Origin of the sequence: Celeribacter ethanolicus, assembly GCF_002407265.1 — a bacterium.
Taxonomy (GTDB): domain Bacteria; phylum Pseudomonadota; class Alphaproteobacteria; order Rhodobacterales; family Rhodobacteraceae; genus Celeribacter; species Celeribacter ethanolicus.
Window position 1 is genome coordinate 1944087 of the sequence record NZ_CP022196.1, and the last position, 112182, is coordinate 2056268.

The window sequence follows — 112182 nt, forward strand, 5'->3', positions numbered from 1 at the left end:
GATCCTGCGACTGATCGACGGCCCCATGGCGCCCCTGCCATGCCTGTCTCGCAATGCCTATCAGCGCTGCGAGGACTGCAAGGATGAGTTGACTTGCCGAGTGCGTGCGGTCTTCGGCGGCTTCTACTCCGCTTATATCCTGATGATCGAGTCACTGACACTGGCCGACCTCATGGAGGACGCTCGCCCCCTCGAACGCTTCTCGATGCCTGACGTGGTCGCGGGAGAATAATCTTCTATAATCACGACAAAATTAGCCGTGATTATTCCGTTGCAATACACGATTAACTCTGTCGTAATTTAGGTGTCAGGTGACGCCGGCGGCAGTTTGCCCGTGTTTCATCCCAACCCATGAGAAGGGTCACCGCGCCGTAACCTGACACCACAAGCTGAAGTCCATCAGCAGAGGAGGTTACGATGATCCAGACTATCCATACCGGCAACCACGCGCTCGCTCAGGGCACTTATGTCCGTGAGCTCAGCGATGGCCGAATCGAAATCGACCTGGGAGACCAGCGCATTTCCGGCGCACGGGTGCCGGGGCGCGACCGAGGGGCCCGCCCGCAATCGCCTCTGATCAAGGCACTGTCAGCGCCTCACTGGCGTAGTGGGCTGCTCGCAGTTGTCGGGACACTTGCCCTGGCCTTCGGCCCTGCGCATGGCGTGAAGGCTCAGGACTCTGTCGATCTCCTGAATGTGTCTTACGACCCGACGCGAGAGTTTTACCGGCAGTACAACGAACTCTTCAATGACTGGTGGGAAGGCGAAGGGCATGCGCCCGTGACGTTGCGCCAGTCCCATGGCGGGTCGGGCGGCCAGGCGCGCTCGGTCATAGACGGGCTCGAAGCCACGGTCGTCACCCTCGCTCTCTCGGCAGATATCTCGGCCATCGCCGAGCGCACCGGGAAGATCCCCGAGGACTGGCAGTCGCGCCTGCCGCATAACTCCTCGCCCTATACCTCGACCATCGTCTTCCTGGTGCGCGACGGTAACCCGAAAGGTATCAAGGATTGGGAGGATCTCATCCGCGACGATGTCGAGGTGATCACGCCGAACCCCAAGACCTCCGGTGGCGCGCGGTGGAATTTCATGGCCGCCTGGGCGTGGGCACTGAAGGAATTCGGCGGGGACGAAGCACAGGCGCGTGACTATCTCGCAGCACTCTACCGCAACGTGCCAGTGCTTGACACCGGGGCACGCGGTTCGACCAACACCTTCACCCAACGCGGCATCGGTGACGTGCTGCTCGCCTGGGAGAACGAGGCCTTCCTCGCCCTTGCGGAACAGGGCGAGGGTGCCTTCGACATTGTCGTGCCCTCGGTCTCGATGCTGGCCGAACCGCCGGTGACGCTGGTGGATGGAAACATCACTTCTGATGCTCAGAAAGAAGCCGCCGAGGCCTATCTCGAGCACCTCTACTCGCCCGAGGCACAGGCGTTGGCACTGAAGAACTTCTACCGCGCCTGGGACACCTCGGCGGCCTCCGAGGAGGACATTGCCCGCTTCCCCGAAGTCGAACGTCTGTCGATCGACGATTTCGGGGGCTGGGCAGAGGTGCAGCCCGCCTTCTTTGGTGATGGCGGTGTCTTCGACCAGATCTTCGAGGGGCAGTGAACCATGCGTGCGGGTCTGCTACGATCTCCCTCCCCCCTGCCCGGCTTCGGGCTCAGCTTCGGGGTGATGATGACAATGCTTTCCATCGTCGTCCTGCTCCCGATCCTTGCCTTGCTCGCCCGCGGTCTGACGATCGGCCCGGTCGAGCTCTGGGAAATGGTGAGTTCGCGGCGGATCCGCAGCGCTCTTATCCTCTCGTTCAGCGCGGCTCTGATTGCCTCGGTGTTCAACTTGGTCTTCGGTGCGGTCCTGGCCTGGGTTCTCGTAAGGTACCGGTTTTGGGGGCGGCGCGTGATCGATGCAGCCATCGACCTGCCCTTCGCACTGCCGACAGCGGTCGCCGGGATTGCACTGACGGCTCTTTATGCACCGAATGGGGCGTTCGGCTCGCTCCTTGCGCCGCTGGGGATCAAGGTTGCCTATACCCAGATCGGCATCTGGCTGGCGCTGATCTTCATAGGATTGCCTTTCGTTGTCCGTACGGTTCAGCCGGTCATGGAGGAGATCGACCGCGAGGTCGAAGAAGCCAGCGCCACGCTCGGGGCCGGGCGCGCCTATACGCTGCGTCGGGTCATCCTGCCGATGCTGACGCCCGCGCTCCTGACCGGCTTCGCCCTGGCACTCGCCCGTTCGGTCGGTGAGTACGGGTCGGTCATCTTCATTGCTGGCAACCTGCCTTTCAAGACCGAAATCGCGCCGCTGCTGATCGTGATCCGGCTCGAAGAATTCAACTACGACGCGGCTACCGCCATCGGGATCGCCATGCTGCTGATCTCCTTCGCGATGCTGCTGCTGATCAATGCCATTCAAATCTGGAGCAGACGGAGGATCGGAGATGTCTGACCACAAAGTTCTCCCGAAAGATGAATATCATGAAGTTGCCCGGCTGCAATTGCCGCACGGAGCAGGCTTCGTGCTCACCACCGTCATCGGTGCGGGGAGCATGCTTCTCGGCCTGATTGTCTGGTTGCTCGGCGCAGGCCTCGGCTGGGCCCTCTTCGCCTGGCTTCTCTTCGCCTGGCTTACCGCAAATCCATGCGCGCTTATCCTGATCTACTATGTCACCCCCCCCTCAGGAGGCACCGCCTCCGGGAGGTCCAGCTTTCGCAGCGCGAGTCGAAGGTATGGGAGAGCCCTGAATGTCTGAGATTGCCCCTGTCCTCTCTCGCCCGCCCTCGGTGACGACCGAGCCCCGTTTGACCCGGCACATTCTGATTGGAACCGTTTTCGTCCTGATCGCGATCCTGCTCTTCGCGCCGCTGATTGCGGTCTTTTCGCAAGCGCTCAGCAAGGGATGGGCTGTCGCCCTTGAGAGCCTGACCGCTCCGGATGCCCGTGCCGCCATCCGCCTGACACTGATCATCTCGGCCATCGCCGTGCCGCTGAACGCCGTCTTCGGGATTGCCGCCGCCTGGGCCATCACCAAGTTCGATTTCCGCGGCAAGGCCTTCCTGATCACGCTGATCGATCTGCCTTTCTCGGTCTCGCCGGTGGTAGCGGGCCTGGCTCTGGTGTTGCTCTTCGGCGCCAATTCGACCCTCGGAGCCTGGCTGATCGCCCATGACGTCAAGATCGTCTTCGCCGTGCCCGGCATTCTGCTGGCCACGCTCTTTGTGACCTTTCCTTTCGTCGCCCGGGAACTGATCCCCGTGATGATGGAACAGGGACGGGCCGAAGAGGAAGCCGCCCTGACGCTCGGTGCCAGCGGATGGCGCTGCTTCTTTACCGTCACCCTGCCCAATATCCGCTGGGCGCTACTCTATGGCGTGCTGCTCTGCAACGCCCGTGCCATGGGAGAGTTTGGTGCAGTGGCGGTTATTTCCGGCAAGATCCGCGGCGAGACCACGACCATGCCGATCATGATCGAGATGCTCTACAACGAGTACCTCTCCGTCGCAGCTTTCACTCTTGCCTCGGTGCTCGCGCTTCTGGCTCTGGTGACGCTCTTGCTCAAGTCTCTGCTCGAATGGCGCTACGCCGACCTTCTGGCCGCCACACGGCGCCACTGACCCTGCATGGAAAGGACCTGACATGTTCGTGGAAATCGAAGAAATCGCCAAGGAATTCGGCGCCTCTCGCGCACTGCACCCGGTCTCGCTCCCAATCCCGTCGGGGGCCCTGATCGCCCTGCTGGGGCCGTCTGGCTCGGGCAAAACCACGCTGTTGCGCATCCTCGCGGGCTTGGAGTTTCCGACCTCAGGGCGTGTGCTCTTCGACGGGCAGGATGCCACCGGCATGACCGTGCAGCAGCGCCGTGCTGGATTCGTTTTCCAGCACTACGCGCTGTTCCGGCACATGACGGTCTTCGAGAACATTGCCTATGGCCTCAAGGCGCGCAAGGGCAAGGAACGTCCCCCAGGGGCAGAGATCGGACGCCGGGTGAACCGCCTACTTGATCTGATCCAGCTTCCTGACATCGGACCGCGCTATCCGAGCCAGCTCTCAGGTGGCCAGCGCCAGCGTGTGGCGCTCGCGCGCGCTCTGGCCATCGAACCGCGCATGCTGCTGCTCGACGAACCCTTTGGAGCCCTCGACGCAAAAGTCCGCAAGGAGCTGCGCCAGGGTCTGCGCGAGATCCACGACACGACCGGGCTGACCACGGTCTTCGTGACCCACGACCAGGAAGAGGCCATGGAACTCGCCGATCTCGTGGTCATCATGTCGATGGGGCGGATCGAGCAGATCGGCAAGCCTAGCGATATCCGGGCCCGTCCCGCGAGCGACTTTGTTCGCAACTTCACGGCGGCCTGAGGACGCGGATGATGTCATGTCACGCAGACCGACATATCCCAGGACCTGGTGTCGCGCCGCGCTCTGGCTCACCACCTCGCGCCTTGCCTATGGCACGGCCCCATACGGTGGGTTTGCTTTGGCGAGGGACGCTGGCTGGACCCTCCGGACTGCTTCCCCGAGCTGGGCAGCGGTCTGGCGCAACCACCCTGAAACGCAGCACGCGCTGAAGGCAATCGTATTGCCTCGCCCCTGGCGCGGAACGTCTGACCCGATCTGGCGCAGTCTTCTGGGCCAGCGCCTCTACGAGTTCGGGATTTCCACTGACAAGCCAGATCCCTGGCTGCTGCGTCAAGCCGAGCGGGAGGTTTACGCCCGGCTTGCGCCCCCCTGGACCAAGATGATGGCAGGACCATACGAATGAGCGATCTCACTCTCGACCGCATCGACCGAAAAATCCTCGATCAGCTGATGCAGGACGCGACGCTGTCCGTATCCCAACTCGCGGACCTAGTGGGGCTGTCGCAAACACCCTGCTGGAAACGCGTGCAGAAGCTCGAAGCCGCGGGTGTTATCACGCGACGCGTCGCCCTCGTAGATCCGGAAATGATCGGCCTCGGCCTCACCGTCTTTGTCGGCGTCGAAGCAATGGATCACAGCCCGGAATGGCGTGCGCAGTTCCGCGAGGCGATCGCGAGCTTCCCGGACATCATCGAGGTCTACAGGATGGCCGGCAACGTCGATTATCTGCTGAAGGTCATCGTACGCGACACCGCCGCTTTCGACCTTTTCTACATCGAATTCACCCGCCGCCTGGCCTGCCGGAATGTCACGTCGAGCTTCGCCATGGAGACGGTGCGCCACACGACCGCCCTCCCCATCGATACCGAGTCTGTCTGAGGCTCCGCCTCTATCGTCCCAGTAGAAAGGTTGGCCATGTCTCTGGCACTTAAGAATATCGTGAAGAGTTTTGGGGCCACAGCCGTATTGAAAGGGGTGGATCTCGAAGTCGGCAAAGGCGAACTCGTCGCCCTTCTGGGTCCCTCGGGTTCGGGCAAAACGACACTGCTCAAGATCATTGCCGGTCTCGAATGGCCGGATTCCGGCATGTTGGAGGTCGACGGGGAGAACTGGTTCGACTTGCCGGCTCGACGCCGGCAGACCGGCTTCGTGTTCCAGCATTATGCCCTCTTCCCGCACATGAGTGTACGCGAAAACATCGCGTTCGGTCTCCGCGTCAGACCACGGGGGCTCCGCCCCGCCAGGGCCAAGATCCAGGCGCGCGTTGGTGAGCTCTTGAAGTTCCTGCAAATTCCTCACCTGGCTGATCGATATCCTGGCCAACTGTCCGGCGGGCAGAGACAGCGGGTGGCCCTCGGGCGCGCACTGGCGATCAACCCCAAGCTCCTGCTGCTCGACGAACCCTTCGGCGCGCTTGATGCGGCGATCCGTCGGGATCTCCGACGCTGGTTGCGCCAGGTGCATGAAGCCACCGGCTCCACCACTGTCTTCGTCACGCATGACCAGGAAGAGGCCTTCGAACTGGCGGACCGCGTCGTCGTCATGTCCGAAGGGCGTATCGAGCAGATCGGTCCTGCAGATGTCATTGCCGATCGCCCAGCGACACCCTTCGTTGCGCGTTTCATGGGGGCCACCGTTTCCTTGCGGGTTCGTCTCGCCGGCGGCCGCGCGGTCGAGGAGGATCTCGATCTTTCAGCCTTGCCTCCGAGTGACCTTCCGGACGGGCCGGCCGATCTCGTGATCCGCCCGGAAGATATTCGACTGCAACGGGCAGAACGTTCGGCGTGGAATATCCGGGCCCGAAGCAGCAACGGACCACGCGTCCATTTCGCCCTGCAACATCGTGACGGCACAGAAGCGGAAGCCGAGCTCGCACGTCGCGATGCGGACCCAACTCTCGTGGAGGGCCAAAGGGTCCGCGTCCAGATCCTGGCTGGCGCCGTCTTCGCCCAACCAGCCGCCAAAGCGAGCGCTCCCACCCACTCATCAAAACTTAAGGAGACCATTCAATGACTTTTGCCAACCTGAAGGGGGCCGCCGTTGTCCTTGTCCTCGGCACGACCCCGGCCCTCGCCCAGGACCATCTGCTCAACACGAGCTATGACGTGGCCCGTGAGCTCTTCGAAGCCCTGAACCCGCAGTTTGCGGAGAGCTGGCAGCAGACGACCGGTCATGACATCACCATCGACATGTCGCATGGCGGCTCTTCGCGTCAGGCGAGAGCGATCCTGGAAGGCCTGCCGGCGGATGTGGTAACCTTCAACCAGGAAACCGATGTCGATGTCCTGGTCGATGGCGGATTGATCGATCCGGGCTGGCGGGACGAACTGCCAAATGGTGCGTCTCCCTGGTATTCCCTGCCCGCCTTTCTCGTTCGCGACGGCAACCCCAAGGGGATCAAGGATTGGGATGACCTGATCCGGAGCGATGTCCAACCCGTTTTCCCCAATCCCAAGACCAGCGGGAACGCGCGTTACACCTATCTTGCGGCTTATGCCTACGGCCTTCGGAAATTCGATGGCGACGAGACCGCCACCCAGGACTTCCTGCGCAAGATTTTCGCCAATGTGCCCGTCTTTGACACTGGCGGACGGGGCGCCACGCAAACCTTCGCCGAGCGCGGGATCGGGGATGTCCTGGTAACCTTCGAGGCCGAGACCGGGGGCATCGCGGCAGCCTATGCGAAGAAAGGCTTCGAACGCGTGGCTCCGTCCATCAGCCTCTTCGCCGCCTTCCCGGTCGCCGTGGTCGATGACAATGCCCGGCGTAATGGGACAGAGGAGACGGCTTCGGTCTACCTTGAATGGCTGTACACCCCGAAGGCCCAACGGATTGTCGCAGATCATTTCTATCGGGTCGCCGATGAGACCATTGCCGCGGAATACGCCGAGAGCCTCCCGGCGGTGGACCTCTTCACTGTAGACGAGGTGTTCGGAGGCTGGGATGTCGTCAAGGCCAAGCATTTCTCCGAGGGCGGCATTCTTGACCAGGTCTTTGTCAACCAATGATCACGGTCGCGCCCGTTCGTCCGAAACACGTTCTGCCGGGGTTCTCATTGAGCCTCGGCACAACGCTGCTCTACGTCAGCGTCATCATCCTCATCCCGGTCATCGCCCTGGTCCTGAAGGGCGGCGAGATCGGCCCGGAACGTTTCTATGGCATCGTGACTTCCCCCAGAGCGCTGGCGGCGTTTCGAGTCACGCTGCTGGCGGCTTTGATCGCGACTGTTCTCAATGCGTTCTATGGCCTGCTCATGGCCTGGGTGCTGGTTCGCTATGACTTTCCCGGCAAACGGCTGCTCGATGCGCTGATGGACATGCCCTTCGCCCTTCCAACCGCAGTTGCCGGGATCTCGCTGACCGCGCTCTTTTCCTCCACGGGATGGTTCGGACCCATTCTGGATGCGCTCGGACTGGAGGTCGTCTACACGCTCTCAGGCATTGCCATCGCGATGACCTTTACCTCCATCCCCTTCGTTGTACGCACGGTTCAGCCCGTTCTGGAGGACCTGGACCCCACACTGGAACAGGCGGCAGAAACCTTGGGCGCGCGGCCCTGGGCCATCTTCGCACGCGTGGTCTTCCCGGCCCTGCTTCCCGCCTGGCTTGCCGGATCCACCACAGCCTTCGCCCGCTCCCTCGGGGAGTTTGGCGCGGTGGTCTTCATCGCCGGCAACCTGCCGATGAAGACTGAAATCGCTTCACTGCTCGCCTATATCCGGCTGGAAGAATATGACTACAACGGCGCTGCGGCCATTGCCCTCGCCCTGCTTGCCTTCGCCCTGCTCCTTCTACTGACCTCGAACCTGCTCCAGAGCTGGGCGGCAAGGTACCGGGAGGCCAGCGTGTGAAACCCCACATCGGACCGCTGCCCGCAATCCTCGTCGGCTTGGCCATTGCCCTGAGCCTCGTCCTGATCGTCGCCCCGCTCGCCTTCATCTTCTCCCGCGCATTGAGCGAAGGGATGGTTGTTTTCGCGGACAATATCCGCGACCCGCTGACGCTGCATGCCATCTGGCTGACCTCTCTCGTCGCACTGCTGACAGTTCCCATAAATATCGCCTTCGGGGTCGCTGCCGCTTGGCTGCTGGCCAAGCATCGCTTCCCGGGTCACCGGCTGCTGCTGACGATCATCGAGCTGCCCTTCTCGATCTCCCCGATCATCGCGGGGATCAGCTATCTGTTGCTCTACGGTCGGCAGGGATTACTCGGCCCATTCCTTCGTGAACATGACATCCAGGTCATGTTTGCCCTGCCCGGGATCGTCCTGGTGACGCTCTTCGTCACCGCTCCCTTTGTCACCCGCGAAATTCTCCCCCTGATGCAAAGTCAGGGGAGCGAACAGGAAGAGGCGGCAGTGACCCTTGGCGCCAACGGCTGGCAGGTCTTCTTCCTCGTGACGCTCCCCAATATTCGATGGGCACTGCTTTACGGTGCCACGCTCTGCACCGCCCGCGCCGTCGGGGAGTTCGGCGCCGTCGCTGTCGTGTCCGGCAACATCCGCGGTCAGACAAACACCCTGCCTCTTCAGGTCGAGCTTCTCTTCAACGACCTCAACATATCGGGTGCCTTCGCCGCGGCTTCGACACTGACTGCCATCGCGCTTGTCGCTCTGGCGCTCAAGACCGCTCTCGAGACTAGGCAACCCCGCAATTCTCCACATGCCTGAAAGGATCACCCAATGTCACTGCGCATCAACGACATCGCCCCGGATTTCGAAGCCGATACCACCGAGGGCCGTATTCGCTTCCACGAGTGGATCGGAGAGGGATACGCTGTGCTGTTCAGCCACCCTAAGGACTTCACGCCAGTCTGCACGACCGAGCTTGGTCTGATGGCCGGGCTGGCGCCTGAATTCGCAAAGCGGGATGCCAGGATCATCGGCATATCCATCGATCCGGTCGAGAGCCACTGCAGATGGAAAGCGGATATCGAGGCCGCTACCGGCCATCGCGTCCGCTATCCGATGATCGGTGATCCGGATCTGCAAATTGCCAAGCTCTACGATATGCTTCCGGCGGCGACTGAAGGTACCTCCGAAGGGCGTACAGCTGCGGCCAATGCGACGGTCCGCACAGTCTTTCTCATCGGCCCGGACAAGCGGGTCAAGCTTGCCCTGACTTATCCGATGACCACGGGACGCAACTTCGATGAAATCCTGCGAGCCGTGGATTCGGTCCAACTGACTGCCCGCCACCAGGTCGCGACCCCAGCCAACTGGAAGCAGGGCGAGGATGTCATCATCACACCTGCGGTCTCGGATGACGAGGCGAGGGTCCGGTTCGGAGGCTTCGAGCAGGTCCTGCCCTATCTGCGCCGCACGCGACAGCCTGTTTGAATGCCAGATCCGGCCAATTTCCGCGGCCCAACGTAGAAGCCAGACGCATCCGGATTGAACTTCTTACAGAAGCCCGGATCATGGCACGCCATCAAAAGGTAAAGGATGGAGGCTGAGGCACGCTCCATGGGATCTCTCATCGTCTTTTTTCAGATTGGCGGCGCGGTCGCGCTGCTTTTGTTCGGACTCGGGCTGGTCCGGGACGGTGTGACTCTGGCTTTTGGAATCCGCCTCAAAACAGCACTGGGCCTGGGAACACGCACCGGGCCACGTGCCTTCCTGGCCGGGCTGATCGCCACACTTGGCCTGCAATCCTCGACCTCCACCGCCCTGCTCACAGCCTCTTTCCTCGACCGTCGGCTCATAGAAGGCCGGATGTCACAGATCATCCTACTCGGTGCGAACGTCGGAACGGCTCTGACGGCCATCGTCATTTCTCTCGGTATGGATGCGATCGCACCGGCCCTCCTGCTGGTGGGCTTCGTGGCAAGCCGTCGAACGTCGCCCGTCGTCAGTGGGTCTGGTCGCGCCCTGATCGGGTTGGGACTGATGCTTATCTCGCTTGCTCTTCTCGAGTCCGGCACACTGCCCCTACGCAACTCGACCGAGATGGCGGCCTTCCTGCAGATGCTGGACTCCAGTTGGCCTGTAGCCCTGCTGTTCTCCGCCACCATCGCGGCAGCATGCTCCTCCTCGCTGGCTGCCGTAATGCTGGTAGCCTCGCTGAGCCTACCCGCAGGTCTCTGCGTCGTCCTTGTGCTGGGCGCCAACCTCGGAGGGGCAATTCCACCAGTGCTTATCACTGCGAAATCGGGCATCGCGGCACAGCGCCTGACGCTCGGTAATCTTTGTGTCCGCGCTACAGGCTGTCTGATTATGATGCCTGTTGCCGGCCTCTTCGCGACTGCTCTTGAGCAGCTACCATTTCCGCTTACGGACCTCGCAGTCGAGGCACATCTGAGTTTCAACCTCATCCTGGCGCTCTGCATCGCCCCTTTCACGGGCTTGATCTCGTTTGGTCTCGAGCGATTGTTGGCGGAGCCGGGACCAGAGGAGAACGGGCCACCCCAATGGCTGGATGAGACCTCGCTGGAACATCCCCTGCTGGCGCTCTCCGGCGCCAGCCGACAGGCTCTGGCCATTGGCGATGATGTGGCGCGCATGCTGGATCTCACCCGCCTGGCTTTCAGCAAGAACGACAGCAGCCCCCTGACCGAGGTCGCCGCGCTCGAAAACCGCGTCGACCTGCGTCAGCAACAGGTGAAAACCTACCTGTCCCGCCTGGGCCAAACGGCGGACGAACACGATCGCCGCCGCGCCATCGCCATTCTGGACTACGTGATCAACCTCGAACACGTTGGCGATATCGTCGAGAAGGGCTTAGCGGCCAATGTACGCAAGAAGATCGGACTGCAGCTCCGCTTCACGGAAGCTGGTTATCAAGAGCTTGACGGCATGTTCCTGATGACTGCCGAAACCCTTCGCATGGCCCAGACAATCTTCATGACCCGCGATACGGCGCTCGCACAGCAGCTCATCCTGCAGAAGGTGGAAATCCGCAACCGCGAACGGCAGTCAGCGCAGCGCCACCTTGTGCGCCTGCGCGAAGGACATCGCGACGCGCAGGAGACCTCCTCGCTGCATCTCGATCTTCTGCGCGACCTGAAACGGGTGACCGCACATCTGGTGGCCGTTGCGCACCCGATCCTCGACGAGGAAGGTTTGCTGATTGAAAGTCGGCTTCGGAGCCGCTGAAGCCAATCTCGTGGCTTCCTAGAACCAAGCAGTTTTCCACCTCAGAGAAGATCCTTCTCTTTTTGCAACTGTCTTTGGAAACAAAATACACGATTAACTTGGTAGTCTTTACGGGAAAGGAGATCCGAGATGATCAGAACACTCCTCATTCCCGGCCTCGATGGTTCCCCCGCTCCACACTGGCAGAACTGGTGGGCGGCGACGGACCCCACCGCCAAGGTCGTGGAGCAGACCTCCTGGTCCGAGCCAACACCGGAGGCCTGGCTGACCGAAATCGCCGCAGCCACCTTGACCCATCCGGGCTGTGTCCTGGTCGGGCATTCACTTGGTGCGATCGCGATCGTCCGCCTGCTCGCAACCTGGCCTCAGATCCAAATCGCAGGCGCCTTCCTCGTGGCCCCGGCCGAACCGTCGCGATGTGCGAGGATTTCCGATTTCGGCCCGATCCCAGAAAGATCACTGGCGACAACCGTCGTCGTCGCGGCCAGTCACAATGACCCCTGGATGGACCAGTCCCAGGCCCGGAGCCTTGCCAGCAGTTGGGAGGCCGATTTCATCGACATGGGCGATGCCGGACATATCAATGTCGCCTCCGGCTATGGCCCCTGGAAGGAGGGCAAGGCCCTGCGCGATATCCTCTGGCCCTTGACCGGAGCGAGTTTCACACCGCGTCCGCCCCTCGCGCGCGCCATCACTCCGAGCTGGGAAGCGCACCCATGAGTACCATTCAGAACACTCTCGCGGCGATCCGCAAGGCCCTCCCGATGACGACCTTCGCTATCTGCTATCTCAGCATCCTCGCCATCATCGTCCTGCACTGAGCCAACCGAAAGGAGCCAGATCATGTACTGTGCCTTCGACCCGGGCCTGCTCCTCTTCACCCATGGTGAAGAAGCGGTCGAGCCCTCGCCCCAGCATGATGCCCTTCAAGGCATCGTAGCCCTTGTCGCCTGCGTGATCCTGCTGGGCACTCTCCTGCTGGTGTCCTGATGGATGGCGGAGCACGGCCAGCGACACCGGCGCGATCACATATCCTGATCGTGGGCGGCGGCGCGAGCGGCGCGCTGATGGCGGCGCACCTCTTGAGCCAGTCCGACACCGGCATGGAGGTCACTATCGTCGAGCGGGGAGACCTGCTCGGCTGCGGCATTGCCTATGCCACAAACGACCCGGACCACCTGCTCAATACCCGGGTCTCCCAGATGAGCGCCTTCCCGGATGAACCGGAGCATTTCCAACACTGGTTGGAGGCCCGAGGTATCGACGCCGATAGCAACAGCTTCGTCGATCGCGGGACCTATGGGCGTTACCTGGCCAGTCTGCTGGCACCCTGGCGCGAAACCGGTGGAGACGGTCGCCTTCATCATGTCCGTGCAGAATGCCTGCGGCTGTCGGAAACCAGCGCCGGTATCGATGCCGTGCTCGACAATGGGCAAACGATCCGCGCGGACCGTGCCATCCTGGCCACCGGGCATGCGGTTCCCGTCCATCCAGCGCCTCCGCTTCGTGGCGGCTGGGATTTCCGCCCTCCAAGTGACCCGAGGGCGACAGTGGTGATCATCGGCACCGGTCTGAGCATGGTCGACCACGTCGCGACACTGCTCTCCGCCGGTCACCTGGGCCCCATCCATTGCCTGTCTCGCCGTGGCTTGCTGCCCCAGGAACACGCCGCCAGCCATCCCGTGACACTGACAAAACGCGACATCCCCAGTGGGTCCGGCGTGAGCGAGGTCATGCGCTGGCTCAGAGCCCTCGCCCGGATTGCCGAAGCCCGGGGCGGCACATGGCGCGACGCGGTAGACGGTATTCGTCCCCATGTCGCGGATATCTGGCAAGCCTGGCCCCTGGAGGAACGGGCGCGCTTCCTGCGCCATGCCGCCGCCTGGTGGGAAATCCATCGCCACCGCATGCCCCCCGTCTCTGCCGCGCGCATCTCGCTTGCATCGGCAAGGGGACAGCTTCAGATCCGGCGCGCAAGTTTCAAACATGCCGTCTCGCGCCCCGATGGGCGGATAGAATTGAGTCTCATCGACCGCCGCGGCGGAGACCCCAAGCGGCTTGTGGCGGATCACGTGATTGACTGCAGAGGTATTCGCCGCAACACGAAGGAAGATGCTTCCCCGGTTGTGCGAGACCTCATCATGCGCGGGGCCGCAAGGCTCGATTCACTTGCGCTCGGCCTGGATACGACCCCCGACTCCCGCGTGATCTCTCGGGACGGAGGCATATCGAGGAAGCTTCACGCCATTGGTCCTGCTGCACGCGGAACCATTTGGGAAATAACGGCGATTCCCGACATTCGGCAGCAGACGATGGACCTTGCCGGACGCCTTCGCGGCTCTTCCGGTATGCTGGCTCGTCAGAAAGTATGACGTTCTCCCTGCTGGCCTTGTGGCAGGGGTTTTTCTCCATTCTGCTCAGATAATTTGGAATGGAGCAAAACGGTCGAGTCACTTACCCTAAAATCACGACAGATATAATCGTGTAAGGAATGACCATGACCGAGATTATCGGCTTCGCAGGAAGTGCAAGCACCCCCTCCCGTACCCGCACCCTCGTAGACATGGCCGTCCAGATGAGTGCGGAAAAGGCGGGTTTGACGGGAACGACCTTCGATCTTTCGGACATCGGTGCCTCTCTCGGCACTGCGACACGGCTCGTCGATTTGCCGACCGGACCACGGGACATCATTGATCGCCTCGTTAGTGCAGAGGCGCTGGTGGTGGGCAGCCCGGTCTACAAGGGCAGCTATTCAGGCCTGTTCAAACATCTCTTCGATCTGATCGAACCGGATGCTCTGAAGGGAAAACCGGTACTGCTGACGGCCACGGGCGGCGGGCATCGCCACGCGCTCATCATCGAACACCAGCTGCGCCCGCTCTTCGGCTTTTTCGAGGCCGCCGTTGTCGCAACTGGCGTCTACGCCGCATCGGAAGACTTTGCCGATGGTGTGCCGACGACCCCGGCCCTCATGACACGGCTCGACGAGGCAGCGGCACAGCTGGCCTCGGCTGTCAACGCAACTGCGCCCGCCAGGGCGCATGATCTCGCACACGCCGCCGCCTAGCACCCGGCACCCTTAACAAATCTTGCCGCTGCCTGCGCCGGACCACCAATGGTCCGGCTGCGGCGGAGCCATGCCTATCGAAAGGAACAACCATGACGCAGCACGAAGCCATCATTCCCGGCACCCCGGTCCTCGAAGCCCTCCCGGTGACGCCAATCATCGGCGCGGAGATTCGGAGCATCCGCCTTTCCGGCGACCTGCCCGCCCCGATCATCGAGGAGATCAAGACGCTCATCGCCCGCCACAAGGTCGTGTTCTTCCGCGACCAGGATCATCTCGACGATGCCGGACAGGAGGCGTTCGCCGGACGCCTCGGCGATCTGGTCCCGCATCCGACCCAGCACATCCGCGAGGGGACGTCGAGCCTGCTGGAACTCGACTCGTCCCATGGCGGCCGGGCCGACCAATGGCACACCGACGTGACGTTCGTTCCTGCCTATCCGAAGTATTCGATCCTGCGCGGCGTGGTGATCCCGGAGACCGGCGGCGACACGATCTGGGCGAACACCTCGGCCGCCTATCAGGCCCTGCCTCCCGCGTTGAAGCAACTCGCCGACACGCTGCGCGCCGTTCACAGCAACGCCTATGACTACGCGGCACACCGCCCGAAGGCGACCGAGGTCGAGAAGAAGCACTACGAGGAGGTCTTCGCCTCGAAGAGCTTCCAGACCGAACATCCCCTCGTCCGCATCCATCCGGAGACGGGTGAGCGAACCCTGCTTCTCGGCAGCTTCGTGCAGCGGATTTGCGGCCTGTCTCGATCCGATACCCAGAAACTCTACGAGCTCTTCCAAGGCTACATCACGGCCCCGGAACACACGGTGCGCTGGCGCTGGCAGACGGGTGACGTAGCGATCTGGGACAACCGTGCGACCCAGCATGTCGCGATCAACGATTACGGCGACGCGCACCGTGTCGTGCGCCGTGTCACGATCGACGGCGACATCCCCGTCGGCGTCGACGGCCGCGAGAGCGCAGCCATCGCCTGACACCCGACATTCCCGACAGAACAGGATTCAGACCCATGACCAGAAATATCAAACCCAGGCAAATCAAGCTCGGAGCCTTCCTCCCCGGCGGCGGCCAGCACGTGGCGGCCTGGCGCCATCCCGACCAGCCGGTGGACGGGGCCACGAGCTTCGAGTTCCACAAGCAGCTGGCCCAGACAGCGGAACGCGGGCTCTTCGACGCCTATTTCCTCGCCGACGGGCTGGCCGTCTCCTTCGGTGGCGGGACGGAGGGCGGCAACGCGCGGGTGGCGGGGTTCGAGCCGGTGACGCTGTTCTCCGCCCTCGCCCCGCTGACGAAGAACCTGGGCTTCATCGCGACCGCCTCCACGACCTATGAGGAGCCCTACAACACCGCGCGCAAGTTCGCCTCGCTCGACCTGATCTCCGGCGGCCGTGCCGGGTGGAACGTGGTGACGACGGCCACCGAAGCGGCCGCACGGAACTTCAACCTCGACCAGCAGTTGCCCCACGCGGCGCGCTATCGCCGTGCGCAGGAGCACGTCGAGGTGGTCAAGACCCTGTGGGACAGCTTCGAGGACGACGCGTTCGTCCGCGACAAGGAGAGCGGCGTCTTCTACGACACGGCGAAGCTGCACCCCGCGAACCATGCCGGCGAACATTTCAAGGTGAAAGGACCGCTCAACGTCTCGCGCTCGCCGCAGGGGCATCCCGTCATCGTCCAGGCCGGGCAGTCCGAGGACGGGCGCACGCTCGCCGCGGCGACGGCGGAAGTCATCTTCACCGCGCATCAGCACCTGGACACGGCGCAGGAGTTCTATCGCGACATCAAGGCGCGCGCGGCCGCGGCCGGGCGGAACCCGGATCACGTGCTCGTCATGCCCGGGGTCTCTCCCTTCGTCGGAGCGACCGAAGCGGAGGCGCGCGAGAAATACGACAGGCTCACCTCCTACATCCTCGAAGAGGACGGCATCGCGCTCCTGAACGGGCTGACCGGCGGAACGCTGGATCTGAAAGGCCATGATCTCGACGACCCCCTGCCCCCTGCCCCGCCGACCGAGGGGATGAAGTCCCGCCAGGCGCTGATCCGCCAGATCGCGGACGAGAACGGCTTCAGTATCCGCCAGCTCTACCAATGGGTCGCCTCCGCCCGCGGTCACTACACGATCATCGGCACGCCGGAACGAATCGCCGATACGCTGCAGGAATGGTTCGAGAACGAGGCGGCGGACGGCTTCAATATCCTGCCGCCCTGGTTCCCGACCGCGCTAGACGATTTCGTCGATCTGGTGATCCCCGAGCTCCAGCGCCGCGGCCTGTTCCGCACCGCCTATGAGGGGGCAACGCTGCGCGAGAACCTCGGCCTGCCCTTCCCCGCCAATCGCCACGCGGCGCGTCACGTTGCGGTCCAGGCCGCGGAATGAAGGAGGCAGACCGATGACCTACGAAATCGCCGACACCGGGGGACGCGCACGCTTTGGGCGAGTCACGCGCATGATCAACGGACCGGGACTGCGACCAATCCTCGGACGGCTCGTGGCCGACTATGGTTTGCTCGCTGCCTTCTTTGCCAGCTGGCAGGTCGCCAGCAGCACGGGGTGGCTCAACCCGGCGGTCTTCCCACCACTCGATCGGGTGGCGGCGGCGCTCTGGACCGGGATCACCTCCGGCGCGCTCATCGACGATATCGCGATCTCGCTCCAGCGCGCGGGCATCGCCTTCCTGGCCGCGGTCGCCCTCGGCATCCCGCTCGGCCTCTTCATGGGGCAGATCAGGGCCGTGGAGCGTGCCCTGGACCCGATCCTGCAGCTCTTCCGGCAGACCTCGGCACTCGCGCTCTATCCGGTCTTCATCCTGCTGCTCGGGCTGGGCGAGGCCTCCAAGGTCTTCGTGATCTTCTGGGCCACGTTGTTTCCGATCCTGCTGGCCACCATCGGCGGGGTGAAGGAAGTCGACGCGAAGTTGGTGGAGATGGCCCGCAGCTTCGGCGCCTCTCGCGCGACGATCTTCCGCCGCGTGATCCTCCCGGCCTCGGTGCCGCCGATCTTCGTCGGTCTGCGTCTTTCGGCAACGACCGCGCTCCTGCTCCTGATCGCCGCCGAGATGATTGGCGCCAACAAGGGTGTCGGCTTCCAGGTGATGAACGCCCAGTACAACTTCCAGATCCCGCTCATGTTCGCCGCGATCTTCCTTCTGGCCTTCCTCGGCCTCGGCGCGAACTGGGTTCTCGTCCTGCTGCAGCGGCGGCTCTGCCGCTGGAGCCTCGCCAAGCACTGACCCCCTCACAACCAGGATAGAACCATGACCTACTCTTTCAGAACGCTACTTGCCGCGGCGGCCGCATCGGTCGCGCTGACCGGCACCGCTCAGGCCGATGACGTCACCCTGCGCTTCCTCGCCAGCCACGGAGGCATCTCGGCACATGAGCTGGCGCAGGAACTCGGATACTTCGACGGCACCGGCGTCCGCGTCGAGAACGTCGGCTACGCCGGCGGCGGCCCAGAATCTCTCTTCGCGCTCGCCGCCGGCAGCGTCGATATCGGCTCGGCGGCAACCTCGGCGGTGATCAACTCCATCGCCAGCGGCAACGATTTCGTGGCCGCCTACCCGACCAACGGTATCAACGACGACGTGCAGTCGATCTTCCACGTGCTGGAAGACAGCCCGATCCGATCGATCGAGGACATCGCGGGCAAGACCATCGCCGTAAACACGCTCGGCGCGCATCTCGACTATACGGTCCGCGAAGCGCTGCATTCCGTCGGCCTGCCGCAGAATGCCGCAAACCTCGTCGTGGTCCCCGGCCCGCAGTTGGAACAGGTGCTGCGATCGGGTCAGGTCGATATCTCGGCCTTCGGCTACTGGCAGACCACCTTCGAAGGCGCCGCACGGTCCCATGGCGGTCTGAGGACCGTGTTCGACGACACCGATGTGCTGGGCGAGATCGCCGGCGGCTTCACCGTGCTACGCCGGGACTGGGTCGACGCCCACCCCGAGGCGGCACGCGCCTTCGTCGAACAATCGGCACGCGCACTCGACTATGCGCGGGAGCATCCCGAAGAGACCCGCGAGATCTTCGCGCGCATGCTTGAAGAACGCGGCGAGAACCCGGAGGTCGCACAGTACTTCGCGGGCTACGGCGTCCGTCCGGGCGGGCTCGCGGTGGATCGGGACATCCAATTCTGGATCGATGTCTTGGTCCGCGAGGGCGCGCTCGCCGAAGGGCAACTCGCCGCGTCCGACATCCTTCTGGTCACCGGCGACCAGAACGTGACGAACTGAGGAAGAGCCGATGTCTGTGACTCAGGTTTCCGCGAAAGGAGAGGTCACGATCCGTGACCTCTCCAAATCCTTCAGCCTCGACGGTGAAACCCTGACAGTCCTGAAGAACCTTGATCTCGACATCGCCGGCGGCGAAAGCCTCGCCATCGTCGGCGCGAGCGGGTCGGGCAAGACGACCCTGCTGCGGGTCCTCGCCGGGCTGGAGGAGCCGGATTCGGGAGGCGTGCTGATCGACGGGGCACCGGTCCACGGCCTCGGCAAGGAGCGCGCCGTAATTTTCCAGGAACCACGGCTCCTTCCCTGGCTCACCGTTCTGGGCAACGTGGCCTTCGGACTCGAAGTTCAGGGGACCTCTCGAGGCGAGGCGGAGGACAGGGCACGCCACTACATCCGCCTTGTCGGTCTCAGCGACTTCGAGACCGCCTGGCCGCGTCAGCTGTCCGGCGGCATGGCGCAGCGCGTGGGCATCGCCCGAGCCCTGACCGTTCGACCCGAGATCCTGCTGCTCGACGAACCTCTGGGTGCGCTGGACGCAATGACCAAGCTGACGATGCAGGAAGAACTGACCCGCATCTGGGCCGAGGAACGGGTGACGATGGTGCTTGTGACCCACGACCTCGAGGAGGCAATCTTTCTCGCGGACCGCGTGCTCATCCTGCCAAAGGAAAAGGGCAGCCGCCCGCGCGTGATCGATATTGATCTGGAGCGTCCGCGCGACCGCAGCGAAGCGCGCTTCGTCCGGTTTCGGCAGAAGCTCATGGCAGAGTTCGGCTTGCATTGAGCCCGCCCGGCCGACCCTGCATCGGCCGGGCCCCTTTTTAGAAAGGAAAGAAGATGGGAAGGATCAGCACGGCCAGAACCGCGAAGATGACATTGAGCGGCAATCCGACTTTCAGAAAGTCGCGGAACTTGTAGCCCCCGGCACTGTAGACGAAGGTATTCGTCTGGTAGCCGATCGGCGTGGCGAAGCTGGCCGAGGCCGCAAACATCACGGCCATGATGAAGGGGCGTGGGTCGAAACCCAGCTGTTGTGCCAGGGCGATCACAATAGGACCGATCAGCACCGCCACAGCATTGTTGGAGATCATTTCGGTCAGGGTGCTTGTCAGCACATAGACCGCCGCCAGGATTGCCAATGGCCCAATGCCACCGACCGCGCCCACGACAGCCTCGACGATGACCCTCGCGGTACCGGTCTGTTCCATTCCCATACTGAGCCCCAGCATGCCGAAGATAAGGAAGAGAATGCGCCAGTCGATCGCTTCAAAAGCCTCTTCCGGATCGACGCAGCGCGTCAACATCACGACCACGGCTCCAATCACAGATAGGCCTGCAGTAGGGAGAACGTTGAAGGCCGCCAGCCCCATCACCGCAAAGATCGTGGCGATGGCAATCGGTGCCTTCGAGCGACGCATCGCCCGTTCGGAGGGTGCGGAGAGATTGATGATGCCCCCATCTTCCATGAGCCGTTGGATCCCCTCCGCAGGACCTTCCAGCAGAAGTGTGTCGGCAAACTGCAACCTGAGATCATCGATGCGATCGGAGATGTTTCGGTCAGCTCGGTGAACTGCCATGACGTAGAGCCCGTATTTGCGCCGCAGCCGCAGATCACCAAGCGCACGCCCCCGGAGGTGGGAATTCGGCCCAACGCTGGCCTCCATCAGAACCGTCTGTTCCGCCGTGACCGGCTCGTAGCCCCGATCTGCGATATCCCGGAACTCGATCTGGCCGTCTTCCTTGAGACCAAGGATCTCACCAGTGCCAGTCTTGATGACCACACGGTCCCCGGCCTGCAGCACGAGGCTGTCCAACTCCCTGCGCAGGGAATGCTCTCCCCGGATCACATCGAGCACTCTGCTCTGTGCCGTGTTGAAAGGCAACTCAGCCAGCGTCTTGCCCACATAGCGCGAGCCCAGAGGAATAAGCAGCCGCGCCTTGAACCGGCGCTTTCCCTCTTGCCCAAGGAGACTCGAGAGCGAGGCGCGGTCGGGCAACAGGTAGCGCCCGGCAAAGACCATGTAGAGCATACCCACAGCAGCGAAGATCAGCCCTGGCAGTGTCATTTCGAACATCGAGATCGGCGGCTGCCCCGTGTCCCGCGCAAGGGCGACCGCTCAGCCTGTTCGTCACCGCTGGACAGGTCGGCAATGCACGAAGTCATAGCTCCAAACGTGATTGCGATGTTCAGGTCGCAAGCGGACGCACGACCCATCGTTCAGCCAGAGCCGCCCTTTCTTTGTTTGTTTTGGCGGCACCTTCAGCCCCTCCCGTCGCCACAGCCGCTCGACACGACCATCACTGACAGACCATCCAGCCTCTCGGAGAAGCACGGCACCCCTGCGGTAGCCGTAGCGTCCGTATTGACGGGCCAGCTCAATCATGTCGGCGACAAGTCTGTCTTCATCGGCGCGTCCCTGAGGAACACGCCTCTGACGACGGACAGCCGCTCACCGCCGAGATCCCACCGGCGACGAAGGGCGTGACGCTCCCTTGGGTCACATAGTCGAAGAGAGCCGATCCTGCGATGCCCAGAACACGCAGCTTCTTGACCCGACCGAGAAGGGACGCAGCGCGCTTGAGCGCCTTTTCTCCCAGACTGTCCTTCTTAGCCAATGCCTGATCGACCACGGCAGCGGTAATGGTCTCCATCAACGCGGCGCGGGCATCGTCGTAGTTCTGATAGAGCCACGCATTGAACTCGACGAAACGGATATTCACATCGTCGCGCTCCTCCAGGGAGGTGCGCAATAGTTTCATCATTGAAGACTTACCGACGCCCCAATCGCCCGAAATGCCGAGCGACAAGGGTTCGCCTTTTGCCCCAATGATCCGTTCCGCGGCGATCTCCGCAACATGCGAAAAATTGACGAGGTCACGAAGTGTTTCGTTATCAGACCACATGCACTTACCCCCCTATTAAACAATCTCTTTAACCTGGCTCAAATGAGGTCAAGCAAATATTGCTCGGGCCTTTCGAATGAACGGGGATGCTGTGTCTTAACCAAGCTTTACAGGCCTCACCTGCATGAATTGCGCTCCCTCCCTGAAAACTGGACCGCTTGAATTGAGTTGCGGGTATCCGGATCGCCGAGTGCCCCCCATCAGTGCGGTTGACAGATCGCCAGGTCCGACCAGCAGCGATCAGCTTCAACGTCCCTTCTCCCACATCAGGCCAATTGGACCCCAGTTATCCACATAATTCGGACATCGCGCCCCGGCGGGCATCTACGTGTTTTCAGAGGGGTGCTTTATAATTCGGGTGAACCAGAAACACTAAGGTCCACTCATGCACATCAAGAATTCCCTGAACACCTACTTCGCCAGCGCCGCCTGCATCTTCCTTTTCAGCACCCAAAACGCTCCAGCCCAAGAAGCCGCCCTGCTGGGTGCGATGGTCGCGCCGGGCAGTTCCGTCACTCTCGACAAGCACGGCACCTGCCGGATCGTCACGAACCGGGGCGACGCCCCTATCATGGTGCCCGCCAACACGCCAGAAGAATGGAGTGTGGGGCAGACCGCTTTCCTGAACAACCTCGCGGGCATGAATGGCGTGAGCGTCGCAGCCTGTGGTGTCACGTGCATGATGCCTGAATATCGGGAGCCGGCGTGGGGCGATTACAATGAGCGAAAGTATAGCGACTACAGGAAAAACAGGACCTACGGCGTCTGGGAATACTGGAGTGACCCTTATGAATATTATTGGAATTCAAAAAAACTTGCTGAAAACATTATCGGCAAAAGTGTCGTTGTCGATGGCTATCATTACGATGGAACCTATTGGAGTTGGGAGGACTATTCTGACGAAGCATTCAACTACGGCATTCACCGGGTTCCGGTTGAACAGCTTTGCTCCGCCGCAGAGCAATACATCAACAGGTTGAAACCAAACCTTTCCGCTTCTTCAGCATGTGAAGGCGGGAATTGTCCCTCTGATATCCCCTCGGGGAGTCTCTATCGTGATTCTGAAGTTACACATTGGAACAGGGGGCAGACGCCAGAACTGCCGCCCTGTCTGGACGCCGCAGGCAAAGCAGCGCGGGTCACTGTGCAGCTTACTGGCCGTTTGGAGACTCCCACCACCGGTCAATATGCTTACTTCGACAGCCTTGAAGACTTCAGAAACAACTGGCGCGATGTCTTTGATATGAGCTCATACTTCAAACCCAAAGACGTTTCTCAATGCGCCATGGCCGTATCTGGCGACAATTTCCTCATGGATTTCATTTACTGAAATCCAGGCGTTTCCCAAGAGGCCGGATGCGGTTTCTCGGGAAACGCCGTGCAATTATTGCGTCCGCTGCGACCCGTCTCGAACATTAATTCCGCCGCGACCAAAGCCTTTCGGACCATAAGAACACCCATGTTCAGCATGGTCTGTACCTCCAAGCTCCTTTGCTCAATCCAAAAGCCTCCGGTCTTCCCCCGCATCGACCACTCAATGCGACAGCGGGCTGCTTGCCATGGCCTCCGCCCTCGCCAGCATCCGGGACACGTGGCGCAGATTGAGTTCATGTGTGTCGGAAACCTGGTCGATCACCTCGCAGATCGCGCCCAGGGCCGCATCACATAGCCCCCGTCGTGCGCCCTCGCGCTCCACGAAGGAGATGAGATCACCCTTGCCGGGTCCGGCAAGGCGCAGGATCTCCAGACGGCTCAGAAACGGGGCCGGAAGCGTCCTAAGGCTGTTCGAGGTCAGGACCCAGCTGATCCAAGACATATCGAACCCGACCTGGTAGTAGGGGCACTTCCAGGCCACAGCAGACGAGCGTTCCAGCAGCGGCAGCAGCCCCTCGGTCAAGCCGTAGGCCTGCCCTTTGGTCGAGGTCGGTGTTCCGGCCTTCTCGATCTCGTCGATCACCACGATGGGGTTCGCGCAGAGGCTCTGCACGATGGTTTGCAGGGGCCGCCCCGGGAAGGCCGTGCCCCAGCCGCGTTGCGAGCCGTTAACGACAAAGGAGGCCTGCTCGGCAGTTCCCTCGATGCCACAGCGCGGCACCCCGAGATGGCGCCCGAGCTCGCGTGACCACACACTCTTGCCGATCCCCGGCGGGCCGTCTAGCAGCACGGGCGGCAGCCGGAACCCGGGCTCCCCCGCCCGCACCGAGCGACGCATCGCTTTCCACAGGAAGTCAGTGGCCGCCGCCATCCACGGCATCTCGGCATGGATGGCGGCAGCAATCTCATCGGCGTGGTGTTCGCTGGCGATGCCGACCAGATCTGCCCCGCCACGGAATGCCTCCAGCGCGCGCCGGTCATCCGAGCTGAGATGGCTGAGCCCGGAAGCCTTGGCGCGCGAGCCCATGACCCGGCGCGCACGGCGCAGCACCTTGTTACGGTCCTTTTCCGAGAGATGCACCGCAATAAGGTCATCGTTCCAGCGCAACTCATCTTCAAAGTCTCCCGGCACCTTCGGGGAGACCCCGTCCTGAAAGGCACGGAGTTTGCGCAGATGCCACTCGAAGCGGCGCTTGAGGGCGAACTCGTTCTCGTCGGGATCGGCGAAGCGGGCATCGATGAACTTGATCTTCGTCATGGGGGCCTTTCTGGCGCATCGCGCCATACCCTCCGGCAGAGGCTCTGCTGGAGGGGGATGTTGGAAAGAACCCGGCCGGATTTGCCCTGAGGGATGCCGAAAGCGCCGCCGGTCGTCAACAGCGCCTGTCAGGATGGAACATAGCGGAGGCGGATCAAATCGCCGAAACCCATCCAATGGGTAAACCATTGATACAAAAGAAAACCACCGACTGCATCGCTGCCGATGGTCATTAATCCTGTGCCGGAATGGTCAAATTACCCCCGAAATGGACATTTTATGGTGGGTCCTACACGTCCATACAGGTTTTTGCGATTATCACCCGCATTTCGAATGGCCGCAGGAGGCGCAGGTCATGCAGCCTTCGACCATGCGCATGTCATAGGAGCCGCAGGACGGGCAGGCCTTGCCGCGTGGTTTCTCGCCGATTGCGACCACTTCCGCCTGCGGATCGGTCTTGAGCCCCATGCCCTCGCCTTCGATAAAGCCGATGGTCACCAAATGCGTCTCGATCACCCCGCCGATGGCCGCCAGAATGGAGGGAATATATTTCCCTTTCATCCAAGCCCCGCCACGCGGATCGAACACCGCTTTCAGCTCTTCGACCACAAAGGACACATCGCCCCCGCGCCGGAACACCGCCGAGATCATCCGGGTGAGCGCCACGGTCCAGGCGAAATGCTCCATATTCTTCGAGTTGATGAAAATCTCGAACGGGCGACGATGACCGCCATGCACGATGTCGTTGATCGTGACATAGATCGCGTGCTCGCTGTCCGGCCATTTCAGCTTGTAGGTGTTGCCTTCAAGCTGTTGCGGGCGGTCGAGCGGCTCAGAAAGATAAACGACCTCCGCGCCTTCGTCCTGCTCCGGGGCTTTCTCGGAACTCTCGGAGACGGAGAGAACAGAGCCGGTCACATCGTTCGGACGATAGGTGGTACAGCCCTTACAGCCGGTCTCATAGGCCTCCATATAGACTTCCTTGAAGTCCTCGAAAGCGATGTCTTCCGGGCAGTTGATCGTCTTGGAGATCGAGCTGTCGACCCATTTCTGCGCTGCCGCCTGCATCCGCACGTGATCCAGCGGTGCGAGCGTTTGCGCGTTGACGAAATACTCAGGCAACTCGACATCTGCGCCGAACTTGTCGCGGTAGAGTTTGACGGCGTAATCGACAACCTCTTCTTCCGTGCGCGAGCCGTCTTTTTGCAGCACCTTGCGGGTGTAGGCATAGGCGAACACCGGCTCGATCCCGGAGGAGACGTTGCCCGCATAGAGCGAAATCGTCCCGGTCGGTGCGATGGAGGTCAAAAGCGCATTGCGGATGCCGTCTTTGGCAATCGCATCTTTGACGTCCTGATCCATGATCTTGAGCGAGCCGGACGCCAGATATTTGTCCTTGTCAAAGAGCGGGAAGGCCCCCTTCTCTTTCGCCAACCCGGCGGAAGCCAGATAGGAGGCACGCGCGATCATCTTGAGCCATGTCTCACAGGTCGCGGCGGCCTCTTCCGAGCCATAACGCTGGCCGATCATCAAAAGCGCATCGGCAAGCCCCGTGACGCCAAGCCCGATGCGGCGTTTCGCCTGTGCTTCCTGCGCCTGTTGCTCCAGCGGGAAACGGGACGCGTCCACGACGTTGTCCATCATCCGCACGGCAGTGGCGACAAGATCGGACAAAGCCTCTTCGTCCATCTCCGCGCCCTCGCCGAACGGGTCTTTCACCAGACGGGCCAGGTTGATCGAGCCGAGCAGACAGGCGCCATAGGGCGGCAGCGGTTGCTCCCCGCACGGGTTGGTCGCGGCAATCGTCTCTACATAGGAGAGGTTGTTCATCTTGTTGATGCGGTCGATGAAGATCACGCCCGGCTCGGCATAATCATAGGTCGCGCGCATGATCTTGTTCCAAAGATCGCGGGCCTCGACCGTGTGATAAACCTTGCCGCCGAAGGTCAGCTCCCACGGACCGTCGGCCTTCACCGCTTCCATGAAATCGTCGGTCACAAGCACCGAGAGGTTGAACATGCGCAGACGCGCCGAATCCTGTTTCGCCTCAATGAACTGATGAATATCCGGGTGATCGCAGCGCATCGTCGCCATCATCGCGCCCCGACGCGAGCCCGCCGACATGATCGTGCGGCACATCGCATCCCAGACATCCATGAACGACAACGGGCCCGAGGCATCCGCCGCCACACCTTTGACATCCGCGCCCTTGGGCCGGATGGTGGAGAAATCATAGCCGATGCCTCCGCCCTGCTGCATGGTGAGCGCGGCCTCTTTCAGCATGTCGAAAATTCCCGCCATGCTGTCCGGGATCGTCCCCATGACAAAACAGTTAAAGAGCGTCACCGCGCGCCCCGTGCCTGCGCCCGCAAGAATGCGTCCCGCCGGCAGGAATTTGAAATCTTCGAGTGCGTGGTAGAATTTCTCTTCCCACGCCGCCTGATCCTTTTCGACCGACGCCAAAGAGCGCGCCACCCGCCGCCAACTGTCCTCGACCGATTGATCCACCGCAGCCCCGTCGGCTTCTTTCAGGCGGTATTTCATGTCCCAGATCTGTTCGGCGATGGGGGCGGCAAAGCGAGTCATGGCGGTCGGTTCCGTTCTTGAGTGGCAGCAGTCAGGGCGGTCGTGTAACGCGGTCGGATCGGAAGGGCAACTTGAAGAATCGCACATGCAAACTATGATTGCACACCACAGTTAGGGCGATCCGATGGCCGATTACATAAACCTAGTAAAATTATGCGTGGGCGTCGACTCTTTTGAAGAGCTCAACGCCTATGTCGAATCTGCCCCCAAGGGCCTGCGCGGACACACGACCCGCATGTGGCCCAAGCAGGAGGACAAGCTCCTGAATGGCGGTTCGCTCTATTGGGTGATCAAGGGGGCCATTCAAGCCCGGCAGAAAATCCAAGGCCTCGAAGAGGTTATCGGCGAGGACGGCGTGCGCCGCTGCCGTATCCAGCTCGCCGCACCTTTGATCCGCACCCAAAACGCGCTGCGCCGTCCGTTTCAGGGCTGGCGCTATCTCAAGCCCGAGGACGCCCCCGCCGACCTTCCGCAGGGCCGCGAGAACGAACCCGACCTGCCGCCGGAACTGGCTCAGGCACTGGCCGAAATCGGCGTGATTTGAGTATTTAGGGCAACAAAGGAGACAGGGGACGCGCCCCCGTCTCCGATTTAGTCTCCGAGGCCCATCTTCTCGGTCAGCTCGGTGAGCGTCGCGCGGGTCTCGTCGGTCCAATGCGCCATGCGCGATTTGAACAGCGTCGCCTGAGACCGGTGGATCGGCTCGCAGCTCAGCACCTTGAGGTGGTTCGCCCGCAGCGTATCCCCCGTCGAAGTGATGTCGGCGATGGCCTCGGCGGTGAGGTTCTTCACCGTGCCTTCGGTCGCGCCTTGACTGTCGACGAGTTGGTAATCCGCGACGCCGTTGATCTTCAGAAATTCCCGCACGAGATGGTGGTATTTCGTGGCGATGCGAAGCCGGAACCCATGCCGCGCGCGAAAGGCCGAGGCTGCGGCGTCGAGATCGTCCAGCGTGTCGACGTCTGTCCAGCATTTCGGCACGGCAATGATCAGATCGGCATGGCCGAACCCCATGACCGCCAGTTCCGCGACCTTGCTGTCCCATGCGGCCAGTTTGTCGCGCACCAGATCGGAGCCGGTGACGCCCAGATGGATGCGCCCGGCGGCGAGTTCGCGCGGGATCTCAGAGGCGGAGAGCAGCACAAGCTCGACACCCTCGATGCCCTCGACCGCACCGGAATATTCGCGCTCGGCCCCGGCCCGCGACAGCATCACGCCGCGTTCGGAAAACCATTCGAAGGTCTTTTCCATCAACCGGCCCTTGGAGGGCACGCCAAGTTTGACGACCATCACGCGCCTCCTTTCAGGCTCAGAAGCACATTAGGGCGGATCACCCCCCCGACAGCCGGAATGGAACGGCCCTGACCGAGCACGGCGGTCAGGGCATCATAGCGCCCGCCGGTGGCCACGGGCGGCAGGTCCGGGCGACCCTCGGCGTAAAAGCCGAAAACGAACCCGTCGTAATATTCCATCGAGGTACGCCCGTAGGAGGCCTCGAAATCCAGATGCTCGACATCGACGCCACGCGCGGCCAGCGCGTCGCTGCGACGGCTCAGAAGGCTCACCGCCCCCGAGATCGCCGGCAGGTCCACCGCGATGTCCCGCAATTGCGAGATGACATGCGGCAGGGTCTCCTTGAGCGACAGGATGTCGTCCAGAAGTTCGATCTCGGAGCCGGAGATCGGCGGTTCGCTCGCGTCTTCTTCGAGCGCCCTGATCCGGCTGTCGATCTCCGTCTGGGTGCGCAGACCGATAAACGGGGCTTCGGCATCCTTGAGATTGGCGCGCACGCGGTCGAGGTTCTGCTGGCGCAGCGCCGTGCCCGCCTCGGAAAACCGCGTCATCAGCGCCCGGAACCGGCGCGGACGCCAGATGTGGCGCAACAAAGCTGCTCGGCGGCGTTCGGTGGTTTTCAAGCCCGCCACGGCGGCCTTGAGAATCCCGATGTCTCCGGTGGCTGCATGCAGGCCGGAGCCCGCCAGCACTTCGGCAAAACGCGCAAACACGTCCGCATCGGCGGCTGCCGGATCGGAGCCGTCGAACACCTCGTAGCCGACCTGAAAATATTCATTGGCGCGGCTCGGCATGTCTTCCTGTTTGCGAAACACCTCGCCCGCATAGGTATAGCGCGCGGGCTCCGCGCCGTTGGTCATGTGTTCCTGCACCACAGGCACGGTGAAATCCGGGCGCAGCATCATCTCGCCGCGCTCCGGGTCATGGGTCACATAGGCGCGGGCGCGGATGTCCTCGCCGTAGAGGTCCAGAAGCACCTCGGCGGGCAGGAGAATATCCATCTCCACCGGCTGCGCACCGCTCTCTTCGAAGAAGGCTTTGAGACGTGCGGCCTCGGCCTTGATCGCCGCTTTCGAAATCTCGGGACGGGGCATCAGCTATAGCTTTCGATGATCTCGCGCACTTTCGCGACCATCTGGTCACGAGGCACTTCATATTGGTTCGGGCGGTCTTTCCACTCTTCGAGCGAGGCGTTTTCAGCGATCTTCGCCCCAAGGATCAGGTCCTTGATCTGCACCACACCACGCTCCGCCTCGTCGCCGCCCTGAATGATCGCCACCGGGCTTTCGCGTTTGTCCGCATATTTGAGCTGGTTGCCGAAGTTCTTCGGATTGCCAAGGTACACTTCGGCGCGAATGCCCGCCTGACGCAACTCCGTCACCATCTCCATATAGGCGCTCATCCGGTCGCGATCCATCACGGTCACCACCACCGGGCCCTGGGCCTTGGACCCGATCCGACCCGTCGCGCGCAGCGCAGCGAGAAGACGGTCGACGCCGATAGACATGCCGGTCGCAGGCACGGCCTGCCCGGTGAAGCGTTTCACCAGATCGTCATAGCGCCCGCCGCCTGCGACCGAGCCGAACTCGCGCACACGGCCTTTTTCGTCGGTGACCTCAAAGGTCAGCTCGGCCTCATAGACCGGCCCGGTGTAATAGCCGAGGCCCCGCACCACGGCGGGGTCGATGACGATGCGGTCGGGACCGTAGCCTTGGCCTTCGAGCAGCTCGGCGATCTCGCGCAGTTCCGCGACGCCCTCCTGCCCGGTCACAGCCGCGCCGACCAGTTCGCCCAGACGATCCAGCGTCGTGGCATTGCTGTCCTGACGCCCGTTGACGAAACCGAGGATCAGATCGACCTGCGCCGTGGCAAGCCCCGCGCCCTTGGTGAAATCACCGCTCTCGTCTTTGCGCCCTTCGGTCAGCAAAGCCATGACGCCCTCGTCGCCGAACTTGTCATGCTTGTCGATGGTGCGCAGAACGATGCCGCGCACATGCGCGCACTCTTCGGTGTCCGGCAGGCCAGCGGCCTCCAGCACCCCGTCCAGAACTTTGCGGTTGTTCACCCGGATGATGTAATCGCCACGCGGAATGCCGACCGCCTCAAGCGTGTCCGACAACATCGCGCAAATTTCCGCATCGGCGGCCACAGACGGCGCGCCCACGGTGTCGGCGTCGCATTGGTAGAACTGGCGGAAACGCCCCGGCCCCGGTTTCTCATTGCGCCACACCGGCCCCATCGCAAAGCGGCGGTAGGGCGAGGGCAGGTCATTGCGATACTGCGCCGCGACGCGCGCCAAAGGTGCCGTCATGTCATAACGCAGCGCGACCCAATCCGAGTCGTCCTCCTGCCAGGCAAAAACCCCCTCGTTCGGACGGTCTACGTCGGGCAGGAATTTCCCCAGCGCCTCAACGGTCTCGACCGCAGAGGTTTCCAGCGCCTCGAACCCGTAAAGATGATACACTTCGGCGATCTGATCGAGCATATGCTTGCGCTCGCTCACTTCGGTGCCGAAGTAATCACGAAAGCCCTTCGGCGTGACGGCCTTGGGGCGCGGGGTTTTCTTGGGCTTGGCCATGGCTGGTCCTTTTGCACGACTGTCGCGGGCGGCATAGCGGAAGCCCGCCCGCTGAGCAAGGCGGCAGCACTGGCAAAACCCGCGAAATCCCATGAAAAGCTGATGACAAGCCCCGTATTCAGGGGCATAAACCCGCTCATAAAAGGAGACCGGCATGTCAGACGAAAATCGCATCATCGCGCTTGAGGAACAGGTCGCCTACCTCACCAAAACTGTCGAGGAGCTCTCCGACGTCGTCGCGCAACAGGAGCGCGTGCTCGAACTCGCCGAGCGGCGGCTCGGCATGCTGATGGAGGCGGAGGCGCTTCGCCAATCCGAAACCGATGGCTCCGTCCCCTTGGCCGATCAACGCCCACCGCATTGGTAAGGCATCATTCTCGCAGGAAAATGTGACAGCAAAGCGGGGTTAAGGCAGCGCCTGCGAAACGGGCGCCTTCAAACCTGCCGCCCGCCATATCTCACCGCATTTCCTCGCTCACCAGCGCCCCGTTGTGCAGCAAAAGCTCCAGCCAGTCCTCTTCCGCTCCATACTGCGGATAGACCGACACAAAGGCCACCTGCCGCTCCAGCGCGCCCAGTTTGTCCTCCGGACAGCGCTCCCCGCGCCCAACGCCGCAGGTCTGGCGTTTGATTTTCTCGTATGTCTTGTCGGCGCGGGTCCAGTCGCGATCCGTATCGCCCGAATAGCGCAGCACCTCGTGCAGGGCCGCCTCGCCGAACATGACCAAAGCCGCCGTCACCTGACGCGGGCAGCCGTCGGAGAAGCCGGTGATATACTGGCTGCGCGGCGCGGCACTTTCCGGATCGCTGTCATAGAGCTGCCAGACCGCCCGGCCCTCACGCGGGAACTGATCGACCTTCCGTCCCATGATGCCCGGTCTGAGATCACACGCGACCCCGACCACCCCAAAGGGCAGCACCTCTCCGGGCTGCACGGTCGAACCGCCGCCTTGGGAATCCTGGTGCTCTTGCGGCCTGAGAAATCCGAACAGCGGTTTCTGAGGAGCGACAGGCGCAGGCTCCGGGGCAATCTCGCTCTCGACCCCGTGGGTTTCCGGCCGGAATTCTCCCCCGTCTTGCGGCAAGACGACTTGCGGCAAGGCGGCGGATTGCGCCCCCGCCTGGTGTTTCGGTTTCAGAAACCCGAACATCCCGCCCAGCCCGGCGGTTTTCACCTCTGAGGTCGCCACCAAAACCTCGGGATTTGAAGCCGTTTCCGGGACGTCCTCCTGCGCCCGCAACGCCGCGGCACTCGCATCGTCAGAGGTCCCGACCACCTCAATGTCGCTGTCGGCCAAGGGCGAAGGCGGCGTCTCGGGTTTCAGAAAGGCGAACAGCCCCTTGGGCGCGGGGGCTTCCCCACCCGCGGAGGCCGCCGCGAAGGCCTCTGCCAACTGCGCGGCTGGCGCCCCGGCCCCGGCGTTCAACGCCTCTTCGGGCGCCCCCGGCACACTCATCTGACAGCCCGACACACTGACCGCAACCAGGGCCAAGACACCCACAAGACGCATCACATGTCCTCGACCATCACCACCCCGTCAAAGGACTTGATCGCCCCCTTGACCTCCGGCGTGATCACGAAGGGCTGCGGCACGTCGATCTCGACCTCGTTCTGACTGTCCGGCGGCATGAGACAGAAACTGATCGCCCCCTTGGCGGGCTGTTTCGCCTCCTGCGTCACCCGGTTCAGAAGCTCGCCCACCATGACGATCGCACGGGTGTCCTCGCAATAAATCTTCAGACCCGCGCCGCCCGCATCCGCCACCACGGTTTCCATCGGCGCAACCGAGCGGATCATCGGGTCGAACTGACCATCGTTGAAGCGGCCTTCGAGCGACATCACCAGCTTGTCGTGTTTCTCGAAAATCTCGTAGGAGGGTTCGTATTCGCCCTTTTTCGGGAACATGGCGATGCCCGCGAGCTGACCGGTCGGGTCGGAAATATTCATCCGGAAATAGCGCGTGCCCTTGCCCGATTTCATCGGGCGGAAGCCGGAGACCAGCACGCCGACCTTCATGATCACGCCGCCCTCGGCCTCGGCGCGGGCCTGCACCTCGGCGAGCGTGCCGATTTTCTTGCGCTTGAGCGCGGCCGCGTAATCGTCAAGCGGGTGGCCGGAGAGGTAAAATCCGATGGCCTTCTGTTCCTCCATCAACCGCTCGGATGCGACCCAATCGCCCACCGGCGACAGGCGCGGCTCCGGCAGGTCCTCGCCCGCATCGCCGAAAAGCGACACCTGGTTCGAGGCCTTCTGTTCATGGATCGCGGCGGAATATTGCACCAGCGCATCGAGGCTGTCGAAGACCCGGCGGCGGTTGCTGTCGAGCAAATCAAACGCCCCTGCCCGCGCCAGCATCTCCAGAGGCCGTTTTCCGACCTTCTTGAGATCCACCCGCCGGGCAAAATCAAACAATGTCACGAAAGGCTTGCCGGTTTCTTCGCGGGCTTTGACGATGAGTTGCATCGCCTCGACCCCGACGTTCTTGAGCGCGCCCAGCGCATAGACGAGCTTTTGATCCACAACATCGAAGGTGGCGAGCGAGCGGTTCACACAGGGCGGAATGATCTCAATATCAAGCCCCCGCCGCACCTCTTCGCAGAAGATCGACAGCTTGTCGGTCAAGTGAATATCGCAGTTCATGACGCCCGCCATGAACTCCACCGGATGGTTCGCCTTGAGCCAGCCGGTTTGATAGGACACCACGCCGTAAGCCGCCGCGTGGGATTTGTTGAACCCGTAGTTGGCGAATTTCTCCAGAAGGTCGAACACCTCGGAGGCCTTCTTCTTATCGACGCCGTTCTTGGCCGCCCCCGCCTCGAATTTCGGGCGTTCGGCGTCCATCGCCTCCTTGATCTTTTTCCCCATGGCGCGCCGCAGCAAGTCCGCGCCGCCCAGCGAATAGCCCGCCATGACCTGCGCGATCTGCATCACCTGTTCCTGATAGACGATGATGCCCTGCGTCTCGGCCAAAATATGGTCGATGGTCGGATGCACCGACTGCAATTCCTTGCGCCCGTGTTTCACGTCGCAATAGGTCGGGATGTTTTCCATCGGCCCCGGACGATAAAGCGCCACAAGTGCGACGATGTCCTCGATACAGGTCGGCTTCATCTGCCGAAGCGCCTGCATCATGCCCGAGCTTTCCACCTGAAACACCGCAACCGTCTTGGCGTCCGAGTAGAGTTTGTAGGTCTTCTCGTCATCCAGAGGAATGAGGTTGATCTCGTTCACGCCCCCCTCGGGCGGCTCGTACAGTTGCGTCCCATCGGCGGCGACGTGCAAGGGCCGACCGGATTTGAAAATCAGATCCATCGCCGACTGGATCACCGTCAGCGTCTTGAGGCCGAGAAAGTCGAACTTCACCAACCCGGCCTGTTCCACCCATTTCATGTTGAACTGGGTCGCCGGCATATCGGAGCGCGGGTCCTGATAGAGCGGCACAAGATTGTCCAGCGGACGATCCCCGATCACAACCCCCGCCGCGTGGGTCGAGGCATTGCGCAAAAGCCCCTCGACCTGTTGGCCATAGGTCAACAGCCGGTCGACGACCTCTTCGTTGCGGGCCTCTTCGCGGAGTTTCGGCTCGTCTTCCAGCGCCTGTTTGATCGACACAGGCTTGACGCCCTCGACCGGGATCAGTTTCGACAGACGATCCACCTGCCCGTAAGGCATCTGCAACACCCGCCCGATGTCCCGTACCGCAGCCTTGGACAGAAGCGCACCGAAGGTGATGATCTGCCCCACCTTGTCGCGTCCGTATTTCTCCTGCACGTAGCGGATCGTTTCCTCCCGCCGGTCCATGCAGAAGTCGATGTCGAAGTCCGGCATCGACACACGTTCCGGGTTCAAAAACCGTTCGAACAGAAGCGAATAACGCAGCGGGTCCAAATCCGTGATCGTCAGCACATAAGCGACAAGCGAGCCAGCCCCAGACCCTCGCCCCGGACCGACCGGAATGCCATTGTCCTTCGACCATTTGATGAAGTCGGCCACGATCAGGAAGTAGCCGGGGAACCCCATCTGTTCGATGATCCCCAGCTCGAACTTGAGCCGTTCCTCGTAGTCCTCCCGCGTTCCTGCGGGCTTGATCACGGCCAGACGCTTGTCCAGACCTTCCCAGGCCTGTTTGCGCAGTTCCTCGACCTCGTCATCAGCGAATTTCGGCAGGATCGGCGCGCGTTTATAGGCCTTGAAGGCACAGCGTTTCGCGATCTCCACCGTGTTCTCGATCGCCTCCGGCAGATCGGCGAACAGCGCCGCCATCTCGGCAGGCGTCTTGAAATAATGCTGCGGCGTCAAACGTCTGCGCGGCTCGACCTGATCCACATAGGCCCCTTCGGCGATACAGATCAGCGCGTCATGCGCCTCGTACATCTCTTCCTTCGGGAAATACACGTCGTTGGTCGCCACCAAAGGCAGCCCCAGATCGTAGGCCCATTCCACGAAAGGCCGCTCGGTCAGCCGTTCGGCCTCCGTATGACTGCCCTCCTCGCCCGGATGGCGCTGCAATTCGACGTAGAGCCGGTTCGGATAGATCGCCTTGAACCGCTCCAGAAGCGCGCGCGCCTGCGGTTCGTGGTTGTCGCGGATCATCCGCCCCACCGGCCCGTCCGAGCCCCCCGTGAGACAGATCAGCCCCGCCGAATACTGCTCCAGCTCCGCCATCGTCACCTGCGGAATGCCGTCGTGTTTGTCGACATAGAGGCAGGAATTGAGCTTCATCAGGTGCTCGTAACCCGTCTCGTTCTGGGCCAGCAGAACCACCGGCGCGGGCGCTTTCTGCCGCTCGCCGGGTTCGGGTTCGTGATAGCCGACGCTGACCTGACAGCCGAGGATCGGCTGCACGCCCGCGCCCTTGGCGTATTCGGAAAACTCAAGCGCACAGAACAGGTTATTGGTGTCCGTCACCGCCACGGCGGGCATGCCCATCTCCGTCACCATGCCGCTCAGTTTCTTGAGCCGCATCGCGCCCTCAAGAAGCGAATATTCGGTGTGAACCCGGAGATGGATGAAGGATGCTGTGCTCATGTGAGGGGCAAGCTACCGCAAGCCCGCCGCGCTTTCCAAGGGCAAAACGCCGCTTTTCCACAGCTTCGTGGCTCCGCCCGTTTTTTGATCAAAAGTACAAAGCCTAAGCAGATTCCGCGCGGAATCCCTTGCAAAAGCCGCTCCACCCCGGTTTTCTTACAGAAATCGCACGCGCTTTCCGCCGCATCGGGCGCGTGTCTTGAACAAGAAAGCGGCTGGTCCGACAAATGGAGATCACTTTTCGGTTGAATGGCGACCTCGTGACGGTGCGAGACACGCCCACCCGTACCCTGCTCGATTACCTGCGCGAAAATCGCGGCCTCACCGGAACCAAGGAGGGCTGCAACGAAGGCGATTGTGGCGCCTGCACCGTGATGGTGGAGGACGAAAGCGGCAAGAAGCCTCTGAACGCCTGCATCCTGTTTCTGCCGCAGCTACACGGCAAATCGGTGACCACGGTCGAGGGTCTGTCGAAAGGCGACACACTGCATCCGGTACAGAGCGCGATGATCGAAGAACATGGCAGCCAATGCGGCTTTTGCACGCCGGGCATCGTCATGTCGCTGGCCACCGCACATGCGCGCGGCGAGACCGATCACGAGGATATTCTGGCTGGCAATCTTTGCCGCTGCACCGGCTACGCCCCCATTCTGCGCGCCGCGAAAAAGGCGGAAGCCGCCCCCATTCCGGAAGAACTGGAGCACATCCCCTTCCCCGCCCCGGCGATTGTCGAACGGCCCGAAAGCTCCGACGAGCTCGCCGGTCTCTATGCGCTCCGTCCCGACGCCACCTTGATCGCGGGCGCGACCGATGTCGGGCTTTGGGTGACCAAACAGATGCGCGATCTGGATGAGGTGATTTTCCTGAACGGGGTCGAGGACCTCAAAGGCATCACCGAGACCGAGGAGGCGTTTGAGATCGGTGCGATGACCCCGATTGCCGATCTCATCGCGCTCTTCAAACCGCATTGCGCCTCGCTCTCCGAGATGTACCGCCGCTTCGCCTCCACCCAGGTGCGCGCCGCCGCGACGCTTGGCGGCAATATCGCCAACGGCTCCCCGATTGGCGACAGCCCGCCACCTCTGATCGCGGCCGGCGCGTCCCTGACGCTGCGCAAAGGCGAGGACCACCGCACCATCGCACTCGAAGACTTCTTCATCGCTTATGGCAAGCAGGACCGAGGCACGTCCGAGTTTGTTGAGCGCATCACCGTGCCGAAATCAGGCCTCAAGGACCTCAAGGTTTACAAGCTGTCGAAACGTTTCGATCAGGACATTTCCGCCGTTTGTGGCGCCTTCAACATCACGGTCACGGACGGCAAAATCGCCGCCGCCCGCATCGCTTTTGGCGGCATGGCCGGGACGCCCGCGCGCGCGAAAGAGGTGGAGGCCGCTCTGATCGGCCAGCCGTGGACCATGGACACGATCGAGGCCGCCCTGCCCGCCTTTGCCACGGCTTACACGCCGATGAGCGACATGCGCGCCTCCGCCGCCTATCGCCTCACGAGCGCGCAAAACATGCTCAAACGCTATTTCGCGGAAAGTCAGGGCCTAACCACCTCGGTTCTCTCGGTCACAGAGACAGCGAAGGAGGGCGCATAATGTCTGTTGGCTCTCCTCTTCCCCATGACGCGGCCAAACTCCATGTGACGGGTCAGGCGCGGTATATCGACGACATCCCCCTGCCCGCCGGAGCACTGCATCTGGCCTTTGGCCTCTCGACCGTGGCGCATGGTGAGATCACCGCGATGGATCTCTCCGCCGTGCGCGCCGCCCCCGGCGTGGTGCGTGTCTACACCGCCGAGGATTTCCACGGCCATGTGCCGGACTGTTCCCCCTCCCTCGGCGATGAGCCCCTGCTCACCTCCGGCGAGGTCCAGTTCATCGGCCAGCCGATCTTCCTCGTTGTCGCCACCTCGCATCTCGCGGCACGCAAAGCCGCCAAGCTTGGCAAGATCACCTACAAGGAACTCCCCGCGCTCCTCGATTATGACGCCGCCATGGAGGCCAACAGCCGGTTCGAAGACGGTCCGCGCATCTATGGCTGCGGCGACGCTGCCCGCGCCATCGCCGAGGCGCCACGTAAGATCGAAGGCACCATCGAGATCGGTGGGCAGGAACATTTCTACCTCGAAGGTCAGGCCGCCGCCGCCGTGCCGCAGGAAGGCGGCGACATGTTGGTCCATTCCTCGACCCAGCACCCGTCGGAGATTCAACACAAGGTTGCCCACGCGCTCCATATCCCGATGCATGCCGTCCGCGTCGAAACCCGCCGCATGGGTGGTGGCTTTGGCGGCAAGGAGTCCCAAGGCAACTGGCTCGCCATCGCCTGTGCCATCGCGGCGCGCGACACCGGCAAGCCCTGCAAAATGCGTTACGACCGCGACGACGATATGGTGATCACTGGCAAGCGCCACGATTTCCGCATTTCCTACACCTGCGGGTTCGACGACGAGGGCCGCATTCTCGGCATCGACTTCCTGCAACTCACCCGTGGCGGCTGGTCGATGGATCTGACGTTGCCGGTGGCCGACCGTGCGATGCTTCATGCCGACAATGCTTATTTCCTGCCGAACGCGCGGATCGAAAGCCACCGGCTCAAGATGAACACCCAATCCAACACTGCCTATCGCGGCTTTGGCGGGCCGCAGGGCGTTTTGGGCATCGAACGCGTGGTCGATCACATCGCGCACACGCTGGGCAAAGACCCCGTAGAGATCCGCCAGCTCAACTATTACGACGAGATGGTCACACCCACGGCGGGCGATGGCGTGCCAGAAGATCATGTGCTGTCGCTTGAGGGCGAACCGACCTCAGAGGGCAGCGTCGAACATGTGGACGCGCATCCGCAACACGCTGGCGGGCAACTCACGCCGCGCGGCAAGTTGACGCCCTATGGGCAAGAGGTCGAGGACTTTATCCTGCACGGCATGACCGAGGAACTTTTGAAGACCTCCGACTATGCCGCACGCAAAAAGAACATCGAAAAATGGAACTCTGAGAACCCGATCATCAAAAAAGGACTGGGGGTCTCTCCGGTCAAATTCGGCATCTCCTTCACGCTTACCCACCTCAATCAGGCAGGCGCGCTCGTTCATATCTACAACGACGGCTCGATCCATCTGAACCACGGCGGCACGGAAATGGGACAGGGCCTGTTCCAGAAGGTCGCCCAAGTCGCGGCGCAGGAGTTCGGCGTCTCGATGGATAAGGTGAAGATCACCGCAACAGACACCGCCAAAGTGCCCAATACCTCCGCCACTGCCGCCTCCTCGGGGTCCGATCTGAATGGCATGGCAGTGAAAAACGCCTGCGACCGCATTCGCACCCGTCTCGAAGTGTTCATCCTCGAACGGTTCGGGGAAAGCGATGTGACCTGGGCCAAGGGTAAAGTGCATTTCGGCGTCCACGAAATGGCCTTCGAAGACCTGATCAGCCTTGCCTATATGAACCGCGTCTCGCTCTCCGCGACCGGGTTCTACAAGACGCCGAAGATCGAATGGGATCGCATCAAGGGCAAAGGACGCCCGTTCTTCTACTTCGCCCACGGCATCGCCATCACCGAAGTGGCGCTTGATACATTGACCGGCGAAAACCGCATTCTGCGCGCCGACATCCTGCATGACGCAGGCGCCTCGCTGAACCCGGCGCTCGACAAGGGCCAGATTGAAGGCGGCTATGTGCAAGGTGCGGGCTGGCTCACCACCGAAGAACTGGTTTGGGACGCCAAGGGCATGCTCAAGACCCACGCCCCCTCGACCTATAAAATCCCCGCCTGTTCCGACGCGCCCGACGTGTTCAACGTCAATCTCTGGGACGGTCGCAACCGCGAAGAGACGATCTATCGCTCCAAAGCCGTGGGCGAGCCTCCGTTTATGCTGGGGATTTCCGCCTTCCTCGCGCTGTCGGACGCCTGTGCCGCTTGCGGTCCGAATTACCCGGCCCTCAACGCCCCCGCCACGCCGGAGGAATGCCTCGCCGCCATCGGAAGGGCAAAAGCGTGAGTTTCGACAAAGACGCCTTGAGCGCAGCCATTACGAAACATGGTCGTGTTGCCCGCGTGGTGGTGGCCGAGGTGCAGGGTTCGACCCCGCGCGAAGTTGGTGCCGCCATGCTCGTCTGGCAAACGCCGGCGGGGTTCGATCAGTCCGGCACCATTGGCGGTGGCACCTTGGAATTTGAGGCGGCGAAACACGCGTTTTCCGCGCCGCGCCTGCAACGCCTGCCCCTTGGCCCCGCGATGGGGCAATGCTGCGGCGGGGCGGTGACGCTTTTGACCGAAGTCTTTGAGAGCGCATCGGACATCCCCGAAGACATCTTTGCCCGTGGTCCCGGCGACATGCCTTTTGCGGTCAAGAAAGCCCTCGCCGAGGCCCGCGCTCAAGGCCTGCTCAAACCGAAACTCCATGGCGACTGGATGGTCGAACCGATCACCCGCGCCACGCGCCCCTTGTGGGTCTGGGGCGCGGGCCATGTCGGGCGCGCCATCGTCGCCACGCTCGCCCCGCTGCCCGATCTCGCGATCACATGGGTCGACACGGCGGCCAATCGTTTCCCCGACACGCTTCCCGGGGGCGTCACGCAACTGATCGCCGAACACCCCGAGGCCCTCATGGCCTATGCGCCCCCCGAGGCCGAGCACCTGATCCTGACCTATTCCCACGCGCTCGATCTGGAGTTATGCCACCGCGCGCTTGACCACGGCTTTGCCTTCGCCGGGCTGATCGGATCGCGCACGAAATGGGCTCGCTTCCGCAGCCGCCTGCGCGATCTCGGCCATACGGATGCCCAAATCGACCGCATTTGCTGTCCGATTGGGCAACCTGACCTCGGGAAACATCCGCAAGCCATTGCGGTCGGGGTTGCAGCCCAAGTAATCTCCGGGCGAAAGATCACGGAATCTTATGGGGAACGGACAGGGTGACGGAGCTTTTGAAAGTCGTGGGGCTGACCCGCGAATATCCCGGCGTGCGCGCCAATGACGATGTCAGTTTTTCCATTGGCACCGGCGAGGTGCATGCGCTTCTGGGTGAAAACGGCGCCGGGAAATCGACCCTCGTCAAGATGATCTACGGGCTGGAAAAACCCGATGCGGGCTTCATGAAGCTGCGCGGTGGCTCCTATGCTCCGCCCAATCCGCAGGCCGCCCGCGCCGCCGGCGTCGCCATGGTGTTTCAGCATTTCTCCTTGTTCGAGGCGCTGAACGTCGCCGAAAACGTCGCGCTCGGCATGGAAAACCCGCCGAAGATGAGCGATCTGGCCGCCTCCATCCGCGAGGTCTCGGAAAACTACGGCCTGCCTCTGGACCCCGACCGCATCGTCGGCGATCTCTCGGCGGGCGAACGTCAGCGCGTCGAGATCATCCGCTGTCTGTTGCAGGACCCGAAGCTCCTGATCATGGACGAGCCGACTTCGGTTCTCACCCCGCAGGAGGTCGAGATCCTTTTCAAGACCCTGCGCAAGCTGCAATCCGAAGGCACCTCGATCCTCTACATCTCGCACAAGCTCGAAGAGATCCGCGCGCTCTGCGACGGGGCGACGATCCTGCGGCTCGGCAAGGTCGTCGGCATTTGCGATCCGAAAGCCACCACCGCCCGCGAGATGGCGGAGATGATGGTCGGTCAGACGCTGCATGTGCCAACGCGCGAAGGCGGAGAGGCGGGCGAGGTTCTGCTCGATGTGCAGGGGCTGAATTTCGTGCCCTCGAACCCGTTCGGCACACGGCTCAAGGACGTGTCCCTTAGGCTCCGCGCGGGCGAGGTTCTCGGCATCGGCGGGGTTGCGGGCAACGGGCAGGACGAATTGCTCTCCGTCCTGTCGGGCGAGGCGAAAACCGGCAAAGGCTCCGTGATTTTCGACAAACAGGACGTCAGCCATATGGGGCCGAACGCCCGGCGCAGGATCGGTCTTCTGGCCGCCCCGGAGGAACGTCTCGGCCATGCTGCCGCCCCTAACATGAGCCTGACGGAGAACACCGCGCTCACCGCGACGATCCGCAAAAAGCTCACGAAAAGCAATTTCCTGAACTGGAAAAAGACCGAAGAATTCGCGCGCGAGATCATCGAGAAATTCGACGTCCGCACCCCCGGCCCCGGCTCTGCGGCGCGTTCGCTTTCGGGCGGCAATCTCCAGAAATTCGTCATCGGGCGTGAGGTGCTTCAGGCCCCGAAAGTCCTCGTGGTGAACCAGCCGACATGGGGCGTCGATGCCGCCGCCGCCGCCGCGATCCGGCAGGCTTTGCTCGATCTCGCGGCCCAAGGCGCGGGGCTGATCGTGATTTCGCAGGACCTCGACGAGCTGATGGAAATTTCCGACCATTTCGCCGCCCTCAACGAGGGCACGCTGACCGCGCCGCGTCCAGCCAAGGGTCTCTCCGTCGAGGAAATCGGCCTGATGATGGGCGGCGCGCACGATATGGAGATGGCCGGATGATCGCGATTGTCAAACGCCCCGAACCTTCGAAATTCTGGACCATCGCAACCCCCGTTTTCGCGGTCCTCCTGACCATGATCCTCGGGGGGCTTCTCTTCGCCGCCATGGGCAAGGACCCGGTCGCCGCGATCCGCACGATCTTCTGGGACCCGCTGTTCAACGACCAATTCGCCGCCTATTCCCGGCCCCAGCTTCTGGTCAAGGCCGGTCCGCTGATCCTGATCGCCATCGGCCTCTCATTGGGGTTCAAGGCGGGCATCTGGAACATCGGCGCCGAGGGCCAGTATATCATGGGCGCCATCGCGGGCGCCTCCGTCGGCCTCGCGCTGTACCCGCTCGACGCCTGGTGGATTTTCCCACTCATGGTGATCGCAGGCGCCATCGGCGGTTTCCTCTGGGCGATGATCCCGGCGCTGCTCAAGACCCGCTTCAACACCAACGAAATTCTCGTCTCGCTTATGCTGGTCTATGTCGCCGAACAAATCCTCGCCTCCGCCGCGCTCGGCTTCCTGCGCAATCCCGAAGGCAACGGCTTCCCCGGATCGCGCAACATGAGCCAGATCCCATGGCTGTCGAACCCGGAACTGATCCCCGGCACAGGCGCGCATTGGGGCGTAGTCGCCGCCCTAGGCGCGGTGGTCGCGGCCTATGTTCTGCTGAACAAACACATGCTCGGTTTCCAGATCCGTCTCACCGGCGAAAGCCCCCGCGCCGCGCGTTTTGCCGGCGTCAAGGACCGGCTTCTCGTCGTCTTCTGCCTCGGCACGGCGGGCGCGCTCGCCGGTCTCGCGGGCCTTTTCGAGGTCACCGGCCCCGCCGGTCAGATCTCCATCGACTTCGGCGCGGGCTATGGCTTCACCGCCATCATCGTCGCCTTCCTCGGACGCCTCAATCCGATCGGCATCCTGCTCGCAGGCCTCCTCCTGGCGCTGACCTTCATCGGCGGCGAGTTGGCGCAATTCATGCTGGGCCTGCCCTCGGCGGCGATCCAGGTGTTCCAAGGCATGTTGTTGATGATCCTTCTGGCCATGGACATCCTCGTGAACTACCGCGTGATGATCGTGAAAAAGGAGGTCTCCTGATGCCCTCCTCTCGTGTTTGGTTTGCTCTGGCCGTGTTCGGCACCGTCATCCCATGGGCGTTTTTCGGCGGCTGGTTCGCGCAAAACGGCCTTTCGCCCCTGGCTTTCGTGACCGATCTCTTCGCGAATGGAGCCGCTGGAGGCTTTTCCGCCGATGTGATGATCTCCATCGCGGCGTTCTGGCTCTGGTCCTTTTTCGACGCGCGTCGCGAAGGGGTGGCCCGGTGGTGGTTGGTCCTGCCTGCGGGCTTCAGCGTTGGCCTATCCCTTGCCCTTCCGCTTTATCTCGGCTTGCGTGAAAAGGAGAGCGCGTAATGGACTTTGGTGGCATCAACCCCGTCATCCTTCTGGCCTCTCTCATGGTCGCCTCGACCCCGATCCTCCTCGCCGCTCTAGGCGAAATGGTCACCGAGAAATCTGGCGTCCTGAACCTCGGTGTCGAGGGCATGATGATCTTCGGTGCTGTCTGCGGCTTCATCGCCGCCATCGAAACGCAATCCCCCACCATGGGTTTCATCGCCGCCGCCGTGGGCGGTGCCGCGCTCTCCATGCTCTTCGGTTTCCTGACCCAGATCTTCCTCACGACACAGGTGCCCGCCGGTCTCGCCCTCACGCTTTTGGGCACCGGGCTGGCCTCACTTCTGGGCCAGAACTACCAAGGCATGTCGCCGCCGCGCATGCCCGATCTGCACATCCCGGTACTGGAAAGCATTCCGGTGATTGGCCCCGTGATCTTCCAACATGACGCCATCGTCTATCTGTCTCTGATCATGGTCGTGGTGATCTGGGCCTTCCTGAAATTCACCCGCGCCGGTCTCATCCTGCGCGCCGTCGGTGAAAACCACGCCGCCGCCCATGCGCTTGGCTACAAGGTCAAAGCCGTGCGCTTTGCCGCCATCGGCTTTGGCGGCGCCATGGCGGGCTTGGGCGGTGCCTACATCAGCCTCGTGCGCGTGCCGCAATGGACCGACGGCATCACCGCAGGGATCGGCTGGATCGCGCTGGCCATCGTCGTCTTTGCGAGCTGGCGGGCGGGCCGTGTGCTGATCGGCGCTTACCTTTTCGGCGGCATCACCGTGCTACAACTCAACCTTCAGGCGGCGGGTGCGAAAGTTCCGGTGGAGCTTTTGTCCATGTCGCCGTTCCTTGCGACCATTCTGGTCCTTGTCGTCATTTCCGCACGGCGTCATGGTGCCACCAGTGCACCCGCGATGCTGGGTCGGATTTTCCACACCTCGTGAGCCTCACGGGGACATATTCCAACAGGGGAGAATATTCCATGAAACGTAGAACTCTGCTGACCGCAGCCGCGGCTTCCGCTCTGGCACTTGGCGCGGCCTTCCCGTCCTTCGCCGCCGATGCGGTGAAAGTCGGCTTCATCTATGTCGGTCCGAAAAACGACGGCGGCTGGTCGCAGCACCACCATGAGGCCGCGATGGTGATGGCCGAGCATTTCGGCGATGCGGTCGAGATCGTCGAACAGGAAAGCGTGCCCGAAGGCCCCGACGCCGAACGTGTGATGACCCAGATGGCCCTTTCCGGTGCCGACATCATCTTCACCACCTCCTTCGGTTACATGGATGCGACCATCAACGTCGCGGGCAAATTCCCGGACGTGAAATTCGAACACGCCACCGGCTATAAAACCGCGCCGAACGTCGGCGTCTACTCCGCCCGCTTCTACGAAGGCCGTGCGGTCGAGGGCTATCTCGCCGGTCACATGACCAAGTCGAACAAGATCGGCTACATCGGTTCCTTCCCGATCCCGGAAGTGATCCGCGGCATCAACTCCTCCTTCCTGCACGCCAAGAAAGAGAACCCGGACGTTGAAATGTCCGTCGTCTGGCTGAACACCTGGTTTGACCCGGCGAAAGAGGCCGACGCCGCACAAGCGATGATCGACCAAGGCATCGACGTCGTGCTTCAGCACACCGACTCGACCGCGCCGCAGATCACCGCGCAGAAGGCGGGCAACGTCTACACCTTCGGTCAGGCCGCCGACATGGCCGAGTTCGGCCCGATGCCGCGCATCTCGTCCATCATCGACGAATGGGCGCCCTATTACATCGAGCGCGTTCAGGCCGTGATCGACGGCACCTGGGAATCGGACAACACCTGGGCCGGCATCGGTGACGGCATGGTCGGCATTGGCGAGATTTCCTCCGCTGTGCCGGAAGACGTGAAAGCGGGCGCCGAAGCGCTGCGCGATTCCATCTCCTCGGGCGAATACCACCCGTTCACCGGCCCGATCAACAAGCAGGACGGTTCTGCCTGGCTGGCCGAAGGCGAAGTGGCCGACGACGGCACGCTTGCGGGTATGAACTTCTACATCGAAGGTCTGACCGGCGAGATCCCGCAATAAGCGCTCCCGCTCTTCGGCGCGCTGCGGATCAGGGGCCGACAAAAGTCCGACAGGTATCCGACGCAAATCCGACAGTGAAAAAAGAGGCCCGTGCATCCCGCGCGGGCCTTTTGTCATATTCGCGCAACGTCATGCCGGGTTCATCGGAATTCATATCAGAATATGTTTGACCGGGATCAAAGTCGCGCCATGCTGCATGTGCGAAAGACCGCCATCGAAGAAACGCGAACAAGGAGACCCTCATGTCCTGGGTTGAAAAGAACGAAAGCATGCGCACTGCGCTGCGGGCCCTGAACAAGGCCAATGCGAACATCCCGGCAGGCTTCGGCGCCCTGTCGAAAGCCGCGCTCGAAGGCGATGCGCTGGATCACAAGACCAAGGAATTGCTGGCCACAGCCATCGCGGTGGCCGTGCGCTGCGAACCCTGTGTCGGGTTTCACGTCGAAGCGCTGATGAAATACGGCGGCACCCGAGAAGAACTCACCGAAATGCTCGCCATGAACGTCCAGATGGGCGGCGGCCCGGTCCTGATGTATGCGGCCAAGGCCTTGGAATGCTGGGACGAATTGGCCGAGACAGGACTTCCGAAAAGCTGATCCCTTTAGGGGCAACCACATATGAAACAGGCGCGTGAGGGGGGCCCTCCGCGCCTGTTTTTCATGCCGATGTCTGTGTCTTAGCCGTTCGACACCGAACAGATCTTGCCCCCGCTGCGGGTCTTACACCCCACCTCGACCGACGGTTCGCGTTCGCCGAACAGCCAGGCGCTGAGGCGTTCGAAATAATACATTCCAAGCTCCCCGATGCTTGCATCTTCCGGCGGCCCGGCCACTTCTGCGACCTCTGCGGGCAGCTCAAGCGCCGCGCTCTCCCCCTGCGCAACCCGGTCCAGTTCGGCAAGGCTTTGCGGCGACGGGACACGCACGGTCGACGCGACCTCAGCCACATCCACCTTCTGCCCACCGCCCAGAACGCTTTGGGTCGTTGCAATGCTTTCAGCCACTGTTTGCATCGCATCGGGCGTTCCCTGCGTGAAGTGCAAAAAGGCCAGAAGAGCCACAACGATTCCGACGGAAAAGCTCATAAGCCTCAGTGTTTTCAGAAGAATTCTCACGATTACAATCCCGGCCGATAACGTATGATCGTTGCGAAAATGGCTGCGAAACCTGTCAGAAATGCGGAAAGCCTGCGGATATTCGAAGGAAAAATGGCCAAAACCGCACAAGACGGATGCGCTGGACGCCGCTCCGCGCAATTTGTAGTCTCCGCCCGAACAGAGGCTTCGGGAGGGCTGACATTGAAAATCTGCCGGACAAAACAGGACATCCGCGACACGGTCCAACGCTTTCAGGCGGCGGGCGAGTCGGTCGCTCTGGTGCCGACCATGGGCTATCTGCACGAGGGTCACATGACGCTGGTGCGCAGCGCCAAGGCCAATGCCGTGCGTGTCATTGTGTCGATCTTCGTCAACCCGACGCAATTCGGCGAGGCCGCCGATCTCGCCGCCTACCCGCGCGATGAAGCGCGTGATTTCAAGATGTTGGAGACCGAGGGCGTCGATGCCGTATTCTGCCCCGCCGTCGAAGAGATGTATCATCCCCTGAAACAAACCACCGTGCTGACGGAAGACCTGGACAAGGTCCTGATGGGCGCGCTGCGTCCCGGCCATTTCAAGGGCGTCTGCACCGTGGTGACCAAGCTGTTCAACATCACCGGCGCCGACAAGGCGTTTTTCGGTGAAAAAGATTACCAGCAACTTCAGGTCATCAAGACGATGGTCCGCGATCTCGACATGCCGATCGAAATCATCGGCGTGCCGACCGTGCGCGATGTCGACGGGCTTGCCATGTCCTCGCGCAATGTGCGCCTGACACCGGAGGACCGGCAAGCGGCATTGATCCTGAACAAGGCGCTGGCCTTCGCCGATTACGAGGTCTCCGATGGCCGTACCGGGCCGGATCTCGAACAGGAAATCCGCGATTTCATCGCCCGCGAACCGCGCGCCAAACTGGAAAGCGTCGATGTGCGCGATGCCGAAACGCTGGCCGAGGTGCCGAGCACCATCACCCGCCCCGTGGTGATCCTTCTGGCCGCGCGTTTCGGCGATGTGCTATTGATCGACCAAAGGGTCGCGAACCCTGCGTGAGGAGGAAACGCCATGTCATCACAAACCGAAACCATCCGCCGGGTCACCGTACCGCAAATCCGGGCGCGCAAAGGGGGCGATCCCATCGTGTCGCTGACGGCCTATCATGCGCACACCGCCGCAATCGCTGAAAAATACTGCGATTTCCTGCTGGTGGGCGACAGCCTCGGCATGGTGATGCACGGCATGGAGAGCACCGTCGGCGTGTCTCTAGAGTTGATGATCATGCACGGCAAAGCAGTGGTGCGCGGCACCAAACGCGCGCTCGTGGTCGTGGATATGCCCTTTGGCTCCTATGAGGAAAGCCCGTCGCAAGCCTTCCGCAACGCCGCGAAGATCATGAAGGAAACTCAGTGTCAGGCCGTCAAACTCGAAGGCGGCGCGCGCATGGCGGAAACGATCAAATTCCTCTCCGAGCGCGGCATTCCGGTGATGGCCCATATCGGCCTGACGCCGCAATCGACCAACATCATGGGCGGGTTCAAGACCCAGGGCCGCGATGAGGACGACTGGCAATTCCACATCGACGACGCAATTGCCGTTTCTGAAGCCGGTGCCTTTGCCATCGTGGTCGAAGGCGTTGTCGAGCCTCTGGCCGATAAGATCACCAAAGCCGTCACCGTGCCGACCATTGGCATTGGAGCGTCGAAAACCTGCGATGGACAGATCTTGGTGATGGAAGATATGCTGGGCCTGAACGATTGGGTGCCGAAATTCGTCAAGAAATTCGGTGCAGTCGGCGCGGCCATCGAAGACGCCATCGCGTCTTATGCCGAAGACGTCAAATCGCGTGCTTTCCCGACGCAGGACAATGTCTACGGTTCTAAGAAATAAGAGTGAGCGCCCTTCGGGGCGCTTTTTGAGTATTTGGACTGCAATGAAAACCCGTTAGCCGCGCGTTAAGGTTAATGCGTCACAACATGTTTACGGTACAGGTTGGAGAGCCGATGACCGTCTGCGATGAAGACGCCCCGGCCCGTGGGCCGAAACCCTTCCGGTGACGCCACCGCGCTATGAACCGGCGGTCGGGGCGCACCTCTTCATTGCAGGTAAAATACTCATCCAACGCCTCTCTGCGCGCCACCGCACAAAAACCGTTCGCGCAAAGCCGTTTACGCACATACAGAAATGACCACATGATGAGGCAACAGCAGATACAGGAGTCTCACCATGACATTCCGTCCCGTCAAAGCGACCTCTGAAGGTCAGTTCACAATCGAAGGTGCAGGCGTCAATCTCTACCGCGCCTTCGGGTTTCATAAACCACGCGAATTCGATCCGTTCCTCTTGTTCGACGATTTTCGCAACGACGATCCCAAGAAATTCGAAAAAGGCTTCCCTTGGCACCCGCATCGCGGCATCGAGACGATCACCTATGTCTTGGATGGCGAGGTGGAGCATGGCGACAGCCTTGGCAACAAGGGGGTACTGGGCAAAGGCTCCGTGCAATGGATGACGGCGGGCTCCGGCATCATGCATCAGGAAATGCCACGCGGGAATGCCGCAGGCCAGATGCACGGATTTCAGCTTTGGGCCAACCTGCCCTCCTCGCTCAAGATGACCGCGCCGCGCTATCAGGACATCCAGGGCAGCGACATCCCCGAGATCATCGACGACGACGGCACCAAGGTGAAGATCGTCACGGGATCGTTCTGGGGCAAGCGCGGGCCGGTCGATGGCATCGCCGCCGATCCGCTTTACCTCGATGTGTCTGTGCCGCCGAACACGCGAAAAGTGCTGCCTGTCGACACCTATGCCAACACTTTCGCCTATATCTTTGCGGGCAGTGCGTCCTTCCGCGATGCCTCAACGCCCTACGGCGTGCGGGTCGAGAAAGAAGTGAATGGCGAAGAGGTCAACATCCGCGATATGTCGGGCAACCGGACGCTGGTGAATTTCGACACCGGCAATGAGATCGTGGTGAACAGCGGCCCGGACGGCGTGCGGTTCCTGTTGATTTCCGGCCAGCCGATCAAGGAGCCGGTGGCCTGGCACGGTCCGATCGTGATGAACACGCGTGAGGAGTTGATGCAGGCGTTCAATGAGTTGAACAACGGCACGTTCATCAAGGATCAGCGCGATCATTGACAGCAAAACGCGCCCGGGACCCCGGGCGCGTTTCATATAATCTGATCACGAAATCAGAGCTTGTCGATAAAATCGTTCACTGCCTTACGGGCTTCTTCCTTTGTCTTGCCGTAGCGTTGCTGAATCTTGCCTTCGAGTTGCTCGCGGTTGCCCTCGGCCTCCGCCAGATCGTCGTCGGTCAATTCGCCCCATTCCTCACGAACGCGGCCTTTCATCTCTTTCCATTTGCCTTGAACCTGATCCCAATTCATAGGGAGCCTCCTTTCTGTGGCATTTCGTATCTGGAAACAAAACGCCCGCCCCCCATATCTGGTTCCAGAAAGATCAGGCCACCGCCACCCGTTCCTTCCAGCTCGACACATCGAAACGCACCTCATCCGGTGTCTTGCCGTAAGTAGCCGCAATCTCGCGTTCGAGGCGATCCCGATCCCCCGCGATCTCGTCGAGTTGTGCGTCGCTGAGCGCCCCCCATTCCTGTTTGGCCTTGGATTTGAAACGGAACCATTTGTCTTCGATGCTGGACCAGCGCATGATCTGTCCTTCCCGGTTTCACTGCATTTGTCTTCAGACCGTCAACGCAGCTTGGCCCGAAATGGTTGCGAGCCGGTGAAACCCGGGCGCTTTACAACATCTCAGGCACGACCATGTCGGGCGGGCGCACGCCATTGCGGAAATTGCAGATGTTGAGCATCACGCGCTCGCCCATCTCGATCCTCCCTTCTACGGTCGCGGACCCCATATGCGGCAAAAGCACCACGTTCGGCAGCGCCCGAAGGCGTGGGTTGATCTGATGTCCGTGCTCGAACACATCGAGCCCCGCGCCCCCGATCTCGCCCGCTCTGAGCCCCCTCGTCAGGGCGTTTTCGTCGATCACCTCGCCGCGCGAGGTGTTGACGATCACCGCCGTAGGTTTCATCAGTTTGAGCCGCCGGGCATTGATCAGATGATAGGTCGCGGGCGTGTGCGGGCTGTTGATCGAGAGAATGTCGATGCGCGACAGCATCTGATCCAAACTGTCCCACCAGGTCGCCTCAAGCGCCGCTTCGGTCTCCGGGCGCAGACGATGACGGTTGTGGTAATGCACCGACAGCCCAAAGGCCTTGGCGCGGCGCGCCACCGCCTGACCGACCCGCCCCATGCCGAGAATGCCGAGGCGCTTACCGCCAAGACGCTGGCCGAGAAAGGCCGTCGGTGCCCAGCCCTGCCAATCGCCGGATTGCATCACTGCGAGGCCTTCGGGGATGCGCCGGGTGACCGAGAGGATCAGCGCCATCACCATATCCGCCGTATCCTCCGTCACCACATCGGGGGTGTTCGACACCATGATGCCGCGCGCCTGGGCTGCTGCCACGTCGATATGGTCGAGCCCCGCACCGTAATTGGCGATGAGCCTCAACCCCGGCCCGGCCTGCGCCAGCATCCCGGCGTCGATCCGGTCGGTGACACAGGGCACCAGCACATCCGCACGTCCCATGGCCGCGACCAGCGCATCGCGGTCGAGCTTGCGGTCCTCGTGGTTCAGTTCCACATCGAACAGCTCCGTCATCCGGGTTTCGACCGCCTCCGGCAAAGCCCGCGTGACGGCGACCCTGAGACGCTTTTGGGTCGAACCGTTCCCGTTCGTGACATTCCCCATATCGGTCCCCATGACTGCGGCCTCCCTTTCTTTTTCCACCCCATAGTGGCAAACTCGATTGCATCCCGGCAAGGCGTAAAGGATAAGATCGGGCAAGACAGGCTTACCGCGCACGTCTCATGCGGAGCCGTCGGATAACAGGCAAATCGGGTAGGCGGCAGATCGGGTTGGCAATGGTGAACAGTGGTCGATTTCATGCGGGACGCGCCCTGATCCGGGTGGCGCTGCTCTGTCTTCTGGTGCTGAGCCCGTTTGCGGGACAGGCGGACAGTCCAACCCGCGGCCCCGTGACCAACCTGCCACTGCCGCGTTTCGTCTCGCTCAAAAGCGACAAGGCCAATGCCCGGCGCGGACCGTCGCTGTCGCACCGGATCGACTGGGTCTTTGTCCACCGCGGCTATCCGCTTGAGGTCATTGCCGAATACGGTCACTGGCGGCGGGTGCGGGACATCGAGGGCGCGACAGGATGGCTGCATTATTCCCTGATTTCCGGGGTACGCACGGCGCTTGTGACGGAGGACAGCATCGACCTGTTTTCCCGCCCCGATCCAACCTCCCGCTTGGCGGCGCAGGCGGAGAAAAACGTCATCCTGCGCCTTCTCGAATGTGATGTCTCATGGTGCAAGGTCTCTGCCGACGGGCAGAAAGGCTGGGCGTTGAAATCCGGACTCTGGGGGGTACGTCCGGATGAAATTCTGGAGTAACTCCGATGGAGCCGATCAAGTCCCCTCTCGCCGCCCGCAACATTCCCGCCGGGCTCAAATCCTGTGTCATCCACGGCTATGGCAGTTGGCATGAGGCCATCGCGCAGGGGCGGCACGATTTTTTCACGCGCCTGACCCCGATGCTCAAGGGCAAGGGGCTCACGACCTATCTCGTCGAGGGCAACACACGAACCTCGCGCGCACTCCTCGAAACCGATCATTTCCACATCATCGTCGGCGGGCCTGCGATGTACGGGCCGACGATCCTGCACGCCTACCCCTCCTATCTCTGGGGCTTCTGGTATTTCGACGAGCTGGGCCATGGCAAGGACAGTTCGCTGCGGTTCGCGCATTATTGCCCCGATCCGGAGCGGCGCGAGGCGGCGGAATATTTCTTCAACGGTGTCACCGGCTACATGCTCCGCGAGAATGTCTCCAAGCTGCGCCAGGAGCCGCGGATGGATGCGCCGCTGCGCCCGGCCACCGCAACGATCCTGTGCCAGCCGCGCGAAACGCAGGTGCCCGGCTCGGCCTATCTGACCACCGAACAGATGATCGCCACGGCGGCGACATTCGACCGGGACGCGTTGGTTTACGTCAAACTCCACCCGCATCAGAGCAAGCAGGGCCGGCGGCAGATCCTCGAGTTTTGCGAAAACCATCCGAATGTGAAACTCTCCGACGCCTCGCTGCACGATCTGATCGAAGCCGCGCGCGTCGTGATCACCCAGAACTCATCGGCGGGGTTCGAAGCGCTGATGCAGAAGAAGCCGGTGATCACCTGTGGCAAAAGCGATTACTGGCACGCGACGCTCACGCCGCGAAACGTCGCAGATCTCAAGGCGGCGATCGAGTTCGGTCCCGAGACCATGGGGGATTTCGACTATGAGGGCTACTTCCACTGGTTCCTCGAACGCCACTGCCTGGAACCCGTCAAGGACAATTTTGCGACCCGGGCCTGGGCGCGGATTCGTGACAAGCTCATGCTGGACTAAGCCCGCAATCCGGGGCATGACGGACCCATGCAGGACAAACATCTGAATCTCTCGGCAGGGATCGCCTCTGTCAGTGTCGCGACCGTTCTGGTAATCGCGAAAATCTGGGCGCTGAGCGCGACCGGTTCCATGTCGATCGCCGCCTCGCTGGCGGACAGTGCGATGGACCTTCTGGTGGCCTCGGGCGGGTTGCTGGCGATCTGGTACGCCTCACGGCCGCCCGACGAGGACCATACCTTCGGGCATACCTCTGCCGAGGATCTCGCGGCATTGGGCCAGTCGATCTTCATCTTTGTCTCCGGCGCGGTGATCGCCGTCACCTCGGTGCGCCGGATGCTCTCGCCCACGCCCCCCGAAATGACCTCCGAAGCGATCGGCGTTGGCGTGATGATCCTCTCGATTGTCCTCACCATTGCTCTGGTGCTCTGGCAGAAACACGTGGCACGCCGGACCCAATCGAAAGTGGTGTCCGCCGACAGCCTGCACTATCTGGGCGATCTCGTGCCCAATATCGGCGCGATTGCCGCGCTGCTGGCCTCCTCCGCCTTTGGCTTCGACCGGCTCGACAGCGTGGTCGCGCTCGGGGCGGCGGCAATTTTGCTGGTCGGCGCGCTCAACATCGGCAAAAGCGCCTGGGACGCTCTGATGGACCGGGCCGCGCCGCAAGACATGGTCGACGAGATCGGCGACATGGCAAAGCACTTCCCCGGCATCTATGCCTATCACGACCTGAAAACCCGCATGGCCGGGTCGAAACCTTTCGTCAACATCCATATCGAGGTCAATGGCGACCAGACCCTGCGCGAGGCGCATGCAATCTCGGCCGGGCTGAAACGCGCGATCCTCGAGGCCTATCCCAATGCCGAAGTGATCATTCACAAGGACGTCGCGGGCGAGGCGGATTGACCGCCTCGCTTTTGAGTATTTAGGCCATCAGAAAAGCCTTATTCGGCGACCAGAAGTCCCCGCCCCTTGAGCAGCGCCTCAACGCCCGGCATCCGGCCCCGGAAGGCTTTGTAAAGCGCTTCGGCATCTTGGGAGCCGCCTTTGGACAAGATGTTCTCTTCAAGGCTTTTCGCCATGGCGGGATCGAAGGGCGAGGTTTCCTCGAAAGCCTCGAACGCATCCGCGTCCATCACTTCCGACCACATGTAGCTGTAATAGCCCGAACTGTAACCGTCGCCGGAAAAGACATGGGCGAAATGCGGCGTGGCGTGGCGCATCGTGATGGCGTGCGGCAGTCCGATGCGCTTGAGCGTCTCCGCCTGCGCTGCCATCGGGTCTTTCGGTGCGGGGCCGTCATGGAAATCCAGATCGACCAGCGCCGAGGCCACATATTCCACGGTCGCGAACCCCTGATCGTAGGTCTGCGCGGCCAAAAGACGCTCCAACATATCGCGTGGCATCGGTTCGCCAGTCTTCGCATGGGTTGCGAATTCTTCGAGCACCTCAGGCACTTCGAGCCAATGTTCGTATAGCTGCGACGGCAACTCGACGAAATCGCGCGCCACCGAGGTGCCGGAAATCGACTCGTAGGTCACGTCAGACAACATCTGATGCAGCGCATGGCCGAACTCATGGAACAGGGTGCGTGCATCGTCATAGGACAACAGAGCCGGCTCGCCTTTTGGCGGTTTGGCAAAATTGCACACATTGAGGACGATGGGTCGAATGTCGCCCATGAGTTTCTGCTGGCTGCGCATCGCGGTACACCACGCGCCTGACCGCTTCGAGCCGCGCGCAAAATAATCGCCGATGAACACGGCGATATGTTTGCCGTTCCGCGTCACGTTCCAGGCCCGCGCATCCGGGTGATATGTCGTCACATCGAGCGGTTCGAATTCCAGCCCGAACAGACGATTGGCGCAGGTGAAGGCCGCCTCGATCATGCGTTCGAGTTGCAGATAGGGCTTGAGCTCCGCCTCATCGAGATCGTGCTCCGCCTTGCGCCGGATCGCGGAATAATAGCGCCAGTCCCAAGGTTCCAGATCGCCGTTGATGCCATCCTCGGCCATCATCCCCGACAGGATCGCAGCGTCCCGTTCGGCAGCCTCTTTCGCCGGCGCCCAGACCCGCATCAGCAGATCGCGCACATGCTCGGGCGTTTTGGCCATTTCGGTTTCGAGCTTGTAGGCTGCAAAGCTCTCATAGCCGAGCAATTTGGCGCGCTCTTCACGCAGCTCCAAAATCTCTTTCGCGATTTCGCGGTTGTCATTGGCATTGCCATTTTCGCCCCGCGCGGCCCAGGCCCGGAAAGCCTTTTCGCGCAGATCGCGACGCGGCGAGAATTGCAGGAAAGGCGTGATCAATGACCGGGACAGCGTTACCACCGGCCCTTTCGCCCCCTTCTCCTCCCCCGCCGAATGCGCCGCATCGACAACGAACTGCGGCAGACCTTCGAGATCGGCCTCCTCCAGCTCCATGAACCATTCCCGCTCATCGGCCAGAAGGTTTTGCGTAAACTGCGTCCCGAGGCTGGCCAGACGCGATTTGATCGCCGCCATCCGGTCTTTTTCTGCGCCTTCGAGTTTCGCGCCGGAGCGCACGAATGAGCGGCGGGTCAGCATCAGCACGCGCTGTTGTTCGTCCGTCAGATCAAGGGATTCGCGGTCCTGCCACAGCGTCTCGATCCGGTTGAACAGCGCCGCGTTGGCGGTGATCTCGGAACTGTAGGCGGACAAAAGCGGCGACAGGTCGCGCATCAACCCATCGCGCACATCGTTGGTGTCCGCGCCCGCCATGCCGTAAAACGCCCCCAGAACTTTCGACAGGGTCGCATCGGCTTTTTCAAGCGCCTCGATCGTATTGGCGAAGGTCGGAGCCTCGGGGTTTTCCGCAATCGCCTTGACCGCCGAAAACCCCTCGGCAAGCGCGGCATCGACGGCGGGTTTGACATCCGCATCGGTCAGATCGGCGAAGGGCGGCAGATTGAAGGGCGTGTTCCACTCGGACAGGTAAGCGTTGGTCATGCGTGTCTCCTTTGGCGACAAAGCTATGCCTCGCGCGCGGTAAGGAAAAGGCCTAGCCCCCGCAAATCGGGCAGTCGGCACGCTTTTTCACGGTGATGCTCCGCGTCTCCGCATAGAGCGCGTCATGGATCACGAGCCGCCCCATCAGCCCCTGCCCGGCACCAGTGAGTTCTTTCACCGCCTCCATCGCCATCATCGTCCCCAAAATCCCCGGTAACGGGGCCGCAACACCCGCCTCCGCACAGCTCGGCACCATCCCCGGCGCGGGGCACTCAGGAAACACGCATTGATAACATGGGCCATTTTCATGGGATTTATAGGTGCTGATTTGACCTTCCCATTGCGTGATCGCCGCGGCGATCAAGGGCTTTCGATGGATCACACAGGCCCGGTTCACCAGATAGCGCGTGTCGAAATTATCCGTCCCGTCCAGCACCAGATCGTACTCGGCCACCAGATCCATCGCGTTCTCATCGAACGCCCGATGATAGGGGCGGACCTCGATGAACGGGTTCTGCGCGGTCATTGCTTCGGCTGCGGAAAACACCTTGGGCTGGCCCAACCTCGCATCCGTATGGATCACCTGCCGTTGCAGGTTCGAGGCCTCGACCACATCCGGGTCGATCACCCCGATGACGCCCACGCCAGAGGCCGCCAGATATTGCAGCACCGGAGCCCCGAGCCCGCCCGCTCCGATCACCAAGACCTTGGCGTCTTTCAACTTGCGCTGCCCCGGTCCGCCGATCTCGCGCAACAGGATGTGCCGCATGTAGCGTTCAAGTTCCGCGGGGCGGAAACTGTCGCTCTTCTCTTCCGGCTCCCGCGCCTCCGCCCGCCGCCGCAGCGCCACAAGCCCGGCACGATAGGCCATGACGATCACCGCCGCAGCTCCGACCAAAAGCCATTCCCCCAGTGACTCACCAAGGCTCACGCGCAGCGCATGCCCCTCTGGCAACACGGCAATCGCCAAGATCACAGCGAGATAAAGCACCCCGATCATCGCCCAACGCGCCCGCTTTGGGGCTCCGGTCAGCCAACCGATACCCCAAAGCACCGCAGCGATGATCAGGAAATAACTCATTTGCGCCCGGTCGAGCCGAACCCACCCGCACCGCGCACGGTATCGGTCAGACTCTCGACCACGGTGTAATCGCCTTGCACCACAGGCGCGACGATCATCTGGCCGATGCGTTCGCCATGGGTGACATGGAAAGACGCCTGACCGTGATTGATCAGAAGAATGCCCACCGGCCCGCGGTAATCCGCGTCGATCGTACCCGGCGTGTTGACCATGGAAATCCCGTGTTTGAGCGCCAACCCGGAACGGGGCCGCACCTGTACCTCATAGCCCGGCGGGATTTCCATCGCGAAACCGGTCGGGATCAGCGCCCGTGCCCCCGGCTCCAACACCACCCCCTGGTCGCGCATCTCCGGCGGAAAATTCGCGCGCACATCGCCGCCCGCCGCATGTTCGGTTTCATAGGACGGCAGCTTGATCTCGGGATCGGCCCCCTCGAGCCACTGGATCTTGATTGCGACGCTCATGTTTTCCCACACTGTTTTCTGATGGTTGAATTACTCAATTCTGCACAAGATGATCGGCGATCCGATAGGCTAGCTGGCGCGCCACCTCGTCCTTGCCCATGCGCGGCCATTCATCGGCCCCGCGCTCGGAAATCAGGGTGACGGCGTTTTCCGTCCCGCCCATGATGCCCGTCGCGGGGGAGACGTCATTGGCGACGATCCAGTCGCAGCCCTTGCGTTTGCGTTTCTCCGTCGCATGCGCGATCACGTCATCTGTCTCGGCGGCAAAGCCAACCACGAGACGAGGCCGCCCTTCCGCCATCTGGCTCACCCCCGCCAGAATGTCCGGGTTTTCGGAAAACTCCAGAATGGGCAGCTTACCCTGTGTTTTCTTGATTTTCGACCCACTCTCGGAGGCCACCCGCCAATCCGCGACGGCAGCGGCAAACACCGCCGCCTCGGCCGGCAGAGCCGCCTCCACTGCCGCTTTCATTTCGCGCGCGGTTTCCACCGGGATCACCCGCAGCCCGAGCGGCGGCGGCACATCGGCGGGTCCCGTGACAAAACTCACATCGGCGCCCAGATCACGAAGAGCTATGGCAATCGCCGTGCCCTGCGCTCCCGAGGACCGGTTGGCGATATAACGCACCGGGTCGATGGGCTCATGCGTCGGACCGGAGGTGACAAGGATGTGCTTGCCCTTCAGCGGCCCATCGGTCAGCGCAGCCCGTATGGCGGCGACGATGTCGGGCGTCTCCGACAGGCGCCCGGGGCCGAACTCCCCACAGGCCATGCTGCCCTCTTCGGGCCCGACGAACAGCACACCGTCTCCCATAAGCGTCGCTACGTTGCGCTGACACGCGGGATGTTCCCACATCCGTACATTCATCGCGGGGGCAACGAGCACGGGTTTGTCGGTCGCCATCAACAGGGTCGAGGCCAGATCGTTGGCCAGCCCCCCGGCCATCTTGCCCAGAAGATCGGCGGTGGCGGGCGATACGACCACAAGATCCGCGGCGCGAGACAGTTCGATATGCCCCATTTCCGCCTCGTCGGTGAGATCGAAGAGATCGCGATAGACCTTCTCGGCGGCCAGCGCGGAGACCGATAGCGGTGTGACGAACTCTTCGGCGGCTTTCGTCAGGACCGGCACAACCCGGACGCCTTCTTCGCGCAGGCGGCGGATCAGGTCCAGCGATTTGAACGCGGCAATGCCACCGCCGATGATCAGCAGAATGCTCTTTCCGTTCAGCATGACAGCTCTCCCTCAGGCCCGGACATGACGGTTTCGAGGATCGGTTCTAAGCTAAGCCCCGGCTTGAGACAATGCTCAGCCCGCGCCTCCGGTCTCGTCTTCGGATTGGCTCACGAACCCCGCACAGGGGTCGTCCCGCTCCACCGGGTCGGTGACAAGCCAGAGATCGTAGGGCGGCACGTCTTCCGGCATATGTTCCAATTGTCCGATGGACAGCACTTGCAACTCCGGCGCAGCCTGCGCCAGGACCGCAGGCATTCCCCAATCGACACGCGCATGGCCATTGCCGGTGATCACAGCGACCGGCCCGCCGGTCGCCTCGAACGCCTCGATCACGGTGCGGGAAAAGGCGGCATCGCGCAGCCGCTGCGCCTCAACCATACCCGCCATCATCGCCATCGGCATCGCCCCGCAATGGGACTCGAACTGCATCTCTTGCCGGGCCTTTTGCATGTCATCCGGCAATGGACGATCAAGGCCGTAACGTGCAGCCTCCGCGCCAAACACCTCTGCCGCCCCGTCTGAGACAGCCGCGCGCACGGTGTCACGCGGCAGAGCCGCCCCGTAGACCGGTGCATCGCTCGCCGTGAAAATCGGGGAATACATGGAGAAATCGGGCCAACCGGAATTCTCCCACTCAAGCGCCTGCGACAGCCCTGCCGCATCCTGACGCAGCTCCGGCGTCACCCGCGCGGCCTGATCCGGTGTCAGCATCTCAAACACCACCGCCTTTGGGGCAAGCGCCGCGACCGCCCGCGCCTGATGCGTATGGTGCAATGGGTTGTCGTGGATTTCCCCGAGGATCACGACATCCGCCGGTGGCAACGCATTGAGCGCATCCGGCGATATCTGCTCCGAAAATGCAGGACTCGCAGCCAGAACGGTCACGAGGGCAATCGTCTCTTTCATGAGAGGAAGTTGTGGACCTCGTGCCGGTTGGTTTCAAGCACACTCCGCATTTTCTGCAGGGCCCCCGCCTCCAACTGCCGCACGCGTTCCTTCGACAGGGACAGTTCCTCGCCCAGGCTTTCCAGCGTACGCGGCTCATCCGCCAGCTTGCGTTCCCGCAGAATGAAGCGTTCGCGTTCGCTCAGCGTGTCCATCGCCTCGCCGAGCCACATCTTGAGCTGCGCCAGATCATGCGCCTCGCCGACCATTTCGGCGGTGGTTTCACCCTCGTCGGCAAGGGTCTCGATCCATTCGCGACCTTCCTCGTCGCCGGACTGTTGGGCGTTCAGAGAGAAATCCGAACCCGACAAACGCCCGTCCATCATCTCGACATCTCTGAGCGGCACGCCGAGATCCATGGCGATCATCTGCAAGAGCTGATCGCGGTCGAGCGCCGCGCCCTGCGCCATGGCTTCGCGTTCAAGGCGGGCCTGCACCCGGCGCATGTTGAAGAACAGCGACTTCTGCGCCGAGGTGGAGCCGGTCCGCACCAGCGACCAGTTGCGCATGACGTAATCCTGCACCGAGGCCTTGATCCACCATACGGCATAGGTCGAAAACCGCACGCCGCGATCCGGGTCGAATTTCTCCGCGGCCTTCATCAGGCCAAGCCCGGCCTCCTGAATGAGGTCGTTCATCGGCGCGCCGTAACGCTTGAATTTCGCCGCGGTCGAGATCGCCAGCCGCATGTAAGCGGTGATCAGACGGTGCAGTGCCGCTTCGTCACGATGGTCTCGCCAGGCGCGCGCAAGCTGCGTCTCCGTCTCGGCGTCCAACATTTCCGCTTTCATCGCCCGCCGTGGCAGGGCGTTGTCCGATGCAGTCAAATCGAGTGCCATTGTCCCCTCCTGAAGGTCTCTTGTGCGCTCTGGCTTCGGCTCAAAGGCAGGTCCGATGACGGCCATTTGCGAGCGGTGGCTACTCCTGATACGCAGAGCCTAACAAAATGGTTCCGAAATGGTTCTCACGATCATGTGCACAAATATGACAGTCGTCCTAGGCGGCGCCTCTTCCGGGAAGTCCGATTTTTCGGAAAAAATATGCGCTCACAGTGGGTTGGTCAGGATCTACCTGGCCAGTGCACAGATCTTCGATGAAGAAATGCGCACAAAGGCTGAGCGACACCGCACAAATCGGGGCACCGATTGGTGCACAATCGAGGAGCCTTACGCTGCCGATCGGGTGATTTCCGAAGCCCGTGAGGGTCAGATTCTGTTGTTCGACTGCGCCACGCTCTGGCTGACGAACCATCTTCTGGCCGAACACGACCTCGACCGGGAAACCGACAAGCTGCTCGCCGCGATCCGCCAGAGCCCGGCGCAGATCGTTGTCGTCTCCAATGAGGTCGGGCTTGGCATCGTGCCGGAAAACGCCCTCGCCCGCCGGTTTCGCATCGCCCAAGGCGCGCTAAACCGGCGGCTCGCCGGGGAAGCGACCACCGTCGTGGGCGTCATGGCCGGACTGCCTTTCGTGCTCAAGGGCAGCCTGCCGGAGGGGCTGCTGTGAGCCGTCTCTGGCTGATCCGGCATGGCCCGACGCACGCCAAAAGCTTTGTCGGCTGGAGCGATCTGCCCGCCGATCTGTCCGATCATGCCGCCATCGGTCGGTTGGAACAGGCTCTGCCGCAGGTGCCGGTGATCTCCTCCGATTTGAGTCGTGCCGTCGATACGGCAAGCGCCATTCAAGGCCCCCGCCCCCGGCTCTCGCACGATCCGCGCCTGCGAGAGACCCATTTCGGCGACTGGGAATTGCTGCGCTGGCCGGAAATCGAAGCCCGCGACGGCGATCTGGCGCGTCAGGTCTTCGAGACCCCCGGAGATGTGGCGCCGCCCGGCGGAGAAAGCTGGAACACGTTTTCCGCGCGGGTGCATGCCGGGGTCCACGACCTTGCCGGAGAAACCATCGTCGTCGCCCATATGGGGGTGATCCTTGCGCTGTTGCAGAAGGCGCTGGAGTGTTCCGCCCATGAGGTCCTCGCACATCGCATCGACCCTCTGTCGGCCACCGTGATCGACTGTCCGCAAGGCCTGTCGGGTCCCTGGTCTTGCGCTCAGATAAATCACAAATATTGATTTATCATGCTACAAATATGAATTTTCGTGATGAATTAAGCCCCTCTATGCTAATCACAACATCAGGAGGTTCCCATGTCATACGATCTTTTCATTGGCGATAAAAGCTTTTCGAGCTGGTCCCTGCGCGGCTGGCTCCTGTTCGAGAAATTCGGCATCCCCTACCGCGAAATCATGACCGGTCTCTACACCGGCACGATGCAACAAGATCTCGCGCCGCTCTCTCCCGCCCGTTTCGTCCCCACGGCCCGCACGCCCGAAGGCTGGGTGATCGGTGAAAGCATCGCTCTGGCTGAAACCCTGGCCGAACGTCACCCGGAGGCCGGTCACTGGCCCGCCGATCCGCAGGCCCGTGTTTATGCCCGTTGGCTGGTCGCAGAGATGCACGCAGGCTTCACCGAACTCCGCTCCGCCTGCGCCATGCAGCTTTTGCATCGCTACGAGGGGTTTGCGATCAGCGATGCGGTTCAGGCCGACCTCGACCGCCTTGAGCTTGTCCTCGGCCATGCCTTCGAGCACTTCTCGGGCGATGGGCCTTGGCTCTTTGGCGCCTATTCCGCCGCCGATGCGTTTTATGCCCCGGTTGCGGCGCGGATCGCGGGGTATGGCCTGCCGGTGTCCGAACGTCTTGCGGCCTATGTGAACGCCCATATCGCCGATCCGGCATTTCAGACATGGCGCGCCGACGGGCTGAAAATCAGCTACGATCCGGAACCTTATGCGCTGGATCTGCCGAAGGTGGACTGGCCTCAGTCGATATAAATTCGCCGCGCCCAATCTCCCGTTAACCATTTGCTAACCACGTTCGCGGTAGCACGGATTAACATGTGTTAACGGGAGTGACAGGCCATGGTTGCACGGACCTTTTCCGTTGCCTTCGAAGGGGTCGAAGCGCGACGCATCGAAGTGCAATGCGCCATCGCGCCGGGCCTGCCGAGCTTCACCATCGTCGGCCTGCCGGACAAGGCGGTGTCGGAGGCCCGGGAACGCGTCCGGGCCGCACTGGCTTCGATGCAGATCGCCCTGCCCTCGAAGAAACTGGTCATCAACCTATCCCCCGCCGACCTTCCAAAAATCGGCTCGCATTTCGACCTGCCCATTGCGCTGGCCATTCTTGCCGCCACCGGGCTGATCCCGGAGGAAAAGGCCGCCGAGACCCTGTCTCTCGGAGAACTGGCGCTCGACGGATCGCTGGTTGCGGTCAACGGCGCGCTGCCTGCCGCTCTGACGGCTGCGGAAACGGACTGTGTTCTGGCCTGCCCGGAGGCTTGCGGTGCAGAGGCCGCCTGGGTCGGAGCGACGCCGGTTTACGGCGCGAAAACGCTGGCGCATCTGCTGCGGCATTTCACCGGCGACCGACCGCTTCACGAGGCCCATCCCGGCGAGATCACCCTGCCCAGCCACGCCCGCGACCTGCGCGATGTGAAAGGGCAGGAAAAGGCCAAACGCGCGTTGGAAATCGCCGCCGCCGGGGGGCATCATATGTTCATGGTCGGCACGCCCGGCTCCGGAAAATCCATGTTGGCGGCGCGCCTGCCCACGATCTTGCCACCGCTTTCGGCGCAGGAGGCTTTGGAAACCTCGATCATCCATTCGCTCGCGGGGCTTCTCGACGAGGGCGGAATTTCCCGCGCGCGGCCCTTTCGCGAGCCGCATCACACCGCCTCCATGGCCGCCATTGTCGGTGGCGGACGCGCTGCGCAGCCCGGTGAGATTTCTCTGGCGCATAATGGCGTTCTCTTCCTCGATGAGCTACCCGAATTCCCCCGCCCCGTGCTCGAAACCCTGCGCCAGCCGATCGAGAGCGGCGAGGTCATGGTGGCGCGCGCCAATGCGCATATGCGCTACCCGGCGCGGTTTATGTTGGTGGCGGCGGCGAACCCCTGCAAATGCGGCTACCTGCCCGATCCGGAACGCGCCTGCGCCAAGGTGCCGCTCTGTGGCGAGGACTATCTCGGGCGCATCTCCGGCCCGCTGATGGACCGATTCGACCTGCGCCTCGACATGCCGCCGGTGCAGTTTCAGGACCTCGACCTGCCCCCCTCGGGCGACAGCTCCGCCGTGGTCGCCGCCCGCGTGGCCGAGGCCCGCGCGCTGCAATTGGAGCGCTATGAGAGCAGCGGATTTCGCACCAATGCCCAGATCGAGGGGCGTTTGCTCGAAGAGGTTGCCACGCCGGACGCCGAGGGGCGGGAGATTTTGCAGAAAGCCGCCGAGCGGCTCGGGCTTTCGGCGCGGGGCTATCACAGGGTGCTGCGGGTGGCGCGCACCATTGCCGATCTGGCCGGGGAATTCGACATCCGCCGTCCGCATCTGGCCGAAGCGCTGAGTTACCGGGTGGTGTCCGGCCTGCCCAACTGAGCCGCAACGAAATCGGCCACCCGGCCCAGCGCCGCATCGGCCTCCGGCAACATGCCGTGAAACAACTGCCAGACATGCACCATGCCCGGCCAGCCCTGCAACGCGACCTCCGCGCCCTGTTCGGTCAGGCGCATAGCCATGCGCCGGGCATCGTCGGCGAGAATCTCGCTTTCGGAATACTGGATCAGAACCGGCGGACAATTCGGGAAGTCGGCATAGAGCGGCGAGGCTTTCGGATCGTCCTTGGCCGCACCGCCGAGATACCAGTCGCGCACCTCACCGATGCGGGAGGCGGGCAACATTGCCTCGGTTTCGGCATTCGCGGTCAGGCTCTCCCCGGCCAAATCCAGATCGGTCCAGGGCGACAGTGCCACGGCGGCGTGGGGCGGTTTGTCCGCAAGGCACAACGCGGAGAGCAGCGACAGGCAGAGCCCGCCCCCTGCGCTATCCCCCATCAGGAGCAGAGGCAGATCATTGGGCAGGGCCTCCGCCACCGCCAAAACATCCTCAAAGGCGGCGGGGAAAGGATGCTCCGGCGCCAGACGGTAGTCCGGCAGAACCACCTCGACCTGCAATTGCGCCGAAAGATACCGTGCCAAAGCACGATGGGTGCGGATCGAGCCCATGATATAGGCCCCGCCGTGGATATAGAGCAGGCGGGCCCGGGCGGGTGTCTGCGGCAGGATGCGCAGACAGGCGATCCCGCCGATTTCCTCGGGCCGATCCACCGGTCCTTTTGTGGGCCGAAACAGCCGCGACTGAAACTCGAACCTCCGCCGCTGGTGCGGCACCGATTGGATGCGCGCCAGCTTCGGCTTCTCGAACAGCCGCAGGATCGTCGCGAGGGCTGTGGCCCGACGGCTCATGCCCTCAGCTCCGCTTCGTTTCAATCGCCTGCCAGATGATCTCCGCCGTGTTCGTGCCGTCGAAGCGTTCGAGCTCCTGAATGCCCGTCGGCGAGGTCACGTTGATCTCTGTCAGGTAATCGCCGATCACGTCGATGCCGACGAAAATCTGGCCTTTCTCTTTCAAAAGCGGTCCGATCCTGGTGCAAATCTCCAGATCGCGCTCCGTCAGGCCGATTTTCTCCGGACGCCCGCCGACATGCATGTTCGACCGCGTCTCACCCGCCTGCGGCACGCGGTTGATCGCGCCCACCGGTTCGCCATCGACCAGGATCACGCGCTTGTCGCCATTCGACACATCGGGCAGGAATTTCTGCACGATCAACGGCTCACGCGACATGCCGGTAAACAGCTCATGCAGCGAAGACAGGTTGCGGTCGTTCGGATCGAGCCGGAACACGCCCGCACCGCCATTGCCGTAAAGCGGCTTGAGGATGATGTCGCCATGTTTCGCTTTGAACGCACGGATGGTCTCAAGATCGCGGGCAATCGCGGTCGGCGGCGTCAGATCGGGAAACCGCAGGACTAGCAGCTTTTCGGGATAGTTGCGCACCCAGAACGGATCGTTCACCACCAGAGTTCCGGGGGTGATCATCTCCAGCAAATGCGTGGTGGTGATATAGCCCATATCGAAGGGCGGGTCCTGGCGCAGCCAGACCACATCGTAATCGGACAGATCGACCTCGGTCATCTCACCAAGGCTGTAGTGATCGCCCTCGACACGACGCACCTCGACCGGCCAGCCGCGCGCGGTGACGCGGCCCTCCTGAAACGCCAGATGATCCGGCGTGTAATAGAAAAGCTCATGGCCGCGCTTTTGCGCCTCTTCCATGATACGGAAGGTGCTGTCGGCATTGATGTTGATCGGACCGATCGGGTCCATCTGGATCGCCACTTTCAGGGGCGCAGGGGTCTTGGACAAGGGCGTATCTCCTCTGGTTGCCTCTTAGATGGACCAGCCCGGTCTCGCATTCAATGAGAATGTCCTGTGCGCCCCTGTGCGCAAGGTCACATGCACCCTTTGCTACCTCACATCAGCGCATTCTCGAGAATGTCGACCTCGCCCACACCGTTCACAAGGGCGACATCAATCCGCATCGGTGTCAAAAGCCCTGTCGGCAGACGCCCGATGTAATCCTCGGCACTGGCGCAAAGCCGGGCCTGTTGCCGCGCACCGAGTGCCGCACTCGCGGCCTCATGGGTTTTCGAGGCTTTCACCTCGACAAAGACGATCTCTTCGCCGTTCCGAAAGATCAGGTCGATCTCCCCGCCTGCGCCCCGCCAGCGCCGCTCCAAAACCTGATAGCCGCGTTCGGCATAATGGCGCGCGACGATCTCCTCCGCCGAGAGGCCGAAATGATAGGCCTTCTCGCCTCGCGCACGTTTTGGATTTTCGGCTTCCTCTCCCGACATCCGGCCTCACTTCCCGCTCATCCCGAGCGCCATCTGATACACGTCGCGCTTTTTCAGCCCGTGTTTGGCCGCCACCTCATGCGCTGCATCCTTGACCGACAGGCGGCCCAACGCCTCGGCCAGATCGGCTTCCAGATCGGCCTCCGACACCTCTTCGGCCTCCGCCCGCCCAACCAGCAAAACGATCTCGCCCTTCACCGGCGCATCGCGCAGGCTTTCTTCCAGCTCGCGAAGCGTGCCCTTGCGCACCTCTTCGAATTTCTTGGTCAGCTCCCGACACATCGCCGCCGGACGGTTTTCCCCGAGCGTCTCGCAAAGCTCGCCCAGCGTGCGATGAATGCGTTTGGGGCTTTCGTAAAACCCGAGCGTGGCGGGCACGGCGGCAAAGGAAGCAAAGAATTTCAGCCGCGCACCTTGCGACGAGGGCGGAAACCCCGCGAAGAGAAACCGATCCGAGGGCAGGCCCGAGATGGTCAGCGCCGCGATCATCGCCGAAGGGCCCGGCGCGGAGGTGACGGGAATGCCGCGCGCCAGCGCCTCGCGACAGAGTGCAAATCCCGGATCGGCCACGAGGGGCGTGCCCGCCTCCGAGGCATAGGCCACGGATTTCCCCTGTTCCATCAACGCGATAATTCCCGGACGCGCCTGCGCCCCATTGTGATCGTGATAGGCGATGACATGACGCCCATTCAAAGGCACACCGTGAATTTCCATCAATTTGCGCAGGCTGCGCGTGTCCTCGGCGGCCAGAACATCGGCGGAAGCCAGAAGATCGAGCGCCCTCAGCGTGATGTCGCGCGCATTGCCGATCGGGGTGGCAAGGAAATAAAGGCCGGCGGGAAGCTGCTTGGCGTGATAAATCAATGGTCTCTCGGGTCTTTTGCGGCGTTTACTCTTGGGAACGTGTCGCATAGTCTGGCCACTAAATCGCGTGGCCCTCGGTGTCGCGTTCTTGTTTGCCGTCAGGAGTGAGGTTTCCCCCATGTTCGCCGTTCTGCGCGCCGCCCGCAAGTCGCTCGCCAAATTCGCGCTCGGTCTGTCCCTTCTGGGCCTAGCCGCCTGTGATCCGGGGGCTTTCCCGGTCGGGGGCGGTCCGACGATCAACACGACGAAACCGGTGCCTGTCGCCCTTCTCGTGCCCTACGAATCATCGAGCGCCGGGGATATCGCGCTGGCCACCTCGCTTGAAAACGCCGCGCGCCTCGCCATGGCCGATCTCGACGGTGTAACCATCGACCTGCGGGTCTACCCCACGGGCGGCCAGGCCGAACGTGCCGCCGCCGCCACCTCCCAGGCGGTCGCCGATGGTGCGAAGATCATCCTCGGCCCGGTCTATGGCGGCTCCGCCAAACTCGCGGGCCTCACCGCCGCCAATGCCGGGATCAACGTCCTGTCCTTCTCGAACAACCCCGAAATCGCGGGCGGCAACGTCTTCATCCTCGGCCCGACCTTCGAGAACACCGCCAACCGTCTGGTGTCCTATGCCCGCACCAATGGCAAAAGCCGCATCATGGTTGTGAATGGCAACAGCGCCGCGGAAAACGCCGGCGCGAGCGCGATCAAATCCGCGATCTCGCGCCGGGGAGCGACCCTCGCCGCAGAGCAAAGCTTCGAGATGAGCCAGCAGGGCGTCGTACAGGCGATCCAGCCGATCGCCTCCAAGGCCCGCAGCTCGGGGGCCGATGCCATCTTCTTCACCTCCGGCAATGACGGCGCCATGCCGCTTCTGGCGCAGATGCTGCCGGAAAACGGCATCAAATCGCCCAACCCGCAATATATCGGCCTGCAACGCTGGAACGTGCCTGCCTCGGCGCTGAGTCTGCCGGGACTGCAAGACAGCTGGTTCGCCATTCCCGACCAGCAACTCACCGCGAATTTCTCCGGCCATTACAGCGCCACCTACGGTCAGGCGCCGCATGCGTTAGCTGGCCTCGCCTATGACGGCATCGCCGCCATCGGCGCGCTGGTAAAATCCGGCGACCAGAACGCGCTCACCGTGCAGGGGCTGACCCGCAACTCCGGCTTCGTCGGCGTGAACGGCATCTTCCGCCTGCGCACCAACGGCACCAACGAACGCGGTCTCTCCATCGCGACCATCCAAAACAATCAGGTAATCGAGATTGACCCTGCACCAAGAGCCTTCGGTGGCGCCGGGTTCTGAGACCCCGGCACTCGCCAGTTTCCTTCCGACCCCACCGGGCACACTGATCTGTGCCGAAGAGGCGATTTTCAACGTGGCCGAGGTCGCCGCAGCGCTTGAAGCATGCTGGCAGGAGGCCTCCGACGCCGCCGCCCTGCGCAAGGCCACTGTCAAGGTTCTCGATGCAGCACAGGCGCGCGGTCGCACCGCCATCGCCAGCGCCATGACCGAGGCCCCGCGCAACGCCCGCCCCGCGCTGCGCGCCTATGCCTGGCTCACCGACTGCCTCGTGACCTCGGTGCTGTTCACCGCGATGACCCGGCTGCACCCGAACCCGAACCCGTCGGAGGGCGAACGCATCGCGGTTCTTGCCGTAGGCGGTTACGGGCGCGGAGAGATGTCACCCTATTCCGACGTCGACCTTCTGTTCCTCGCGCCGCACAAGATCACTGGCTGGATCGAAAGCGTGGTGGAGAGCATGCTCTACATGTTCTGGGACCTGCATCTCAAGGTCGGCCATTCCACCCGCACGATCCGCGACTGTATCCGGCTCGGGCGCGAAGATTTCACCATCCGCACCGCCATGCTGGAACTGCGCTTCCTGGCGGGCAACCGCAAGCTCGCGACCCAGTTGCATCAGCAATTGCGCGACGAGCTGTTCCGCAATACCGCCCGTGAGTTTATCGAAGCCAAGCTTGAGGAACGCGCCTCGCGGCACCGCAAACAGGGCGGTCAGCGCTATGTGGTGGAGCCAAACATCAAGGAAGGCAAGGGCGGGCTTCGGGACCTGCACACGCTGTTCTGGATCGCGAAATACGTCCATGGTGTGCGCAATGCCGCCGATCTGGTGAAGGCCGGCGTCTTCACCCCGGAGGAATATCGCCAGTTCGAGGAGGCGGAGACCTTCCTGCACGCGGCGCGCAATGCGCTTCATCTGATCGCCGGACGTCCGATGGATCAGCTCACCTTCGACATGCAGGTCGAGGTCGCCGACCGGCTGGGCTATATCGACCATTCGGGTCGCCCCGCCGTCGAACATTTCATGCAGGATTACTTCCGCCACGCCACCCGTGTGGGCGAATTGACCCGGATTTTCCTGACCTCGCTTGAGGCGCAGCACGTCAAACAGGAACCGGCGCTGCAACGTCTGTTCAAACGCCGCCGCAAGATCGGCGATCAATACGAGCTGGTGCACAACCGGCTCAATGTCCCCAACCGTCAGGCATTTCTGTCAGACAAGCTCAACCTTCTGCGGATCTTCGAGGAGGCCCTGCGCACCGGCTACCTTTTGCACCCGGACGTGATGCGGCTGATCTCGGCCAATCTCGGCATGATCGACAACGACATGCGCACCGATCCCGAGGCGCAGCGGATTTTCATCGACCTCTTGCTGAAACACGGCAACCCGGAGCGCTCGCTGCGCCGGATGAACGAGCTGGGCGTCCTCGGGGCCTTCGTCCCGGAGTTCCAGCACATCGTCGCGATGATGCAGTTCAACATGTACCACAGCTACACGGTAGACGAGCACACCATTCAGGTCATCTCCAACCTCGCGGAGATCGAACGCGGCGAGCTGGAAGACGCCCTGCCGGTTTCCACTCGCATTCTGAAATCCGGGATCAACCGCCGGGTACTTTACATCGCCATGCTGCTGCATGACATCGGCAAAGGCCGCAACGAGGATCATTCCGTGATCGGCGCCCAGATCGCGCGCAAGGTCGCGCCGCGTCTGGGATTGAAGCCCGCCGAATGCGAAACCGTCGAATGGCTGGTCCGCTATCACCTTCTGATGTCCGACATCGCCCAGAAACGCGACATCGCCGATCCCCGGACCGTGCGCGATTTCGCCAAGGCGGTGAAAACGCGCGAACGGCTCGACCTTTTGACCGTGCTGACCGTCTGCGACATTCGCGGCGTTGGCCCCGGCGTCTGGAACAACTGGAAAGCCACGCTGATCCGCAACCTGCACACGCAGACCGCCTATGCGCTCGAACACGGGCTCGAGGAGATCAACCGCGACGCCCGCGAAGGCGAGGCCAAGAAAGAGTTGCGCGCACGGCTAACCGACTGGAGTGCCACCGACAAACGCACCGAGTTGCAGCGCCATTACAGCACCTATTGGCAGGGCCTGCCCTTTGCTGCGCACGAGATTTTCGCCCGGCTTCTGCGCGACATTCAGCCCGACGAGATTCGCATCGACCTGCATCAGGACGAAGATCGCGACGCCACCCGCGCCTGTTTCGCACTGGCCGATCACCACGGGATTTTCTCGCGTCTCGCGGGCGCTCTTGCCCTTGTCGGTGCCAATGTGGTTGATGCCCGCACCTATACCTCGAAGGACGGCTACGCCACGGCCGTGTTCTGGATCCAGGACAAGGACGGCAACCCGTTCGAGACCACCCGGCTGCCACGCTTGCGTCAGATGATCGACAAGACGCTGCGCGGCGAGGTTCTGGCCAAGGATGCGCTCAAATCCCGCGACAAGATCAAGAAACGCGAGAGCAAATTCGACGTGCCGACCTCGATTTCCTTCGACAACGAAGGATCGGAGATCTTCACCATCATCGAGGTGGACACGCGCGACCGGCCCGGGCTTTTGTACGATCTGACTCGGGTTCTGGCCGAAAACAACATTTCCATCGTCACCGCCCAGATCGCCACCTACGGCGCGCAGGTGGTCGATGTGTTCTATGTGAAGGATATGTTCGGGATGAAACTCCATGCCGAATCCAAACGCAAATCGCTTGAGAAGAAACTACGCGAGGCCATCGTGACCGGCGCGAAACGGGCCCATTCCGAATGAAACCGATCCGCCTCGTCCGGGGCTTTGTCACCGTTGGCGGCTGGACCCTGCTCAGCCGCGTCCTGGGTTTCGTGCGCGACGCCCTGATCGCCGCCTATCTCGGCGCGGGCCCCGCTGCGGAGGCTTTTGTCGTGGCCTTCTCGCTCCCGAATATGTTCCGCCGCTTCTTCGCCGAAGGCACGCTGAACGTCGCCTTCGTGCCGCTCTTTGCCAAGAAGGTTGAGGCCGAAGAGGATGCCAAAGCCTTTGCCGAGAACACACTTTCGGTCCTGACCACGGCGTTGATCGTGCTCACGCTCCTGGCGACGCTGTTCATGCCCGCTCTGGTGACGGCCATGGCCGCCGGGTTCATCGGCGACGGGCGGTTCGACATGGCGGTCGATTTCGGTCGCATCGCCTTCCCCTATGTGCTGTTCATCTCCATGGGCGCGCTGTTTTCCGGCATGCTGAACGCCACCGGGCGCTTCGCCGCCGCCGCAGCAGCCCCGGTATTGCTCAATGTCGTGCTCTCGGTCGCCATGGTCGGTGCCGCAAAATTCGGCCTGCCGGTGGATCGCGCGCTGATCTGGGCCGTACCGGTCGCGGGGGCCGCTCAGCTTGCCGTGGTCTGGTCTGCGGCTGCCAAGATCGGCTTCAATCTGCGCCCGCGCCTGCCGCGCATGACGCCGGAGCTGAAACGGCTTCTGATCCTCGCGGGCCCCGCAGCACTTGCGGGCGGCGTCGTTCAGATCAACCTCCTGATCGGGCGTCAGGTCGCGTCCTTCTCGCAGGACGGTGCGCTTCAGTATCTCAACCTCGCCGACCGGCTCTATCAATTGCCTCTCGGCGTCGTGGCCATCGCCATCGGCATCGTGCTCCTGCCCGATCTCTCCCGCCGCCTTCAGGCCGGGGATCACGCGGGCGCGCGCCATGCCTATAACCGGGCTTTCGAATTTGCGCTCCTGCTCACGGTGCCCGCCGCCATCGCGCTGATCGTCATCCCGGAACCGCTGATTTCTTTCCTGTTCCAGCGCGGCGCCTTCACCCCAGAGGATGCCCATAAGACCGCGCTCGCGGTGATGATCTACGGCCTCGGTCTCCCGGCCTTCGTCATGCAAAAGGTGCTGCAACCGTTGTATTTCGCCCGCGAGGACACGAAGACGCCGTTCCGTTTCGCGCTTTACGCCATGGTGATCAACGCGGTGGTGGCCATCGGCCTGTCCTTCGTCATCGGCTACCTCGCCGCCGCCGTTGCCACGACGCTGGCCGCCTGGGGCATGGTCGCGCTCTTGTGGTTCGGCAAGAAGAGTATGGGCGATGAAGTCCATGCCGACGCCCGGCTGATCCGCCGCGCGCCGCGTATCCTGATCGCATCCCTGCTGATGGGGGCCCTGCTTTGGGGCAGTGAGATCGGGCTTTCACCCGTGTTCGAGCTGTCGCGCGGCTTAGGCACGCTTTTGCTCGTCGCGATCGGGATCGTCGGCTATTTCGGCATTGCTCATGTCATTGGCGCGACGCGGTTTGCCGAGTTGAAAGGCTCCGTCAAACGCGGCGGCTGACGTTCAGCGCTGGCGCAGCCGCGTCATGATCCGCCCAAACGCCCCCGGCACCATCAGCGCCGCCGTTACGAACCCCATGACAAACCCGGCGAGACGGGCCACCCAATCGCCGGAGCCCCAGCCCAGCAGCCCATAGACCAGTTGCAGCGCCATCAGCAAACCGATCAGCGTGAAGGCCCGCATCTGGTTCTGCTGCATTCGGCCCAGCCCCAGCCACAGGATGAAAGTATAGGCACCGATAAAGCCGTAAGCCGCCGGATAGGCGCCCACGAGTTGCACATTCGTGGTGAGGACCAGCCCATAGGCCAACGATCCCGCAAGCGTCGACACCACGAAGATCAGGAGCACGGCAAAATTGCCAAAGGTCTCGCCGACCATCTTGCCCAGCGCCAGAATGAACACGATGACCATCAGCGCATGCAGCATGGAATAATGCACGAAGGCATAGGTGAAAAACCGCATGACATGCTCGAACGGCCATGTGCCCTGCGCCCGCATCGCCTCGAAGATCGCATCGAAGAAACCGTAATCCTCGATGGCGGCAATCCGCCAGCCGATCGCATCTGGCCCACCGATCAGCCCGAACGCCCCGGCCTGAAACGCCAGCTCGATCCCGCCCAGCACCAGCGCAATTGCGATCACCATCGGCGGCAGCGCGTTAAACGGCACTTCCGGGCGGGAATACTCGGGATCATCGGACATTGAACGGGCCTTTCCTTGACGCTCTCGTCCCGCATAGGTAAGCCACGATCACCTATTAATCCAGTGACGGAGTTCCAGATGGACAAGCCTGCCTTCACCCCCCGCGTCTTCTCGGGGATCAAGCCTTCGGGCGGGCTCACCCTCGGCAACTATCTCGGCGCGATCAAACGCTTCGTGGATATGCAGGGCGGTGAGTTCGAAACCATCTATTGCGTGATGGATATGCACGCGATCACCGTCTGGCAAGACCCCGAGGATCTGCGTCACGCCACCCGCGAAGTCGCCGCCGGGTACCTTGCTGCGGGCATTGATCCCGACAGCTCGATCCTGACCAACCAGTGCCGCGTCCCGGCCCATGCCGAACTCGCGTGGCTGTTCAACTGTGTCGCCCGCGTCGGCTGGATGAACCGCATGACGCAGTTCAAGGACAAGGCGGGCAAGAATGCCGAAAACGTCTCCCTGGGTCTCTACGCCTACCCGTCCCTGATGGCTGCCGACATTCTGGTTTACCACGCCACCCACGTGCCTGTGGGCGAGGATCAGAAGCAGCACGTCGAACTGACCCGTGACATCGCCAACAAGTTCAACCACGATTACAAGGTCGATTTCTTCCCGGAATGCAAACCGGTGATCGAAGGCCCGGCGATGCGGGTGATGAACCTGCGCGACGGCACCAAGAAAATGTCCAAATCCGGCGAAAGCGACATGGAACGCGTCAACATGACCGATGACGCGGACACCATCGCCAAGAAGTTCAAAAAGGCCAAAACCGATCCCGAGCCACTGCCCGAGGAGATGGAAGGTCTGGCGGACCGCCCCGAGGCGCGCAATCTCGTCAACATCTACGCGGGTCTCGCCAATATGACCGGCGAAGAGGTTCTCGCGGTCTATGGCGGTCAGGGCTGGGGCGCGTTCAAACCGGCACTCGCCGAACTGGCCGTCGAGAAACTCGCGCCGATCTCGACCGAGATGGCCCGCCTGATGAACGACCCCGCCGAGATCGACCGCATCCTCGCCAAGGGCGCGGAAAAGGCGAAAGAGATCGCCGATCCGATCCTCGACAAGACCTTCGAGATCATGGGCTTCGTGCGCTGACGCTTACGAGATACCCGTCGCCCCTTTGGGGCGACATGGGGTCCGTGTGCTATAAAGCGGCCCTTCCCAAAAACAAAGGGCGCCCGATTGCGGCGCCCTTTCCGTTTCCTTTGTGCGGAAAATACTCAGACCAGCTTGACCTGCGTCCCCACGGCCACCCGGTCGTAGAGATCGACGATCTGCTCATTGTAAAGCCCGATGCACCCGTCCGACGACCGCCGCCCGATCTTTCGCGTGTCATGGGTGCCGTGAATGCGGTAATACTGCCAGGACAGGTAGAGCGCCCGTACCCCAAGCGGGTTCGCAGGCCCGGCAGGCACCGTCACAGGCAGGCTCGGGTCGCGTTCGCGCATCGAGGGGGTCGGCGTCCAGGTCGGGTTCTTCACCTTCTTGATCACCGAGGTATAGCCGCGCCGGGTCAGTTCGTCCGAAATCGGAACGGAGGTCGGGTAAAGCTTGTAACCCCCTTCCGCATCCCAAAAATGCAGCGCGCGACTCACCGTGTCGGCAACGATCGCCCCCTGCCCGAGGGTCTCGAAATGGTCGCGCCAGTCGATGGTGCGAAAGCTCGAAATATTGTTCCGGGCGTTTTGCGGGGTCTTCATCTCCTCCGGCAGGGTCAGGCCGATCTCCTCGGCAAAGCCTGCACGGGCGAGAAAGGGCGCGGTCAGCGCGGCGGCAAGAAAACTGCGACGTTTCATCACGGTCATGGCATCATCCTCTGTCCGGTATCGTTTGTTGTCGAATTGCCCTGTATGAACCCTATCGCACCGGCTCACCACAAATCACGAAGCAGTTAGTCCAGCTTCGACACCGAAATCGCGGCGACAATGTCACATTAGGGATTCAATCCCCCCGTAAGGTTCGTAAGTGCAGCATCGGAAACAGGCCCGTCCCCGCCCAAAGCGCTCGCCCTTACGCGCCCGGTGTTTGCGAGCTGATCGTTTTCCCCGACGGATCAGAGCCCATATGACCCCCGGCCCAGTGCCGGGGGTTTGCTTTGCCGCCCCCGTTCCCGTGCTTGCGTCCGGCGTCCCGCTCGGTCATCATCGCCGCAAACCGCCCCGCATGTGTCGGGACAGAAGAACTCAGGACCGAGGCCAGAATGCGCAAATTTCTCGTCATCCTCGATGACAGCCGTGAATGTCTCAACGCCATGCGCTTTGCCGCCATGCGCGCCGCGAAGACCGGCGCCGGCGTCACCATCCTGTCGATCATCCCGCCCGAAGAGTTCAACCACTGGATCGGGGTTGCCGATCTGATGCGCGAGGAGACCCGCGAGCGCATCGTCGCCCATTACGAGGTCTTCGCCAAATGGATGCGCGACCGTCAGGGCATCGACCCCGAACTGGTGATCCGTGAAGGCGAGGCGGTGCACGAAATTCTGGCCCAGATCAAGGAAGACCCTTCCATCGGGGTGCTGGTTCTCGGCGCGGGCACGGAAAAATCCGGCCCCGGCCCGCTGGTCAGCGCCATGTCGAAACAGGCGGGCTTCCTGCCGATCCCGATGACGCTTGTGCCCGGCGAAATGTCGAAGGAACGGCTGGAGGCCGTCACCTGATGCCCATGCCTTGGACCTATCGCCATTCGGAAAAGGAGTTCAAATCCTTCCTGAAAGACGCCAAGGACCGCATGGGTCATGTCATGGAGAGCGACAACATGACCTACACCGCCGTCGATGGCGTGTTGCAATGTTTTCGCCGCCGCCTGACCCCGCCCCAGGTGATCGCCTTTGGCGATGTCATCCCCTCGACGCTGCGTGCCATGCTGGTTTACAACTGGCGGGTCGATGCCGTCCCCCTGCCCTTCGGCAGCCGGGCGGAGATGATCCGCGAGGTGCAATCGGTGCGCAAGGAGCATAATATCACGCCCCTGAACGTCATCGAGGCTACGGCCTATGCGCTCTGGCGCCATTGCAACCATCGCGATCTCGAACGCGTGCTGGCGCAAATCGGGCCCGAGGCGGTCACGTTCTGGCATGTCGCCGGGGTCAGCCCCCGCGATCTCGAACAGCGGATCATTTGACATCCGGTTTAGAACCGTTCTAAATATTGACTTTCGGCGCTGAAAAGCGCATATCCGACCTGATCACTAAGGAATACGCGCCATGTTCATCCAGACCGAATCCACGCCGAACCCCGCCACGCTGAAATTCCTGCCCGGCCAGACCGTTCTGGAAACCGGCACGGCGGATTTCACCACGCCCGAGGCCGCAACCGCCTCGTCCTTGGCCACGCGCATCTTCAAGGTCGGCAATGTCACCGGCGTGTTCTTCGGCTCCGATTTCGTCACCGTCACGAAAGACGAAGCCACCGACTGGGACCATGTGAAACCGGCGATCCTCGGCGCGATCATGGAGCATTTCCAATCCGGAGACCCGGTGATGGAGGGCGAGAGCACCGCCCCTGCCGGTCATGCCGATCACGACGGCCCGGACAGCGAGATCGTCCAGCAGATCAAGGAACTTCTGGACACCCGCGTGCGTCCGGCTGTGGCGCAGGACGGCGGCGACATCACCTTCCACGGTTTCGATCGCGGCATCGTCTACCTGCATATGCAGGGCGCCTGCGCGGGCTGCCCCTCCTCGACGCTCACGCTGAAAATGGGCATCGAAAACCTGCTGCGCCATTACATCCCCGAAGTGCTCGAAGTGCGCCCGGTCGCGGCCTGAGATCGACCGCGTGGCCACTCGCGTGTCCGATCTGACGCCGGAGGATCTGGCCGCGCTGCATGCGGCCTGTTTCACCACACCACGCCCTTGGTCCGCGAAGGAATTCGCGGACCTTCTTACGTCTCCCACCGTGTTTCTGGTGACCGGCGAGGGCCCCTCCTTCGCCCTCGGGCGCGCCGTGGCGGGAGAGGCCGAGCTTCTCACCCTCGCCGTCGCCCCCGAGGCCCGAGGTCGCAGCCTCGGACGGCTTGCCTTGCAGGACTACGAGGCCGAAGCCCGCGCGCGCGGCGCAGAGGATGCCTTTCTCGAGGTCGCCACCGACAACACCGTCGCGATTTCGCTCTATCTCTCGGAAGGTTATTGCGAATCCGGGCGGCGCAAGGGCTATTACGCCCCCCCCGAAGGGCCGAAAATCGACGCTCTGGTGTTCACAAAGCGCATAAAACAGACGTAACCCTACGTCACACTGTGCGCAGACCCGCAATCCCCGGAGGAACTGCGACCGATTGGTCAAATATGGTAAAATGTGTATTGACCCCCGGACAGGGACACGCCCTAATCCGGGTCAAGGTGCGCGTGTTGCGCGCTTACACGGGTCATGACGTGACCGCTGCGGGAAAGGTCCCGGAGGCGGCATGGGATGCCCCCAATACAAGTACCTGAACGGGAGATTACCATGACCCTGATGAAAAGCTTTCTCGGCGCAGCCGCCGCTCTGGCGCTGACCTCCGGCACCGCTCTGGCCGACCCGGCGATCATCTTCGACCTCGGTGGCAAGTTCGACAAATCCTTCAATGAAAGCTCCTACAACGGGGCCGAGCGCTGGAAAGCCGAAACCGGCGGTTCCTATCGTGACGTCGAACTGCAATCCGACGCCCAGCGCGAACAGGCGCTGCGTCGCTTCGCCGAAAACGGTTTCAACCCGATCGTGATGGCCGGTTTCTCCTTCTCCACCGCGCTCGAAACCGTGGCTCCCGACTTCCCGGACACGAAATTCGTCATCATCGACGGCGTGGCCGACGCACCGAACGTGCGCTCCATCGTGTTCAAGGAAGAGGAAGGTTCCTATATCGTCGGCATCGCCGCCGCCTATGCCGCGAAAGGCGACACCGTCTCCTTCGTCGGCGGCATGGACATCCCGCTGATCTCCAAATTCGCCTGCGGCTATGCTCAGGGCTTCAAATCCGTGAAACCCGACGGCAAGGTCATCGTCAACATGACTGGCACCAAGCCCGAAGCCTGGAACGACCCGGTGAAGGGCGGCGAGCTGACCCGCGCGCAAAAAGCGGCTGGCTCCGAAGTGGTCTTCGCGGCGGCGGGCGGCACCGGTCTCGGCGTGCTGCAAACCGCAGCGGACGAGGGCATGCTCGCCATCGGCGTCGACAGCAACCAGAACTTCCTGCAGCCGGGTCACGTCCTGACCTCGATGGTCAAGCGCGTCGACAACGCCGTCTATGACGCCTTCATGCAGGGCGAAGACCTGGAAACCGGTCTCTTCGTTATGGGGCTCGCGAATGACGGCGTCGGTGCCGCCATCGACGAATACAACGAAGCCCTGATCACCCCGGAAATGAAAGCCGCGATGGACGACGCCACCGCGAAGATCATCTCCGGCGAGGTCGTGGTGCATGACTACATGTCCGACGAAACCTGCCCGGCCTTCGACAAACCGGGTGAGTAAGTCTCACATGAGCGCTCAGAACGAGGCGGGGCGGCAGGAGACTGTCGCCCCCACCGCATCCGCCACCGCCCCCTCTGTCCCTGCGATCGAGCTGCGCGGCATTTCCAAAGCGTTCGGCCCGGTACAGGCCAACAAGGACATCGCAATCTCGGTGGCCAAGGGCTCGATCCATGGCATCATCGGCGAGAACGGCGCGGGCAAATCCACGCTGATGTCGATCCTCTACGGGTTCTACAAGGCCGACAGCGGCCAGATCCTGATCAACGGCAAAGAGGTCCAGATCGCCGACAGCCAGGCCGCCATCGCCGCCGGCATCGGCATGGTGTTCCAGCATTTCAAACTGGTGGAAAACTTCACCGTTCTGGAAAACGTCATTCTCGGTGCCGAAGACGGCGGGCTGTTGAAGCCCTCTCTGGCAAAAGCCCGCAAGCTTTTGAAGCAACTCTCTGACGAATATGAATTGTCCGTCGATCCGGACGCCCTGATCGAAGAACTCTCCGTGGGCCACCAGCAGCGGGTCGAGATTCTCAAGGCGCTCTATCGACAGGCGGACATCCTGATCCTCGACGAGCCGACCGGCGTTCTGACGCCTGCCGAGGCCGATCACCTCTTCCGCATTCTCGAAGGGCTGAAGGAACAGGGCAAGACGATCATTATGATCACCCACAAGCTGCGCGAGATCATGGAGATCACCGACACGGTCTCCGTGATGCGCCGCGGCGAGATGACCGCCACCGTGAAGACCTCCGAGACCTCGCCCGAGGAACTGGCCGAGCTGATGGTCGGTCGCAAGGTCTTGCTGCATGTCGACAAGAAACCGGCCACCCCCGGTGCGCCGGTGGTTCAGATCGAGAACCTGCGCGTCATCGACGAGCAGAAGGTCGAGCGCCTCAAGGGCGTGTCCTTCGAGGTGCGCGCAGGCGAGATCGTCGGCATCGCGGGCGTCGCGGGCAACGGCCAGACCGAACTTCTGGAGGTGCTGGGCGGCTATCAGAACGGCACCGGCAAGGTCGTGATGAACGGCCAGGAGATCGACCTCTCCGGCAAGCACTCGAACGGCCAGACCCGCCGCGCACGCGGCATCGCCCATGTGCCGGAGGACCGCCATGACGAGGGTCTGATCCTCGAATTCCAGGCTTGGGAAAACATGGTGTTCGGCTATCACCACGCGCCGGAATACCAAAAGAACGCGCTTTTGATGGACAATGCGGGCATCAAGGCGATGACCCAGAGCAGCATGGACAAATTCGACGTCCGTCCGCCCAACCCGAAGCTCGAGGCGAAATCCTTCTCCGGCGGCAACCAGCAGAAAATCGTGCTGGCCCGCGAGATCGAGCGCAACCCGGACCTGTTGCTGGTCGGTCAGCCGACCCGCGGCGTCGACATCGGCGCCATCGAATTCATCCACCAACAGATCGTGGCGCTGCGCGATCAGGGCAAGGCGATCCTTCTGGTCTCCGTGGAACTCGATGAAATCCTGTCGCTCTCTGACCGGATCATCGTCATGTTCGACGGCCAGATCATGGGCGAACGCATCCCCGCCGAGACCAACGAGGGTGAGCTTGGCCTGATGATGGCCGGGATTACCGACACGAAACATGAGACGGCGGGGGCAGACCAATGAGCAAAATGCCGAAATGGGCGGATGCCATCCTCATTCCGCTGATCTCCATCCTGATCGCCTTCTTCTTTTCCGGCGTGGTGATCTGGGCCATCGGCAAAGATCCGATCATGGCGATCAAAACCATGGTGCAGGGCGCGTTCGGCTCGACCCAAGGGGTCGGCTACACGCTCTACTACGCCACGAACTTCATCTTCACCGGTCTCTCCGTGGCGGTCGCCTATCACGCCCGGCTGTTCAACATCGGCGGCGAGGGGCAGGCGACCTTGGGCGGGCTTGGCGTCACGCTGGTCTGCCTTTCGGTGCCGTGGCCGCACTGGGCGCTCGCGCTTCCGGCGGCGATGATCGGCGGGGCGCTGTTTGGCGCGGCCTGGGCCTTTATCCCGGCCTGGCTTCAGGCCAAGCGCGGCAGCCATATCGTCATCACCACGATCATGTTCAACTACATCGGCGCCGCTCTGGTGGGCTATGTCATCCTGAACATCCTCAAAGTGCCGGGCTCCATGCTCACGGAGAGCGCGCGTTTCCCGGCAGGGGCACACCTGCCGACCTTCCATGAAATGCTGGCCCCCTTCGGCATAAGTTTCAACAAGAACGCGCCGGCGAACATGTCCTTCCTCGTGGCCATTCTGGCCTCCGTCGCCTTCTATGTGCTGATCTGGCGCACCCGTCTCGGCTATGAAATCCGCGCCTATGGCCAGTCGGAATCGGCGGCGAAATATGCGGGGATCAATCCAGCGCGGATCGTGATCATCGCCATGCTGATCTCCGGCGCGCTCGCCGGTCTCATGGCGATCAACAACGTGATGGGCGAGGCCGAGCGCCTGATCGACAACGCGGTCGAGGGCGCGGGCTTCATCGGCATCGCGGTGGCGCTCATGGGACGCAACCATCCGATCGGCATTTTCCTCGCTTCGATCCTGTTCGGCTTCCTCTATCAGGGCGGTGCGGAACTGGCATTCTGGGAATCGATCCCGCGCGAGCTGGTCGTGGTGATCCAGGCGCTGGTGATCATGTTCACCGGCGCGCTCGACAACATGGTGCGGGTGCCGCTTGAAAAGCTGTTCCTCGCGTTCAGCAAAAAGAAGGAGGCGTAAGATGGACTATCTCACGATCATCCAGATCCTCGACAGCTCCGTGCGTCTCGCGACGCCCCTGCTTCTGACCTGCCTCGCCGGTCTGTTTTCCGAACGCGCGGGCGTGGTGGACATCGGGCTTGAGGGCAAGCTGCTCATCGCCGCCTTCCTCTCCGGCGCAGCCGCCGCCGTGACCGGCTCGATCTGGATCGGGCTTCTGGCAGGGGTTGCGGGCTCTCTCGCCTTCTCGATGATCCACGGGCTGGCCTCGATCACCTTCAAGGGCGATCAACTGATTTCCGGCGTGGCGCTCAACTTTCTCGCCGCCGGTCTCACCGTCGTCGTCGGCCAAAGCTGGTTCCAACTCGGCGGGCGCACCCCGTCCCTGAGCGGTGACGGACGTTTTGCCCCGTGGAACCTGCCCTTCTCCGACGCCATGGCGAAAATCCCGGTGATCGGTCCGGCCTATGACGAGCTGATCTCCGGCCACACCGCGCTCACCTATCTGGCGCTTCTGGCGGTGCCGCTGTCCTGGTGGGTGCTGTATCGCTCCCGTTTCGGTCTGCGCCTGCGCGCCGTGGGCGAAAACCCCAGCGCCGTGGACACCGCCGGGATCTCCGTCGTGCGCCTGCGCTACGCGGCTCTGGTGATCGCCGGTGTGCTCTGCGGTCTGGCAGGCACCTATCTCGCCTCTCTGGCGGCAGGTTTCGTCAAGGATATGTCGGCGGGGCGTGGTTATATCGCACTCGCGGCCCTGATCTTTGCGAAATGGCGTCCGTGGTATGCGCTCTGGGCGACGCTGCTGTTCGGCCTTCTGGAGGCCATCGGCAACCGCTATCAATCCATCGCCTTGGGCGACATCGTCATCCCGGTGCAGTTCATGCAGGCCCTGCCCTACATCCTGACCGTGATCATCCTCGCCGGTTTCGTCGGCAAGGCGATCCCGCCGCGCGCCAGCGGTCAATCCTATGTGAAGGAACGCTGAAACCCCGTTTCAGCCCTTCTGAAAACGGGCCTTCGGGCCCGTTTTTTACATCGCCGCCCCGGCTCTTGATTTGACGCGCCCGGCAAATCATTGCATTGCTGAAAGAAAGCCGACGCGAAAGACCCGCACATGCAGATTTTCCTCCCCATCGCAGAAGTCTCGGTCAACGCCTTCACCCTTCTCGGGCTGGGCGGTATCGTCGGCGTTCTCTCCGGCATGTTCGGCGTCGGTGGCGGCTTTCTCATCACGCCCTTGTTGTTCTTCGTCGGTATTCCGCCCGCCGTGGCTGTCGCCACCTCCGCCAACCAGATCGTCGCCTCCTCCGTCTCCGGCGTGCTCGCGCATTTCAAGCGCAAGACCGTCGACATCAAGATGGGCGTGGTTCTGCTGATCGGCGGTCTTGTCGGCTCCGCCATCGGCATCCAGATTTTCAACATGCTGAAAGCGCTTGGGCAGGTCGATCTGCTGGTGACGCTCTGTTACGTCGTCTTTCTCGGCATCATCGGCTTTCTCATGCTGATCGAGTCGATCCGGGCGATCAGACGCGCCAGAGGCCGCCCCGGCGGACGTCCCGCGCGCAAAAAACACCTCTGGGTCCACACCCTGCCCTTCAAGATGAAGTTTCGCGCCTCCGGGCTCTATATCTCCGCCATTCCGCCCATCGCCGTCGGCGTCATGGTCGGCATGCTCGGCGCGGTGATGGGCGTGGGCGGCGGCTTCATCATGGTGCCTGCGATGATCTACATCCTCGGCATGCCCACCAAGGTGGTGATCGGCACCTCGCTGTTTCAGATCATCTTCACCGCCGGGTTCACCACGCTGCTGCACGCCTACACCAACCATACGGTCGATGTGCTTCTGGCCTTCCTCCTGCTGGTCGGCGGTGTCATCGGGGCGCAGATCGGCACCCAGATCGGGCTGAAACTCAAAGCCGAACAGCTCCGCATCGCGCTTGCCCTTCTGGTGCTCGCCGTTTGCCTCAAGCTCGGGATCGACCTGTTGATCCCGCCCAAAGATCTCTATTCGCTGGGGTCGTGATGTCTCGGATTTTCGCCCTTCTCCTCCTTTGCCTCCTGCCCTTTGGCGCGCAGGCCGAACAGGTGGTCGCCGCCCTGTCGCAGACCCGCGTCTCTGTAAACGCCAATTTCGACGGCTCCGAAATTCTCGTGTTCGGCGCGGTGAAGCGTGACAAGCCCGTCCCGACGGACAGTCCGCTCGACGTGATCATCACCGTCGCCGGACCGGAACAGGTGGAAACCATCCGCCGCAAGGATCGCCGGTTCGGCATCTGGATCAATGTCGAGGCCCAGGTCATCGGCCATACGCCGACCTTCTACACCGTCGCCTCGACCCGTCCGATTGCCGACATCCTGCCGCCCCTGACCGACAGCCTTTGGAAGATCACCGCCGACAAACGCATCCTGCCCGCCATGCGTGGCAACCCGGCGCGCGAAGCCTTGATCGAACTGCGGCAAAAAGACGATCTCTACCGCACCCGCGAGGGCGAGGTCGTATTGAGCGCCGACACGCTGTTCGACACTTCCATCGCGCTGCCCGCCAACATCGTCGAAGGCGCCTATGCCACGCGGATTTTCCTTGTCCGCGACGGTGAAGTGATCGACAGCTACGGCACCTCGATCAATGTCCAGAAGGTCGGGATCGAGCGCTGGCTCTACAACCTCGCCTATTCTCAGGCGCTGATCTACGGCCTCATGGCGCTGGCGATCGCCGCGCTCTCCGGCTGGGCCGCTTCCGAGGTGTTCCGCCTGATCCGGCGTTGAAGCAAAGCGGTCGGCCTTTCTCCGGGATGTCTCAGGTGAAAAGCCCGGCGCTTCAAACGTCCTTGTCGAATCCCATGTCCGTCTGCGGCTCAAGCTTCAGAGGCGCGGCCGTTTTCGCGGTCAGATCGGCGATGGACAGCGGCCCCGAGGGCTTTGCCAGCATCGACCGCGTCACCCAGAAAAGCCGCGTTTCCGCCCGGGTGATCGCCACATAGGCCAGACGTTTCCACAAGGGAATCCCCGCCTCCGTCCGTCCGGCCCGCGCAGCAGCGTAAAGATCGGGGGCGAAGACCTGGACATTCTCCCACTGGCTGCCCTGCGCCTTGTGGATCGTCACCGCCGCCCCATGCAAAAACGCCGCCCCCATACGAGCCGCGTAGGGGATGAACGGCTCTTCCTCGTCCGGGAATTCGATTTTCACGATGGAGGCCGCCGAGATGTTCGGGTCCTCCGCCCCCATCACATGCAGCCGCGAGAACCCCGGCTTGCGCCCCGGCCCGAGATAGACCACCTGCGCGCCTTTGATCAGCCCCCGCGCCTCAAGATCGAGGCGTTTCTTGCGATGCTTCATCGGCAATTCGATCCCGTCGCAGATCAGCGGCTCGCCGGGCAAAAGCGCATCTTCTGGCGCGTCAAACACTTTGCGAAACGCCTGGATCAACCGAATGCGCGTCGCATTGCGCCAGACCAGAACCGGCGAGCGCGCCATCAGATCGCTTTCGACCCTTTGCGCATAGACCACCCGGTCGTCGCGCCGCGCGGCGTCTTCGATCATACGTTCGAATTGCTCGAAACTCAGTTGCGGGTCTGCCAGCGCATGCGCCAGATCGAGGATCGGACTGTCCGCTTCCTGCCGGTGAATGCGGTGCAGGATATGTTGTTTTTCCTCGGGCAGGCTCTCGAACACCATCTCGCCCGACTGGTTCACCGGCGCGAGCTGCGCCGGGTCGCCGAACAGCACCAGCGTTGGAAAAATTTCCTGCAAATCCTCGAACTGGCGTTTGTCCAGCATCGAGCTCTCGTCGATGAAACCGATGTCGAGCGGATCTTCGCGACGTTTCCAACCGGTGATGAAATCCGACCCCCGAAGCCCCGCCGCCGCCAGCGCGCCGGGGATGGATTTGTTGTTCTGATAAAACGCATAGGCCCGGTCGAGCGCCGCGTCGGTCAACCCCTCGATGTTGAGCCCCTCGAGATCGGGTCGGTTGCCATTGCCCGCCAGCCATTCCGCGATGGCCTCATATTCCGGGTCATAGACCGGAGTGTAGAGAATGCGGTGGATCGTCGTCGCGGGCACGCCGCGCGAGCGCAGCACGGAGGCTGCCTTGTTGGTCGGCGCGAGGATGGCCAGCGTGCGCCGTTCCTTGCGCTTTTTGCCTTCCCAATCGCCAGAGACGATCTCCACGCCTGCCGCGTCCAGTGCCTTGTAAAGCTCTGAAAGCAAAAGCGTCTTGCCCGACCCGGCCTTGCCGATCACGGCACAGAGCTGGTTCGTCACCGCGGCTTGCGGCGTGATGATCCCATCTTCAAGGTCGATCCCCACACGTGCGAGCATCGAGGTGATGGCATCAAAGGCTTCGGCCTGATCGGTGGAGAAGGTCAGCGTCATGCGGGGAACCATAAAGGTCCCCCGCAGGGTCCGCCAGAGGGATCAGGCGATCGCGCGCCGATCCTCGACAAAGGGATGATCGAAGGCGTCATGAAACCAGCGTTTCGAGGTCTCACGGTCGATCCCGGCCTTTTCCAACGTCGGGACAAACACATCCTCGTGCATCTCCCAAAGCCCGACACCGACCGCCTCGCGGCCCTCGCCCGAGCGGCCGAGCACATCGGGTTTGAGCCCCATCAGGGAATAGATGCGCTCCATGCGCGGGTCGAACACGCCGACGAAATGCTTGAGATGGAATTCCTCCATGATCTCCCCCGCGCCGAGCGTCAGCGCGGCGGTCACCTGGCGATCCGCACCGGGAGCGAGGCAGAATCGCGTGCATTCCCAGATGAACGGGCTTTCGATCCGAACCCCGTCGGTCAGGAACAGGAAGTGATCGTTCACCATCGTGTCCCCCGTCGTCGGCAGAAAGCGCATCGAGCCACCATGGGTGCCGTCGGCTTTCTGCCAGATCACATAGAGCGGGTTGATTTCGTCGTATTCGTCACGTTCCTCGCCCGCCGCATTGACATGCACGTCCCATCCGAGACGGCGTTTGAACTGGTCGGCGCGGTCCCGGAACATGGTGTCGCGCAGCAGCGGGAAATGGCAAAGGTCTTGTCCGTAAATATAGCGCAGCATTGGGATATCTCTCCTGTCTCCGTCAACTTGACTGGACGCTAGCGTCCAAGAGTTAACCATATCCTAGCCACAGCGTGCGCAGCCCCTTTGCAGCGCCGCAGGAGCGCTTTCGGAGCATTTTTTGGCAGAAAATCCGCACAACCCTACGTCAATCGGCACTCAGACGATGATCAACCCCAAGGAGAGCGCCCGCGCCACCGCATGGGTCGTGTTCATCGCCCCCAGCTTGTGCCGGGCCGATTCGATATAGACCCTGAGCGTGTGCTCGGAAATACCCATCTCCGCCGCCGCCTGCCCCCGGCTGAGCCCCCTGGCGATCAGCGTGATGGCCGCGGTTTCCCTGGGCGACAGGGCCGGGCCGCTCTGCACCTCTCCCGGAGCATCGAAGGACAGCGCCTTCTTGTTGAACTCATGTGCCACGATCATCAGGTCACGCTCATAGCGCGAGATGAACCGTTCCCATTGGTCGTCAGTGGCATTGTGATTGAGGTTCAACAGGGCGAACTGACCGTTCGGCCCCCGCAACGGGATGGTGTAGCCCTGATTTCCGACCCCGTGATCCAACGCGTCGCGAAAAAACGCCTTGGCCGCCTTCGAGGACCAGTCCAGTTGTTTCCAGTTCACGGGGGTGAAACGCTGGAAACAGCCGAACAGCACCGGGTCCATCCGCAGGTAGTCTTTTTCGAGATAACGATCGACCCAGTCCGAGGAATAGGTGCCGGCGCCGAACCGTTCGCCCACGCTGTTTACCCAATGGTAAACAACATGGGTGATGTTCAGGAGATCACGCAGCCCGACGGTTGCCTCCTGAAACCCTTCAAACGTGTCAACTTGCTGAATAACCTCCAGAAAGTCTTGCAACTCCGTCGCCATGCACCCCCGCCTGTTCTGACAACGCGGCCTGATCCTTGTTCGACAGTTCCGCGGCCACGACAAGACAGGTATCCGCAATCTGTTCGGCGCTCGATTTCAGCCCGTTCTGCTCCGCGAATGTCCGCAGATCTGTGAGTACATCAAGAATCCAATCGTTGCGCATGTAAACCCTCTTTCGGCGTTCGCGTGGATGCATTTTCAACTTTAGGCATCGAATTTGCATTTTGGTATTCGCGGTTTCACCCTCCCCATAAATGGCGAGGCAGAATCAGATAACTGAATGAATTCAAATATTCCGTTAATTCTCACGGGCTTGAGAAGGGAGATGCCGACAATTTCAAGAATCGCAATGCCCGATTCCCGGTCAAGGCCGAGATCAACCCATAGTTGCGCAAATCCAACAGTCAAAAAAATCCCGCCCTCTTGACGAAAGGGCGGGACATTTCATGACGTCAGATGCTGACGGGATGGCCTTATTTGCCGGCGTCAAGCACATCCTGCAGCGTGTGCAACCCGGTTTTCGGCGCCTGCACCAACACCGCCATATTGCCCGGCTTGTGCTGGTTCTTCAGCATCTTCATATGTGCCGCAGGGATCTCGTCATAGGTGAAGACCTCCGACATGCAAGGGTCGATCCTGCCGTCGATCACCAAACGGTTGGCCGCAGCCGCCTGTTTCAGGTGGGCGAAGTGCGAGCCCTGCAAACGCTTCTGGTGCATCCAGATGTAGCGCACGTCGAAAGTACAGTTGAACCCGGAGGTCCCCGCACAGATCACCACCATGCCGCCCTTCTTGCAAACGAAGGAGGACACCGGGAAGGTCGCTTCACCGGGGTGTTCGAACACCATGTCGACATTGTTGCCTTTGCCGGTGATGTCCCAGATCGCCTTGCCGAACTTGCGCGCTTCCTTGAACCACGCGGCATATTCCGGCGTGTTCACGGTCGGCAGTTGCCCCCAGCAATCGAACTCCTTGCGGTTGATGACGCCCTTGGCGCCCAGCCCCATGACGAAATCGCGCTTGTCCTCGCCGGAGATCACCCCGATCGCATGCGCGCCTGCCGCCTTGGCAAGCTGGATCGCAAACGACCCAAGCCCGCCCGAAGCGCCCCAGACCAGAACCGTCTGACCGGGTTTCAGATCGTGCGGCGCGTGGCCGAACAGCATCCGGTAGGCGGTCGCGAGCGTCAGTGTGTAGCACGCGCTCTCTTCCCAGCTCAGATGCTTCGGACGCGGCAGAAGTTGCTGCGCCTGCACCCGGGTGAACTGCGCGAAAGAGCCGTCCGGCGTCTCGTACCCCCAGATACGCTGGGACGGGGAGTACATCGGATCGCCGCCGTTGCATTCTTCATCGTCGCCATCGTCTTGGTTGCAATGGATCACGACCTCGTCGCCCACTTTCCAGTTTTTGACGCGATCCCCAACGGCCCAGACGATGCCCGAGGCATCGGACCCCGCGATATGATACTCCGCCCCGTGACCGTCGAAAGGGGAAATCGGCACACCGAGACCGGCCCAGATGCCATTGTAGTTCACGCCCGCCGCCATCACGAGGACAAGTACCTCGTGGCTGTCGAGTTTCGGCGTGTCCACCACCTCGTTCTTGAAGGAGGTTTCCGGCTCGCCGTGACGTTCGCGCCGGATCGCCCAAGCGTACATCTTCGGCGGCACATAGCCCATCGGCGGGATTTCCCCGATCTCGTAGAGCTCTTTCTCTTCGGCCTCATAGGCCGGCTGGTTGGTGTCGAGCGCCATGTCGTGTCCTCCAAATTTCTTCTCAAGCCTGGCTCTGGGTCGCGTTCCTGACCCCGGTTGAGCTTGCCTTGAAACACCCTCCTGTGCCGCGATGCAGAATCGCAGCGTCTGACATGGTGATACGCTCATGAAAGCAATTATGCAATGCTGTAGCTATCATTTTTGAAATTATATAACCGAGCAAACGCAGAAAAACATGATAAATTCAAATAAATCAAAGCTCTCATCTGAAAATTCAGAAAGAAATATCCTTACGTCACATGGAGAACCATGAAATTTTCCTGCTCCGCCGCGTTGCGGCGAATTGACATTGGCACATTATTCCACGCATAAGACATTCTGAGAAATATTGTTGCACGCAACAGATCTGACACGCGAAGGGGAGGCTTGCGATGACCGAGACGGCACATGAGGTGAAAAAGGAGCGTCCAGCCAAAGATCGTCCTTGGCTCTTCCGCACCTATGCGGGGCACTCGACCGCCAAAGCCTCCAACGCGCTCTATCGCACCAACCTGTCCAAGGGGCAGACCGGCCTGTCGGTCGCCTTCGACCTGCCGACCCAGACCGGCTATGACAGCGATCACGAGCTGGCCAAGGGCGAAGTGGGCAAGGTCGGTGTGCCGGTCGCGCATCTGGGCGACATGCGGATGCTGTTCAATGAGATTCCGCTCGAACAGATGAACACCTCGATGACGATCAACGCCACGGCGCCTTGGTTGCTCGCGCTCTATATCGCGGTCGCAGAGGAACAAGGCGCGGATATTTCCAAGCTTCAGGGCACGGTGCAGAACGACATCATCAAAGAGTATCTGTCGCGCGGCACCTATGTCTGTCCGCCGCGCCCGTCTTTGCGGATGATCACGGATGTGGCCGCCTATACGCGCGAGCATCTGCCGAAATGGAACCCGATGAACGTCTGTTCCTACCACCTGCAAGAGGCGGGCGCGACGCCGGAGCAGGAACTGGCCTTCGCTCTCGCCACAGCCATCGCCGTTCTGGACGACCTGAAGGAGAAAGTGCCTGCCGAGGCCTTCCCCAATATGGTTGGACGCATCTCCTTCTTTGTGAACGCAGGCATCCGGTTCGTCACCGAGATGTGCAAAATGCGCGCCTTTGTCGAGTTGTGGGATGAGATCACCCGCGAACGCTACGGCGTCGAGGACCCGAAATTCCGTCGTTTCCGCTATGGCGTTCAAGTCAACTCGCTGGGCCTCACCGAGCAGCAACCGGAAAACAACGTCTATCGCATCCTGATCGAAATGCTCGCCGTGACCCTGTCGAAAAACGCCCGCGCCCGCGCGGTGCAGTTGCCTGCCTGGAACGAGGCGCTTGGCCTGCCGCGTCCCTTCGATCAGCAATGGTCGCTCAGGATGCAACAGATTTTCGCCTATGAAACGGACCTCTTGGAATATGAAGACCTGTTCGACAACAACCCCGCCGTGGAGCGCAAGGTGGCCGAGCTGAAAGACGGTGCGCGTGCCGAGTTGGAAACGCTCGACGGTATGGGCGGCGCGATTGAGGCGATCGAATATATGAAATCTCGCCTTGTGGAGGCCAATGCCGAACGCATCGCGCGGATCGAGGCGGGCGAGACCGTCGTCGTCGGCGTCAACAAATGGACCACCGGCGAACCCTCGCCGCTCACCGCAGGCGACGGGGGCATCATGAAGGCCGATCCGAAGGCGGAAGCCGACCAGATCGCCCGCCTCACCGCTTGGCGCGAAACCCGCGACGAAGCGGCGGTGCAAACCGCTCTCAAGGAGCTGCGGGAGGCGGCCGCCAACGGCGTCAACGTCATGCCAGCCTCGATCAAAGCCGCGAAAGCGGGGGCCACGACCGGCGAATGGGGCGACGTGGTCCGCGCGGCCTTTGGCCAGTATCGCGGCCCGACCGGCGTCTCCGCCAACCCGTCGAACCGCACCGAGGGCTTGGACGAGATCCGCGAAGAGGTCGCCCGCGTATCGGCCTCTCTGGGCCGCAAGCTCAAGTTCCTCGTCGGCAAGCCCGGTCTCGACGGCCACTCCAACGGCGCCGAACAGATCGCCGCGCGAGCCCGCGATTGCGGTATGGACATCGCCTATGAGGGCATCCGCCTGACCCCCGCCGAGATTGTCGCCGCCGCCAAGGCCGACGATGCCCATGTGGTGGGGCTGTCGATCCTGTCGGGCTCGCATATCCCGCTTCTCGAGGAGCTGATGCGGCAGATGAAGGAGGCGGGGTTGGCTCACATCCCCGTGGTCGCGGGCGGCATCATCCCCGAAGAGGACGCCGAGCACCTGCGCGCCATCGGCATCGCCCGTGTCTATACGCCCAAGGATTTCGAGTTGAACCGCATCATGTTCGACATTGTCGCCCTGGTCGATCCGGCTGCACAGGCCGCCGAGTAAACGCGCCAGACCTCCCCATGTCACACGGCCCGGTCACGTCTTGCGGCGTGGCCGGGCTTCGTTCTTCTGCATGAGAGGAAACCAGCCCACCACCGGATTGTCTCCTTTACCCCGGTCGTCTCCACCGTTAGAGGCCTCTCCACCCAGAAGTTGAAGAGAGAGCCGGGATGGGACATCTGCAAAAATCGCTCCGCCGGATCGAGACCCATTATCGCAACAGGAAAATCACCAGGGCAATCGACGCAACCGGCTTCTGGTTCATCGACATTCCCCGCACCTCCTCGACCTCGATCCGGGCCGAGCTTGGCAAGCGATTTGGCCCCATTCACGGCAAGCGCAACGTGATCGAGGCGGAACATGCGACAGAGCAGGTCCTGCCCGAACATCTGAGCGCCCGTGAAATGCAGGAAATCACCGGCCCCAAGGTCTGGGCCAGCCTCTACAGCTTCAGCATCGTACGCAATCCGTTCGAGCGGCTCCTGTCCTTTTACAATTACATGCAGAAATGCGGCGATCTTCCGACCAGTTGGAGTTATGCCGAATTCGTCGCCCGCCATGTCGAGGCCTCGCCCGCGACCCCCTATCTGGGCTATTTCGGTCTGCGCCGCACCGCCTGCGATTTCGTGCTCGATGCCGAGGGCACCCCACTGGTCACCGAGATTTTCCGCTTCGAGAACCGCACCGAGGCGATCACCCGCATCGGTCAGAAGATCGGTTTTCCGGAGCTTGGCACGCTCCATGTGCAAAAGGCCTCGCCCATGGGACAGGATTATCGCCTCGCCCATGACGACAAGACCCGCGCCCTGCTCGAAGACTTCTATGCCCGGGACCTGGCATATTTCGGCTATAGCTTCTGAACCAGAACGGAACAAAAACCGCGGTTGCAATCTATACAATCCTCGCCGGGGCTGGCTTTATGGCCTCAAAGAGATTTATCGCGAGGACAGCATGCCGACCCCCCATATTTCCGCAGCCATTGGCGACATCGCCGAAACCGTCCTGATGCCGGGCGATCCCTACCGCGCCAAATGGGCCGCCGAGACCTATCTCGACGACATCAAACTGGTGAACGAGGTGCGTGGTATGCTGGGCTTCACCGGCACCTACAAGGGCAACCCGGTGACCATTCACGGCTCCGGCATGGGCATGCCGTCGATCTCGATCTACGCCAATGAGCTGATCACCGAATATGGTGCCAAGACGCTCATTCGCATCGGGTCCTGTGGCGCGATGCAGCACCATATCAAGGTGCGCGACGTGGTGATCGCCATGACCGCCACCACCATGGGCACCACGCCGTCGGCCGGGTTCTTCAAGGAAATCAACTACGCGCCCTGTGCCAATTACGGCCTTCTGGAGGCCGCTGTTGCCGCCGCGCGTCAGAAGGACACCGGCGTCCATGTCGGCAATATCTATTCCTCGGACATTTTCTATGCCGAACGTCCCGATCTCGACGAGGTGATGATCCGCCACGGCATTCTGGGCGTCGAAATGGAAGCCGCCGAGCTCTATACCGTTGCCGCCCGTCATGGCGTGCGCGCGTTGGGCGTCATGACCGTTTCCGATCACCTGCTGACCCATGAGGCCCTGCCGTCGGACCAGCGCGAAAAGAGCTTCGGCGATATGGTCGAGATCGCGCTTGAGGCAGCCTTCGCGGCTTGATTGCACTGCCGCTCCGGGGCACTCTTGGAAAAACGGATTTCCAAAAGAGTGCCCCGGTCGTCCCCATGTCCTTTCTTGCCAAAGCTTTCGCCCTCACCCTCGCCACCCTGCCGCTTTCGCTTCAGGCTCAGGACTGGCCCAATCTCGATGCCGTTCTGTTTCAGACGCTCGCAAATAAACCCGCGCACGTGGAAGGTTCGTATTTTTTCCCGAACCATCCCGATCCGGCACAGGCCACCGAAGCTCTTGGCTTTATCTATGAATGGATCGAGGGATCGGCGGGCAGCGTCAGCATTGCCGTGGGGCGCTATGCGCTGAACCAACCCGGACCGCAGTTCACCTATCTTGGCCCGATTTCACAAATCTGGGGCCATGGTCCCCGAGACGCCGCCTTTTATCCCGACCGGATCGAGGTGACCCTCACCACGTTGAAAGACGGCGAGCCGCGCTGTTGCCCCACCGGAGAAACGCGCTACACCATTGATCGGACGACAGGATCGGCCTCCACGCTCTGGACCCGCTAAGTCTTTTAAAAACGAAAAGGAAAATGGCATGAGCATGCCCAAACGCCAACTTGGCGCACATGGCCCTATGGTAAGCGCAATCGGTTTCGGCTGCATGAGCTTCGCCGGGTTCTTCGGGGAGGCCGATGACGAGACCTCGCTCGAAACGCTGGCGGCGGTGGAAGCCGCCGGGATCGACTTCTGGGACACCGCGAATCTCTATGGCATGGGCCGCTCCGAACGCATCGTCGGCCAATACCTCAAGGAGAGCGGTGCGGAGGTGACGCTGGCCACGAAAGTCGGCATCATCCCCGGGCCGCCGCGCGCCTTCGACAACGAAGAAGATTACATTCGCTCGGAGCTCGAAAGCTCACTCAAGAAACTGAACCGCGACAAGGTCGAGCTTTACTATATCCACCGTCGGCAACAGGAGCTGCCGGTGGAAACGGTCGCCGAGACCATGGGCAAGCTGATCGAAGAGGGCCTGATCGACGCCTGGGGTCTCTCCGAAGTCGCCCCTTCCACCATCCGTCGTGCGCATAGTGTCGTGCCGGTGACGGCGGTGCAGAACGAATATTCGCTCTGGACCCGTCAGCCGGAACTCGGCGTGATCCAGACCTGCGAAGAGCTGGACATCGCCTTCATCCCCTTCTCCCCGGTCGCGCGCGGGGCGCTGGGTGTGGCCGATCTCGACCCGAGCACCTTTGACGATAGCGATTTCCGCAAGGTGAACCCGCGCTTCATGGGCCAGAACTGGCTTGAAAACATGGACTATATCCGTGCCTTCCGCGCCTACGCCGAGACGAAAGGCGTCTCCACGCCCGCGCTGGCGCTCGCATGGGTTTTGCATCAGGGCGATCATCTGATCCCGATCCCCGGAACGCGGACCAAAGAGCACCTTGCCGATTGGGCCCATGCGGGCGAGATCGGTCTGTCCGAGGACGATCTCTGGGAGATCGAGCAAATCCTGCCCGCAGGCTGGGCAGCAGGCGACCGTTATTCCGATCAGCAAATGGTCGGCGTCGAACGCTACTGCTGAAACACAAAAGCCCCGCTCAGGCGGGGCTTTTCATTTTGCGAGGGGCGCGTGGCTCACTCGTAATAGGCGTACATCTGGTCGAGCACGTCCAGCTTGCGCGGGGCGATCTGCTCGCCGGTATTCACGGCCGGGGTGGTCGGCGCATAGTATTCCAGCCATTCGGAGACTTTCATCGTGGTCTCTTTCGCGGCGGCGTCTTTCAGTTTCGCGTCGTGCAGGGTCATGTGTCAGTCTCCGTTAAGGGTCCGTTGGGCCCTCCCTTGTGTCCCTAGGTATGCTGCAACGCCGGGCATGACAGCCCCCTTATGACGCATAGTCGTCATGCGCATGCTGCAACGCAGCACCGGAGATATGCCTTGCGGGACTAGCGTGGCCCTTGCCCGCCGCAGAACTTCGGCTCCCCGGCAACGGTCTCGGCCTCTGCACCACAGACCGGACAACGCCAGCGCACGCCCGCCTCGTCCTTGCCGACCTGTCGCCACCGGCAGGCCCCGGTCTTGTTCGACCGCATGAGATACATGCCGACATAAAGCGCGATGACGATGAGGGGGACGAGGAAGAGCATGCCCCCTCATACCCCCCGAACCGTCCAATGAAAACGCACACTTGCGTGACGGCTGCCCCGGCTACGACTTCGGCGGAACCTCCGGCTGCACCTTGCGTTTCCGCCCCAGAAACCCGGTGCCCTCCGGCCCGTACCAATCCTCGTTGCGGGTGAAATACATGGTCGCTGCCAGCGCCACAAAGGCCAGAGACGCCCCTGCCAGCAGTGCATAATCCGCCGAGCGCAGGATCAGATAGAGCACACCGTAGAGCACTAGCAACATCACGCCCAGAACCGCCGTGCGCCGCCCGAGTTTCAGGCCCACCGCCCCGAAGAAGGTCAAAAGCACCACCGTCGCCCCGGCAGAGAGCGCATAGGCCGGACCAAAGCCGATCTGTTCGGAATAGGCCACCATCAGCAGCACGAAAATCGACTGCGCCAGACCGATCAGGATATATTGCACCGGATGCGCCGGGCGTTCCGTGCCTTTTTCCACCAACAATACGGTGAGAAAGGTCAGCGCGATGAACAGGATGGAGTAATTTGCCGCCCGATAGGATTTTTGATAGAAATCGTTCGGCTCGATGAAATCGACCCCGAAGGCCATGCCATAGCGCAGCGCGCGGGTGTAATCCTCCCGCGTCATCTGCGGCAGGGTGCGCGCGAGATGCGGGATGGTCCAGGTTGCCGAGAAGCCCGCTTCGGAAATTTCCGAGCCGTCCGGCAGGAATGCACCCCGGAAACTCGGATGCGGCCAGTCCGACGCAATGGTCACGGAGGTCTGCCGCCCGACCGGCGCGATCTGCAATGACTGTGCGCCATTGGCACCAAGCACCAACGTGTAATCGGTCTTGCCGCGCGGATCGCCCAAAGCCGCCATGATGCCAGCAGCCTCATCGGCGGAGGCGATAGGTTCGAGCGCCACCTCCTCCCCGTCGACCGTCAGCACCGCTTGCCCGCGCAGCGCGGCATTCGATGACAGCGACAGGATCAACTCCGCCCGGTCCCAGAGGATCACCTCTTCATTGACCGCCTGCGTGGCGATCTGGTCCCAGGGGAAATCGAACCCCATCTCGATCCCCGCCTGATAGACCGGCACGGAGAAAATCCCGCGATGCCGGATCTGTGTCTGTGTGTCGATGGCGACATCGAAGCGCCCCGGATAGACATAGATCGGATCGCGCGTCACCGTCACCTTGCGCGTCACCTGCCGCTGGCGCGGACTGCCATCGGCATCGAGCACGATCTCGCCGCTCTCCGGATCGACCACCGCTTCGCGCTCCGTGCGCTCGACGGTTTCCTCGACCGGAATCATCAGCATCGGCCCGGCGATCACCTGCTCCCCGCCCCATTCGCGCCCGACCTCATTCAGGGTGTATTGCGAATAATTCTTCCGGCTCTGCACGATGTCGGAGACGAAGAACAGTGGGATGAACATCAGAAGCGTCAGAAGGCCGACGATCAGAAAGCGGGCACCGATGGATTTGCGCATGTGGATCTCCTTAAGACGTCCGGGAGCGGTCCGGCAAACGATGGCGGATCACCCGATGTGCGACAAGGGGGAGAAGCGCAAAGAAAAACCCCGCCAAAGCGGGGCTTTCCTGGCTTGTCCGACGGACGCGCTCAATGCGCGCGCCCATCTTTCGTTCTGACGAACGCGCTCAGTGAGCGCGTTCGAGCATCATTTTCTTGATATGCGCGATGGCAGCCGCCGGGTTCAGCCCCTTCGGGCAGGTTTTCGCACAGTTCATGATGGTGTGGCAGCGGTAGAGTTTGAACGGGTCTTCCAGCATGTCGAGACGCTCGCCGGTGGCCTCATCGCGCGAGTCGATGATCCAGCGGTAGGCGTGCAGCAATGCGGCCGGTCCAAGATATTTGTCGCCATTCCACCAGTAGCTCGGGCAGGAGGTCGAGCAGCTGGCGCACATCACGCATTCATAAAGACCGTCGAGCTTCTTCCGGTCCTCGATGGACTGACGCCATTCCTTTTCCGGGCGGTTGGTCTTGGTCTCAAGCCACGGCATGATCGAGGCGTGCTGCGCATAGAAATGCGTCAGGTCCGGGATCAGGTCTTTCACCACCGGCATGTGCGGCAGCGGGAAGATGCGCACGTCGCCCTTGATCTCGTCGAGACCGTAGATGCACGCGAGCGTGTTGATCCCGTCGATGTTCATCGCACAGGACCCGCAAATGCCTTCGCGGCAGGAGCGGCGGAAGGTCAGCGTCGGGTCGATCTCGTTCTTGATCTTGATCAGCGCGTCTAGAACCATCGGGCCGCAGCGATCCATGTCGAGGAAATAGGTGTCCACCGACGGGTTCTTCTCGTCATCCGGGTTCCAGCGATAGATCTGGAACTTGCGGACATTGGTCGCACCCTCCGGCTTCGGCCAGGTTTTCCCCGTCACGATCTTGGAGTTCTTGGGCAGATTGAATTGAACCATGGGGTAATCTCCTTAGAACGTCCGCGCTTTCGGCGCGATCTTGGCGAGGCTGATGCCACCTTCTTCCTCGGTGGTCAGCGGGGCCTCGATGATCGGACGATAGCTCAGTTCGACATTGGTGCCTTCGACGCGCGAAATGGTGTGTTTGCGCCAGTTCACGTCGTCACGGGTCGGGTAATCCTCATGGGCATGCGCGCCACGGGATTCTTTCCGGGCTTCGGCCCCATGAATGGTCGCCAGAGCGTTCGGCATCAGGTTGGTCAGTTCGAGCGTTTCCATCAGGTCCGAGTTCCAGATCAGCGACCGGTCGGTCACGCCCAGATCGCCCATCTTGCCCGCGACAACCGTCATCTTCTCGACACCCTCTTTGAGAGACTTATCGGTTCGGAACACGGCGGCATCGGCCTGCATCGTGCGCTGCATCTCAAGCCGCAGCTCTGCGGTCGGGATCGCGCCTTTCGCGTAGCGCAGGCTGTCGAAGCGATCAAAGGCTTTCTCCACGGAAGCCATGTTCATCTCCGGGTTCGGCGCACGCGGGTCAACAACCTCACCGGCGCGGATCGCGGCGGCGCGGCCAAAGACCACGAGGTCGATGAGCGAGTTGGAGCCGAGACGGTTCGCACCGTGCACGGAGGCACAGCCCGCTTCACCCACAGCCATCAGGCCCGGCACCACGGCGGTCGGGTTGTCCGCCGTCGGATTGAGAACCTCACCGTGATAGTTGGTCGGGATACCGCCCATGTTGTAGTGCACGGTCGGCAGAACCGGGATCGGCTCTTTCGTGACGTCCACACCCGCGAAGATTTTCGCCGACTCGGAGATGCCCGGAAGACGTTCCGCCAGAGCCTCGGCCGGAAGGTGGCTGAGGTTCAGGAAGATATGGTCCTTGTGCTCGCCAACACCACGGCCTTCGCGGATTTCCATCGTCATAGACCGGGACACGTAGTCACGCGGTGCGAGGTCCTTGTAGGTCGGGGCATAGCGTTCCATGAAACGCTCGCCTTCGGAGTTGGTCAGGTATCCGCCTTCGCCGCGCGCGCCCTCGGTGATCAGACAGCCGGAGCCGTAGATGCCTGTCGGGTGGAACTGAACGAATTCCATATCCTGAAGCGCCAGACCCGCACGGGCCACCATGCCGCCACCGTCGCCGGTGCAGGTGTGCGCGGAGGTCGCGGAGAAGAAGGCCCGGCCATAACCGCCGGTCGCCAGAACGACCATCTTGGCGGAGAACAGGTGGAAGGTGCCGTCATCGAGTTTCCAACACAGAACGCCCTGGCACACACCGTCATCCGACATGATCAGGTCGATGGCGAAATATTCGATGTAGAATTCGGCGTTGTTCTTCACGGATTGGCCGTAAAGCGTGTGCAGGATCGCGTGACCGGTGCGGTCTGCGGCGGCACAGGTGCGCTGCACGGGCGGGCCTTCACCGAATTCGGTGGTGTGGCCGCCGAACGGGCGCTGGTAGATCTTGCCTTCTTCGGTCCGCGAGAAGGGCACACCGTAGTGCTCAAGCTCGTACACCGCTTTCGGCGCGTTGCGGGCGAGGTATTCCATCGCGTCGGTGTCGCCGAGCCAGTCGGAGCCCTTCACGGTGTCATACATGTGCCACTGCCAGTTGTCCGGCCCCATGTTGGAAAGCGAAGCGGCGATCCCGCCCTGCGCGGCCACGGTGTGGGAGCGCGTCGGGAAAACCTTGGTTACACAGGCCGTGCGCAGGCCCTGTTCGGCCATGCCCAGCGTTGCCCGAAGCCCGGAACCGCCCGCACCAACAACAACCACGTCATATTCGTGGGTTTCATATTCATATGCTGCTGTCATTGTCTTTATTCCTTAACCTGTACGGTTCAGAGGGCGAGTTTCACGAGGGCGAAAAGACCGGTCGCGATCAGGGCGTAGCAGAAGAAATTCATGCCGATCACGAGGAACTTGCGGGTAAAGCCCGCCGTGTAGTCTTCGACCATCATTTGCCAGCCGCGCATCATGTGCATCATGGAGACGACGAGGGTCAGCCCCGCGACGATCGCCGGGAAGGGACGGCTGTAATAGGCGATCACCTCTTCGTAAGTGCCGCCCAGCGCACACCCGAAGGTGAAGATGAAAAGCGGCATCAGGATCATCAGGCCGATCGAGGAGACGATCATGAACCAGTGATGCTCTGCACCGTGGTGGGCGGAGCCGAGATTGGCGGCGCGTTTGCGGTCAGTCAGAAATGCCATTGTCTTGTCTCCTCAGACCACGAGCGCGGTGATGATGGTCATGATCGTGGCACCGATCAGCATCGCCCAGCCAAGTTTCTCGGACGTCGCCACATCGAGGCAACGGCCCGCGTCCCACACCAGGTGACGCAAGCCGCCGCCGAAGTGGTACCAGAGCGCCCAGACGGACAGGAACATCACGATGTCGCCGATCCATGAGGTGATGAGCCAGTTGACGAAGTCGAAATATTCGGGGCCGGTCGCAGCGGCCAGAAGCCACCAGACCGAGAGGAAGGCCGCCGCAATCAGGGCGTTGCCGGTGATCCGCACGAGAATCGACGAGATCGAAGTCATCTGCGGGCGATAGTATTTTCCGAGCATGAAGGGAGAAAGCGGCCGGTTGCCGCGGTTCACATCAGCCATGGTGACGTCCTTTCACGAGTGATGCTGTAAGCTGGGTCCGTAATAACCTTTTCTCCCCCCGAGTCACCACCCACTCGGCAATTGGTAGCGCTAACAAAACCTCTTTTCGAGGATTAATGTCACTCAAAACACGCATTGTGATCACAAGATTGTAGGTGTGATCACAAATGTAGCGCTATCGGCTTTTCTGAGGGTTTTCATAAGTCTTATAACATAAAACATCCTGGAAAACCGACGAAAAAGGGCCGCGCCTCTGCGGCGCGACCCAAATTTGCGATCACAAATTCAAAGGCCCGAATGGATCAAACCGGCGCCAGCGCCCAGTAATCCAGATCGAGCAGGACATCGGGGTGATATTTCCCCTCTTCCGTCTTGTAGGCGAACTCCGGCGCCCCGTGTTTATAGGCCACAAGCCGAAGCCGCAGCGCGCCCACACCGGGCGCATCGGTCTCCGCCTTGTCGAGCACTTCGGTGTAGGCCCGCACCGTATCGCCCGTGAAACAGGGATTGGCATGCGCCCCGCCATTGAGCCCCACGATCATCTGCGCATTGGCGAGCCCGTTGAACGACAGCGCCCGCGCCATGGAGATCACATGCCCGCCATAGATCAGCCGCTTGCCATCCTCGCGATTGGTCGCATCGAAATGCACTTTCGCCGTGTTCTGCCACAGCCGGGTCGCCATCATGTGTTCGGCTTCCTCGATGGTCACCCCGTCCACATGGTCGATCTTTTCGCCAATCTCATAGTCGCCAAAGCGATGCGGCTCCCCCGCCAGCGTGAAGTTGTATTTCAGGAAATCCAGCCCCTCCGGGATCACCAGTTTCTCCGGCGCCACCACCTTGGTCAGTTCCGGGATCACTGTCTCGGGAGCGGGCGCATCGAGATCGCGTTTGCGCACCATCACCCAGCGGACATATTCCAAAACAGGCTCGTCCCACTGATTCAGCCCCCGGGTCCGCACATAAACCACGCCGGATTTGCCGTTGGAGTTCTGTTTCAGCCCGATTACCTCAGAGACCGAGCGCAGCGTATCTCCCGGATAGACCGGTTTCAGCCAGCGCCCCTCGGCATAGCCAAGGTTCGCCACCGCATTGAGCGAAATATCCGGGACGGTTTTGCCAAAGACCACATGAAAGGCGATCAGATCGTCCATGGGGCTTTTCTCAAGCCCGCAGTTCTCGGCAAACTCGTCAGAGGAATAAAGCGCATGCCGCGCCGGATAGAGCGCATGATACAGCGCCCGTTCGCCGCCCGACACGGTGCGCGGCACGGCATGCTCGATCACCTGCCCGATTGCATAATCCTCGAAAAAACGTCCCGGATTGGTTTTCACCTCGATGGTCCTCCCACTATAGCTGTCCCAGCTTCACGTCCGGGGAATACTCCCCTTCCGTCTCCTTTGTGACCGCCTGCGCGCAACGCATCTTTCCAGACGCGGCGTCAAAGGCGTAGCTGGGATCGCCGTACAGCGCCCAGCCCTTGTTCAGAGCCTCCGTCACCTTGTGACAAAAGGCCGATGTGTCTTCTTCGGTCAGCAACCTGTAGGCTTTCATCTCTCTGCTCCTCGTGATGCGCTCACCCCGGAAACGGGTTATACCCCAACCAGATATGTACCCCGGCAATCGCGCCGAAAACCACGAGAGAAATCACCACCAGACGCATATCCCCCGCCAGGCTGCCACCTTGATACCGCTCAGGCGCAGGCTCCGCGCGGTTGATCAGCGCCATCTCGGCAAGTGCCCAAAGCGTCATGCCGCCAAAAAGCACCAAAGAGGCCGCATCCGAATTCACCAAAAGATGCGCCACGCCCCAGACCACGACACTGGTCAGCATCGGATGCCGCATCTTGGCCCGCAGGCGGCTTTTGGAATGCCCGAGCGCAAAGAGACCCACCGCAATCACCATCAGCGTGTTGTTCACATGGCGCAGATAAGGCGGCAGGGCGTAGAGATCATGCGTCCCGCTCATCCGGTAGCCAAGGATCATCAGAATCAGCCCCGCCATAATGCCCAGCGCCGCAAGCCCCTTCCCCTTCTCCCCCATCGCCCCGCGCAGCTCAGGCGCCAGTCGTTTGAACAGATGCGCCACCACCCAAAGCAGCAGTCCGAGAATGAGAAGGGTCATGCGTGTACTCCGTATATCGTTTATGTCAGGGCCTTGATCGCCTCCGCTTTCGCAAGCATCGCCCGTGCCGTCACGATATGCAGATTCTCCACGATTTTCCCATCGACAACCGCCACGCCCTCGCCTTTTGCCTCGGCCTCCTCAAAGGCCGCGATCTGACGTTCAGCCAGATCAATCTCCGCCTCGCTTGGTGCAAAGGCCGCATTCGCAATCTCAAGCTGTGCCGGGTGGATCAGCGTTTTGCCGTCGAACCCCATGTCGCGCCCCTGTTCGCATTCGAACTTGAGGCCCTCTTCATCTTTGAAAGCGTTATAAACGCCATCAAGGCAAATCACCCCATAGGCCCGCGCCGCGATCAGGCACATGTGCAAGCCCCCCATCATCGGCAGACGGTCGGCGCGGAACCGCGTGTTCAGCTCTTTCGCCAGATCGTTCGTCCCCATGACAAAGCCCGCCATGCGCGGATGGGCGGCAATCTCCGCAGCGTTCAGCATCCCCAGCGGCGTTTCCATCATCGCCCAGAGCGGCACATCGGGGATGGCCTGTGCCAGTTCCTCGACCATAGCCGCACTTTCCACTTTCGGCAGGAGAATCCCGTCAATATCGGCACCGACAAAAGCCGCCACATCGTCGCGACCCCATTGGGTATCAAAGCCGTTGACCCGCACGATCTTGGCGCGATTGCCGTAACCACCTTGCGCCAGCGTCTCTTTCAGAAGCGCCCGCGCGTTCACCTTCTCGTCAGGCGCCACCGCGTCTTCAAGGTCGAACAGGATCGCGTCACAGGCCAGCCCCTTGGCCTTTTCCAGCGCGCGTTCTTTCGAGCCGGGAATGTAGAGAGCCGAGCGATAGGGACGATTGGCGACTTGGGTCATTTGATTCTTTTCCTCCGCAACATTATTGCGCAAGAGGCCACAGAAGCGCACCAATCCGCAAGGGTAAAATTTCCGCAGCGCAGAAATCAGGCGTTGCGCCCCGCGCACTCCGCTCCTTGCACGGAAGGTTAACCGGTTTTTTAACGCTTTTCCGGCAAGCTGATCCATGAGCCGACGGGAGCCCTGACACAACGCAAGATCACAGAGAATTGGAGAAGACGATGCATACCGCACTTCTGGCCAGTCTGACGAGCACCGCCCTGCTCTGTACCGCCCCGGCCCTTGCCCAAGATAATTGCGCCGCCCGCGATCAGGTGCTCGACCGCCTCGCACAGACATACGGCGAGACCCGGCAATCCATCGGCCTGGCCCCCAACAACGGCGTGGTGGAGGTCTTCGCCTCCGAGGCCACCGGCACCTGGACCATCCTCTTCACCCGCCCCGACGGCCTGAGTTGCCTGATCGCCTCCGGTCAGGCCTATGAAACCCTTGCCACCGCCCCGGTCGCGAAAGGCGATGACGTCTAGGTCGCCAGCGCCTCCCAAATCAGCTTGCTGCCGGTGATCACCAGAAACACATAGGCCAGCCCGAAGAACAGCTTTTCGGGCACCTTGTGATGCATCCACACCCCCGCCAGAACCCCGATCACCGCCACCGGTATCAGCGTCAGATCCGCCACAAGCGACTCGCGGGTGAAAATCCCCACGAAAGCATAGGGGATCACCTTCATCAGGTTCACCGCCCAGAACGTCAGCACGGAGGTCGCCTGATAGGTCGTCTTGTCCATACGTTTCGACAGCATGTAGACGGCGGCGGGGGGACCGCCCGCATGGCTGATGAAACTCGTCAGCCCCGTCACCGCGCCCCAGAACAGCCCCGCCCCCTCGCCCAGTTCACGTTTCGGCGGACGGATCAGCCGGGCGGTTTTCGCCAGTTGCCAGCCGACAAAGCCCAGGGCGACCACTCCTATCAGAAATTTGAACACGCGCGGATCGGCCGCGCCATAGACCAGTGCGCCGATCAGAATTCCGGGCACGGCGCCGAGGATCAACACCCCCGCCACCCGCAGATCCCATTTGCGCCAGAACATCTTTACTGCGGTCACATCCATCACCATCAGAAGCGGCAACATCAGCCCGACCGCCTGCCCCGGACTGAGAATCAGTGCCAGAAACGGCGTCGCCGCAAAGGCCGCCGCCGAGCCGAAGCCGCCCTTCGACATCCCGGCGAAAAGCACCGCGGGAATCGCGAAGAGATAGAAATGCAGATCGAGCGCCATGTGCCCCGCCTTTCAGAACTGTTCCGGTTTGCCGTGAAATCACACGGAGGTTAGCGATAACGCCCACAAAACCACGACACCATGCCGCAGCGCAGACTTGCACGAGCCGCGCCAAAGGGCTACCCATGCCGCAATCTCACAACCAATTGGAGACAGATCAATGGCCCGACCCAAGATTGCCCTCATCGGCGCAGGTCAAATCGGTGGCACGCTCGCACACCTCGCAGCCCTCAAGGAACTCGGTGACGTCGTCCTCTTCGACATCGCGGACGGCACCCCGCAGGGCAAGGCCCTCGACATCGCCGAATCCGGCCCGTCCGAAGGTTTCGACGCGACGCTGAAAGGCACCACCGATTACGCCGACATCGCGGGCGCAGACGTCTGCATCGTCACCGCCGGTGTGCCGCGCAAACCGGGCATGTCCCGTGACGATCTCCTGGGCATCAACCTCAAGGTCATGAAATCCGTCGGCGAAGGCATCAAGGAAAACGCTCCTGATGCCTTTGTTATTTGTATCACCAACCCGCTTGATGCGATGGTCTGGGCGCTGCAACAGTACTCCGGTCTGCCCGCCGAGAAAGTCGTCGGCATGGCTGGCGTGCTCGACTCCGCGCGTTTCCGCCACTTCCTGTCGGTCGAATTCGGCGTGTCCATGAAAGACGTCACCGCCTTCGTGCTCGGCGGCCACGGCGACACCATGGTGCCCTCCGCCCGCTACTCCACCGTTGGCGGCATCCCGCTGCCGGATCTGGTGGAAATGGGCTGGACCACGCAGGAGAAACTCGATGCGATCATCCAGCGCACCCGTGACGGCGGCGCCGAAATCGTCGGCCTGCTGAAAACCGGCTCCGCGTTCTACGCACCGGCGACCTCCGCCATCGAGATGGCCGAAGCCTACCTGAAAGACCAGAAACGCGTCCTGCCCTGCGCCGCTTATTGCAACGGCGAAATCGGCGTGGACGGCATGTACGTCGGCGTCCCGACCGTGATCGGCGCCGGCGGCATCGAGAAAGTCATCGACATCAAGCTCAACAAAGAAGAGCAAGTGATGTTCGACAAATCCGTGGATGCCGTGAAAGGCCTCGTCGAAGCCTGTAAAGCCATCGACAGCAACCTTGCCTGATCCGGCCCACAGCCTGAAATCCGGAAAACCCGCGCTTAACCGCGCGGGTTTTTCTATGCCTGGACGCAGGGCAAACAAAAAACCGGGCCGAAGCCCGGTTTTCATGTCTCTGCGATCCGCAAGGATCAGAACTTATACGTCACACCGAAGTTCAGCGCATTGGTGATGATGTCGCTTTCAAGGTTGCCGCCGCCATCGAGATCGACGTCGAGCTGGCTGTAGGTACCCTTGTATTCGGTGAACAGATCCCAGCGGTCGTTCAGCTCATAGCTGGCGCCCAGAACCAGCGCGATGGTCGGTCCGGCGATCTGATATTCCAGCGTATCGGTATTCGCGGTGGCCACTTCGACATGCGGGATGATGATCCCGGCGGAGATGCTCGCATAGGGGGTGAAGTTGTTCCACAGCCCGGGCCAGCGCCAGATCGGCCCCACCGTCAGGTTGTTCAGCCCGTCGGTGAATTCCAGTGTCGAGAACCCGTTGTCCACCATGTCGTCTTCGTCGGCGTAGACCTTGGTATGGTTGAAATCGGCGATCCAGCCGAAATTATCCCGCACCCACCAGGTGCCGCGAACGCCGTAATACGGCGGCATCGCAAAGCTCTTGCCATCCCAACCGGTGGTGAAATCGAAATCGTCCACACCATCGTTGCCCTTCACACCGCTGTGCGGCGCGGTCTGATAGCCGCCATAGAAAGACAGGCTGAAATCACCGGCGGTAGCCAGAGCGGTCGACGCCATCAGCACGACACCCGCGAGCGTCACCTTTGCAAGAGCTTGCATGGGAAGGGTCCTCTTTATCGAATCTGTTGACTTCGTTCTATACCCCGAGACCGCCGGGTGGCGAGATCACATTCAAGAAACTGACAATCCGTCACAGTCAGGACACATAATATCCCGTCCCGTTCCCTTGTCGCGGCCCACACCGCGTCGCATCCCATGCTGCCCCGCAGCACGGATGTGCCCTGAGAACAGGGGTCTGACGCCTTCTCCGGATTCGGCCAAAGCGATTCTCCAAATTTGTGATCACACAAAACTTTGCTGTGATCACAAAAAACGAAAACACGCGCGTTTTACCGCCGAGGGGGCAAAAAACCATTTCTTATGCCCGGTTTCCGATGGCATACACGGGACCAATCGAACCAGGGAGAGGATATCTCTAATGAACATCCACGAGTATCAGGCGAAAGCCCTTCTCAAGGAATATGGCGCGCCGGTTTCCGGCGGTCGCGCCATCACCCGCGCCGAGGACGCCAAGTCCGCCGCCGGTGAGCTTGACGGTCCGCTGTGGGTCGTCAAAGCCCAGATCCACGCAGGTGGTCGCGGCAAAGGCAAATTCAAGGAAGCCGAAGCCGGTGAAAAAGGCGGCGTGCGTCTCGCGAAATCCGTCGAGGAGGCGGCAGAAGAAGCCAAGAAGATGCTGGGCAAGACCCTTGTGACCCACCAGACCGGCCCGGCTGGCAAACAGGTCAACCGCATCTATTTCGAAGACGGTTCCGACATTTCCCGCGAACTGTACCTCGCTCTGCTCGTCGATCGTCAGACCTCCCGCGTGTCCTTCGTCTCCTCCACCGAGGGCGGCATGGACATCGAGGAAGTGGCGGCCAACACCCCCGAGAAAATCCTCTCCTTCTCCGTCGATCCGGCCACCGGCTACCAGCCGTACCACGGCCGTCGCATCGCCTTCTCCCTCGGCCTCGAAGGCGCACAGGTGAAGCAATGCGTCAAACTGATGGGCGATCTCTACCGTGCTTTCATCGAGAAAGACATGGAGATGCTGGAAATCAACCCGCTGATCGTGATGACCGACGGCAACCTCAAAGTGCTCGACGCGAAACTCGGCTTTGACGGCAACGCGCTCTACCGTCACCCGGACATCGTGGAACTCCGCGACGAGACCGAAGAAGACAGCAAAGAGCTCGAAGCCTCCAAGTTCGACCTGAACTACATCGCGCTCGACGGTGAGATCGGCTGCATGGTGAACGGCGCGGGCCTCGCGATGGCCACCATGGACATCATCAAACTCTACGGCGCAGAACCGGCCAACTTCCTCGACGTGGGCGGCGGTGCGACCAAAGAGAAAGTGACCGAAGCGTTCAAAATCATCACCTCGGATCCGAACGTCAAAGGCATCCTCGTGAACATCTTCGGCGGCATCATGCGTTGCGACATCATCGCCGAAGGCGTGATCGCGGCCGTGAAAGAAGTGGGCCTTCAGGTTCCGCTCGTGGTCCGTCTCGAAGGCACCAACGTGGAGCTTGGCAAAGAGATCATTCAGAACTCCGGTCTGAACGTGATCGCCGCCGACGACCTGAAAGATGGCGCCCAGAAAATCGTGAAAGCGGTCAAAGGCTAAGATGATGTGGGACTGGCCGACATGGACAGAAGCTATTGCTATCGTGCTTCTCAGCGCTTTTGCCTTGCTTCCGGTCTTTCTGCTGACAGCTAAAAAGGGCGCAGCATACGGGCTAGGTTTGGGATTTGCGATCTTCGCAATCATAACGCTTTTCGTATGGAGCGCGCTCGATAGCTCTCCTCTGATCGGTCCAGACGGAATGCCAGTCCTTACATCTCCCAGCCAATACTTTGAAATCCGCGTTGCTACAATTTGGACGCCCCTTTTTCTGGCAGCCATGTTCTTTGGAACATTTGCCATCTCTGGGTTGGTCCGAAAGAGAACCAAGGAGGCTTAAATGGCCATTCTCGTAGACGAAAACACCAAGGTCATCTGCCAGGGCTTCACCGGCTCGCAGGGCACCTTCCACTCGGAACAAGCCATCGCTTACGGCACCAAGATGGTCGGCGGCGTGACGCCCGGCAAAGGCGGCTCGACCCACCTGAACCTGCCGGTCTTCAACTCCGTGCACGAAGCCAAGCACGTCACCGAAGCCAACGCTTCCGTGATCTACGTGCCGCCGCCGTTCGCAGCGGACTCGATCCTCGAAGCGATCGACGCCGAGATGGAGCTGATCATCTGCATCACCGAGGGCATTCCGGTGCTCGACATGATGAAGGTGAAGCGCGCGCTGATGGACTCCAAGTCCCGCCTGATCGGCCCGAACTGCCCGGGTGTCATCACCCCGGACGCCTGCAAAATCGGCATCATGCCGGGTCACATCCACCGCCGCGGCTCCGTCGGCGTGGTGTCCCGTTCCGGTACGCTGACCTATGAGGCCGTGAAACAGACCTCCGATCTGGGCCTCGGCCAGTCCACCGCCGTGGGCATCGGCGGCGACCCGATCAAAGGCACCGAGCACATCGACGTGCTCGACATGTTCCTCGACGATCCGGAAACCACCTCGATCATCATGATCGGTGAAATCGGCGGTTCCGCCGAAGAAGAAGCCGCCGAGTTCCTCGCCGAGCAAAAGAAAAAAGGCCGCTGGAAGCCGGTCGCCGGGTTCATCGCCGGGCGCACCGCGCCTCCGGGCCGCCGCATGGGCCACGCAGGCGCGATCGTCGCCGGTGGTAAAGGCGATGCGGAATCGAAAATCGAAGCGATGAAATCCGCTGGCATCATCGTTGCCGACAGCCCCGCCACCCTCGGCGAAGCTGTGCAGGAAGCGATTGCCAAGGGCTGACCGCTGCCGCGCACCTCACGGTGACGCGATTTGACAACAGCGCCTGCGCCCTTTGAGAGAGGGGCGCAGGCACACATACACTTACAAGTGACACATCCAATGCCTTCCTACATACGGCATATCCTGAAACACCCAAGAATTTTCCATCAAGGTTTGATGGAGACAAAATTGGGTTTTGCCTATGCGATAGGTCTTTCGGCTGTGCTTGCGTCTTCTGGTGTTCTATTGGTCTATCTGGCCAATTCAGGCATTTTCCCTCTGATCGGCTTTGCGTTTTTGCTTTGGAGTCTCAAAGAAAGACTGTCGATCATTGGTAAATCCCCATGGTTGATCCTTGTCCCCATCGTTGTGACTTTAGCAGCGGCTCTACTGTATCTAATCTATCTATGGATCTACCTCGATCATACGGGCATTCCCTGTTCGGGATGCAAGTGGCAAGACGAACCCACAATCCTTCGTCTTGGTGCAAATTTTGGGCTTTCCATACTGGCAATTGCCTCATGGATCGCCTTGATCGCAATTTGCATGTTTTCCACATCGATCAATCAAACACGCAATAACGGTGGTACGAAATGAACGACCAATCCCCGAACGACATTTTTCACGCCTCTTCCTTCATGCAGGGGCATAACGCGGAATACCTCGAACAGGTTTACGCGAATTACGTGCAGGACCCCGCGTCTGTCGACGCCTCCTGGGCGGAATTCTTCCAATCTCTGGGCGATGCCGCGAACGATGTCACAGCAGAAGCTGCCGGTCCCTCCTGGGCCCGCATGGATTGGCCGCCGGTTCCGAATGACGACCTGACCCACGCGCTCGACGGCCAATGGGCCGAACCCGTTGCCGCCGAGAAGAAGATCAAGGAAAAGGCCGCCGAAAAAGGCGTTGCCGTTTCCGAAGACGCCGTGAAACGCGCCGTGCTCGACTCGGTCCGTGCGATCATGATCATCCGCGCCTATCGTATTCGCGGTCACCTCATCGCCGATCTCGACCCGCTGAAAATGCGCGACGAGGCCCCGCACCCGGAACTCGATCCGCGCTCCTATGGCTTTACCGAAGCCGATATGGATCGCCCGATCTTCATCGACAACGTGCTGGGCCTCACCCACGCCTCCATGCGTCAGATCCTCGACGTGCTCAAACGCACCTATTGCGGCACCTTCGCCCTGCAATACATGCATATCTCCAACCCGGAAGAAGCGGGCTGGCTGAAAGAGCGCATCGAAGGCTTCGGCAAGGAAATCCAGTTCACCAAGAACGGCCGTCGCGCCATTCTGAACAAACTGGTCGAGGCCGAGGGCTTTGAGAAATTCCTCCATGTCAAATACATGGGCACCAAGCGCTTCGGTCTCGATGGTGGCGAAGCTCTGATCCCCGCCATGGAACAGATCATCAAACGCGGCGGCAACCTCGGCGCGAAAGAGATCGTCATCGGCATGCCGCACCGCGGGCGTCTGTCCGTGCTCGCCAACGTGCTCTCCAAACCCTACCGCGCGATCTTCAACGAATTCCAGGGCGGGTCCTTCAAACCCGAGGATGTGGACGGCTCCGGCGACGTGAAATATCACCTCGGCGCCTCCTCCGACCGTGAATTCGACGGCAACAAAGTGCACCTGTCGCTGACCGCCAACCCCTCGCACCTTGAGGCGGTGAACCCGGTGGTGCTCGGCAAGGCCCGCGCCAAGACTGACCAGAACAACGACCCGACCCGCAGCACCGTCATCCCCGTGCTGCTGCACGGTGACGCGGCCTTCGCCGGTCAGGGTGTCGTGGCCGAGTGTTTCGGTCTCTCCGGTCTGCGCGGTCACCGCACCGGCGGCACGATCCATATCGTGGTGAACAACCAGATCGGCTTCACCACCGCGCCGCACTTCTCGCGGTCCTCGCCCTATCCGACGGACATCGCCCTGATGGTCGAAGCCCCGATCTTCCACGTCAATGGCGACGACCCGGAAGCCGTGGTGCACGCCGCGAAAGTGGCGACCGAGTTCCGTCAGAAATTCCACAAAGACGTCGTGATCGACATCTTCTGCTACCGCCGCTTCGGTCACAACGAAGGCGACGAGCCGATGTTCACCAACCCGCAGATGTACACCAACATCAAGCGGCACAAGACCACGCTTCAGCTCTACACCGAACGCCTCGTGGCCGACGGTCTCATCCCCGAGGGCGAGATCGAGGACATGAAAGCCGCCTTCCAGGCGCTGCTGAACGAAGAATTCGAAGCCGGTAAAACCTTCAAACCGAACAAGGCCGACTGGCTCGACGGTCGCTGGTCGCATCTCGACAAAGAGGGCGAAGAGTATCAAC

At 61.7% G+C, this 112182-nt stretch carries 112 protein-coding genes and 2 pseudogenes (2 of these 114 running past the window's edge); 70 read left to right on the forward strand and 44 right to left on the reverse strand.

Translation table 11 applies throughout. The annotated features are described in order from the left end of the window. From CEW89_RS09590 to CEW89_RS09695, 23 genes are all read left to right on the forward strand, one after another. A protein-coding gene (locus CEW89_RS09590; protein WP_096805748.1) for an RrF2 family transcriptional regulator crosses the window boundary here: on the forward strand, positions 1-232 show its 3' end. The gene continues 236 nt to the left of window position 1, outside the view; only the last 232 of its 468 coding nucleotides appear in the window; the start codon falls outside the window, past its left edge; the stop codon is at positions 230-232. Positions 233-417: 185 nt separating this feature from the next. Then, complete coding sequence (locus tag CEW89_RS09595; RefSeq protein ID WP_096805749.1) at positions 418-1614, forward strand: sulfate ABC transporter substrate-binding protein; 1197 nt, start codon at positions 418-420, stop codon at positions 1612-1614. 3 nt (positions 1615-1617) lie between these two features. Further along, positions 1618-2457: a sulfate ABC transporter permease subunit CysT gene (gene cysT, locus CEW89_RS09600; protein WP_096805750.1), complete on the forward strand. Its 840-nt coding sequence runs from the start codon at positions 1618-1620 to the stop codon at positions 2455-2457. Continuing rightward, positions 2450-2761, forward strand: coding sequence for a hypothetical protein (locus CEW89_RS09605; protein ID WP_096805751.1), 312 nt, complete (start codon positions 2450-2452; stop codon positions 2759-2761). Before cysT (CEW89_RS09600) ends, CEW89_RS09605 begins: the two co-directional genes overlap by 8 nt. Next, positions 2754-3623 carry a sulfate ABC transporter permease subunit CysW gene (cysW, locus tag CEW89_RS09610; RefSeq protein ID WP_096805752.1) on the forward strand — a complete coding sequence of 290 codons (870 nt, stop codon included), beginning with the start codon at positions 2754-2756 and terminating at the stop codon, positions 3621-3623. The genes CEW89_RS09605 and cysW (CEW89_RS09610) overlap by 8 nt, the downstream gene beginning before the upstream one ends. Positions 3624-3645: 22 nt before the next feature. Further along, complete coding sequence (locus CEW89_RS09615) at positions 3646-4365, forward strand: sulfate/molybdate ABC transporter ATP-binding protein (protein WP_096805753.1); 720 nt, start codon at positions 3646-3648, stop codon at positions 4363-4365. Between the two features lie 16 nt (positions 4366-4381). Continuing rightward, a complete protein-coding gene (locus CEW89_RS09620) occupies positions 4382-4768 on the forward strand; it encodes a hypothetical protein (protein WP_096805754.1) in 387 nt (128 codons plus the stop codon). Next, positions 4765-5244 carry an Lrp/AsnC family transcriptional regulator gene (locus tag CEW89_RS09625; protein WP_096805755.1) on the forward strand — a complete coding sequence of 160 codons (480 nt, stop codon included), beginning with the start codon at positions 4765-4767 and terminating at the stop codon, positions 5242-5244. The genes CEW89_RS09620 and CEW89_RS09625 overlap by 4 nt, the downstream gene beginning before the upstream one ends. Before the next feature lie 36 nt (positions 5245-5280). Then, positions 5281-6378: a sulfate/molybdate ABC transporter ATP-binding protein gene (locus CEW89_RS09630; RefSeq protein WP_096805756.1), complete on the forward strand. Its 1098-nt coding sequence runs from the start codon at positions 5281-5283 to the stop codon at positions 6376-6378. Then, positions 6375-7373, forward strand: coding sequence for a thiosulfate ABC transporter substrate-binding protein CysP (gene cysP, locus CEW89_RS09635; protein WP_096805757.1), 999 nt, complete (start codon positions 6375-6377; stop codon positions 7371-7373). Before CEW89_RS09630 ends, cysP begins: the two co-directional genes overlap by 4 nt. Then, positions 7370-8215, forward strand: a complete 846-nt coding sequence (gene cysT / locus CEW89_RS09640; protein WP_096805758.1) for a sulfate ABC transporter permease subunit CysT — start codon at positions 7370-7372, stop codon at positions 8213-8215. Before cysP ends, cysT (CEW89_RS09640) begins: the two co-directional genes overlap by 4 nt. After that, the gene (gene cysW / locus CEW89_RS09645) at positions 8212-9033 is read left to right on the forward strand and encodes a sulfate ABC transporter permease subunit CysW (protein ID WP_244906188.1); all 822 of its coding nucleotides are present in this window, start codon (positions 8212-8214) and stop codon (positions 9031-9033) included. Before cysT (CEW89_RS09640) ends, cysW (CEW89_RS09645) begins: the two co-directional genes overlap by 4 nt. Before the next feature lie 12 nt (positions 9034-9045). Further along, positions 9046-9702, forward strand: a complete 657-nt coding sequence (locus CEW89_RS09650; RefSeq protein WP_096805759.1) for a peroxiredoxin — start codon at positions 9046-9048, stop codon at positions 9700-9702. A gap of 126 nt (positions 9703-9828) precedes the next feature. Further along, positions 9829-11457: a Na/Pi cotransporter family protein gene (locus CEW89_RS09655; protein WP_096805760.1), complete on the forward strand. Its 1629-nt coding sequence runs from the start codon at positions 9829-9831 to the stop codon at positions 11455-11457. A 129-nt stretch (positions 11458-11586) separates the two neighbouring features. Further along, on the forward strand, positions 11587-12177 hold the full coding sequence (locus tag CEW89_RS09660) for an RBBP9/YdeN family alpha/beta hydrolase (RefSeq protein ID WP_096805761.1): 591 nt from the start codon (positions 11587-11589) through the stop codon (positions 12175-12177). 123 nt (positions 12178-12300) lie between these two features. Continuing rightward, on the forward strand, positions 12301-12447 hold the full coding sequence (locus CEW89_RS20795) for a hypothetical protein (protein WP_157779820.1): 147 nt from the start codon (positions 12301-12303) through the stop codon (positions 12445-12447). After that, the gene (locus CEW89_RS09665) at positions 12447-13829 is read left to right on the forward strand and encodes an FAD/NAD(P)-binding protein (RefSeq protein WP_096805762.1); all 1383 of its coding nucleotides are present in this window, start codon (positions 12447-12449) and stop codon (positions 13827-13829) included. Before CEW89_RS20795 ends, CEW89_RS09665 begins: the two co-directional genes overlap by 1 nt. Positions 13830-13954: 125 nt before the next feature. Next, positions 13955-14524 (forward strand): NAD(P)H-dependent oxidoreductase, encoded by a 570-nt coding sequence (locus CEW89_RS09670; protein WP_244906189.1) that lies wholly within the window; start codon positions 13955-13957, stop codon positions 14522-14524. A 92-nt stretch (positions 14525-14616) separates the two neighbouring features. Then, positions 14617-15513, forward strand: coding sequence for a TauD/TfdA dioxygenase family protein (locus CEW89_RS09675; protein ID WP_096805764.1), 897 nt, complete (start codon positions 14617-14619; stop codon positions 15511-15513). Positions 15514-15548: 35 nt separating this feature from the next. Beyond that, a complete protein-coding gene (locus CEW89_RS09680; RefSeq protein WP_096805765.1) occupies positions 15549-16916 on the forward strand; it encodes an LLM class flavin-dependent oxidoreductase in 1368 nt (455 codons plus the stop codon). A gap of 13 nt (positions 16917-16929) precedes the next feature. Further along, positions 16930-17769 (forward strand): ABC transporter permease, encoded by an 840-nt coding sequence (locus CEW89_RS09685; RefSeq protein WP_096805766.1) that lies wholly within the window; start codon positions 16930-16932, stop codon positions 17767-17769. A gap of 24 nt (positions 17770-17793) precedes the next feature. Continuing rightward, positions 17794-18774, forward strand: coding sequence for an ABC transporter substrate-binding protein (locus tag CEW89_RS09690; RefSeq protein ID WP_096805767.1), 981 nt, complete (start codon positions 17794-17796; stop codon positions 18772-18774). Between the two features lie 10 nt (positions 18775-18784). Further along, positions 18785-19555 (forward strand): ABC transporter ATP-binding protein, encoded by a 771-nt coding sequence (locus CEW89_RS09695; RefSeq protein WP_096805768.1) that lies wholly within the window; start codon positions 18785-18787, stop codon positions 19553-19555. Positions 19556-19592: 37 nt separating this feature from the next. On the opposite strand, the pseudogene CEW89_RS09700 reads toward CEW89_RS09695, so the two are convergent. From CEW89_RS09700 to CEW89_RS09710, 3 genes and pseudogenes are all read right to left on the reverse strand, one after another. Further along, positions 19593-20861, reverse strand: a pseudogene (locus CEW89_RS09700) (SLC13 family permease); the annotation flags it as partial. A gap of 54 nt (positions 20862-20915) precedes the next feature. Next, a pseudogene (locus CEW89_RS09705) lies at positions 20916-21206 on the reverse strand (IS3 family transposase); the annotation flags it as partial. Beyond that, positions 21175-21675: a KAP family P-loop NTPase fold protein gene (locus CEW89_RS09710; protein ID WP_096805769.1), complete on the reverse strand. Its 501-nt coding sequence runs from the start codon at positions 21673-21675 to the stop codon at positions 21175-21177. The gene CEW89_RS09710 and the pseudogene CEW89_RS09705, both read right to left, overlap by 32 nt. A 385-nt stretch (positions 21676-22060) precedes the next feature. Between CEW89_RS09710 and CEW89_RS09715 the strand changes: the two genes are divergently transcribed. Continuing rightward, positions 22061-23005, forward strand: a complete 945-nt coding sequence (locus CEW89_RS09715) for a hypothetical protein (protein ID WP_096805770.1) — start codon at positions 22061-22063, stop codon at positions 23003-23005. 204 nt (positions 23006-23209) lie between these two features. On the opposite strand, the gene CEW89_RS09725 is transcribed toward CEW89_RS09715, so the two are convergent. Then, on the reverse strand, positions 23210-24307 hold the full coding sequence (locus CEW89_RS09725; protein ID WP_096805772.1) for an AAA family ATPase: 1098 nt from the start codon (positions 24305-24307) through the stop codon (positions 23210-23212). 318 nt (positions 24308-24625) lie between these two features. Further along, positions 24626-26893, reverse strand: coding sequence for an adenosylcobalamin-dependent ribonucleoside-diphosphate reductase (locus CEW89_RS09730; protein WP_096805773.1), 2268 nt, complete (start codon positions 26891-26893; stop codon positions 24626-24628). Positions 26894-27017: 124 nt separating this feature from the next. On the opposite strand from CEW89_RS09730, the gene CEW89_RS09735 reads away from it, so the two are divergent. Next, on the forward strand, positions 27018-27437 hold the full coding sequence (locus CEW89_RS09735; protein WP_096805774.1) for a DUF1489 family protein: 420 nt from the start codon (positions 27018-27020) through the stop codon (positions 27435-27437). A gap of 47 nt (positions 27438-27484) precedes the next feature. Here CEW89_RS09735 and hisG read toward each other — a convergent pair whose 3' ends face one another. Genes hisG through hisS form a run of 3 tightly spaced genes read right to left on the reverse strand, consistent with a single transcriptional unit; the run spans position 27485 to position 30764 of the window. Then, entirely contained in the window at positions 27485-28183 is a 699-nt protein-coding gene (hisG, locus tag CEW89_RS09740; protein ID WP_066711062.1) for an ATP phosphoribosyltransferase, read from the reverse strand. Then, positions 28183-29280: an ATP phosphoribosyltransferase regulatory subunit gene (locus CEW89_RS09745; RefSeq protein ID WP_096805775.1), complete on the reverse strand. Its 1098-nt coding sequence runs from the start codon at positions 29278-29280 to the stop codon at positions 28183-28185. Before CEW89_RS09745 ends, hisG begins: the two co-directional genes overlap by 1 nt. Next, the gene (gene hisS, locus CEW89_RS09750) at positions 29280-30764 is read right to left on the reverse strand and encodes a histidine--tRNA ligase (protein WP_096805776.1); all 1485 of its coding nucleotides are present in this window, start codon (positions 30762-30764) and stop codon (positions 29280-29282) included. Before hisS ends, CEW89_RS09745 begins: the two co-directional genes overlap by 1 nt. Positions 30765-30918: 154 nt before the next feature. Here hisS and CEW89_RS09755 point away from each other — a divergent pair, with 154 nt between their 5' ends. Then, on the forward strand, positions 30919-31131 hold the full coding sequence (locus CEW89_RS09755; protein ID WP_066711056.1) for a SlyX family protein: 213 nt from the start codon (positions 30919-30921) through the stop codon (positions 31129-31131). 91 nt (positions 31132-31222) lie between these two features. On the opposite strand, the gene CEW89_RS09760 is transcribed toward CEW89_RS09755, so the two are convergent. Together CEW89_RS09760 and dnaE are read right to left on the reverse strand one after the other, a co-directional pair. After that, positions 31223-32275, reverse strand: coding sequence for a hypothetical protein (locus tag CEW89_RS09760; protein ID WP_096805777.1), 1053 nt, complete (start codon positions 32273-32275; stop codon positions 31223-31225). Next, positions 32275-35793, reverse strand: coding sequence for a DNA polymerase III subunit alpha (gene dnaE / locus CEW89_RS09765; RefSeq protein WP_096805778.1), 3519 nt, complete (start codon positions 35791-35793; stop codon positions 32275-32277). The genes CEW89_RS09760 and dnaE overlap by 1 nt, the downstream gene beginning before the upstream one ends. Positions 35794-36020: 227 nt before the next feature. On the opposite strand from dnaE, the gene xdhA reads away from it, so the two are divergent. The 9 genes from xdhA (at position 36021) to CEW89_RS09810 (ending at position 46263) form a co-directional block, all read left to right on the forward strand. Then, positions 36021-37394, forward strand: coding sequence for a xanthine dehydrogenase small subunit (xdhA, locus tag CEW89_RS09770; protein ID WP_096805779.1), 1374 nt, complete (start codon positions 36021-36023; stop codon positions 37392-37394). Further along, positions 37394-39796 carry a xanthine dehydrogenase molybdopterin binding subunit gene (gene xdhB / locus CEW89_RS09775; RefSeq protein WP_096805780.1) on the forward strand — a complete coding sequence of 801 codons (2403 nt, stop codon included), beginning with the start codon at positions 37394-37396 and terminating at the stop codon, positions 39794-39796. Before xdhA ends, xdhB begins: the two co-directional genes overlap by 1 nt. Next, the gene (xdhC, locus tag CEW89_RS09780) at positions 39793-40716 is read left to right on the forward strand and encodes a xanthine dehydrogenase accessory protein XdhC (RefSeq protein ID WP_096807191.1); all 924 of its coding nucleotides are present in this window, start codon (positions 39793-39795) and stop codon (positions 40714-40716) included. The genes xdhB and xdhC overlap by 4 nt, the downstream gene beginning before the upstream one ends. Beyond that, positions 40713-42224: an ABC transporter ATP-binding protein gene (locus CEW89_RS09785; protein ID WP_096805781.1), complete on the forward strand. Its 1512-nt coding sequence runs from the start codon at positions 40713-40715 to the stop codon at positions 42222-42224. Before xdhC ends, CEW89_RS09785 begins: the two co-directional genes overlap by 4 nt. After that, positions 42221-43306 (forward strand): ABC transporter permease, encoded by a 1086-nt coding sequence (locus CEW89_RS09790; protein WP_096805782.1) that lies wholly within the window; start codon positions 42221-42223, stop codon positions 43304-43306. The genes CEW89_RS09785 and CEW89_RS09790 overlap by 4 nt, the downstream gene beginning before the upstream one ends. Then, positions 43306-43620, forward strand: coding sequence for a DUF2834 domain-containing protein (locus CEW89_RS09795; RefSeq protein WP_096805783.1), 315 nt, complete (start codon positions 43306-43308; stop codon positions 43618-43620). The genes CEW89_RS09790 and CEW89_RS09795 overlap by 1 nt, the downstream gene beginning before the upstream one ends. Continuing rightward, positions 43620-44546, forward strand: coding sequence for an ABC transporter permease (locus CEW89_RS09800; RefSeq protein WP_096805784.1), 927 nt, complete (start codon positions 43620-43622; stop codon positions 44544-44546). The genes CEW89_RS09795 and CEW89_RS09800 overlap by 1 nt, the downstream gene beginning before the upstream one ends. 38 nt (positions 44547-44584) lie before the next feature. Further along, a complete protein-coding gene (locus CEW89_RS09805) occupies positions 44585-45667 on the forward strand; it encodes a BMP family ABC transporter substrate-binding protein (protein WP_096805785.1) in 1083 nt (360 codons plus the stop codon). A 242-nt stretch (positions 45668-45909) separates the two neighbouring features. After that, positions 45910-46263, forward strand: coding sequence for a carboxymuconolactone decarboxylase family protein (locus tag CEW89_RS09810; RefSeq protein ID WP_096805786.1), 354 nt, complete (start codon positions 45910-45912; stop codon positions 46261-46263). 80 nt (positions 46264-46343) lie between these two features. Here CEW89_RS09810 and CEW89_RS09815 read toward each other — a convergent pair whose 3' ends face one another. Further along, positions 46344-46751 (reverse strand): hypothetical protein, encoded by a 408-nt coding sequence (locus CEW89_RS09815; RefSeq protein ID WP_096805787.1) that lies wholly within the window; start codon positions 46749-46751, stop codon positions 46344-46346. Positions 46752-46964: 213 nt separating this feature from the next. On the opposite strand from CEW89_RS09815, the gene panC reads away from it, so the two are divergent. The 3 genes from panC to CEW89_RS09830 all read left to right on the forward strand — a co-directional run bounded on the left by panC (position 46965) and on the right by CEW89_RS09830 (position 49901). After that, complete coding sequence (panC, locus tag CEW89_RS09820; protein WP_096807192.1) at positions 46965-47813, forward strand: pantoate--beta-alanine ligase; 849 nt, start codon at positions 46965-46967, stop codon at positions 47811-47813. Between the two features lie 12 nt (positions 47814-47825). Further along, positions 47826-48647, forward strand: a complete 822-nt coding sequence (gene panB / locus CEW89_RS09825; protein ID WP_066711037.1) for a 3-methyl-2-oxobutanoate hydroxymethyltransferase — start codon at positions 47826-47828, stop codon at positions 48645-48647. A gap of 336 nt (positions 48648-48983) precedes the next feature. Further along, complete coding sequence (locus CEW89_RS09830) at positions 48984-49901, forward strand: pirin family protein (protein WP_096805788.1); 918 nt, start codon at positions 48984-48986, stop codon at positions 49899-49901. A gap of 53 nt (positions 49902-49954) precedes the next feature. Here the strand turns inward: CEW89_RS09830 and CEW89_RS09835 are convergent, their stop codons facing one another. From CEW89_RS09835 to CEW89_RS09845, 3 genes are all read right to left on the reverse strand, one after another. After that, complete coding sequence (locus CEW89_RS09835) at positions 49955-50152, reverse strand: CsbD family protein (RefSeq protein ID WP_096805789.1); 198 nt, start codon at positions 50150-50152, stop codon at positions 49955-49957. Positions 50153-50225: 73 nt separating this feature from the next. After that, entirely contained in the window at positions 50226-50432 is a 207-nt protein-coding gene (locus tag CEW89_RS09840; RefSeq protein ID WP_096805790.1) for a CsbD family protein, read from the reverse strand. Positions 50433-50523: 91 nt separating this feature from the next. Beyond that, a complete protein-coding gene (locus CEW89_RS09845) occupies positions 50524-51549 on the reverse strand; it encodes a 2-hydroxyacid dehydrogenase (RefSeq protein WP_280522635.1) in 1026 nt (341 codons plus the stop codon). A gap of 161 nt (positions 51550-51710) precedes the next feature. Between CEW89_RS09845 and CEW89_RS09850 the strand changes: the two genes are divergently transcribed. The 3 genes from CEW89_RS09850 to CEW89_RS09860 are packed head-to-tail and all read left to right on the forward strand — an operon-like array spanning position 51711 to position 54142. Then, on the forward strand, positions 51711-52241 hold the full coding sequence (locus CEW89_RS09850) for an SH3 domain-containing protein (protein ID WP_096805791.1): 531 nt from the start codon (positions 51711-51713) through the stop codon (positions 52239-52241). Between the two features lie 5 nt (positions 52242-52246). Beyond that, on the forward strand, positions 52247-53236 hold the full coding sequence (locus CEW89_RS09855; RefSeq protein ID WP_096805792.1) for a capsular polysaccharide export protein, LipB/KpsS family: 990 nt from the start codon (positions 52247-52249) through the stop codon (positions 53234-53236). A 27-nt stretch (positions 53237-53263) separates the two neighbouring features. Further along, positions 53264-54142, forward strand: coding sequence for a cation diffusion facilitator family transporter (locus tag CEW89_RS09860; RefSeq protein WP_066711025.1), 879 nt, complete (start codon positions 53264-53266; stop codon positions 54140-54142). 38 nt (positions 54143-54180) lie between these two features. On the opposite strand, the gene CEW89_RS09865 is transcribed toward CEW89_RS09860, so the two are convergent. The 6 genes from CEW89_RS09865 to CEW89_RS09890 all read right to left on the reverse strand — a co-directional run bounded on the left by CEW89_RS09865 (position 54181) and on the right by CEW89_RS09890 (position 60771). Next, positions 54181-56205, reverse strand: a complete 2025-nt coding sequence (locus CEW89_RS09865; RefSeq protein ID WP_096805793.1) for a M3 family metallopeptidase — start codon at positions 56203-56205, stop codon at positions 54181-54183. Positions 56206-56257: 52 nt separating this feature from the next. After that, positions 56258-57286 (reverse strand): HesA/MoeB/ThiF family protein, encoded by a 1029-nt coding sequence (locus CEW89_RS09870; RefSeq protein ID WP_096805794.1) that lies wholly within the window; start codon positions 57284-57286, stop codon positions 56258-56260. Continuing rightward, positions 57283-57750 carry a dUTP diphosphatase gene (gene dut / locus CEW89_RS09875; protein ID WP_096805795.1) on the reverse strand — a complete coding sequence of 156 codons (468 nt, stop codon included), beginning with the start codon at positions 57748-57750 and terminating at the stop codon, positions 57283-57285. Before dut ends, CEW89_RS09870 begins: the two co-directional genes overlap by 4 nt. 34 nt (positions 57751-57784) lie before the next feature. After that, positions 57785-58984, reverse strand: a complete 1200-nt coding sequence (gene coaBC / locus CEW89_RS09880) for a bifunctional phosphopantothenoylcysteine decarboxylase/phosphopantothenate--cysteine ligase CoaBC (protein WP_096805796.1) — start codon at positions 58982-58984, stop codon at positions 57785-57787. A gap of 75 nt (positions 58985-59059) precedes the next feature. Next, positions 59060-59893, reverse strand: a complete 834-nt coding sequence (locus CEW89_RS09885) for a ChaN family lipoprotein (protein ID WP_096805797.1) — start codon at positions 59891-59893, stop codon at positions 59060-59062. After that, positions 59890-60771: an RNA polymerase factor sigma-32 gene (locus CEW89_RS09890; RefSeq protein WP_096805798.1), complete on the reverse strand. Its 882-nt coding sequence runs from the start codon at positions 60769-60771 to the stop codon at positions 59890-59892. The genes CEW89_RS09885 and CEW89_RS09890 overlap by 4 nt, the downstream gene beginning before the upstream one ends. A 145-nt stretch (positions 60772-60916) precedes the next feature. Between CEW89_RS09890 and cobU the strand changes: the two genes are divergently transcribed. The 4 genes from cobU to CEW89_RS09910 all read left to right on the forward strand — a co-directional run bounded on the left by cobU (position 60917) and on the right by CEW89_RS09910 (position 64365). Then, the gene (gene cobU / locus CEW89_RS09895; RefSeq protein WP_342352341.1) at positions 60917-61438 is read left to right on the forward strand and encodes a bifunctional adenosylcobinamide kinase/adenosylcobinamide-phosphate guanylyltransferase; all 522 of its coding nucleotides are present in this window, start codon (positions 60917-60919) and stop codon (positions 61436-61438) included. Further along, a complete protein-coding gene (locus tag CEW89_RS09900; protein WP_096805799.1) occupies positions 61435-62004 on the forward strand; it encodes a histidine phosphatase family protein in 570 nt (189 codons plus the stop codon). Before cobU ends, CEW89_RS09900 begins: the two co-directional genes overlap by 4 nt. A 75-nt stretch (positions 62005-62079) precedes the next feature. Beyond that, positions 62080-62766 carry a glutathione S-transferase gene (locus CEW89_RS09905; protein WP_096805800.1) on the forward strand — a complete coding sequence of 229 codons (687 nt, stop codon included), beginning with the start codon at positions 62080-62082 and terminating at the stop codon, positions 62764-62766. Between the two features lie 87 nt (positions 62767-62853). After that, a complete protein-coding gene (locus tag CEW89_RS09910; protein WP_096805801.1) occupies positions 62854-64365 on the forward strand; it encodes a YifB family Mg chelatase-like AAA ATPase in 1512 nt (503 codons plus the stop codon). On the opposite strand, the gene CEW89_RS09915 is transcribed toward CEW89_RS09910, so the two are convergent. From CEW89_RS09915 to rsmI, 4 genes are all read right to left on the reverse strand, one after another. Continuing rightward, a complete protein-coding gene (locus tag CEW89_RS09915) occupies positions 64335-65231 on the reverse strand; it encodes an alpha/beta hydrolase (protein WP_096805802.1) in 897 nt (298 codons plus the stop codon). The genes CEW89_RS09910 and CEW89_RS09915 overlap by 31 nt on opposite strands. 4 nt (positions 65232-65235) lie before the next feature. Next, positions 65236-66171, reverse strand: coding sequence for a glutathione synthase (gshB, locus tag CEW89_RS09920; protein ID WP_096807195.1), 936 nt, complete (start codon positions 66169-66171; stop codon positions 65236-65238). Between the two features lie 128 nt (positions 66172-66299). Continuing rightward, complete coding sequence (locus CEW89_RS09925) at positions 66300-66683, reverse strand: YraN family protein (protein ID WP_096805803.1); 384 nt, start codon at positions 66681-66683, stop codon at positions 66300-66302. 6 nt (positions 66684-66689) lie between these two features. Further along, positions 66690-67547 carry a 16S rRNA (cytidine(1402)-2'-O)-methyltransferase gene (rsmI, locus tag CEW89_RS09930; protein WP_244906045.1) on the reverse strand — a complete coding sequence of 286 codons (858 nt, stop codon included), beginning with the start codon at positions 67545-67547 and terminating at the stop codon, positions 66690-66692. 118 nt (positions 67548-67665) lie between these two features. On the opposite strand from rsmI, the gene CEW89_RS09935 reads away from it, so the two are divergent. Genes CEW89_RS09935 through murJ form a run of 3 tightly spaced genes read left to right on the forward strand, consistent with a single transcriptional unit; the run spans position 67666 to position 73164 of the window. Beyond that, positions 67666-68844, forward strand: a complete 1179-nt coding sequence (locus CEW89_RS09935; RefSeq protein WP_066710982.1) for a penicillin-binding protein activator — start codon at positions 67666-67668, stop codon at positions 68842-68844. After that, positions 68804-71626, forward strand: coding sequence for a [protein-PII] uridylyltransferase (locus CEW89_RS09940; protein WP_096805805.1), 2823 nt, complete (start codon positions 68804-68806; stop codon positions 71624-71626). Before CEW89_RS09935 ends, CEW89_RS09940 begins: the two co-directional genes overlap by 41 nt. Further along, a complete protein-coding gene (gene murJ / locus CEW89_RS09945) occupies positions 71623-73164 on the forward strand; it encodes a murein biosynthesis integral membrane protein MurJ (protein ID WP_096805806.1) in 1542 nt (513 codons plus the stop codon). Before CEW89_RS09940 ends, murJ begins: the two co-directional genes overlap by 4 nt. A 3-nt stretch (positions 73165-73167) precedes the next feature. Here the strand turns inward: murJ and CEW89_RS09950 are convergent, their stop codons facing one another. After that, the gene (locus tag CEW89_RS09950; RefSeq protein ID WP_066710976.1) at positions 73168-73866 is read right to left on the reverse strand and encodes a rhomboid family intramembrane serine protease; all 699 of its coding nucleotides are present in this window, start codon (positions 73864-73866) and stop codon (positions 73168-73170) included. 78 nt (positions 73867-73944) lie between these two features. On the opposite strand from CEW89_RS09950, the gene trpS reads away from it, so the two are divergent. Further along, a complete protein-coding gene (trpS, locus tag CEW89_RS09955; RefSeq protein ID WP_066710974.1) occupies positions 73945-74961 on the forward strand; it encodes a tryptophan--tRNA ligase in 1017 nt (338 codons plus the stop codon). Positions 74962-75086: 125 nt separating this feature from the next. On the opposite strand, the gene CEW89_RS09960 is transcribed toward trpS, so the two are convergent. Continuing rightward, the gene (locus tag CEW89_RS09960) at positions 75087-75671 is read right to left on the reverse strand and encodes a L,D-transpeptidase (RefSeq protein WP_066710971.1); all 585 of its coding nucleotides are present in this window, start codon (positions 75669-75671) and stop codon (positions 75087-75089) included. Positions 75672-76066: 395 nt separating this feature from the next. On the opposite strand from CEW89_RS09960, the gene CEW89_RS09965 reads away from it, so the two are divergent. The 10 genes from CEW89_RS09965 (at position 76067) to CEW89_RS10010 (ending at position 84776) form a co-directional block, all read left to right on the forward strand. Then, positions 76067-76522, forward strand: a complete 456-nt coding sequence (locus CEW89_RS09965) for a universal stress protein (RefSeq protein ID WP_066710968.1) — start codon at positions 76067-76069, stop codon at positions 76520-76522. Then, the gene (locus CEW89_RS09970) at positions 76522-76986 is read left to right on the forward strand and encodes a DUF2267 domain-containing protein (RefSeq protein WP_096805807.1); all 465 of its coding nucleotides are present in this window, start codon (positions 76522-76524) and stop codon (positions 76984-76986) included. The genes CEW89_RS09965 and CEW89_RS09970 overlap by 1 nt, the downstream gene beginning before the upstream one ends. A gap of 82 nt (positions 76987-77068) precedes the next feature. Then, positions 77069-77632, forward strand: a complete 564-nt coding sequence (locus CEW89_RS09975) for a NifU family protein (RefSeq protein ID WP_096805808.1) — start codon at positions 77069-77071, stop codon at positions 77630-77632. A gap of 10 nt (positions 77633-77642) precedes the next feature. Further along, a complete protein-coding gene (locus tag CEW89_RS09980) occupies positions 77643-78086 on the forward strand; it encodes a GNAT family N-acetyltransferase (protein ID WP_238379811.1) in 444 nt (147 codons plus the stop codon). A 222-nt stretch (positions 78087-78308) separates the two neighbouring features. Further along, positions 78309-79313: a BMP family lipoprotein gene (locus tag CEW89_RS09985; protein WP_066710961.1), complete on the forward strand. Its 1005-nt coding sequence runs from the start codon at positions 78309-78311 to the stop codon at positions 79311-79313. A gap of 7 nt (positions 79314-79320) precedes the next feature. Beyond that, positions 79321-80937 (forward strand): ABC transporter ATP-binding protein, encoded by a 1617-nt coding sequence (locus tag CEW89_RS09990; protein ID WP_096805809.1) that lies wholly within the window; start codon positions 79321-79323, stop codon positions 80935-80937. After that, entirely contained in the window at positions 80934-82031 is a 1098-nt protein-coding gene (locus CEW89_RS09995; protein ID WP_066710957.1) for an ABC transporter permease, read from the forward strand. Before CEW89_RS09990 ends, CEW89_RS09995 begins: the two co-directional genes overlap by 4 nt. A gap of 1 nt (position 82032) precedes the next feature. Beyond that, positions 82033-82995, forward strand: a complete 963-nt coding sequence (locus CEW89_RS10000; protein ID WP_066710956.1) for an ABC transporter permease — start codon at positions 82033-82035, stop codon at positions 82993-82995. Between the two features lie 129 nt (positions 82996-83124). Then, the gene (locus CEW89_RS10005) at positions 83125-84033 is read left to right on the forward strand and encodes a sulfite exporter TauE/SafE family protein (RefSeq protein WP_066710955.1); all 909 of its coding nucleotides are present in this window, start codon (positions 83125-83127) and stop codon (positions 84031-84033) included. Then, positions 84033-84776: a TIGR02186 family protein gene (locus CEW89_RS10010; RefSeq protein WP_198403400.1), complete on the forward strand. Its 744-nt coding sequence runs from the start codon at positions 84033-84035 to the stop codon at positions 84774-84776. Before CEW89_RS10005 ends, CEW89_RS10010 begins: the two co-directional genes overlap by 1 nt. A 52-nt stretch (positions 84777-84828) precedes the next feature. Here the strand turns inward: CEW89_RS10010 and CEW89_RS10015 are convergent, their stop codons facing one another. The 5 genes from CEW89_RS10015 to ccrA all read right to left on the reverse strand — a co-directional run bounded on the left by CEW89_RS10015 (position 84829) and on the right by ccrA (position 89693). Beyond that, positions 84829-86397 (reverse strand): ATP-dependent DNA helicase, encoded by a 1569-nt coding sequence (locus CEW89_RS10015; protein WP_198403401.1) that lies wholly within the window; start codon positions 86395-86397, stop codon positions 84829-84831. Between the two features lie 30 nt (positions 86398-86427). Next, positions 86428-87066: an acyl-homoserine-lactone synthase gene (locus CEW89_RS10020; RefSeq protein ID WP_066710950.1), complete on the reverse strand. Its 639-nt coding sequence runs from the start codon at positions 87064-87066 to the stop codon at positions 86428-86430. Between the two features lie 159 nt (positions 87067-87225). Further along, positions 87226-87939, reverse strand: a complete 714-nt coding sequence (locus tag CEW89_RS10025; protein WP_066710947.1) for a helix-turn-helix transcriptional regulator — start codon at positions 87937-87939, stop codon at positions 87226-87228. Continuing rightward, complete coding sequence (locus CEW89_RS20800; RefSeq protein WP_155846245.1) at positions 87893-88102, reverse strand: hypothetical protein; 210 nt, start codon at positions 88100-88102, stop codon at positions 87893-87895. Before CEW89_RS20800 ends, CEW89_RS10025 begins: the two co-directional genes overlap by 47 nt. 310 nt (positions 88103-88412) lie before the next feature. Beyond that, on the reverse strand, positions 88413-89693 hold the full coding sequence (gene ccrA / locus CEW89_RS10030; RefSeq protein ID WP_066710945.1) for a crotonyl-CoA carboxylase/reductase: 1281 nt from the start codon (positions 89691-89693) through the stop codon (positions 88413-88415). A gap of 392 nt (positions 89694-90085) precedes the next feature. Here ccrA and CEW89_RS10035 point away from each other — a divergent pair, with 392 nt between their 5' ends. From CEW89_RS10035 to CEW89_RS10055, 5 genes are all read left to right on the forward strand, one after another. Then, positions 90086-92080: a protein meaA gene (locus tag CEW89_RS10035; RefSeq protein WP_096805811.1), complete on the forward strand. Its 1995-nt coding sequence runs from the start codon at positions 90086-90088 to the stop codon at positions 92078-92080. A 167-nt stretch (positions 92081-92247) separates the two neighbouring features. Further along, positions 92248-92937, forward strand: coding sequence for a sulfotransferase family 2 domain-containing protein (locus CEW89_RS10040; RefSeq protein WP_096805812.1), 690 nt, complete (start codon positions 92248-92250; stop codon positions 92935-92937). 91 nt (positions 92938-93028) lie between these two features. After that, complete coding sequence (deoD, locus tag CEW89_RS10045) at positions 93029-93742, forward strand: purine-nucleoside phosphorylase (RefSeq protein ID WP_096805813.1); 714 nt, start codon at positions 93029-93031, stop codon at positions 93740-93742. Between the two features lie 65 nt (positions 93743-93807). Then, positions 93808-94266, forward strand: coding sequence for a hypothetical protein (locus CEW89_RS10050; protein ID WP_096805814.1), 459 nt, complete (start codon positions 93808-93810; stop codon positions 94264-94266). Positions 94267-94294: 28 nt separating this feature from the next. Then, positions 94295-95284 carry an aldo/keto reductase gene (locus CEW89_RS10055; RefSeq protein WP_244906046.1) on the forward strand — a complete coding sequence of 330 codons (990 nt, stop codon included), beginning with the start codon at positions 94295-94297 and terminating at the stop codon, positions 95282-95284. A gap of 53 nt (positions 95285-95337) precedes the next feature. On the opposite strand, the gene CEW89_RS20805 is transcribed toward CEW89_RS10055, so the two are convergent. The 11 genes from CEW89_RS20805 to CEW89_RS10105 form a co-directional block, all read right to left on the reverse strand. After that, complete coding sequence (locus CEW89_RS20805; RefSeq protein ID WP_155846244.1) at positions 95338-95508, reverse strand: hypothetical protein; 171 nt, start codon at positions 95506-95508, stop codon at positions 95338-95340. 140 nt (positions 95509-95648) lie between these two features. Next, positions 95649-95849, reverse strand: a complete 201-nt coding sequence (locus CEW89_RS10060) for a hypothetical protein (protein ID WP_096805815.1) — start codon at positions 95847-95849, stop codon at positions 95649-95651. Positions 95850-95910: 61 nt separating this feature from the next. Next, entirely contained in the window at positions 95911-97320 is a 1410-nt protein-coding gene (creD, locus tag CEW89_RS10065) for a cell envelope integrity protein CreD (protein WP_096805816.1), read from the reverse strand. A gap of 169 nt (positions 97321-97489) precedes the next feature. Further along, complete coding sequence (locus tag CEW89_RS10070; protein ID WP_066710927.1) at positions 97490-98269, reverse strand: succinate dehydrogenase iron-sulfur subunit; 780 nt, start codon at positions 98267-98269, stop codon at positions 97490-97492. A gap of 12 nt (positions 98270-98281) precedes the next feature. Next, positions 98282-100090, reverse strand: a complete 1809-nt coding sequence (gene sdhA / locus CEW89_RS10075) for a succinate dehydrogenase flavoprotein subunit (protein WP_096805817.1) — start codon at positions 100088-100090, stop codon at positions 98282-98284. Positions 100091-100116: 26 nt separating this feature from the next. Then, positions 100117-100488 carry a succinate dehydrogenase, hydrophobic membrane anchor protein gene (gene sdhD / locus CEW89_RS10080; RefSeq protein WP_066710921.1) on the reverse strand — a complete coding sequence of 124 codons (372 nt, stop codon included), beginning with the start codon at positions 100486-100488 and terminating at the stop codon, positions 100117-100119. A gap of 12 nt (positions 100489-100500) precedes the next feature. After that, entirely contained in the window at positions 100501-100890 is a 390-nt protein-coding gene (sdhC, locus tag CEW89_RS10085) for a succinate dehydrogenase, cytochrome b556 subunit (protein WP_066710919.1), read from the reverse strand. A 302-nt stretch (positions 100891-101192) separates the two neighbouring features. Then, a complete protein-coding gene (locus CEW89_RS10090) occupies positions 101193-102230 on the reverse strand; it encodes a MaoC family dehydratase (protein ID WP_198403547.1) in 1038 nt (345 codons plus the stop codon). Between the two features lie 10 nt (positions 102231-102240). Continuing rightward, positions 102241-102444 (reverse strand): DUF1737 domain-containing protein, encoded by a 204-nt coding sequence (locus CEW89_RS10095; protein ID WP_066710915.1) that lies wholly within the window; start codon positions 102442-102444, stop codon positions 102241-102243. Positions 102445-102466: 22 nt separating this feature from the next. Beyond that, a complete protein-coding gene (locus CEW89_RS10100) occupies positions 102467-103015 on the reverse strand; it encodes an NnrU family protein (protein WP_096805818.1) in 549 nt (182 codons plus the stop codon). Positions 103016-103035: 20 nt separating this feature from the next. Next, a complete protein-coding gene (locus CEW89_RS10105; protein ID WP_096807198.1) occupies positions 103036-103890 on the reverse strand; it encodes an HpcH/HpaI aldolase/citrate lyase family protein in 855 nt (284 codons plus the stop codon). Positions 103891-104111: 221 nt separating this feature from the next. Here CEW89_RS10105 and CEW89_RS10110 point away from each other — a divergent pair, with 221 nt between their 5' ends. Further along, positions 104112-104417, forward strand: a complete 306-nt coding sequence (locus CEW89_RS10110) for a hypothetical protein (RefSeq protein ID WP_198403402.1) — start codon at positions 104112-104114, stop codon at positions 104415-104417. Here CEW89_RS10110 and CEW89_RS10115 read toward each other — a convergent pair. Continuing rightward, positions 104414-105169 carry a sulfite exporter TauE/SafE family protein gene (locus CEW89_RS10115; RefSeq protein WP_066710906.1) on the reverse strand — a complete coding sequence of 252 codons (756 nt, stop codon included), beginning with the start codon at positions 105167-105169 and terminating at the stop codon, positions 104414-104416. The two genes, CEW89_RS10110 and CEW89_RS10115, sit on opposite strands and share 4 nt — an antisense overlap. Positions 105170-105329: 160 nt before the next feature. Between CEW89_RS10115 and mdh the strand changes: the two genes are divergently transcribed. Then, complete coding sequence (gene mdh, locus CEW89_RS10120) at positions 105330-106292, forward strand: malate dehydrogenase (RefSeq protein WP_066710904.1); 963 nt, start codon at positions 105330-105332, stop codon at positions 106290-106292. A gap of 125 nt (positions 106293-106417) precedes the next feature. Here the strand turns inward: mdh and CEW89_RS10125 are convergent, their stop codons facing one another. Further along, a complete protein-coding gene (locus tag CEW89_RS10125) occupies positions 106418-107074 on the reverse strand; it encodes an outer membrane protein (RefSeq protein WP_096805820.1) in 657 nt (218 codons plus the stop codon). 379 nt (positions 107075-107453) lie between these two features. On the opposite strand from CEW89_RS10125, the gene sucC reads away from it, so the two are divergent. The 4 genes from sucC to CEW89_RS10150 all read left to right on the forward strand — a co-directional run. Beyond that, the gene (sucC, locus tag CEW89_RS10130) at positions 107454-108647 is read left to right on the forward strand and encodes an ADP-forming succinate--CoA ligase subunit beta (protein WP_066710899.1); all 1194 of its coding nucleotides are present in this window, start codon (positions 107454-107456) and stop codon (positions 108645-108647) included. A gap of 337 nt (positions 108648-108984) precedes the next feature. After that, the gene (gene sucD, locus CEW89_RS10140) at positions 108985-109872 is read left to right on the forward strand and encodes a succinate--CoA ligase subunit alpha (RefSeq protein WP_066710888.1); all 888 of its coding nucleotides are present in this window, start codon (positions 108985-108987) and stop codon (positions 109870-109872) included. 168 nt (positions 109873-110040) lie between these two features. Then, on the forward strand, positions 110041-110448 hold the full coding sequence (locus CEW89_RS10145; RefSeq protein ID WP_157779821.1) for a hypothetical protein: 408 nt from the start codon (positions 110041-110043) through the stop codon (positions 110446-110448). Further along, positions 110445-112182, forward strand: the 5' portion of a protein-coding gene (locus CEW89_RS10150; protein WP_066711074.1) for a 2-oxoglutarate dehydrogenase E1 component. 1223 nt of this gene lie beyond the right edge of the window; only the first 1738 of its 2961 coding nucleotides appear in the window; its start codon is at positions 110445-110447; its stop codon lies off the right edge, out of view. The genes CEW89_RS10145 and CEW89_RS10150 overlap by 4 nt, the downstream gene beginning before the upstream one ends.

Excerpts from the sequence above, each read along its gene's own strand:
- CEW89_RS10020 (WP_066710950.1), bottom strand. The coding sequence starts at position 87,066 with ATGCTGCGCTATATTTACGGACAAGACCTTTGCCATTTCCCGCTGCTG.
- dnaE (WP_096805778.1), bottom strand. The coding sequence starts at position 35,793 with ATGAGCACAGCATCCTTCATCCATCTCCGGGTTCACACCGAATATTCG.
- CEW89_RS09710 (WP_096805769.1), bottom strand. The coding sequence starts at position 21,675 with ATGTGGTCTGATAACGAAACACTTCGTGACCTCGTCAATTTTTCGCAT.
- CEW89_RS09665 (WP_096805762.1), top strand. The coding sequence starts at position 12,447 with ATGGATGGCGGAGCACGGCCAGCGACACCGGCGCGATCACATATCCTG.
- CEW89_RS09695 (WP_096805768.1), top strand. The coding sequence starts at position 18,785 with ATGTCTGTGACTCAGGTTTCCGCGAAAGGAGAGGTCACGATCCGTGAC.
- CEW89_RS10010 (WP_198403400.1), top strand. The coding sequence starts at position 84,033 with ATGTCTCGGATTTTCGCCCTTCTCCTCCTTTGCCTCCTGCCCTTTGGC.
- CEW89_RS09680 (WP_096805765.1), top strand. The coding sequence starts at position 15,549 with ATGACCAGAAATATCAAACCCAGGCAAATCAAGCTCGGAGCCTTCCTC.
- CEW89_RS09745 (WP_096805775.1), bottom strand. The coding sequence starts at position 29,280 with ATGCCCCGTCCCGAGATTTCGAAAGCGGCGATCAAGGCCGAGGCCGCA.
- CEW89_RS09660 (WP_096805761.1), top strand. The coding sequence starts at position 11,587 with ATGATCAGAACACTCCTCATTCCCGGCCTCGATGGTTCCCCCGCTCCA.
- CEW89_RS10035 (WP_096805811.1), top strand. The coding sequence starts at position 90,086 with ATGACCGAGACGGCACATGAGGTGAAAAAGGAGCGTCCAGCCAAAGAT.
- CEW89_RS09935 (WP_066710982.1), top strand. The coding sequence starts at position 67,666 with ATGTTCGCCGTTCTGCGCGCCGCCCGCAAGTCGCTCGCCAAATTCGCG.
- dut (WP_096805795.1), bottom strand. The coding sequence starts at position 57,750 with ATGAGCGTCGCAATCAAGATCCAGTGGCTCGAGGGGGCCGATCCCGAG.
- cysP (WP_096805757.1), top strand. The coding sequence starts at position 6,375 with ATGACTTTTGCCAACCTGAAGGGGGCCGCCGTTGTCCTTGTCCTCGGC.
- CEW89_RS09905 (WP_096805800.1), top strand. The coding sequence starts at position 62,080 with ATGTCATACGATCTTTTCATTGGCGATAAAAGCTTTTCGAGCTGGTCC.
- CEW89_RS09970 (WP_096805807.1), top strand. The coding sequence starts at position 76,522 with ATGCCCATGCCTTGGACCTATCGCCATTCGGAAAAGGAGTTCAAATCC.
- hisS (WP_096805776.1), bottom strand. The coding sequence starts at position 30,764 with ATGGCCAAGCCCAAGAAAACCCCGCGCCCCAAGGCCGTCACGCCGAAG.
- sdhD (WP_066710921.1), bottom strand. The coding sequence starts at position 100,488 with ATGGCATTTCTGACTGACCGCAAACGCGCCGCCAATCTCGGCTCCGCC.
- CEW89_RS10070 (WP_066710927.1), bottom strand. The coding sequence starts at position 98,269 with ATGGTTCAATTCAATCTGCCCAAGAACTCCAAGATCGTGACGGGGAAA.
- cysT (WP_096805750.1), top strand. The coding sequence starts at position 1,618 with ATGCGTGCGGGTCTGCTACGATCTCCCTCCCCCCTGCCCGGCTTCGGG.
- CEW89_RS09835 (WP_096805789.1), bottom strand. The coding sequence starts at position 50,152 with ATGAATTGGGATCAGGTTCAAGGCAAATGGAAAGAGATGAAAGGCCGC.
- CEW89_RS09830 (WP_096805788.1), top strand. The coding sequence starts at position 48,984 with ATGACATTCCGTCCCGTCAAAGCGACCTCTGAAGGTCAGTTCACAATC.
- CEW89_RS09805 (WP_096805785.1), top strand. The coding sequence starts at position 44,585 with ATGAAACGTAGAACTCTGCTGACCGCAGCCGCGGCTTCCGCTCTGGCA.
- CEW89_RS09870 (WP_096805794.1), bottom strand. The coding sequence starts at position 57,286 with ATGAGTTATTTCCTGATCATCGCTGCGGTGCTTTGGGGTATCGGTTGG.
- hisG (WP_066711062.1), bottom strand. The coding sequence starts at position 28,183 with ATGGTCGTCAAACTTGGCGTGCCCTCCAAGGGCCGGTTGATGGAAAAG.
- xdhA (WP_096805779.1), top strand. The coding sequence starts at position 36,021 with ATGGAGATCACTTTTCGGTTGAATGGCGACCTCGTGACGGTGCGAGAC.
- CEW89_RS09690 (WP_096805767.1), top strand. The coding sequence starts at position 17,794 with ATGACCTACTCTTTCAGAACGCTACTTGCCGCGGCGGCCGCATCGGTC.
- CEW89_RS09925 (WP_096805803.1), bottom strand. The coding sequence starts at position 66,683 with ATGTCGGGAGAGGAAGCCGAAAATCCAAAACGTGCGCGAGGCGAGAAG.
- sdhA (WP_096805817.1), bottom strand. The coding sequence starts at position 100,090 with ATGACAGCAGCATATGAATATGAAACCCACGAATATGACGTGGTTGTT.
- CEW89_RS09755 (WP_066711056.1), top strand. The coding sequence starts at position 30,919 with ATGTCAGACGAAAATCGCATCATCGCGCTTGAGGAACAGGTCGCCTAC.
- CEW89_RS09595 (WP_096805749.1), top strand. The coding sequence starts at position 418 with ATGATCCAGACTATCCATACCGGCAACCACGCGCTCGCTCAGGGCACT.
- CEW89_RS09890 (WP_096805798.1), bottom strand. The coding sequence starts at position 60,771 with ATGGCACTCGATTTGACTGCATCGGACAACGCCCTGCCACGGCGGGCG.
- CEW89_RS09960 (WP_066710971.1), bottom strand. The coding sequence starts at position 75,671 with ATGACCGTGATGAAACGTCGCAGTTTTCTTGCCGCCGCGCTGACCGCG.
- trpS (WP_066710974.1), top strand. The coding sequence starts at position 73,945 with ATGGACAAGCCTGCCTTCACCCCCCGCGTCTTCTCGGGGATCAAGCCT.
- sucC (WP_066710899.1), top strand. The coding sequence starts at position 107,454 with ATGAACATCCACGAGTATCAGGCGAAAGCCCTTCTCAAGGAATATGGC.
- CEW89_RS10005 (WP_066710955.1), top strand. The coding sequence starts at position 83,125 with ATGCAGATTTTCCTCCCCATCGCAGAAGTCTCGGTCAACGCCTTCACC.
- CEW89_RS09615 (WP_096805753.1), top strand. The coding sequence starts at position 3,646 with ATGTTCGTGGAAATCGAAGAAATCGCCAAGGAATTCGGCGCCTCTCGC.
- xdhB (WP_096805780.1), top strand. The coding sequence starts at position 37,394 with ATGTCTGTTGGCTCTCCTCTTCCCCATGACGCGGCCAAACTCCATGTG.
- CEW89_RS09655 (WP_096805760.1), top strand. The coding sequence starts at position 9,829 with ATGGGATCTCTCATCGTCTTTTTTCAGATTGGCGGCGCGGTCGCGCTG.
- creD (WP_096805816.1), bottom strand. The coding sequence starts at position 97,320 with ATGCGCAAATCCATCGGTGCCCGCTTTCTGATCGTCGGCCTTCTGACG.
- CEW89_RS10040 (WP_096805812.1), top strand. The coding sequence starts at position 92,248 with ATGGGACATCTGCAAAAATCGCTCCGCCGGATCGAGACCCATTATCGC.
- CEW89_RS09620 (WP_096805754.1), top strand. The coding sequence starts at position 4,382 with ATGTCACGCAGACCGACATATCCCAGGACCTGGTGTCGCGCCGCGCTC.
- CEW89_RS09950 (WP_066710976.1), bottom strand. The coding sequence starts at position 73,866 with ATGTCCGATGATCCCGAGTATTCCCGCCCGGAAGTGCCGTTTAACGCG.
- ccrA (WP_066710945.1), bottom strand. The coding sequence starts at position 89,693 with ATGGCGCTCGACACCAACCAGCCGGCCTATGAGGCCGAAGAGAAAGAG.
- deoD (WP_096805813.1), top strand. The coding sequence starts at position 93,029 with ATGCCGACCCCCCATATTTCCGCAGCCATTGGCGACATCGCCGAAACC.
- CEW89_RS09915 (WP_096805802.1), bottom strand. The coding sequence starts at position 65,231 with ATGAGCCGTCGGGCCACAGCCCTCGCGACGATCCTGCGGCTGTTCGAG.
- CEW89_RS09815 (WP_096805787.1), bottom strand. The coding sequence starts at position 46,751 with ATGAGCTTTTCCGTCGGAATCGTTGTGGCTCTTCTGGCCTTTTTGCAC.
- CEW89_RS09810 (WP_096805786.1), top strand. The coding sequence starts at position 45,910 with ATGTCCTGGGTTGAAAAGAACGAAAGCATGCGCACTGCGCTGCGGGCC.
- CEW89_RS09910 (WP_096805801.1), top strand. The coding sequence starts at position 62,854 with ATGGTTGCACGGACCTTTTCCGTTGCCTTCGAAGGGGTCGAAGCGCGA.
- CEW89_RS09985 (WP_066710961.1), top strand. The coding sequence starts at position 78,309 with ATGACCCTGATGAAAAGCTTTCTCGGCGCAGCCGCCGCTCTGGCGCTG.
- CEW89_RS09650 (WP_096805759.1), top strand. The coding sequence starts at position 9,046 with ATGTCACTGCGCATCAACGACATCGCCCCGGATTTCGAAGCCGATACC.
- CEW89_RS09760 (WP_096805777.1), bottom strand. The coding sequence starts at position 32,275 with ATGCGTCTTGTGGGTGTCTTGGCCCTGGTTGCGGTCAGTGTGTCGGGC.
- CEW89_RS10015 (WP_198403401.1), bottom strand. The coding sequence starts at position 86,397 with ATGGTTCCCCGCATGACGCTGACCTTCTCCACCGATCAGGCCGAAGCC.
- CEW89_RS09995 (WP_066710957.1), top strand. The coding sequence starts at position 80,934 with ATGAGCAAAATGCCGAAATGGGCGGATGCCATCCTCATTCCGCTGATC.
- cobU (WP_342352341.1), top strand. The coding sequence starts at position 60,917 with ATGACAGTCGTCCTAGGCGGCGCCTCTTCCGGGAAGTCCGATTTTTCG.
- CEW89_RS09965 (WP_066710968.1), top strand. The coding sequence starts at position 76,067 with ATGCGCAAATTTCTCGTCATCCTCGATGACAGCCGTGAATGTCTCAAC.
- CEW89_RS09735 (WP_096805774.1), top strand. The coding sequence starts at position 27,018 with ATGGCCGATTACATAAACCTAGTAAAATTATGCGTGGGCGTCGACTCT.
- CEW89_RS10100 (WP_096805818.1), bottom strand. The coding sequence starts at position 103,015 with ATGACCCTTCTCATTCTCGGACTGCTGCTTTGGGTGGTGGCGCATCTG.
- CEW89_RS10115 (WP_066710906.1), bottom strand. The coding sequence starts at position 105,169 with ATGGCGCTCGATCTGCATTTCTATCTCTTCGCGATTCCCGCGGTGCTT.
- CEW89_RS09605 (WP_096805751.1), top strand. The coding sequence starts at position 2,450 with ATGTCTGACCACAAAGTTCTCCCGAAAGATGAATATCATGAAGTTGCC.
- CEW89_RS09990 (WP_096805809.1), top strand. The coding sequence starts at position 79,321 with ATGAGCGCTCAGAACGAGGCGGGGCGGCAGGAGACTGTCGCCCCCACC.
- CEW89_RS10110 (WP_198403402.1), top strand. The coding sequence starts at position 104,112 with ATGCATACCGCACTTCTGGCCAGTCTGACGAGCACCGCCCTGCTCTGT.
- CEW89_RS09865 (WP_096805793.1), bottom strand. The coding sequence starts at position 56,205 with ATGACCAACGCTTACCTGTCCGAGTGGAACACGCCCTTCAATCTGCCG.
- CEW89_RS09730 (WP_096805773.1), bottom strand. The coding sequence starts at position 26,893 with ATGACTCGCTTTGCCGCCCCCATCGCCGAACAGATCTGGGACATGAAA.
- CEW89_RS10055 (WP_244906046.1), top strand. The coding sequence starts at position 94,295 with ATGAGCATGCCCAAACGCCAACTTGGCGCACATGGCCCTATGGTAAGC.
- CEW89_RS10000 (WP_066710956.1), top strand. The coding sequence starts at position 82,033 with ATGGACTATCTCACGATCATCCAGATCCTCGACAGCTCCGTGCGTCTC.
- CEW89_RS09675 (WP_096805764.1), top strand. The coding sequence starts at position 14,617 with ATGACGCAGCACGAAGCCATCATTCCCGGCACCCCGGTCCTCGAAGCC.
- sdhC (WP_066710919.1), bottom strand. The coding sequence starts at position 100,890 with ATGGCTGATGTGAACCGCGGCAACCGGCCGCTTTCTCCCTTCATGCTC.
- CEW89_RS09790 (WP_096805782.1), top strand. The coding sequence starts at position 42,221 with ATGATCGCGATTGTCAAACGCCCCGAACCTTCGAAATTCTGGACCATC.
- CEW89_RS09845 (WP_280522635.1), bottom strand. The coding sequence starts at position 51,549 with ATGGGGACCGATATGGGGAATGTCACGAACGGGAACGGTTCGACCCAA.
- CEW89_RS09670 (WP_244906189.1), top strand. The coding sequence starts at position 13,955 with ATGACCGAGATTATCGGCTTCGCAGGAAGTGCAAGCACCCCCTCCCGT.
- cysT (WP_096805758.1), top strand. The coding sequence starts at position 7,370 with ATGATCACGGTCGCGCCCGTTCGTCCGAAACACGTTCTGCCGGGGTTC.
- CEW89_RS09630 (WP_096805756.1), top strand. The coding sequence starts at position 5,281 with ATGTCTCTGGCACTTAAGAATATCGTGAAGAGTTTTGGGGCCACAGCC.
- mdh (WP_066710904.1), top strand. The coding sequence starts at position 105,330 with ATGGCCCGACCCAAGATTGCCCTCATCGGCGCAGGTCAAATCGGTGGC.
- CEW89_RS20805 (WP_155846244.1), bottom strand. The coding sequence starts at position 95,508 with ATGACCCTGCACGACGCGAAACTGAAAGACGCCGCCGCGAAAGAGACC.
- CEW89_RS09840 (WP_096805790.1), bottom strand. The coding sequence starts at position 50,432 with ATGCGCTGGTCCAGCATCGAAGACAAATGGTTCCGTTTCAAATCCAAG.
- murJ (WP_096805806.1), top strand. The coding sequence starts at position 71,623 with ATGAAACCGATCCGCCTCGTCCGGGGCTTTGTCACCGTTGGCGGCTGG.
- CEW89_RS20795 (WP_157779820.1), top strand. The coding sequence starts at position 12,301 with ATGTACTGTGCCTTCGACCCGGGCCTGCTCCTCTTCACCCATGGTGAA.
- CEW89_RS09725 (WP_096805772.1), bottom strand. The coding sequence starts at position 24,307 with ATGACGAAGATCAAGTTCATCGATGCCCGCTTCGCCGATCCCGACGAG.
- CEW89_RS09860 (WP_066711025.1), top strand. The coding sequence starts at position 53,264 with ATGCAGGACAAACATCTGAATCTCTCGGCAGGGATCGCCTCTGTCAGT.
- panB (WP_066711037.1), top strand. The coding sequence starts at position 47,826 with ATGTCATCACAAACCGAAACCATCCGCCGGGTCACCGTACCGCAAATC.
- CEW89_RS10060 (WP_096805815.1), bottom strand. The coding sequence starts at position 95,849 with ATGCTCTTCCTCGTCCCCCTCATCGTCATCGCGCTTTATGTCGGCATG.
- CEW89_RS10125 (WP_096805820.1), bottom strand. The coding sequence starts at position 107,074 with ATGCAAGCTCTTGCAAAGGTGACGCTCGCGGGTGTCGTGCTGATGGCG.
- sucD (WP_066710888.1), top strand. The coding sequence starts at position 108,985 with ATGGCCATTCTCGTAGACGAAAACACCAAGGTCATCTGCCAGGGCTTC.
- CEW89_RS09625 (WP_096805755.1), top strand. The coding sequence starts at position 4,765 with ATGAGCGATCTCACTCTCGACCGCATCGACCGAAAAATCCTCGATCAG.
- CEW89_RS09800 (WP_096805784.1), top strand. The coding sequence starts at position 43,620 with ATGGACTTTGGTGGCATCAACCCCGTCATCCTTCTGGCCTCTCTCATG.
- CEW89_RS20800 (WP_155846245.1), bottom strand. The coding sequence starts at position 88,102 with ATGCGCAACGATTGGATTCTTGATGTACTCACAGATCTGCGGACATTC.
- cysW (WP_096805752.1), top strand. The coding sequence starts at position 2,754 with ATGTCTGAGATTGCCCCTGTCCTCTCTCGCCCGCCCTCGGTGACGACC.
- coaBC (WP_096805796.1), bottom strand. The coding sequence starts at position 58,984 with ATGCTGAACGGAAAGAGCATTCTGCTGATCATCGGCGGTGGCATTGCC.
- CEW89_RS09855 (WP_096805792.1), top strand. The coding sequence starts at position 52,247 with ATGGAGCCGATCAAGTCCCCTCTCGCCGCCCGCAACATTCCCGCCGGG.
- CEW89_RS10095 (WP_066710915.1), bottom strand. The coding sequence starts at position 102,444 with ATGAAAGCCTACAGGTTGCTGACCGAAGAAGACACATCGGCCTTTTGT.
- CEW89_RS09795 (WP_096805783.1), top strand. The coding sequence starts at position 43,306 with ATGCCCTCCTCTCGTGTTTGGTTTGCTCTGGCCGTGTTCGGCACCGTC.
- CEW89_RS09715 (WP_096805770.1), top strand. The coding sequence starts at position 22,061 with ATGCACATCAAGAATTCCCTGAACACCTACTTCGCCAGCGCCGCCTGC.
- CEW89_RS09975 (WP_096805808.1), top strand. The coding sequence starts at position 77,069 with ATGTTCATCCAGACCGAATCCACGCCGAACCCCGCCACGCTGAAATTC.
- CEW89_RS10025 (WP_066710947.1), bottom strand. The coding sequence starts at position 87,939 with ATGGCGACGGAGTTGCAAGACTTTCTGGAGGTTATTCAGCAAGTTGAC.
- CEW89_RS10050 (WP_096805814.1), top strand. The coding sequence starts at position 93,808 with ATGTCCTTTCTTGCCAAAGCTTTCGCCCTCACCCTCGCCACCCTGCCG.
- CEW89_RS09850 (WP_096805791.1), top strand. The coding sequence starts at position 51,711 with ATGGTGAACAGTGGTCGATTTCATGCGGGACGCGCCCTGATCCGGGTG.
- CEW89_RS10105 (WP_096807198.1), bottom strand. The coding sequence starts at position 103,890 with ATGACCCAAGTCGCCAATCGTCCCTATCGCTCGGCTCTCTACATTCCC.
- CEW89_RS09885 (WP_096805797.1), bottom strand. The coding sequence starts at position 59,893 with ATGAAAGAGACGATTGCCCTCGTGACCGTTCTGGCTGCGAGTCCTGCA.
- CEW89_RS09685 (WP_096805766.1), top strand. The coding sequence starts at position 16,930 with ATGACCTACGAAATCGCCGACACCGGGGGACGCGCACGCTTTGGGCGA.